Annotated in this window: 70 protein-coding genes and 1 pseudogene (1 of these 71 running past the window's edge); 29 read left to right on the top strand and 42 right to left on the bottom strand. The window is 54.7% G+C overall.

What is annotated here, in order from left to right; all coding sequences use genetic code 11:
* From L0664_RS14965 to L0664_RS14950, 4 genes are all read right to left on the bottom strand, one after another.
* Window positions 1-21,570 carry the 5' portion of a tandem-95 repeat protein gene (locus tag L0664_RS14965; protein WP_235226703.1) on the bottom strand. Its footprint begins 4,140 nt before the window's first position, so the window shows 21,570 of its 25,710 coding nt (coding positions 1-21,570); its start codon is at window positions 21,568-21,570; the stop codon falls past the left edge of the window.
* 29 nt (window positions 21,571-21,599) lie between these two features.
* Window positions 21,600-22,241, bottom strand: a complete 642-nt coding sequence (locus tag L0664_RS14960; protein ID WP_235226702.1) for a hypothetical protein — start codon at window positions 22,239-22,241, stop codon at window positions 21,600-21,602.
* Window positions 22,241-22,828, bottom strand: coding sequence for a toxin-activating lysine-acyltransferase (locus L0664_RS14955; RefSeq protein ID WP_235226701.1), 588 nt, complete (start codon window positions 22,826-22,828; stop codon window positions 22,241-22,243). The genes L0664_RS14960 and L0664_RS14955 overlap by 1 nt, the downstream gene beginning before the upstream one ends.
* A 380-nt stretch (window positions 22,829-23,208) precedes the next feature.
* Entirely contained in the window at window positions 23,209-24,348 is a 1,140-nt protein-coding gene (locus L0664_RS14950) for a nucleotidyltransferase domain-containing protein (protein WP_235226700.1), read from the bottom strand.
* 233 nt (window positions 24,349-24,581) lie between these two features.
* Between L0664_RS14950 and L0664_RS14945 the strand changes: the two genes are divergently transcribed.
* Window positions 24,582-25,118, top strand: a complete 537-nt coding sequence (locus L0664_RS14945) for a phage tail protein (RefSeq protein WP_235226699.1) — start codon at window positions 24,582-24,584, stop codon at window positions 25,116-25,118.
* Between the two features lie 73 nt (window positions 25,119-25,191).
* Here L0664_RS14945 and L0664_RS14940 read toward each other — a convergent pair whose 3' ends face one another.
* The 3 genes from L0664_RS14940 to L0664_RS14930 form a co-directional block, all read right to left on the bottom strand.
* The gene (locus L0664_RS14940; protein WP_235226698.1) at window positions 25,192-25,677 is read right to left on the bottom strand and encodes a lasso peptide biosynthesis B2 protein; all 486 of its coding nucleotides are present in this window, start codon (window positions 25,675-25,677) and stop codon (window positions 25,192-25,194) included.
* 162 nt (window positions 25,678-25,839) lie between these two features.
* Window positions 25,840-26,733, bottom strand: a complete 894-nt coding sequence (locus L0664_RS14935) for a sulfotransferase domain-containing protein (RefSeq protein ID WP_235226697.1) — start codon at window positions 26,731-26,733, stop codon at window positions 25,840-25,842.
* The gene (locus L0664_RS14930) at window positions 26,730-27,689 is read right to left on the bottom strand and encodes a hypothetical protein (protein WP_235226696.1); all 960 of its coding nucleotides are present in this window, start codon (window positions 27,687-27,689) and stop codon (window positions 26,730-26,732) included. The genes L0664_RS14935 and L0664_RS14930 overlap by 4 nt, the downstream gene beginning before the upstream one ends.
* Window positions 27,690-27,844: 155 nt before the next feature.
* Here L0664_RS14930 and L0664_RS14925 point away from each other — a divergent pair, with 155 nt between their 5' ends.
* Window positions 27,845-29,683 (top strand): ABC transporter transmembrane domain-containing protein, encoded by a 1,839-nt coding sequence (locus L0664_RS14925; protein WP_418888038.1) that lies wholly within the window; start codon window positions 27,845-27,847, stop codon window positions 29,681-29,683.
* On the opposite strand, the gene L0664_RS14920 is transcribed toward L0664_RS14925, so the two are convergent.
* Complete coding sequence (locus L0664_RS14920) at window positions 29,680-29,997, bottom strand: DUF3467 domain-containing protein (RefSeq protein WP_235226694.1); 318 nt, start codon at window positions 29,995-29,997, stop codon at window positions 29,680-29,682. The two genes, L0664_RS14925 and L0664_RS14920, sit on opposite strands and share 4 nt — an antisense overlap.
* A 304-nt stretch (window positions 29,998-30,301) precedes the next feature.
* Here L0664_RS14920 and L0664_RS14915 point away from each other — a divergent pair, with 304 nt between their 5' ends.
* From L0664_RS14915 to L0664_RS14905, 3 genes are read left to right on the top strand one after another with little or no spacing between them, the layout of a single operon-like run.
* Window positions 30,302-31,789: a TolC family protein gene (locus L0664_RS14915; RefSeq protein WP_235226693.1), complete on the top strand. Its 1,488-nt coding sequence runs from the start codon at window positions 30,302-30,304 to the stop codon at window positions 31,787-31,789.
* A gap of 1 nt (window position 31,790) precedes the next feature.
* Window positions 31,791-32,594 carry an efflux RND transporter periplasmic adaptor subunit gene (locus L0664_RS14910; protein WP_235226692.1) on the top strand — a complete coding sequence of 268 codons (804 nt, stop codon included), beginning with the start codon at window positions 31,791-31,793 and terminating at the stop codon, window positions 32,592-32,594.
* 16 nt (window positions 32,595-32,610) lie between these two features.
* A complete protein-coding gene (locus L0664_RS14905) occupies window positions 32,611-33,717 on the top strand; it encodes a BamA/TamA family outer membrane protein (protein ID WP_235226691.1) in 1,107 nt (368 codons plus the stop codon).
* On the opposite strand, the gene L0664_RS14900 is transcribed toward L0664_RS14905, so the two are convergent.
* The 8 genes from L0664_RS14900 to L0664_RS14865 form a co-directional block, all read right to left on the bottom strand.
* The gene (locus tag L0664_RS14900; RefSeq protein ID WP_235226690.1) at window positions 33,714-35,663 is read right to left on the bottom strand and encodes a site-2 protease family protein; all 1,950 of its coding nucleotides are present in this window, start codon (window positions 35,661-35,663) and stop codon (window positions 33,714-33,716) included. The two genes, L0664_RS14905 and L0664_RS14900, sit on opposite strands and share 4 nt — an antisense overlap.
* Window positions 35,636-37,192, bottom strand: coding sequence for an efflux RND transporter periplasmic adaptor subunit (locus L0664_RS14895; RefSeq protein ID WP_235226689.1), 1,557 nt, complete (start codon window positions 37,190-37,192; stop codon window positions 35,636-35,638). The genes L0664_RS14900 and L0664_RS14895 overlap by 28 nt, the downstream gene beginning before the upstream one ends.
* Before the next feature lie 19 nt (window positions 37,193-37,211).
* Window positions 37,212-50,906: a beta strand repeat-containing protein gene (locus L0664_RS14890; protein WP_235226688.1), complete on the bottom strand. Its 13,695-nt coding sequence runs from the start codon at window positions 50,904-50,906 to the stop codon at window positions 37,212-37,214.
* Window positions 50,907-51,199: 293 nt separating this feature from the next.
* A complete protein-coding gene (locus tag L0664_RS14885) occupies window positions 51,200-51,346 on the bottom strand; it encodes a hypothetical protein (protein ID WP_235226687.1) in 147 nt (48 codons plus the stop codon).
* A gap of 108 nt (window positions 51,347-51,454) precedes the next feature.
* Window positions 51,455-53,326: an asparagine synthase-related protein gene (locus L0664_RS14880; RefSeq protein WP_235226686.1), complete on the bottom strand. Its 1,872-nt coding sequence runs from the start codon at window positions 53,324-53,326 to the stop codon at window positions 51,455-51,457.
* Between the two features lie 30 nt (window positions 53,327-53,356).
* Window positions 53,357-53,587, bottom strand: a complete 231-nt coding sequence (locus L0664_RS14875) for a PqqD family protein (RefSeq protein ID WP_235226685.1) — start codon at window positions 53,585-53,587, stop codon at window positions 53,357-53,359.
* Between the two features lie 231 nt (window positions 53,588-53,818).
* Window positions 53,819-54,715: a hypothetical protein gene (locus tag L0664_RS14870; protein WP_235226684.1), complete on the bottom strand. Its 897-nt coding sequence runs from the start codon at window positions 54,713-54,715 to the stop codon at window positions 53,819-53,821.
* A 14-nt stretch (window positions 54,716-54,729) separates the two neighbouring features.
* On the bottom strand, window positions 54,730-55,833 hold the full coding sequence (locus L0664_RS14865; RefSeq protein ID WP_235226683.1) for a 50S ribosomal protein L11 methyltransferase: 1,104 nt from the start codon (window positions 55,831-55,833) through the stop codon (window positions 54,730-54,732).
* A gap of 466 nt (window positions 55,834-56,299) precedes the next feature.
* On the opposite strand from L0664_RS14865, the gene L0664_RS14860 reads away from it, so the two are divergent.
* Window positions 56,300-57,172 (top strand): hypothetical protein, encoded by an 873-nt coding sequence (locus L0664_RS14860; RefSeq protein WP_235226682.1) that lies wholly within the window; start codon window positions 56,300-56,302, stop codon window positions 57,170-57,172.
* A 153-nt stretch (window positions 57,173-57,325) separates the two neighbouring features.
* On the opposite strand, the gene L0664_RS14855 is transcribed toward L0664_RS14860, so the two are convergent.
* Complete coding sequence (locus tag L0664_RS14855; protein ID WP_235226681.1) at window positions 57,326-58,036, bottom strand: GntR family transcriptional regulator; 711 nt, start codon at window positions 58,034-58,036, stop codon at window positions 57,326-57,328.
* Between the two features lie 235 nt (window positions 58,037-58,271).
* Here L0664_RS14855 and L0664_RS14850 point away from each other — a divergent pair, with 235 nt between their 5' ends.
* The 5 genes from L0664_RS14850 to L0664_RS14830 are packed head-to-tail and all read left to right on the top strand — an operon-like array spanning window position 58,272 to window position 62,983.
* Window positions 58,272-59,252 (top strand): ABC transporter ATP-binding protein, encoded by a 981-nt coding sequence (locus L0664_RS14850; RefSeq protein WP_235226680.1) that lies wholly within the window; start codon window positions 58,272-58,274, stop codon window positions 59,250-59,252.
* Window positions 59,253-59,304: 52 nt separating this feature from the next.
* On the top strand, window positions 59,305-60,591 hold the full coding sequence (locus L0664_RS14845) for an ABC transporter substrate-binding protein (protein ID WP_235226679.1): 1,287 nt from the start codon (window positions 59,305-59,307) through the stop codon (window positions 60,589-60,591).
* Between the two features lie 58 nt (window positions 60,592-60,649).
* Window positions 60,650-61,513, top strand: coding sequence for an ABC transporter permease (locus tag L0664_RS14840; protein WP_235226678.1), 864 nt, complete (start codon window positions 60,650-60,652; stop codon window positions 61,511-61,513).
* Between the two features lies 1 nt (window position 61,514).
* Window positions 61,515-62,354 (top strand): ABC transporter permease, encoded by an 840-nt coding sequence (locus L0664_RS14835; protein WP_235226677.1) that lies wholly within the window; start codon window positions 61,515-61,517, stop codon window positions 62,352-62,354.
* On the top strand, window positions 62,351-62,983 hold the full coding sequence (locus L0664_RS14830) for an aspartate/glutamate racemase family protein (RefSeq protein ID WP_235226676.1): 633 nt from the start codon (window positions 62,351-62,353) through the stop codon (window positions 62,981-62,983). Before L0664_RS14835 ends, L0664_RS14830 begins: the two co-directional genes overlap by 4 nt.
* Before the next feature lie 89 nt (window positions 62,984-63,072).
* On the opposite strand, the gene cynS is transcribed toward L0664_RS14830, so the two are convergent.
* Genes cynS through L0664_RS14805 form a run of 5 tightly spaced genes read right to left on the bottom strand, consistent with a single transcriptional unit; the run spans window position 63,073 to window position 67,172 of the window.
* Complete coding sequence (gene cynS / locus L0664_RS14825; protein ID WP_235226675.1) at window positions 63,073-63,543, bottom strand: cyanase; 471 nt, start codon at window positions 63,541-63,543, stop codon at window positions 63,073-63,075.
* Window position 63,544: 1 nt separating this feature from the next.
* Window positions 63,545-64,024: a nuclear transport factor 2 family protein gene (locus tag L0664_RS14820; protein ID WP_418888035.1), complete on the bottom strand. Its 480-nt coding sequence runs from the start codon at window positions 64,022-64,024 to the stop codon at window positions 63,545-63,547.
* A 5-nt stretch (window positions 64,025-64,029) separates the two neighbouring features.
* Entirely contained in the window at window positions 64,030-64,935 is a 906-nt protein-coding gene (locus L0664_RS14815) for an ABC transporter ATP-binding protein (protein ID WP_235226674.1), read from the bottom strand.
* 9 nt (window positions 64,936-64,944) lie between these two features.
* Window positions 64,945-65,781, bottom strand: coding sequence for a nitrate ABC transporter permease (ntrB, locus tag L0664_RS14810; RefSeq protein ID WP_235226673.1), 837 nt, complete (start codon window positions 65,779-65,781; stop codon window positions 64,945-64,947).
* Window positions 65,781-67,172, bottom strand: a complete 1,392-nt coding sequence (locus L0664_RS14805; protein WP_235226672.1) for a CmpA/NrtA family ABC transporter substrate-binding protein — start codon at window positions 67,170-67,172, stop codon at window positions 65,781-65,783. The genes ntrB and L0664_RS14805 overlap by 1 nt, the downstream gene beginning before the upstream one ends.
* Before the next feature lie 190 nt (window positions 67,173-67,362).
* Here L0664_RS14805 and L0664_RS14800 point away from each other — a divergent pair, with 190 nt between their 5' ends.
* A complete protein-coding gene (locus tag L0664_RS14800) occupies window positions 67,363-69,207 on the top strand; it encodes a sigma-54 interaction domain-containing protein (protein ID WP_235226671.1) in 1,845 nt (614 codons plus the stop codon).
* Between the two features lie 128 nt (window positions 69,208-69,335).
* Here the strand turns inward: L0664_RS14800 and L0664_RS14795 are convergent, their stop codons facing one another.
* From L0664_RS14795 to L0664_RS14770, 6 genes are all read right to left on the bottom strand, one after another.
* On the bottom strand, window positions 69,336-70,232 hold the full coding sequence (locus L0664_RS14795; RefSeq protein WP_235226670.1) for an ABC transporter permease: 897 nt from the start codon (window positions 70,230-70,232) through the stop codon (window positions 69,336-69,338).
* 3 nt (window positions 70,233-70,235) lie between these two features.
* A complete protein-coding gene (locus L0664_RS14790) occupies window positions 70,236-71,741 on the bottom strand; it encodes an ABC transporter permease (RefSeq protein WP_235226952.1) in 1,506 nt (501 codons plus the stop codon).
* Between the two features lie 86 nt (window positions 71,742-71,827).
* The gene (locus tag L0664_RS14785) at window positions 71,828-72,940 is read right to left on the bottom strand and encodes an extracellular solute-binding protein (RefSeq protein WP_235226669.1); all 1,113 of its coding nucleotides are present in this window, start codon (window positions 72,938-72,940) and stop codon (window positions 71,828-71,830) included.
* A gap of 77 nt (window positions 72,941-73,017) precedes the next feature.
* Entirely contained in the window at window positions 73,018-74,112 is a 1,095-nt protein-coding gene (locus L0664_RS14780) for an ABC transporter ATP-binding protein (protein ID WP_235226668.1), read from the bottom strand.
* A 179-nt stretch (window positions 74,113-74,291) separates the two neighbouring features.
* Entirely contained in the window at window positions 74,292-75,494 is a 1,203-nt protein-coding gene (locus L0664_RS14775; RefSeq protein WP_235226667.1) for a M24 family metallopeptidase, read from the bottom strand.
* Window positions 75,495-75,727: 233 nt separating this feature from the next.
* Window positions 75,728-76,885, bottom strand: coding sequence for a M24 family metallopeptidase (locus L0664_RS14770; protein ID WP_235226666.1), 1,158 nt, complete (start codon window positions 76,883-76,885; stop codon window positions 75,728-75,730).
* A 176-nt stretch (window positions 76,886-77,061) separates the two neighbouring features.
* On the opposite strand from L0664_RS14770, the gene L0664_RS14765 reads away from it, so the two are divergent.
* The 3 genes from L0664_RS14765 to L0664_RS14755 are packed head-to-tail and all read left to right on the top strand — an operon-like array spanning window position 77,062 to window position 79,732.
* Window positions 77,062-78,198 carry an amidohydrolase gene (locus L0664_RS14765; protein ID WP_235226665.1) on the top strand — a complete coding sequence of 379 codons (1,137 nt, stop codon included), beginning with the start codon at window positions 77,062-77,064 and terminating at the stop codon, window positions 78,196-78,198.
* Window positions 78,195-79,382 (top strand): diaminopropionate ammonia-lyase, encoded by a 1,188-nt coding sequence (locus L0664_RS14760; RefSeq protein ID WP_235226664.1) that lies wholly within the window; start codon window positions 78,195-78,197, stop codon window positions 79,380-79,382. Before L0664_RS14765 ends, L0664_RS14760 begins: the two co-directional genes overlap by 4 nt.
* Before the next feature lie 5 nt (window positions 79,383-79,387).
* A complete protein-coding gene (locus L0664_RS14755) occupies window positions 79,388-79,732 on the top strand; it encodes a cupin domain-containing protein (RefSeq protein WP_235226663.1) in 345 nt (114 codons plus the stop codon).
* On the opposite strand, the gene L0664_RS14750 is transcribed toward L0664_RS14755, so the two are convergent.
* The 3 genes from L0664_RS14750 to L0664_RS14740 form a co-directional block, all read right to left on the bottom strand.
* Window positions 79,729-80,523, bottom strand: coding sequence for a maleate cis-trans isomerase family protein (locus L0664_RS14750; protein WP_235226662.1), 795 nt, complete (start codon window positions 80,521-80,523; stop codon window positions 79,729-79,731). The two genes, L0664_RS14755 and L0664_RS14750, sit on opposite strands and share 4 nt — an antisense overlap.
* The gene (locus tag L0664_RS14745) at window positions 80,524-81,669 is read right to left on the bottom strand and encodes a M24 family metallopeptidase (protein WP_235226661.1); all 1,146 of its coding nucleotides are present in this window, start codon (window positions 81,667-81,669) and stop codon (window positions 80,524-80,526) included.
* Between the two features lie 158 nt (window positions 81,670-81,827).
* Window positions 81,828-82,862: a LacI family DNA-binding transcriptional regulator gene (locus L0664_RS14740; protein WP_235226660.1), complete on the bottom strand. Its 1,035-nt coding sequence runs from the start codon at window positions 82,860-82,862 to the stop codon at window positions 81,828-81,830.
* An 81-nt stretch (window positions 82,863-82,943) separates the two neighbouring features.
* Between L0664_RS14740 and L0664_RS14735 the strand changes: the two genes are divergently transcribed.
* The 8 genes from L0664_RS14735 (at window position 82,944) to L0664_RS14700 (ending at window position 93,855) form a co-directional block, all read left to right on the top strand.
* The gene (locus tag L0664_RS14735) at window positions 82,944-84,125 is read left to right on the top strand and encodes a phytanoyl-CoA dioxygenase family protein (RefSeq protein ID WP_235226659.1); all 1,182 of its coding nucleotides are present in this window, start codon (window positions 82,944-82,946) and stop codon (window positions 84,123-84,125) included.
* Window positions 84,126-84,405: 280 nt separating this feature from the next.
* Window positions 84,406-87,465: an FG-GAP-like repeat-containing protein gene (locus tag L0664_RS14730; protein WP_235226658.1), complete on the top strand. Its 3,060-nt coding sequence runs from the start codon at window positions 84,406-84,408 to the stop codon at window positions 87,463-87,465.
* Between the two features lie 323 nt (window positions 87,466-87,788).
* Window positions 87,789-88,688 (top strand): hypothetical protein, encoded by a 900-nt coding sequence (locus L0664_RS14725; protein ID WP_235226657.1) that lies wholly within the window; start codon window positions 87,789-87,791, stop codon window positions 88,686-88,688.
* Window positions 88,689-88,744: 56 nt separating this feature from the next.
* Window positions 88,745-89,017: a PqqD family protein gene (locus L0664_RS14720; RefSeq protein WP_235226656.1), complete on the top strand. Its 273-nt coding sequence runs from the start codon at window positions 88,745-88,747 to the stop codon at window positions 89,015-89,017.
* A complete protein-coding gene (locus tag L0664_RS14715; protein WP_235226655.1) occupies window positions 89,004-89,501 on the top strand; it encodes a lasso peptide biosynthesis B2 protein in 498 nt (165 codons plus the stop codon). Before L0664_RS14720 ends, L0664_RS14715 begins: the two co-directional genes overlap by 14 nt.
* Window positions 89,498-91,450: an asparagine synthase-related protein gene (locus tag L0664_RS14710; protein ID WP_235226654.1), complete on the top strand. Its 1,953-nt coding sequence runs from the start codon at window positions 89,498-89,500 to the stop codon at window positions 91,448-91,450. The genes L0664_RS14715 and L0664_RS14710 overlap by 4 nt, the downstream gene beginning before the upstream one ends.
* Window positions 91,451-91,953: 503 nt before the next feature.
* Window positions 91,954-92,637: a hypothetical protein gene (locus tag L0664_RS14705; RefSeq protein ID WP_235226653.1), complete on the top strand. Its 684-nt coding sequence runs from the start codon at window positions 91,954-91,956 to the stop codon at window positions 92,635-92,637.
* A gap of 282 nt (window positions 92,638-92,919) precedes the next feature.
* Complete coding sequence (locus tag L0664_RS14700; protein ID WP_235226652.1) at window positions 92,920-93,855, top strand: hypothetical protein; 936 nt, start codon at window positions 92,920-92,922, stop codon at window positions 93,853-93,855.
* Between the two features lie 114 nt (window positions 93,856-93,969).
* Here the strand turns inward: L0664_RS14700 and L0664_RS14695 are convergent, their stop codons facing one another.
* Entirely contained in the window at window positions 93,970-94,620 is a 651-nt protein-coding gene (locus tag L0664_RS14695) for a type 2 periplasmic-binding domain-containing protein (protein WP_235226651.1), read from the bottom strand.
* Window positions 94,621-94,647: 27 nt separating this feature from the next.
* Window positions 94,648-94,824, bottom strand: a pseudogene (locus L0664_RS18680) (helix-turn-helix domain-containing protein); the annotation flags it as partial.
* A gap of 436 nt (window positions 94,825-95,260) precedes the next feature.
* On the opposite strand from L0664_RS18680, the gene L0664_RS14690 reads away from it, so the two are divergent.
* Together L0664_RS14690 and L0664_RS14685 are read left to right on the top strand one after the other, a co-directional pair.
* Window positions 95,261-95,434 carry a hypothetical protein gene (locus L0664_RS14690; RefSeq protein ID WP_235226650.1) on the top strand — a complete coding sequence of 58 codons (174 nt, stop codon included), beginning with the start codon at window positions 95,261-95,263 and terminating at the stop codon, window positions 95,432-95,434.
* 17 nt (window positions 95,435-95,451) lie between these two features.
* Entirely contained in the window at window positions 95,452-96,228 is a 777-nt protein-coding gene (locus tag L0664_RS14685; RefSeq protein ID WP_235226649.1) for a LytTR family DNA-binding domain-containing protein, read from the top strand.
* Between the two features lie 167 nt (window positions 96,229-96,395).
* On the opposite strand, the gene L0664_RS14680 is transcribed toward L0664_RS14685, so the two are convergent.
* Window positions 96,396-97,325 (bottom strand): LysR family transcriptional regulator, encoded by a 930-nt coding sequence (locus L0664_RS14680; RefSeq protein WP_268821722.1) that lies wholly within the window; start codon window positions 97,323-97,325, stop codon window positions 96,396-96,398.
* 124 nt (window positions 97,326-97,449) lie between these two features.
* Here L0664_RS14680 and L0664_RS14670 point away from each other — a divergent pair, with 124 nt between their 5' ends.
* Both L0664_RS14670 and L0664_RS14665 read left to right on the top strand, forming a co-directional pair.
* Window positions 97,450-98,805, top strand: coding sequence for an ABC transporter substrate-binding protein (locus tag L0664_RS14670; RefSeq protein WP_235226648.1), 1,356 nt, complete (start codon window positions 97,450-97,452; stop codon window positions 98,803-98,805).
* A 103-nt stretch (window positions 98,806-98,908) separates the two neighbouring features.
* A complete protein-coding gene (locus L0664_RS14665; protein ID WP_235226647.1) occupies window positions 98,909-100,573 on the top strand; it encodes a glycoside hydrolase family 13 protein in 1,665 nt (554 codons plus the stop codon).
* 161 nt (window positions 100,574-100,734) lie between these two features.
* On the opposite strand, the gene L0664_RS14660 is transcribed toward L0664_RS14665, so the two are convergent.
* Entirely contained in the window at window positions 100,735-101,757 is a 1,023-nt protein-coding gene (locus L0664_RS14660; protein WP_235226646.1) for a permease, read from the bottom strand.
* An 85-nt stretch (window positions 101,758-101,842) separates the two neighbouring features.
* Between L0664_RS14660 and L0664_RS14655 the strand changes: the two genes are divergently transcribed.
* Together L0664_RS14655 and L0664_RS14650 are read left to right on the top strand one after the other, a co-directional pair.
* Entirely contained in the window at window positions 101,843-102,700 is an 858-nt protein-coding gene (locus tag L0664_RS14655) for a LysR substrate-binding domain-containing protein (protein ID WP_235226645.1), read from the top strand.
* 484 nt (window positions 102,701-103,184) lie between these two features.
* The gene (locus tag L0664_RS14650; RefSeq protein WP_235226644.1) at window positions 103,185-103,784 is read left to right on the top strand and encodes a LysE family translocator; all 600 of its coding nucleotides are present in this window, start codon (window positions 103,185-103,187) and stop codon (window positions 103,782-103,784) included.
* Between the two features lie 278 nt (window positions 103,785-104,062).
* Here the strand turns inward: L0664_RS14650 and L0664_RS14645 are convergent, their stop codons facing one another.
* From L0664_RS14645 to L0664_RS14615, 7 genes are all read right to left on the bottom strand, one after another.
* Window positions 104,063-105,487 (bottom strand): VCBS domain-containing protein, encoded by a 1,425-nt coding sequence (locus tag L0664_RS14645; protein ID WP_235226643.1) that lies wholly within the window; start codon window positions 105,485-105,487, stop codon window positions 104,063-104,065.
* A gap of 529 nt (window positions 105,488-106,016) precedes the next feature.
* Window positions 106,017-107,087: a TIGR03032 family protein gene (locus L0664_RS14640; protein WP_235226642.1), complete on the bottom strand. Its 1,071-nt coding sequence runs from the start codon at window positions 107,085-107,087 to the stop codon at window positions 106,017-106,019.
* A gap of 53 nt (window positions 107,088-107,140) precedes the next feature.
* Entirely contained in the window at window positions 107,141-108,445 is a 1,305-nt protein-coding gene (locus tag L0664_RS14635; RefSeq protein WP_235226641.1) for an HlyD family type I secretion periplasmic adaptor subunit, read from the bottom strand.
* A 2-nt stretch (window positions 108,446-108,447) separates the two neighbouring features.
* The gene (locus tag L0664_RS14630) at window positions 108,448-110,622 is read right to left on the bottom strand and encodes a type I secretion system permease/ATPase (protein WP_235226640.1); all 2,175 of its coding nucleotides are present in this window, start codon (window positions 110,620-110,622) and stop codon (window positions 108,448-108,450) included.
* A complete protein-coding gene (locus L0664_RS14625; protein WP_235226639.1) occupies window positions 110,619-111,776 on the bottom strand; it encodes a TolC family protein in 1,158 nt (385 codons plus the stop codon). The genes L0664_RS14630 and L0664_RS14625 overlap by 4 nt, the downstream gene beginning before the upstream one ends.
* Window positions 111,777-111,964: 188 nt before the next feature.
* The gene (locus L0664_RS14620; protein WP_235226638.1) at window positions 111,965-112,771 is read right to left on the bottom strand and encodes a SapC family protein; all 807 of its coding nucleotides are present in this window, start codon (window positions 112,769-112,771) and stop codon (window positions 111,965-111,967) included.
* Window positions 112,768-115,343: VCBS domain-containing protein (locus L0664_RS14615; protein ID WP_235226637.1), on the bottom strand; the 2,576-nt coding region annotated here is incomplete at its 5' end. The genes L0664_RS14615 and L0664_RS14620, both read right to left, overlap by 4 nt.

Raw genomic sequence — 115,343 nt, 5'->3', positions numbered from 1 at the left:
CGCGTTGCTGACCGACAGGATCGTCAAGGCATCGCCGTCGGGATCAACGTCATTTGCCAGCAGTGTCGCAGGATCAATAACAAGGGTTTCGTCTTCGTTGACGACCAGTTCATCGGTGTAAGCAGTGGGTGGATCATTCACGGCTTCAACCACGATTGTCACTGTGGCACGGTCTGTGCCCTGCGCGTCATCGGTGATGATGTAGTCAAGATCGTAGGTTCCGTTCCAGCCCTCTTTCGGGGTGAAAATCACCTTGGCGCCGTCGTTGCCATCCGCGATCACCGCAATGGTTTCGACGTGGGTTTCAGTGCCGTTCGTGACGGTCACATCCAAAGACAGATCAACGCGCACGTTGAACGGAACTTCACCGGAAATGACGCCGGTATCGCGATCAATGCTGAGCCAGAACGGAATATCCGTGCCATCTGTCATAGAGACCAGATAGATAGCGTCGTCCAATCTGGGCAAATCGCCCGCAACAATTCCGACAGACGCAGGACGGTCTTCGGCGGCTTCCGCCGCCGCAGGTGTCGCCTCCGGGAACAGTTCTGCCAGAATGGCGTTCCAGCTGAGCGTGCGGTCTGTGAAGGATAGAAAGTCGACCGAGCTTTCAACGAAGTCCGATGCCACGCCGATAACCTCAAGCGTGTTTTCAAACAATGCGAACGCATAGTCAGAGAACCCTTGATCAAAGATCACAAGATCAGTGCCCAGACCGCCGATGTAGGTATCGCTGCCGACACTGTCATAGAACGTGTCTTGGCCGCCGTTGCCCGTCAGAACGTTGTCAGCTGCGTTGCCGTAGAACGTCTCATCGCCCGCGCCGCCAATAGCATTTTCAATCACGGTGCCTTCGGCCAATGTGAGGTTGGCAAACTTGCCCCCCACATTCGAGAACGCAGGTACAATTGATGCGCGCTCGGAAGCTTGCAGATTGATCAGCGTGTTGTCGTCATAACCAGATAGATCAAGCGTATCGACACCGCCACCATCTACAATTGCAGAGGCCGTGACGTCGGCCCAATCGGTCCATGTCGCCCAGATGTCGCTGACGTCTGATGTGATATTGGTGTTGAAACCCCAAATTGTATCCTCGGTAAAGGCATTGGAAACACCGTAGCCCTGATCACCGTAAATATCATCAAGCGCCATCCAATCGACGGCCATTGGCGTCTGCAAGAAGGCGAAATCAGCAACCATGTGATAGTTCATGGACTGGCTGAAATAAGACATCATCGTGCTGTGCCAGCTGTCGTTGTCGTACTGCTGGTCTGTGCCGTATTCACCGACCAAATTGTACGCGCCCTGGTGTCCAAGGCCCAGAACGTGACCAATTTCATGGAACAGCGTCTGAAGCGTGTAATCGTTATAGGTCGACGTGCTGCCGGACCATGTGGACGCGACATTGATGCGTGAATAATCGATCACACCGTCGTTGAGCAGATAGGACAACGCATTCGCGCCGCCCGCGTTGTCGCCAAAGAAGATGTCGGTGACGCTGGTGTCGGTTTCTTCGGTTTCCTGGAACTCAATCCCGAGGGAGGCTTCGAACACCTTGAAGACTTCGCGCACGAGTTCAGCACGCTCGGTCGAAATACCGTCAGCGTCCTGTTCCCAACCGCTGACATTATACAGGATGACGCCATCGTTGGCGTCTTGGCCACTGTCGGACACATTGTGATAACGCGCATTACCGTTCCAGAAATCATCAGACAGATAGTCTGCCATTTCGCCCAGCGTTCCAAACGCAGTGCTGCTACCCGCAATGCCGCCTGTTTCCGGGTCTTGATGCGTCTCATGGTCGTGGTCGTGATCGTGATCCTCGTCATGGTCGTGGTCGTGGTCATGGTCGGCATCATGGTCATGGCTGTGATCATGATCGTGGTCATCGTCCGTAACGGTGTTGTTGCCGTAGTCCTGCAACGCCGTAAAGCCGAAGCCTTCGGGCATAAAGCCAGTCAGGGACATCAATGCGAGATTGGCCAAACCACCGTCCGCAGCCATTCCGGTGCCGCCATCAGAGGACGATGATCCCATTGCTTCGCCGTCTTCGGCCAAACGCAAACGGCCTCGTGTGATTTCAATCACGTCGTTGACTTGCAGCGCGATCACGCGAATGGCGTCACCTTCTTCATCCGTGTCGTTCAACAACAGATCGCTGAGATCAAACTCCAAACGCCCATCTTCGAGCATCGTGTAAAAGTCATCTTCGGCTTCTGGTGCTTCTGGTGTGTTCAGAACATTGACGACGATCTCGGCAGGCACGTCAGACACGCCACCTTTTTCGTCGTTGCCAACGTATTGAACCACAACCTGACCGTAGAAGTCTTCTGGCGTGAACAACTGGAATCGATCATCAAACAGCGTGTAAGAGAAATCTTCGCCGTCGATGATGTCGTAAGTGCGATCAACCGGAAGTTCGGTCAGCAACGCATACTCCAGTGCGCCGCCCGTGCTGTCCACACGGACAGGTGGCGTGCCCACAAAGACGTTTGGCGGCGTGCCCGCAAACGTAAAGGTTTCCGCATCAAAGCTAAGCCAATCCGCCAGAGGCGCACCATTTTCATTTTCGGCTGTCAGCGTTTCATCGGCTGTGATCGGCAAGGCATAGAGCCCTTGACCCACGAAGAAATCATCGTTGCCAAACAGCGCGTTCACATCTGCCGGAATGTCTGTTTGCGGATCAATCAGAACCTCAATCGCAAAGCCGCGGCGGCCAAATTCAAGCGTACCGTCTGGCAGAACTTCGGCCTCGGGTTCAAACCGCAATTGCAGGCGCAACATATCCGTTTCGTCCACAGGCGCCTCAGCGACCTTGGTGACAGTCAGGGTTTCCGCATCGAACTCGAGCCAGTTTGGAAGCGGCTGGTTGCCCGCAGGGCGCAGGCTCCAATCGCCTTCGCTGATGTCGAACAAAGCAACGTCAGGTGCGCCATCAACCCCAGTAACCAGATCAGCATCCGGTGCGATTGAAATCGTCTGAACGAACGTGCTGCCGTCCGCGCTGTTGGTCAATGTGACGTCAACCAGCACTGCTTCAGTCTGACCTTCGGGCAATGCGCCTGTAAAGGTCAGCGTGCCCGCATCAAACAGCAATTCGTCCGGCAATTCCGTACCATCAGCCAATAGGGCCGTCGCTGTTACAGTCGCGTCAAGGCTGTCGACGTTGAAGTCATACGAAATTTCAACTTCGGAGCGTTCACTGTAGTCGGCATCAATAACACCAAGGATTTCAATGCTTTCGTAGAAGACAACATCGCCTTCTGGATCAAGGTCATTGCCGAATACTTCACCCGGAATAATCATGATCGGCTCGTCTTCGTAGCCAAGCGCGATGTCATCCCGCAGCACCGGACCATCATTGGTCGGCAAGATCGTGATGTTCACATAACCGATGTCAAAACCGCCGTTGCCGTCTGCAACAGTGTACTGGAACCCGGCTTGACCGTTGAAATCAGCGCGCGGCGTAAAGGCAATGCGCCCGTCTTCTGTCCACACGACGCGACCGTTTTCAGCAAAGCGGTCCAGTTCGGTGATGAACAGGATTTCATCCAGCGGATCGGTGTTGTCCAGATCGTTCGCCAGCAGATCAGCCGGATCGAGGTAAAGAACCGTATCTTCATCGGTGAGGAACGGGCCATCGTCGCGCGCAACAGGCGGATCGTTCAGCGGAATAACCGTCAACTGAACATCAATCGTTGCACGTGCACCGCGTTCGTCTTCGATATCATAAGAGAACCCAGCAGCGCCCAGCGCGTCCGGCGTGAACGAAATCGTGCCGCTGTCGGCGTCAAACACCATCGTGCCGCCAAATTCGGAGTGTACGCCTTCGAAATCAAACAGATCGTCTTCGATGTCGAAGTCATTTTCGAGCAGGCGATCAACGGTGATCTCTGCCGTACGCTCAAGCCGGATATCAAACCGGTCACGGCCACTGCGCGGTGCGTCATTGACCGGCAGCAGATACAATTCGACCTCTGCCGTGCCTTCGGCACCATCAAGATCGGCCACGGTATAGGTGAAACCAGCATAGCCAAAGTGATCACCACGCGGGCTAAAGTTCACATGCGTGCCATCAAGCCAGACAATACCGTGGGTCGCGGATTCCGTGTACGGGAAGTTGTTGGGCCGCGGATCCATCGGATAAAGCTCAATACCGTTATCATCCAGAACAGGCGACACGGCCACGATTGTCAGCACTTCTTCGGCGTCGACGTCGGTGTCATTGGCCAGAAGCTCTGCGTAGGAAATACGCAAAATCGTGTCTTCGGTGCCCGCAAAGATGCCATCGTCATTGCCGACAGGTGCATCGTTCACGTTGGCAATATTGACCTCAACACGCGCTGTGCTTTCACGGCCAAACTGGTCGCGCAGAACGTAATCAAAGAACGCATCACCGTTGTAATCCTGATCACCCGTGAACGAAATCATGCCATCTTCGTTGATGAACACAGTGCCATTTTCCGGATTTTCAACTGCGACCAGTTCAATTCCGGTCACATCGTCTGCGTCGTTCTGGATCAAGAACGCTGGACTGATAAGCGCTTCTTCATCCTCAATCGCGAGGCGGTAGATATCATTTTCAGCATTGAAACGGCCAAGGCGTTGCAAGGCTTCGATCTGGTCACGGTCCCAAACGGTTCCGTCCGCAAACACGACTTCTTCGATGCCGGTTTCTTCGCCGATAAAGTGATCGGTGACGCGAAGTGTATCAATCAAGAACCCGTCGTCGCGTTCCAGTTCAAGCAACAGATCGTCACCATCGCGGATCACAGACAGATCCTTTGGCGCGATATCGGACATCAGCACCACACGGTCAGTGTCCGTTCCGGCCCCTGCTTCGATCGCGAGGTCCGTGCCGCTGTCATATCCGAAGATATAGCTGTCCGAACCCGCGCCACCGGCAAGGGTGTCATCACCCCAGTTACCGTCAAGCGTCTCGTCGGCGTCGCCACCCGTGATCGTGTCAGACCACACAGAACCACGCACGGCTTCGATGTTGGCGTAAGTGTCGCCCAGCGCTTCGCCGTCCGTGCCCTGACCTGTCGCCAGATCAACGCCCACACCTTCATCCGCAATTGAGAAATCGAGAGTGTCAAAACCGCCACGTCCGTCAATGCTGTCAGCGCCACGGCCACCACGTAGGATGTTGTCCTCATCGTCGCCACGGATCGTGTCGTCGTGGAACGAACCTTGAACGATTTCAATGCTGTCGAAGGTGTCGCCTGTCGCGTCGCCGCCACCTGCACTGCCATCCGCCATGTCGATCGTCACGCCTTCAACGGACAATGTGTAGTCCGCAACATCAACGCCTTGGCCACCGAACAAAGCATCCGCACCGCGACCGCCAGACAAGAAGTCATCGCCGTCACCACCAAACAAGGTGTCATCACCGCGACCACCATCCAGCAGGTTGCTATCCGCATTACCTGTCAATTCATCTGCAAAGTCAGACCCAGCAAGGTTTTCGATGCTATCAAGGGTGTCGCCTGTCGCATCACCACCCGCAGCTGTGCCGTCTTCAAGTGAAACAACAACCGCTTCGTCAGAACCGCGATAATCAGCCGTGTCAGACCCTTCGCCACCCTCAAGGATGTCAGCGCCAACGCCGCCGACAAGGGTGTCGTCGCCATCTTCACCGCGCAGCGTATCGTCTCCTTCTTTACCTTCGATAAAGTCGCGGCCAGCGCGACCCTCAATCAGGTTGTCAGCCAAGCCACCGCCAAGATCATCGTTCCAATCAGATCCGATCAGACCTTCGACATTGGTGACGATGTCACCTTGGGCAAAACCGCCCTGCCCCAGTCTTGTCGCCAGATCCATCCGGATCGCAACGTTCGATCCTTCATAAGACACAGTATCAAAGCCGTCACCGCCTTCGATGCTGTCGGCGTCATCACCACCATCGATGAAGTCATCGCCATCGCCGCCAAGGATCGTGTCCTCGCCTGCGCCGCCAAATACGGTGTCGTCGCCCATGTTGGCTTCGATGATGTCATCGCCTGCAAGGCCTTCGATGGTCTCGCCCAGTTCGGCACCGATCAACAGATCGTTTTGCGGGGTGCCTGTCAGCAGTCGTGCGTAGCTGCCTTCAACAATCGCAACGATGGTTGTCGTGTCTTCAACGCCTTCGGTATCGGTGATGCGGTATGTCAATTCAACCGGGCCGCTAAAGCCGGGTGCGACGCGCAAAACGATAAACCCGTCGCGCACTTCGGCTGTGCCCTCAGACGTGGAATCGACACCCACAAAGGAGATGGATTTCGGACCATCAGGATCATCGTCGACGTCAAAGTCGTTGTCGAGGATTTCACTGATACGGATGACAAGCGGCACATCCAGCGGGGTGCTGGAAACGGAATCCGGCACAGCACTTGGCTGGTCGTTGACAGGAATAATGTTGATATCAACAAATCCCTGCGTCGTGCCGTCCGCATTGTCGGTCACGTAATAGAAGAAACCCAGCTCATCCGTTTCGTTCAGGCCTGGCGTATACAGGAAATCGCCATCTTCGTTGATTTCCAGCGCACCCGTAAACGGTTGGAGCAACTGTTCAATCGCGTTGGGCAGACGCCAGCCAACGATTTCGAGAACTTCGAGGTCGATGTCGTAGTCGTTTTCAAGCAGGAACGCCGCCGGAATGACAAACGGCACGTCCTCATAGACGTTCACTTCGTCCGTCACCGCGATGGGCGGGCCATCACCAACGTTTTCGAAGAACAGCGTGACTGTTGCGTCATCAACAAGCCCTTGCGGGTCAGCAACGAGGTAGTTGAAATTCGTCTCGCCCCAGAAATCCTGATCCGGTGTAAAGACGACATTGTCGCCCACAATTTCAATCGTTCCGTCAGCCGGGTTCGATACGTTTTCAAAGGACAGAATCTGGCCTTCGATGTCGCTGTCGTTCTTGAGCAACTCAGCAATAGGGATGATCAGCTGGACGTCTTCTGTACCACGCAAAATCGTCTCAAAGGCGTTGTTATCATAGCTGTCATCGCGTGCAATTGGGCGATCGTTAACCGCAACAACATCGACGTTGACCAGACCGATGGCCGCGCCACCTTGCCCGTCATCCACAATGTAGCTGAACCGCCCCGTACCATTGAAATTCGCCCACGGTTCAAACAAAATCGTCCCGTTATCCAGAAGCGTTGCAGACCCGCCATAATCAAACCCTGTCAGGCCGGTGACAGTCAGAACGTCGGTATTGTCGCGATCAATATCATTGGCCAACAGATCAACAGTGTTGATAATAAACGGCACATCTTCGTCCGTAGTGACCGTGTCCATCACAGGTTCTGGCGCGTTGTTCACCGGAGCCACGTAGACTTCGACGCGGGCGGTGTCTGTCAGACCATCCGGATCAGTCACGGTGTAGTCAAACCATGCATCGCCGTAGAAATAGGGGCGCGGCGTCGCGATGATTATGCCGTCATCGGTCAGTGTGACGTCCATATTTTCGCTGCTGGTCACGCCTGTCACGGTCAACGTATCGCCGTCGATGTCCCGATCATTGGCAAGCAGCACACCGGCATCGATTTGAATGGCAACATCCTCGTCCGTGTCAAAGAACGTGTCTGTGCGCGCTTCGGGCGCGTCGTTCACCGGTGTCACATCGATAGTAACGCGCGCTTCTGCGCGGCCACCTTCGGGCGTGTTGGCGACATATGTAAACGCAGCCGTTCCGCTGAAGTTCGGCGTCGGTGTGAAGGTCACTTGGCCATTGCTGGCAAGACTGACGGTGCCATTTTCAGGCCCAAAGACCTGGCTGACGATCATTCGATCACCGTCCAGATCATTAGACAGTAGGCGAACCGCATCAATCGTCAGGAAGCCGTCTTCTTCGACAGTAAATCCGTCATCATCACGTGCTTCGGCAACAGGCCGCACCCGCAGATCGACCGATCCGGTTGAAATACCGTTGCGACCATCGCTGATCGTGTAGGTGAACTGCGTCGGGCCGAAGTATTCCGGCTGCGAAGTGTAAACGATATCGCCGTTGGCATTGATTTCGGCAAAGCCGTGTTCACCGCCGGACACAGAAATGATCGTCAGGTCTTCGCCGTCCGCATCAAAGTCATTGCGCAACAACGTGTCTTTGCTGATCACGATTGCTTCGTTGGTCGTCGCTGTGAAATAGCCATCGTCAATTGCTACCGGCGCGTTGTTATCCAACAGCGTTTCAACGATTGCAGGTGTCCAGATAACACCATCCGAGAAGATGTATTGTTCAATACCCGCGCGGTCACCCGCAAGGGCGTCCACGATTGTCAGCGTGTCGTTAGGTGCGCTGGCGAACCGGAATACGATCGTGTCGCTGCCCTTGAACAAGCGCGAAACAGATACCTCGGAAGACACGAAATCAGGCATATCGACCTGATCGATGTCCAAATCGGTTGTTTGGCCTTCGATGATGATGTCTTCGCCGAAACCACGACGGAAGACGTAAAGATCGCTGCCCTCACTACCGCTAAGGCTGTCGTCGCCCGCAGAACCCGAGAAACTGTCATCCGTGTCAAAGCCGATAACAGGTTCGGAGTAATCTTGTTGTGCATATTCAATCGCTTGTGCGCGCATGTCCGCACGGTCCCAAACGGTGCCATCCGCGAACACGACGCTATCAATTCCGACGCGATCATCAATCGCCAGCGCATTTTCAAGGATGATCCGGTCACGCGTGCCAGCAAACAGCATCACGACATCAAAGCTATCAGCACCAGCGCGCAGCACATATTCCAGATCGGCTGGATTGTAGTCGATCAGTGTCAGGACATCATCGTCGTCCGAATTCCCGGAATCGCTGAACCGGTCATCCCCGTCACCTGCGGCGTAAGTGTAGGAATCGTCGCCATCACGGCCGTCCACCAGATCGGTGCCCGCACCTGTGGACAGCACATCGTCTTCGTCAGACCCAACAATCACATCGTCAAAATCAGTGGCCTGTGCAGACACAATTTGCGCCTGAATTTCGGCCATGGTCACAACTGTGCCGCTGTCCATGAACGTGATCTGCGCCAACGGAAGACCGTAAAAACGATTGTCCATCCCGTTCAGGACCGTGATCTGGTCACCGCCGTCCGCGAACCGGATAATCAGATCAGCCCCGTCAATACCACGGCGTTCGAACGTCACTTCGTTGACAGCGTAACCACCAATTTCGAGAGTGTTTGGCGTGCTGCGGATGTCTTCGATCACATCTGTTCCGTCACCACGATTGAACACATAAACGTCGGACCCGACGCCGCCTTCGATCAGATCATCGCCCTTAAGTCCGGCAATCGTGTCATCATCGGATGTGCCAACAATACGGTCATCGCCGTCTGTCGGGCCTTCCACAGGAACCATGCCTGCAAAAATGCTGCGTGGCCATTCCGTGCCATCGTCAAAGACGATCCGTTCGATACCTTCGCCGACATCATCATCGTAGGACTGACGCGCGACAAGACGGCCACCGTCACCTGCGCCCGGCGTGGTTTCAGCAATCTCGATAATCAGATCACCGTAGAACCCTTTGCGCAGGGAAATGTCGTCGGGATCGATATTGCGCAATTCCAACGTGTCGGTCGCGCCGCCATAGTTGAAATCAATGTCCGTGATCCAGTCGTTGCCGTCGCCACGCGAATAGATGAACGTATCAGCACCACCCGCGCCGTATAGAACATCATCGCCGCCCTTACCTTCCAAGGTGTCGTCACCGGACGCACCAACAAGATAGTCATCAAACGGAGTCGTCTTGTCGGCAAGCAATTTGGTGACAATCTGACCAAGGTTCATCTGGGTGCCGTCACCGAATGTGATCAGCTCAAGCCCCTGATTATCATCGCCATTTGTCTCATACAGCTCATAGGTGCTGTTGATCATGCCGTGGATCAGAACGGACCCGTCGTCGCCCGCACCCGGGCTGCTTTCGGCAATCACGACTTTCAGGCCCAAAGGCGTGACGTCGAACGTCACTTCATCCGCGTTGATATCAACAAATTGCAGTTGGTCGCCAACAATATAGGACGAATATTCAATATCATCGAAAATCTCGTCATGGCCATCGCCGCGTGCGTAAACGTAGGTGTCTTCGCCGTCATTGCCGATCAGTTTGTCATCGCCCAGACCACCCGTCAGGGTGAAGCCACGTCCAGCAGCATCGATGGTGTCATCGCCATCCGTCGCCGCAGCGTCCAGCATCGACTGGAGCAAATCGGTCGTGACAAGTTCGCTGTCATCGCCAAATACAATCCGGTCAATCAGGCGGTCTTCGCGGCGGTCCGTGTCAAAGGCGAGCTTCATCGTGACACGACCCGCTTCGATACCGCGATCAACGTCAGCAATGATGTCAAAGATCAGGTCTTGCCCGTCGCGCGAAATGTCGATGTCGGACGCGATAAGGTCCGGGAAGCGCAATACGTCTTCGCCCGGCCCGTCTGGCGTGTCGGGGTTCTCGCCGCGTTCGGAATAGATATCGATCCCGTCGCCGTTGCGATAAATATAGGTGTCGTTCGTGTCGTTCGTGATGACGACATCATCGCCACCTTTCAGCTCGTAGGTTGTACCCTCAACGCGGTCTTCATAGAAATCATTGCCAGCGGTGCCCAACTCTGGCGCTGCAATTGCTTCGATCTCTGCGGCCGTGATGGCTGTGCCATCATCAAACGTGATCAAGCCAAGGCGCGATCCGTAGTTCGGACCATCATAGCTGATCAATTCGTTGCCGTTGATAAAGCGGATAACACCACCGTCACCAGCATCCGGCGCGGACTCTGCGATGCGGATCAACAGATCAGATCCGCGCTGGGTAACGGTTACATCGTCGCGCTCGATCTCGTGCAGTTGAAGAACATTGTCTTGCGTGGCGCTGAAACCAGCACGCGCTGTGATCAGATCATTCCCATCACCACGTGTGTAAATGAACGTCGTTTCAGAGGACGTCGAGACAAGGAAATCATCCCCCTCCAGACCTTCCATAACCACGGGGCCGTTGGTGTCTTCTTCTAGGCTATCATCGCCAGCTGTCGCACCTGGAATATCGACCAGAGCCAAGATGTCTTCTTCGTAAAACTCGGTTCCGTCGTCCAGCTTGACCAAACTGCTGGTCAGCGCGCCCCGCGCGCCCAAATTGATAAACATCGCATCGCTGCCATCCGGCAGACGTGGCGCGACGATCAAGACATATTCCTCGGCGCGCACCTCTACTGAAATCTCGCCAGCGGTTACGTCTGACAGCAATAGATTAAGCGGCTCGACGGGGCCTTCACCAGGTGGGAAATCACCGTCGTCACCGGGTGGGAAATCACCATCATCGCCGGGCGGGAAATCACCATCGTCACCGGATGGGAAATCATCGTTCCCAACTGGGAACAGATCTTCATTATCAACACGGATTGGGCCATCTGGTCCGCCAAAACCGCCCTCATCTTCAGGCTCAACGAAATAGGCGCCACTTTCAGTGCCGCGTGTCAGCGTGGTCGTGCCGGACAGAGTACGTGGATCCGTTAGCTCAGTTGCATTGGCCATATCGACCAACTGTGACAGCGTCAGAATTTGCCCGTCCGAGAATTCAACCTCACGAATGCCGATGTCTTCGAAAATCTGAACCGCGCCAACAAGACGAATGCTGTCTGTGTCCGATCCGAAGGTCAGCAACAGATCTTGGCCAAACCCGAAGGTCATAGGCGACACAAACGGCAACAAACGTGCTGTTACTTCTGTCGATGCAATGTCGCTAAGCAGGATGCGGTTTTGGTGACCAAATCCAAAATCAGGCGAAATAAACAGATCATGCCCACCATCACGCAGGTACGTGAATTCGATATTCTGGGACCCGTCAGAATCCCCCGGCACAATGTGCACTTCGTCCGCTGATGTTGACGCATGGCTGCTGGTGTAGGGTGAAACATCAATGATGTTGGCCGTTCCCGACGGCGCAGGAATGTTCTCAATCGCGGCGGTCACCTGAGAGCTATTCCATTCGGTTCCGTCCGCAAACAGGATGCTGCGCACACCTTCGACACCGTCATAGACGTAAATGCGGTCATCACTGTCGATGACCCGCAATTCCAGGCTGTTGCTGTAAGTGTAAATGCTGTCGGGGTCGATCGGCACATTCACAAGACGGATTTCGTCTGGGTTCAGGTCACGCAATTCAATGCGGATACCGGGGTAGTCGTCGCCGTAGACAGTATCAACGCCGTCACCACGGCTGAACACGATGACATCTTCGCCGTTGTCGGCTTCGATGTAGTCATCGCCTTGCAGGCCTTCGAATGTCTCGTCGCTGCTGCTGCCTTCCAGAATGTCGTTGTCCGGTGTCGCACCAAGCACGGACGGATCGGGCGCAAGCGCGTTGAGGTTAGAACTGCGCCAAATGGTGCCGTCCTGGAATTCAATTCTATCAACGCCGCCCAAAGTAGAACGGCCTGATCCAACCAAGGTAATGCTGTCGTCCGTGCCTTCAAACGTGAGGGTATATCCCGCCTCGGAATACAAATCGCGCGTTACCGATACTTCGCCCGGAACGTAACCTTCGATTTCTAGTGTCGCGCGGTAGCGGTCCGTGGACGGAAGGATCACATCATTGCCGTCACCACGCGCGAAGATCATTGTGATATCGGTCAGCGGCCCGCCGATCACGTCATCGCCCAAGCCCGCTTCGATTGTGTCTGTCCACGGAAGCGCTGTGATCACGTCGTCACCATCGCTGATTTGCGCAGACATGATGGTGTCGCCAAGTTCGGACAACGTCACGATCGTGTCGTCAAATTCGAACCGTTCGATCCGGCGCCAGTAGGTTGTGAAAGACTGCCCACCGGTGAATGTCGTCGACCTACTGCCGTCATACCATGCATCGTTGATGACGATGCGGTCATCCGTGCCACCAAATCGGATCACAAGATCGGTTTCGTCCGTCAAAGACCGCTCAAACACTGCTTCGCTCAGGTCGTACCCCTCAAGGCGCAGCGTGTTCACTGTGTTCGTCGCTGTCACACTGATGACGGCATCCGTACCGCCACCGCGCTGGAATACGTACGTGTCGCTGCCTTGCAAACCGATCATGGTTTCGGACAACGGCGTGCTTGTCAGTGTTTCGCCAGCACTTGTGCCTGTGATGGTGCGCGGAATATCCGGCACGAGACCATTGGCAAGCGCAGATGTGATTTCAGCCGTGCCCCAAACGATGCCATTTCCAAATTCAACGCGGGTGATGTGCCCAGAATAGGAAGAGAATTGTCCAGAAACATGGATTTCTTCGTCGTTGGGCAGGCGGATGACCATATCGCTTGCTTCCGATGTCTGGAACAAGCGCAAATCTGTCGGCACGTGGTCAGGAAGGATCAGCGTGTTGTTGTCAAAACGGCTGCCGCCTTCGTCGATGATGTCGTGCCCATCGCCCGCGCGGAAGATGTATGTGTCGTCACCGCCAGCACCGGCCAGCGTGTCGTCACCGCCACCGCCTTCAAGCGTGTCATCACCGCTGGTTCCGTCAATTTGTTCAGCAAAATCAGTGCCGCGGCCGATGACGCTGGCGATCAATTCATCGCGGGTCAGTTCGGTCCCATCATCAAAACGGATCAGATCCACACCGTTTTGATCATCATCATAGCGCAGCGTGATTTCGTCTGTTGTGCCAGGAAAGCTCAGCACCAGTTCAAGGCGGTCACCAATTCCGAACGCGCTTGAACCGTTTACAGGCAGGCTGGCCCGCATCTCAGACGGGGCATACCCGCGGATTTCAAGGATATCAAAACCGGAATCGTCGGCGATGACATCACGTCCGTCGCCAAGCGTGAACAGGAACAAATCGTCGGCCGCTTCGCCGCGAATGTCATCGTTGCCAAGCCCGCCTTCGATCACGTCCGCTTGGGACGTGCCAAAGATCACATCATCGCCAGCGCTTTGCTGGCTGTCGATCAAGGCCTCAAAGACCGCACTGCGATCCCATTCGGTGCCATTTGCAAATTCAATAATCGGCAAGAAAGACGCAACGCGCGCACCAACCAGCAAAATCTGATCACCCGTGTTGGGGAAGGACAGCATCAAATCGTTGCCATCGATCTTTGTGACCCGCACTTCGATATCGGCGGGGGACAGATCGTCGAGAACAATACGCGCTTCGCCCTGCGTTTGGGGCAGCGTAATGCGGTCAATACCGTCACCCGCACTAAAGTTGATGACCGTATCAGACGCCATGATGACGCCGTCAAAACCAGCGCCCGGCGTGATGGCAAAGTCGCTTGACAGAATTGTCGCGTCCAACAAATCCATGCCGACGTTCTGCTGCGCCGCAAGTGCGATCACGCGTGCATCGGCAAACGACAGCTCAGACCCGTCTGCGAAGACAAATGTCTCTATCCAATTGGAATCGTTGGCCGAAGCACCCTGCAAGATCACCAAAGTTTCGTCAGTCTGCGTCAACGTAACGAGGAAATCTTCGCCGATCTGTGCGAATGAAACGTCGCTTTGCGCGATGCCCACGCCAAATTCAATCCGGTCCAAACCGCCAGTGTCGCGCGCGCTGTCAGCACCGTCGCCGTAGCCAAAGCGGTAGGTGTCATCACCGCCGCCGCCTTCCATGGCATCAGACCCACCCGCACCGATCAGCACATCATCGCGCGTGTCAAAACCGATCAACTGGTTGTCCGTATCGTCGCCCGTCAGCAGACGGTCACGAAAGTTATCTGTGGTCAGCGTTGTACCATCTGCAAACAGGAATTCTTCGATGCTGCGCGTGCCCAGACCGCCGACAATCGTCACAACATCTTCGCCGTTGCCCAGATCAATCAACAGATCTTCGCCACTGCGGCGGATGATCAGCGTCTCGGCCAAAACCGTTTCGCCAAAGACCACGCGGTCGATGCTTCCGGCGCTGTCTTCACGTTCTTCGATCTGGTCAAGGTCGTAACCTGCCCCGAACGCATAATCGTCCGACAGATCGCCACCGCGCAGAATGTCGTCACCCTGTCGCCCGTCCAGTACGTTTTCTTGGTCCAGCAGCCCTTCGATGACGTTGTCACCGGTGTTACCGCCCTCAATGGCCAGTTCTTCTGCCACGTCTTCGATGGTCATGGTGGTGCCATCAAAGAATTTGAAGATTTCCACGCCAACGGTCAGCGATGCGAACTGATCGCGCACGCGCAAGGTGTCAGGCCGGTCTTCGATCCCGATCACCAGATCATCGCCATCTTTTGTCCAAATGACGTTTTCGCGGGTTACATCACCGCCAAATTCAACAGTGTCCTTGGTGATATTCGGAACAAACCGGCGGTCTTCCCACGCTGCACGTTCCTGACGATCAACAATCACGTCGTTGCCGTAACCAGCGTCAAAGATATAGGTATCACCGCCATCGCGGCCAACAAGCGTATCATCACCTGCTTTGCCATCGATTTTCTCGGACAGGTTAGAGCCCGTGATGGTTTCAGACGCGCTCGTTCCGATCAGATCGATGTCTTCAGCGTTCAGATCAGTGAACACAATCACCCGATCAGAAAACACAAGTTCTTCAACAGCGTTGATCTGTTTTCCGGAACGAACATATTGATTTTGCAGGATAACCGTATCGCCGGTATCATTAACCGTGACAATCAAATCAAGGTCGGTACGTGAGAACGTGACCTCATCAGACGCAATGTTGCGCAACTCGACACGGTCCACCGTGCGGTCGTTACCGATACTCAGAACCGTGTCGGTGCCATAGCCGCGTTCAAACACAAATGTGTCGCCGCCGCCCTGACCAACAAGGTAGTCATCGCCTGCGCCACCATCGATCAGATCGCTGACCTGAAAGCCATAGATCGTGTCGTCGCCGCTGGTCTTGGCGATGTTGACATAGTGCTGCAACAGCTTGGTCCATGACCAAACCGTACCGTCACCAAATGTCAGTTCCTCAATCAGGTTGATAAAGCCGATGAACGGGAATGAATCGAGGTAATCTGTCAGGATAACCGCATCGTCTGTCCCGGAAATCCGCAGGGTCAGCGTGTCGCCCGCACCGTCGCGCTCAAAGTCGAAATCGGTCCAACGCAGATCATCAACGAACTCAAGGAAGTCGGGCGGCGCGCCAAACAGCTTCATGCTGTAATCGCCATCCAATACGACGTCTTCGCCATATTCACGTCCGAACACATAGGTATCGGACCCTTCCTGACCCGTCAGGAAATCGTCGCCCCCTTTGCCGTCCAGCGTGTTGTCATTAAGCATCCCGTAGATCGCATCATCGCCATCTGTGCCGGCTTCGCGCAGAACACGTTGGGAAATCTGTTCGAAATTCAGGGCCTCACCACCGTCGAACACGAAGCGTTCGATCAGGTATGGGGCGGAGTAATCAATCTCGAGCTGTGGATCGATATCCCCCAGAATACCAAGGTTCAGACGGATTCCAGCGAACTGGTTTTCGACCAAAAGAGTGTCGCCGGTTTCAACGCCGTCATCGTCCAAAACGGTGATCTGCAAATGGTCGGACTGCCCGTCGCGTTGCAAACGGATGTTCTGCGATGTGATGCCTTCGCCAAAGAAGATAAAGTCGAGGCCACCCGCAAGCGGGCCAAATCCGGCCTGTGCAACCGTCGCGCCAAAATCGAGCGCCTCGCCAAAGACGTCCTGCCCATCACCGATGTTGTAGAAATAGTAATCGCCGCCCGCGCCGCCGCGGACAACGTCATTGCCTTTACCGCCGCGCAGAACGTCAGCAGAGCCGGAACCGATGACAATGTCGTTCGTATCAAATTCGGTCGACACCTCGATCGCCATCTGGAACCGGTTCCACAAAACACCGTCCGCAAAGACAATGCTATCGACGCCGGACTCAAGGCTTTTGCCATTCACCAATCGCGCGTTCAATTCACCGAGGAACTGGTCCTTCAGGCGGATCACATTGTCCGTCCCATCAATCGTCAGGATCATGTCCTGACCATCGCGAATGGCCGTCACTTGGTCTGACAGAACGCCCGCGAAACGCAGGCTATCCTTCTGCCCACGATCAAGTTCTTCAATAATATCAACGCCATTACCAAGACTGCTGACAAAGAACAGGTCTTCGCCATTACCGCCTTTGTAGGTCTGATCGCCGGCCGTCATGTAGATGTAATCAACGCCACCCGTACCCAAAACTTCGGTCGCGGTTTCGTCGTGTTGGCGCAGGCGGGTTTCATCAATGGACAGCGCGTACAGAACGCTTTGCAGATCAAGCTCGGTTGGTGTGGTTTCAAACGCTGGCAGCAGCATCTGCATCAGGAATGCCTGATCCACCGTGACAGTGGCCCCGCCAAGGTTCGCGGCTGACGGCAGGTAATCTGGCCAGATCTGCAACAGAATTTCGTTCCAGTCAGTCAGGTAATCCCGGGCAGCATCATAGCCAACGGGCATCGCCTCAAAGATCGCCTCGAACATCGGGGAAAGTTCGCGATCAGACGTGCCGCGATACTTGTCGATTTCTGGCAGGTATTCCAAATCGCGCGCAAAATCAGAGAGTCCGCCCTGCAACGCAAGTTTCGCCGCAATCGCACGGGAGCTGTCGATGTACTGGCGCACAACTTCGTCCAGCATAAAGATCATTGCCGTGACGCTGCTTTCGTACCCACCCGGAAGTTCGACAGTGGTGTCGAATGTCGGGCTGATCGTGTAGCTGATCACACCGTTTTCGTCCAAGGTTCCAGCCAGCATTTCAGGCTGGAACGCAACGCCTATAAGGGATGTCGCAAAGTGCAGCTGCCCCGGCGTCAGAACTTCGACGCGGAACGTGCTGTCGTCGGTCGACCCGACTTCGTCCAGCGTATCAAGGTCGATTTCATAGTTGCGCAGGTTGAAGTTCCGCGCATCGCCATACTTTTCCTGAAGCTCAAGCGCGCGGTCCAGATTGCGGGCCCAGACAAGGAACGTGCCATCTGTGTCCGTCATTTCAACGGTGTAATCGACAACCACACCATCGATCATGTTCATACCGATACGCTCAACAGGGATGCCTGCGTATTCGTTGTATGAAATTTCCTCAACGCGCCATTCCTGGCCCAGCAGTTTAGGGCTTGTCATAACGTCGTTCAGCGTTGGTGCTGCAATCACCACACCGTCTGCGTCCGTCACATCGTTGCCACTGGCCAAACGCCAGCTGCCGTCTTCATTTTCGACGCCCCAATCGTAAACGACCATGCGCCCATCAATACGTTCAGATAGATACGGACGTTCGGTGCGGAATTGCAGTTCTTCATCCCGCGAGGACGGGGAGAACACCTGCTCAAGCTGCCAAGCGCCCGTTGCCGGAACCTGCGCCATGACATCTTCTAGGGTGGCTTCGGCGATCTCGATGCCATCGCCATCCAAAATTGCCGTGCCACTTTCCAGCGTCCAGAAACCCGACGTGCCGTTTTCGACATAAATTGCGCGATCCACCAACGTGACGGTCCCGTCAGGCTGCGTTTCGAGCAAAACAGGGGCCAATTCGCGCGATGTTGGCTGTGTGTAGGCCCAATCGTTGATGATCGCGCCGGTCTGTTCGACCAGCGTTTTCAACTTTGGCGTTGTCAGCGTCGGCGCGATGGCCGTGGCTGTGCGTCCAAATTCAATATCATTTGCAATCGCAACTTCAAGATCAACGACAGCACCAAAGCCGCGCACGCTGAGCACATCTTCACCCAGCCACGCGGGGCGACCCGCCTCACCTGCGAAGATGGTATTGACTTCATCGGTCTCAAAAATCGCGTCATAGGCGCGGTGCATGTCACCGTTCGCCATCATCACGGCGCCGGACGCATCAAGGAACGTGCCAGAGCTGTCGCGCACATCGAGTTCGTCGCGTTCAACCGAGATGGACAGGATGCCAAGTTCGTCGAGGGTGAAAAGTTCACCCTCATTGGTTTCACGGTCCTGGTTCAGGTCGCGCCAAACAACCAACTGGTCCCAAATGGCATCCGCAGCATCGATTAATTTATCATTGTTGAGGTCATGTTGCGCCAATTCGGCAAAACCGGACCGGCCCGGACCACCGAACATTTCATTGACGTCATCAATGCGGTTATTGCCGTTTTCATCAATCGCCAAGAACCCGTCATCAGGGCGCACCCAACCGGATTGTTCGGCAAATCGGTCGCCATCGAAATCGTAAAAGCCCTTGGACGAATTCATCGAAATGAATTCAAGCCCATCACCGTCAAGGTCGATCACCAGTGGGTCGTTATCTTCGCGCCACGTCAATGACTTAACCCAAAGATCGGTCGCGAATTTCAGTGTCAAAAGACGATCAATCAGCGGCAATTGGCGCAAAATGCCGCCAATCGCAGGGGCCGGAATCAGTGCAAGAATATCAAGGAACGGGTTGGCGTTCTTGAACAACATGCCAAGGTCACCGGCCTTGTCGGGATCAACGCTCACGCCGTTGTTGAACACGATATCAAAGACGCTGTTTGCGCCCTCAACTTGATTGCCTTTCAAGAAACCAGCGGACCAGTATGTCGCGGCACCCTCAAAGTTCAAAAAGCGCATTGCGCCTTCGATATTTGGCGCAACTTCGCCTGTCGAAAGGCGCTCTGCCTCGTCTGGGATGTCATCGGCACCAAAGAGGCTATCAAAGACGTTCATCACGTACATCGTGCCGTCTTTGAATTGCATGTAGGCGATGAACGGCATCCAGTAGTCGAAATACAGTGGGCTCGCGAACAGGGCCAAACCCGTCACAGGAACGACTGCGTTCAACATCGTCACAGGTGCGTAGCTGAGCGGTAAATCGTTCGTACCGCCAATCAGCGGCACACCGAAGAACCGCAAACGGTCGGCTTCTGATGGGTCGTGCATCGTCGTGCCGGGCCACCACCAAATCAGGTCGGCGTGATCAAGCGATGTGTCATCCAGCGGAGTTTCGTAGGCAACCTCGCCCTCGACGACCAAGGTCGTGCCGTTGCGGGTATCGCCCCAAATCTGGGCACCACGGCTGGCGACAAAAATGTTGTCTTTGCCTTCGCCACCGAAAAATTCGCCACCCTCACCGGAGCGTACGATAATGAAATCGTTGCCTTTATTGCCTTCGACATGCAGGCCCTGATTGACCTGCGACATGATCAAGTCGCCGTTGTCGCCCCCTTTCACAACACCGTAGCCATTGTGATAAAGTTCGTCGCCGCCGCCGCCGCCTTCGATTGTCGCGCCGTTGCGACCATAGATAATTTCAGCCGCGAAATCCTGACCTACAAAGCGGTCTGCGTATTGATCGTCCTCGTCATCGGCGATGACTTCGATCGCCCAAGGCTCATTTGACCGTGGCTCGCCCGTCTCTGCCAGCAGATCGATAAAGGACCAGATATATTTGTTGTCGGAGTTGCCAGAAACAGCGTCACCCAGATCAACACCACCTGTGAACCACGACGACAGATCGGTTGTGATTTTGGTGAACAATTCGGTCGCGCTCTTGAAGGCACCTGCCAAGCCCAAAATTGCCCAGCCAGCACCAACCGCAGCACCCGCCAACGGGCCGCCAAATGTAGTCGCCAGTGCAACCGATCCACCGACCAGAACCGCACTTTTGATCGCCGACCAGCCGAACGAAGCTGTGGCATTGATCAGCGGCCATGGGTCGCCTGAGACCAAGAGTTGTTTGATGCCATCATAAGCAACGTTCAAAAAGTCGATGAAATCGAGCGCCGGATTACCGCCCGCTTTATTAAGCGCGTCGAAAGACCGCGACAAAGCACCGTTAGAGTCCGTTTCAATCTTCTGAAGGCCGTCGCTCACTGAGCTTCGGATTTTGTCCATCGCGCCAAGCAGCTTGTCCCAAATTGCGTAGGCTGTTTCGAATGTAAATTCGTTCGGAAACAACATCTTCGTTTGTGCGGCCAGCCATTCGACCGAATACAGGATGCCCGAATTGGCCTTTTGTGTCGCAACACCAAGGACGTTTTGCAATGCATCGGCAGCTGCGGCGGTCACCTCTGCGGCGCCACTTGCAATGGCCGTTCGCATTACCCCGGCTTGCAGCGCGGTTATATGCCCATCGGCGAGCAACCCATCTACAAGGTTTGTCGCAGTCTCTTTGCGCATCAATGTGTTGCTGGCGGTGCTGTCATCAAACGAACCGTTCAGGATATCAGCAGCGCGGCGTTCTGCGTCGTTCTGTGGGTTGTCGACGTCCAGCGTGGTGACATCGACCACACGCAACTGAAACGCATCCGCAAGGGCCGTTTCTGTAGTGTTCATGACGGCCAGTCCGTCCACCTTGCCGTTCACGACATCTGTCGCAAATCCGTGCAGCAGACGCACTTCTTTGGCTTTGTCGGCGTCCGACAGGTTAGACATCGAAATCATGCTAAGTTCTGCGCGCAAGAATGCGATATAGCCCGGGTGGTTACCGCCCGACGCATTGGAGTCGTGGCGCACCGCCCCGAACCCTGCATCGGTCATCAATTTGGCTGCGTCACTGTCTGGATCAGCAAAAATTGAATCGATGGTTTCCTGACTTCTCAGCAAAGGCGCGAGGTTGTCGCGGCTTTGCTTGAAAATGCCAGCTGCATTCAAAAGAGACTTAATTGCCGGATCGTCAAACAGCGTTTCCGAGAAAATGTGGTGGATCTGAAAACCGAGAAGTTTTGGATCAATCGTCATACTAGTATCCTCGTAACGCGCTTAGAAATCTAAATATTTGTCAGGTAAAAATCTTTGCTATGCCCAGCAGCATGCAAATCGTTCACCAGTGCACCGCTTAAAAACAGGGCATTTGGAATGTTCGGGTCCATCCAACACGCTGGTGTGTTTTTTGGCATTTGAATTGTGCGAAGTTGTGACAGGTCCGCCTCGACACCACCCAAAAAGAAGCGCGGTGGATCGGTGTGTCTGATTTTGCGCAGTCCGCTAACGGCTTCGGTCGTATCAATTGTTTTCTGGCCGCCACGCGGCACCAAAAGAAAGGCCTGGTCGTCAAATTTGCTTTCGTTGTCACGATCATAAAGATCAACAGGCACAAGCTGGGTTTCACCCAGATCATGACGTGCAAAAATCTTGGCTACGTCAGCACGCAGAAGCAAAAAGCCATGCAGTGACACAGGCGGCAGCCCATCAAACTTTTTCTTGGTCCGGGAATGCCAAACAAGGCGCTTAGGATAGTCATTGTCGCTAAACGGTTTGTTCGCGAACACATCCAACAAGGTCTTGGACAGCGCTTCGGCCTTCGCCGACAGTGCCGCGTCCTCTTGCTGTTCCTCATAGCGATAAAACACGAAGCCGCTTTGCGCGGCTTCCGCATTCATCACAGTGCTGACCCAGACTTCGTTCACCATTATTGAACTGTCTCGGTGGATGGGCCAGATGCAGCCGCGGCGGCAACCTGTGCGCCGGTCTGTGCGCCCATCTTCTTGAGCGTTTCGGGATCAACAAGGCGGCCAATCAGGGGGTGAAGGCGCAAATCGCCGTCTTTCACGACCTGTTTGAAATTCGCCAGCACCCGCGCTGTTGTCATCTGGTCCGGCGAAATAACATCGAACAGCCAGTTGATGTCACCGCTGTTCCATTCATCCGCCTTCAAACGGATCGGGAACGCACCTGCGCGAATTTGTTCTTTGATCTTTTTGTCGACGTCTTCAGACACGCTGGCCCAGAACGCCATCCCCGCGATGTCAGTCGCATCATCGCCCGGCGCATACGCAAGCGCGACACGTTCAAGCAGAAGGGGTTCCAGCACCAAATGCTGAAGGTCCGAAATACTATTATGGCGGTAGCGCGACAGTGCCATCATCGCCATTGCAATGGTACCAAAGTTCTCACGAACCTTTGTGCGGACCTGTGCAATTTGCGCGAGTGTTTCAGGGTTAGCGGCGTCCGCAGTTTTCTCGGACGCATCAACGCGCCCCGTTTTCTTTTTTGTCACGGTCAATCTTCCCAGGCAGAAACTACAATTTGCCTAAATTTATTAACCTGTTCGGATAAACTCACAAGTTTTTTATCCAACGCGATCTTGACGTTATCGGCACCCTAACCAAGGGCCTGATCCGCCATACCTAGGAATATAAGGGGAATATGGCGGCTTTCCGCTTACCCTGCGTGATAACACCGATCGATTTTTTTTCGCCAAATGGTTGTGGACAACTTCTCAACGCTGGGTTGTCGACGCGATGGGGGCACATAAGGTCAAAAACACGTTTCTCAGGAATCACGGCCAATCGACCACGGACGACGTAGCTGCACAGGAAAAAGAGTAACGATCTTAGCCAAATCTTCCGTGCGTTGTATCAGGTGTAAAATATAACGTCAGCGCATCAGTCGGCGCACCAAAAGCGACGGCAACCTCATGATCAGATATAGCGCGTTTAGGGCACGCGGCAGTGGCACCGAAAGTACGTCTTGCATGCCGATTAAGTGAACTCTTGAAGCCCTGAGGGCCGCCCACGCCGACGGATAAAGATGCCGTTTCGCCAGGATGTCCCCGATCAAATCGATATCTCCCCAAAACCGTCTCGGAGGAATGAAAGGTTGGTCAATACGCCCAAGCGCATAGTCATACAAAGACCGTGCGCGCGCAGACATCTGCATTTGATAATTTGTGCCAAAAAACGTGTCACAAAGTCCAAGGGACTGCGCAAGGATATCGCGCGCCGGTCCCGCTCTCACCGTTTCGATCACGCGATCCCGTTCACCTTTTGGCAAGTGTTCAAGAAAGGCCGCAAGGTCAGCAAGCCACTTTAGGCGCCGCCAATGATGCGCTGCGCCGTGAATACAAAGATAGGTCACCATTTGAACTGCACCAAAAGTGTCGAGCCCGGCCATACCCGCAACTTGCACATTCTGCCGCTCTAAATCGCGTTCCAGCCCTGCCAAAAGGCTATGAGAATGCCCGAACTTCCAGTGAAGCTCTACGAATGTGCCGTTTGGCCCAACCAACCCGATATCTTTGAAATTGCAGATTAAAGCACGTATCTGGCGCGCGGACATTGTTGCCGTCTGACCCGCGGCGCGATATCCGTCAGCCTCAAGAATTGCGACCGCCGCAATGACATCGTCTTCCGGCACAAATATATCCAGATCACAGCTGAATTTCAATGCAATGCTGCCAAATGCAATCTGCGCAAGAACAGGTCCTTTGAAATGCAAAGGCTGCAAATCTGCCTTCCTAAACGCGGCATCAATCCTCAGACATTCCTGCGTCATCTGCATGGCGTGCCGTGCAGTGGATTGCGCACCTTGTTTCGCCCAATCGCGAAATTCGATCGGGACAATATCCAGATTTTTAACAGCCAAATAGACAAGTGGTACAACGCGATGACGCATCACAACGTCGCGGGTTTCATCCCAATCATCAATCGCCCTCGCAGCGCGTAAAACACTTTCTTTTGCGGCGTCATCTTGTGGCCAACGACAACATGCTGCCACGAATTTTGTTGTCTGCTGCAATGGGTCGTCCCTTGGGCTGATCCGCACTTGTGGTTGTGCCGTTATTTCAAGCCACACGCAAAAAGTTTGCGACCTGCGCCAAAAAAGGCGTGATTTAATTCCAGACTGTGCCAGTGTGAAATCACCGAAGTCACCGAGTGACAAATAAAAACGTCAACTCGGTTTCATTTTTGAGCGGTGCCTTGCACTGACTTCGGTTTTTGAAACTAAGACAGGAAGATATTATTATGCCTATGGATCCGTTTATTGGTGAAGTTACGATGTTTGCTGGAAATTTTGCGCCGCGTGGTTGGGCGTTTTGTGATGGGCAGCTTTTGGCTGTTGCGTCGAATTCGGCGTTGTTTTCAATTCTTGGCACCATTTACGGTGGCGACGGACGTACGACTTTTGCTCTGCCGGATTTGCGCGGACGCTTTCCCATCGGACCGGGCAATGGACCTGGCCTGTCTTCGTACCGCGAAGGCCAACGTGGTGGCACAGAGACGCATACTTTGTCCGTAGCTGAAATGCCGACCCACGGGCACTCTCCGAGTTTGCACGCAGAGCAAGCTGTGGGTGACAACAACGTCCCCGCCGACCGCATGCTTGGTGTTGCTGCGGCCGGAAACAACATCTACGCAACGTTCAACGCGGCCGATGATATCGCGATGTCGCCACACAGCATCACGGAAACACCCGCTGGCGGAAATCAGGCGTTCAATCACATGAACCCGTTCCTGTCGCTGCACTTTATCATCGCGCTTCAGGGTGTCTACCCGTCGCGCAGCTAAGACACAGGCCGTTTGCAGATGTCTGCAAACGGCCAACCCAGCGCGGCTTAGATCACCCAACCAAAGGCGGGCCTTATGCGGCGCCTTCGGCAAAGTGCTCAAACACCATCACAACAGTGTAGATTTCGACATCCTGGCCGCCGGTCAGGTTTGTGTCCCCAACCCTCAACCAAGCGTGCGCATTAAGGGGATCAGGCGCGTTATCAGTTGCCGCCGCCGCCAGCCCAAAGAAGACACGATAGGGAATTTTCGCACGCCGTAACAAGAACGAAGCAACCATAACCTGCGCTAAACATAAAGATTTCCAAGGGGTTATCTTCGCTGTTCGTCGCACCATTCGCCCTATGCGTTTAGCGCGTGTCGGACGCGGCCCTGCCAAATTGGGCAATACAGAATGATTGTTTACCTGATCACCCAAAAAGCGCGCGTAGACGCGAAATGGCAGACACAAAATGGCCAGACGGGCAAATCCCAAAAGAACAAAAACAGGTAGGATCAGCGAGTATTCAAACGCCGAGAACGTAGCCGCGGACCGCATTTTTCGGGCTGCAACGGCCAAAATCCCCATTCTACCAAACACACTTCTGATTTAATCGATGTGGCGCTTGATCAGGTAAAACAATCAGGCTTTCCGTTTGTGTCAGCTGTGTCGTGATTTCCAAACACCCGTTTGACCCTGAATCGCACAAACCGGTAAAACACTCAAATTGGACGCTCAGGTTCACTGCCCATTCTCCAGATTGGCCTTCGCGACAACAGGAACGCCGCTTTCATCTACATATCCAAATTTTTGCATAACTGGCAGATGATCTTTTATCACTCTATCGATTTGGGCGGCCGACAACACGGTTTTCCAATCGCCAACCCGACCACGTCTGAAAAACCGAGTGGCATTTTGGGGGCGCTCACGAAACCCGGACTCCCTCTCTTGCGTTTGCAAAACGTCAAACGACGCGTGTTTTATCGCGTCAGAAAGCTGAGTGGAGTCGTGTGGCACGTCGAGGAACGTGGTAATACGGCCAAAAAAGCCTTGTGGGTCAGCGCGTAAGTCTTCGTAACGGACGACACATGTGTCAAACAGTTCGTTCTGCGTCCAGCTTTGGACATGATCGGACCATGTGCCCAATATCTGTTCCAGTTGGGGCGCCTGCCCTGACGCCTTTTGCCGTGCGGCCCTCGTGCCAGGATCACCAAGGTTGTCGATCACGTTATCCAGTGGCTTTTGGTTGTGGTGCGCCAACGACACGACAACATCCAAAGGGTTGCGTAAAATGTAGATGACTTTGCGCGTCACATCAGGCGCCATGATCCAGTCGCCATTGTCAGCCGCGACGCAGGCATCATGGGCCTTACAATACAGCGGTTCCGTCAATTGCGCGTTCATCCAGCGATACGCGACAGGGCGCAATCGGGCGCATTCCGCCGTACTTAAATCGCCAGTATCAAAGCCCAGCGCTTGGTCAAACATGTGGCGATCACTGCTGATTGCGCTGTGGGCCAGCTTATTGAGGTCAGCGGGTACGGCAGTTCCCTGCGTCAGATTTGACAAAAAGACACGCAACCACGTGTTGCCAGATTTGGGATATGACGCCAGCCAAACGATGCGCGGGGTCATGATCGCGCGCTTTGCTGGTTAAGGTCTTTAATCAACGTGTCGATCAGATGGTCGAGGTCAAACCCGTCCATGGGGCGTTTTATGTGTTTCACCACAATGCCCTGAGACAACGCCGTGACGTGTTTAAAATGCAATGCCCCAAGGTCCATGCCAGCCATAAACGGCAATTGATACGTGTTGTCACGCAGTGCGACGAATTTGTCATGCCCTGTCAGAACGTCGCACGAAATGGTGCCAGATTGATGTTCCGATAACAGATAGATTGTGCGGACCGACACGGTTTCGTCGCAAAATGAACCACCCAACGGGACGTCGAATTTTTCCATGTGCGGACGCAGGCGGGTCAAACTGTCTGTGGCAATGCCCAATACGTCTGCCGCGTCTTGCCAAATCTTGACACTTGGGCCCCCAGGAATGATCTGACCTCGGTCATTGATCCCGCAGATATCATCGCTAATGACCCGAAAGCCACGTTGCATCAGCCCCGCAGCGACAGTGGATTTTCCGACGCCAGATTGGCCAATGCACATCACGCACGACCCATCCCTTTCAACCGCCGTACCGCGCATCACAAGCAGTCCGCGCTGCATCAAAACAGCGCCCAGCCCAGACGTCATCAAAAACAACTGCACTGATTGGTCGTCAATTCCGTCATATGGTTGATACAGCAACGTCTTTGCATCTTGCGCAACCAGACGAACAATTCGGTCTACGTCTAGCGACAGGTAGTCAGCGCCTGCCCATGCCAAAGGTCCGATTTGTCGGGCGCGTTCAGGGCGGGGCGGCAATTCATTACAACGACGAATTGTAATCGTATCAAGATTTACATCCGACCCTTTGTTCAACATCAACAAAGGCACATCGCTGACAAAATTACACCCGTATGCGCGGTACTTATATGGGATTGCCGGGCTCGGCTGCATTTCAATCCAATCTCGCAATGGTGCGATCACCATGGTTGCAAATAAACGAAAGTAAACCCCGCCCCGGTTTGCACGCCGCAAGAAAGCCCCATGAAAACGAGGTTGGGTCATTCCAATTTCCAAGATTGGTCTATTTAATTCCAGAGTCAAAACGTAAGGTCGATCAAGCGATACCACGGGTTGCGGGGATGCGCCTGTTCCAGCCTTATCAAGAAGGACACGTTTTGCCTGCTGCGCCGACACAATACGCCAACCCCAAAGCACCACGCGCCAAATCGCGCCGCCTTGGAATTCTGCGCGCACTGTCACCGTTTTTGTGGCCTTACCACGCGTTCATCGCACTCGCGGTTGTGGTTTTGTTGATAACCTCGGCCCTATCGCTGGCGTTGCCTTTGGCGGCACGCAGGGTGATCGACAGTTTTGGCACTGACATCACAGCAGTTCCAAATCACTATTTCATAGGCGCTTTGGTTGCCGCCGCAGCGCTGGCCGCGGGGAGCGCGCTTCGCTTTTTGATAATCGCGCAACTTGGCGAACGGGTTGTCGTGGACATTCGCAAAGCCGTGTTCAATCGCGTCATCGGCATGAGCCCGGCATTTTACGAAAAGATCATGACAGGCGAAGTCCTAAGCCGGATCACAACAGACACAACACTGGTCCAATCCATCATCGGATCGTCTCTTTTGATGGCATTACGTAATACCTTGATGCTGTCGGGTGGCCTAATCTTGTTGTTTTTAACTTCGGCCAAACTGGCATCTGTCTTACTGCTGCTCGGCCCGTTTCTTATCCTGCCGGTTTTGCTGATCGGGTTGAAAATTCGGGTCATCAGCCGCGAAGCACAGGCCTGGGTGTCGGCATCATCCGGCAAAGCGTCCGAAAACCTTTCAGCGGTGCAAACGGTCCAGTCCTTCACCCATGAACACGCAAGCAGGGCAGAATTCGCAGGGTTTGCTGAATCCTCGTACAAAGCAGCACAGCGCCGCGTGCGGTTCGCGGCACTTCTCACGCTGACGACAATGTTTCTGATTTTCGCCAGCGTGGTGGTCGTTCTTTGGATCGGGGTGGCCGATGTCATGGCAGGTACCATGACATTTGGCGAACTGGCGCAATTCATGATTTATGCCGTCATGGTGGCAAGTGCGGCCGCTGGTTTGTCTCAAATTTGGGGGCAGTTACAACGCGCAGCCGGGGCGACCGAACGGCTGGTTGAACTTTTGCACATGCAAGACACTGTAAATGACCCCACCCAAAGCACCCCTTTGGATGGCCCGATCAAAGGCCAAATCGTTTTTGACGCTGTCCAGTTCACCTATCCGACACGGCCCAATTCTGCGGCGCTGGACGGGGTAAGCATCAACATCGCACCCGGTGAGACGGTCGCCCTCGTTGGTCCATCGGGCGCGGGCAAAAGCACGATTATCCAACTCGTTCAGCGATTTTATGACCCGACGGGCGGACAGATCACGCTTGATGGCCATGATCTGCGTCATCTCGAAAGGTCGACGTTTCGCCGTGCCATTGCGCTCGTGCCCCAAGACCCGGTCATCTTTGCGGCCACCGCGATGGAAAACATACGCTTTGGCCGCCCCGATGCGTCGGACGAAGATGTAAAGACAGCCGCCAAAGCAGCGGCCGCACATGATTTCATTGATGCCATGCCCGACCAGTACCACACTTTTCTTGGCGAACGGGGCGTGATGCTATCGGGTGGGCAAAAACAACGCGTTGCCATTGCCCGCGCAATTCTAAGGGATGCGCCGATATTATTACTGGACGAAGCGACAAGCGCGCTGGATGCACAAAACGAACATGAGGTGCAGCAAGCCATTGAGAAACTAAGCCAGGATCGAACTACTTTGATCGTGGCGCACCGTTTGGCCACGGTGAAAAAGGCGGATCGCATTATCGTGCTGAACGAAGGTCAGGTTGTCGCCACCGGCACGCACGATGAACTGGTCGTGTCAGATGGGCTTTACGCCCACCTTGCACGCCTTCAGTTCACCGATGGTGCGGCTAAAAGCTAAAGTTTGACTTCGCCAAATTGGTCTTCGTAGGCCTTGATGGAATGTTGCAGGATGATCGCAAGGCGTTTGGCGGCAAAGGGGCTCATGACAATGCGCTTAGACAATTCAACATCGACGGCCTTGCGTTCTGCTTCGGTGCCACGCCAGTTCTGGTGCGTGCCAAACAACAAAAAGAACTCTTCTCTGTTGGCCGTCGCTGTGCCGATATTGGCGTAAACGCTTTCCATTTTTGCGTCGTCCCAATTGATCGACATGCCATTGATGGTGGCACCTTCCGCGGCTTTTGCCACGATATTGTCTTTGTCATCAGCCATTTATGCGTTCCTTAATTAATGTGCGCGGCCCAATTTTCACTGTTTTGCTGCCCGCCCTCTGGGGTTACCGAATGCACACTGTTACCGCTGCACCCCCCATGCGCAAGGCACCAGAAACACCAATTTGGCCCCAAATGGCACCAAAAGTGCGGCTTGGAGAACACGCATTAGCACCAACACACCGGCCAATGTCACTTTTCTTGCCTCAATCAAATTGGTGTGGCTACAACGTCAGATCTCATATCCGGCGGTTTTTTGCCGGAATGGGCTTGAATGAAACTAAGGTCTTTTTGGGGAAAATAGTTTGAAGAATTTCAAAGTTGAGGCGTCACTCGCCTGTGTGGCAGCATTGCTGCTGGGGTGCTCTGAAGCACAAACAAACAAAGCAACGGCCGAACGGCTGGCAGCGCTTTTGTCCCAAGGCCCTGATTCAGAGGCTTTGGCACAAGCAGACGAACGTCTTGAAGTCGCATTGGGACGCGAAAATGCGACCGGGGCTTTGGCCGCTGAATTTGCGTCTGACCCAGACGCAAACGGGGCGACGCAATCTCTCAACGCTTTGTTTTCCCTCGCACTTGAGCGCAACACCGACATTGCACGCGCCACACAAGCGTTAAATCGCGCCGATGTGGTCCGCATGAACGCGATTTACGGTTATCTTCCCCAGATTTCCGCAAGCGCGACCTACACCCAAGTCGACCAAGAAGTGGTCCAGTCCGATAACGCCGTGTTTAACGAAGGCACGGCAAGCTATCCGGTGACCAGCCTGCGGGTGGAACTGACCCAGCCGATTTTCAACCTCAGCCGGATTTTCAACATCCAGCTGCAAACGACAGCCAGAACAGTGGCCGAAGTCGAATACATTGCTGCCGTGCAGCAGGTGACGTTTGACACGTTCACGGCCTACGTCGAAGCCGCCCAAAGTCGCGCAAAGATCAACAGCTTGCGGGCGCGTTCAGGGTTGCTTGGCCGCCAGATCGCAAGTGAAAGCACCTTGGTTGACCTTGGGCTTGGAACGGCAGCGCTGCGCAACAGCTATGCGGCAGAGCGCGCGTCCCTCGCATCCGAAGAAGCAGTCGAACAGACCCGCTATAGCGATGCTTTGGCAGATCTTGCCTATTTGACAGGATCATCCGTAACAAACATCGCGAACTTCACCGTGCCTTCCAGCATCTTGCGCAGTGAACGCACCACCAGTGCGGCCGCAGGCATCGCCGCCGCCGAGGAAAACAATCCGGCATTGTTGGCGACTGCGATCTCCGTGGTCGAAGCAGAGCTGACACGCAAAGAAGCCCTCGCCTCGGATTTCGCGCCAGTTTTGGATGCTTTCGCAAGCTTTGAGGATGAAACCCGCGAAGGATCGCGGTTTGGTGGCGGGTCACAAACTGTGGACACTACCGTCGGTGTGCGCCTGACCATTCCGATCTTCAATGCCGATGGGCAAGGCTACCAAGCCGCGCTTGAGGCTGTGGATTTGCGCAGTTCCGCGCTTGAATACTTTGCGATCCGACGCCAGTTGGGATCACAGATTTCTTCGACCTATGATCGCATGAGCGACCTGTCGAGCGCGATCGCGCAGTCCAATTCCGCCCTGTCATTGTCAGGGCGCAACGTCACACTGGAACGCAATCGCGTCGCCAGCGGCGAAAGCGCCGAAATCGCCGTGCTGAACCGTCTTCTCACGCAGAACTCTGCGCGCGAAACGCTAGAATTCCAACAGTTTGAATACCTCAAGGCTTGGGGCCGCTACCAGTTTTTGACTGGATCGTCGCTCAGCCCGTCGGGGCTTTAGGATGACTACCCGCTTCGGTGCGTCCGTCCTTCTTACCGCTGTCGGTTTGGCGTCTTCCGTTAGCGCCCAGTCCAGCGGCTTTGGTATCAATTGCGCAATTCGTCCTTTGCAGGTTGTCGAAATTGCGGCACCAACCTCTGGTATCGTAAGCGAAGTGTTTGTGCGCCCCGGTTCAACCGTTGCAAAGGGCGATCTGATTGCGACGTTTGATGCGGATTTGATCAACGCCCAGCTTGCCGCCGCAGAAGTCCGCGCGACACTGACAGCAGGCCGCGACGCCGCACAAGCCCAGCGCGATGCACTCGCCGTGCGAGTCAACCGGTTGCGTCAAGGTGTGGCGCGCCGCGCGGTCAGCCAATCCGACCTCGAAGCAGCACGGCTGGAACTGGCAACCGCCCAAGGCGCGCTTAGCCGCGAAACCGATCTTTTGGTTCTCGCTGAACTCGAGGCAGAGGAAGCGCGCATTGCGTTGACCAAAACCGAAGTCCGCAGCCCGGTCGCGGGCGCAATCGGCGAAGACCTGATTGATGTTGGTGAAAGCCCGCAAGGCCGCCACGTGGCAATCGTTTACGTCAACGATCCACTGCGCGTCGAGGCCTACGTGCCGACGCCCCTACTCGCTGATTTTCTGGGCCGTGATGCGTTCGAAATCGTCGTGAACCAACAAACGACCGTTCCTGTGACGTTGGATTACGTGGCGCAGGTTGCCGATTTGTCGTCCAACACACAAAGCGTCTATTTCACGTTGGATGCGGATAATATTTTACCAGGCTACCAGTGCCTCTTCCCGTCGGATGGAAACTAGGATGATAGGGTCGCACATGGCATTTCTAAGAACAACCTGTCTGGTTTGCGGGCTGGCATCAGCGGGCAGCACCGTGATGGCGCAAGACGGCGGATCGGCCGCCCTTCAAACCGGCGCAAGCTATTCTTCTTTGCGGGGGGGATTGGCCTTTGTTGGCTTGGACGCGGAAAATGTGTTGGGCAGTGGCGTTGATCTGTCGCTTGGCTATCAGGCAGGTGATGACGGGGATGCGATCACCGGACTGATCAGCAAGACGTTTTCCCTGGGCGACACGGCCATAGGATCGCGCACATTTGTGCGCACCACTCTCGAGGCCCGCACGTCTGATTGGGAATCGCAGACATATTCGATGGAACATTATGCCGCCGACGTGACCATCGGCGCGCAGACCATTGGTGGATTGCGTTATGATGCGCGGCTGTTCTGGCAATCAGATTCATTGGGCGATCTTGGCCCGAATGTGTCCCCGCTTGTGCCTGCTGATCTGGATGGATCGACGGCTGTCGGCGTCGGGATCGGCTTTGACTATTCCACATTCACGGCCACTGGCCCGATGGCCACAGGTTTTGACGTACACGGATCGCTAACGGTGGCAACACCGGCTGGGGATCGTGAATGGATCGCGGCTGAATTGGGTGCGCAGTACAACACCCAACTCCCCTACGGCCTTGTGCTTGCGGTAAACGGCGACGTGGGCCGCATTGAAGGTCGCGGTGGTGATGACGTCAGCATCGTAGATCGTGCCTTTGTCGGCAGCGACGCCCCGCGCGGGTTCACCTACTCCGGTATCGGCCCACGGGACCGCGTCGCTGGTGGCGTGAACACCGCACTTGGCGGTAATTCGTACATGACAACATCCGTCGAACTGCGCACGGAAACACCGAACCCGTCGGTCACGCTGGGTGCTTTTGTCGATGCAGGTGCGCTGTGGGATCTGGACGTCACTGCGGGCGGTGCGTCCGGCATCATTGATGATGAATTCTACCTTCGCAGCTCCGCCGGTGTCGCCGTTTATTGGGACACGGCCATAGGCATCATGCAACTGAACGTCGCCAAACCGATTGAGCAGCAAGAATTCGACGAAGAAGAAATCATCAGCCTGAACCTCAACTTTCAGTTCTAGTTGGCGCCTTGGCCAATCCGTGCGTTCAAATAGCTGCGACGCAGGTTCAAGAAAACCTCGTATAGATGCGTGTACACTGGTGCGGTCTCAAGGGTCAGTTTCAGGTATTGCTGACGCCCGTGCAGCGCATTCGGCGGCAGGTTGAGATGCGCAATCAACTGATACGTCCGCTGGCCCGTTTCAGCAGCAAGCTGGTTGATCTGCACCAGACGGGTTTCAATCACCGTGTCGTTAGCAAACACATCACCGGCATTCCAAAGCGAATATTCAGGGTCGCCATCACGAAGCCGCGCAATCTGGTCTTCCGGAAACTGGCCAATCACAACGCTTTGGGCAACATCAGGTAACAAATACCCCAACCGCGATCCTTCGGCGAAAAACGCACCCGTGCGGGCATCCGTACTGGGTCGAAAAATGCCACTTTGTGGCGCGCTCAACGTCATGGCCTCAAGCCCGACCAGCAACACCTCCAGCTCCTTTTGGGGTGCTTCCAATTGTGCGGTGGCAATTCGGGTTTGGGTGGCATCGCGTTGAAGCACATTATCGCGCTGCGCATTCGCCAGAACAAGGATTTCACGGGCCAGTGCAATGTCTTGGTCAAGTACGGGATTATCCATAGCGAACAAGACCGTGCCCGCATCAACCTGACCGCTATCGCTGATCTGGCGCAAAACACCCGCCGCTTGCGTCTGCACGGCGTAAGTCCCGTTTGTATCAAGAGAAACCGGAACGGTGACCTTGAACGGCAACGGAATAAACAGGCATGCGCCCGTCACGGCCAAAACTCCACCCCAAAATACCGCCCGCCGTCCCATATACGATTGCTTTCCCTCTACCGGTTCTGCCTGCAATTTATTGAGCAGCGGCGAAAAGAACATCGCATAGCCCCCCCAGATCGCCAACAGCAATCCCAACCCGAAAAAGCGCGGCAGCGTCAGCCACAGGATCGTCAAAAGGATATTGATTTTATAAAGCCCCGACGCCACCCCGTAGAACAGATACATCCGTTCTTTGCGCCCCTGAACCGAGGCGCCTGCCCCACCAAAGGTCGCGCAATAGGTGCGTGCGTTCTTGAAAATTTGTGCCGCTGCACTGGACAGATTACGATGGCCGATCCAGTCGGAAAACGCAAAATATCCGTCAAGACGCATCAATGGATTGCCATTGAACAGCAATGAATTAAGGCTGCTAAAAATAAAGATGTTGGCCGTGATCGTCTTAAGGAAGGTTCCATCGACCAAATACCACGCCACAAAGGCCGTCATCGCGATCAGCAAATCAACGAAAATACCCGCAAGGCTGATGCGGATACGCTGGTTTTTGTTGGCGCAAATATCCGCCGCAGACGTATCCACGAATGGCAGTGGAAACAGCCCCACGAATATGATGCCTGCATTGCGCAACGGCACATCAAAACGCCGCGCCGCCAACGCATGGCCAAGCTCATGCGGGAGCTTAAGGAAGGGCGACATCAGCGCGAATGTCGCAAGCCCCTCAATCGAAATCATCTGCGTAGCAGCGCCAAGGATGGCCCATTCGCTGATCACCCCGAGCCCGAGGCAACACAGAAATAGGCCGATGAAAACAGGCCAAACAAATGGCCCCAAACACGCCGCCCACCGTGCCAATGGGCGGTCATATTTTCCAAGGTCCAACCCTTTCCAACGCACGAATAGCGGGTTGAACGGAGGCTTTGCCGTCAGCTCTGCGGTCGATGCATTTCGCACCGTTTCGATAAATCCGTAAACCTTGGCCATTTCATTCTGATCTGCCACCGCAAGATCGGTTTGCCCGTTTTGCAACGCATTCAAATGCTGTGCGATGGTGCGATTGGTCAGAAAAATCTTGCCGCTTCTTGGTTCATGGACAGCATAGCGCATCCCGTCCCCGCTGGAAAAACAGCTGACCTCAAGGTCTTTTAAAAAGTGAAGCCAAGTGTTTTCCAAAGGGTAAGCCTTATGTAATCCACAAGTGGCCGTGTCAGTCCGACAATGCGCGGGGCAGTGCGCGTTTCAATTTTGGCAAATCCGGAAAGGCCGACCAACAAATCAGATTGATCCGCCCCAAGGATGCGCGCGCGCACCACACTGCGGGTTTCCCCTGTTTCCGGCACGGTCGTCAGCGTTGCCGTCGATAGCGTTTCGAAAGGGTACGTTTCATCGCTAAGACCACGAAAAAACACATGGCCGGATTGGCCTGCCTGTACCAATGCGCTGTCGCGGTCCGAAACATCAATCAACAAATCAAACATCGCCTTTGGCTGCAAAACCACGACAGGCGTTCCGGTGCTTAAGAAATTCCCGCGGTCCCCGTCAGGCAGCGCCGTCACGACGCGACTGGCGACAGGGGCCGTCACCGTCAACTGCGCCTGTCGGCTTTCAAGCTGTTGTTGCAGCAGTAACGCAATCTCTGCACGCTTTTCCGCCAACTGGAATTCGCCGTAATCCCCGGCATTCAACGCATCCTGCGCATTGATCTGTTCAAGCGCATAGCTGACTTTTTGTTCGGCGATCCCGTTTTCAATCTCGGGCGATCGCAGCACCGCCGCCACCTCCCCTGCGTCAAGAACCTGACCGGGGCGCACCATAGATTTTTCAAGAAACGCGCCGAACGGCAGGGCAACCGTGACTGATTGGCTGGCGCGGGCTTCTGCGAAATTTGAAACATAAACCGGCGCTGGCATAGCCAAATAAACGCCGACAGCGGCCAAAACGGCCAGAACCCCCGCCCCCCACAACACGCGCGCGCCACGTCCTGTATTGGGGTTAAGCTCTGTCAGCATCGCGAAGAATTCGCCGTTTCTTTCCAGCGCGTCTTTGGCTTGCGCCGTAAGATCCACCCCAAAGAACGCCAGCCCGTTGTCTGGATCACTTGGCAGATACAACGTGCCCGATGCCCCACCCAGACTGCGCGCAATCAAATCAAGTTCGATTGCGTCGCTGTCCGGTTTCGGGTTGAGGATGACAGAGCGAAGTTCATCACGGACATTAACGCCGCTTTTCGCCGCAAAATGGATCTTCTTGACGCGGCCGTTCTTGATCACCGCTAGGGCGGCAACGCCGGACAGCCCCGCATCACGGATTGCATAAAGAACCTGCCCGATCCGTTTCTTACGTGGCATTTTCGACACCGCTACCGCCGCGTCGCGCAATCGATCAACTGCGTCTGGCTGGGCAGTTCTAGGGCGCGTTACTTGCGCGCGCGCCGCTGATTCAACATGGCGGATAAGGTCTGAAAGCGCGACACCTTTGGGCAGCGCGCGATACCCATGGACCAGCGCGACACCGGCAGCCAGTGGTGCGGCACACAGTATCCAACCATCGACCTTATGGGCGGTGGGCCGTGCACCGCGCAATTTATCCAACTGCGCGTTTTCAATTGTGGGCAGGGGCCGACCGCCTTCTTGCCCACTACCGCTAAGACCGTCCACATCTAGAACCGCCTCAAAGTCAGGATTGGGAAGAGCAACGTCCACCGATTAGCGCTCCACGATCTCAGGCAGGTATCTGTTGGATGACAACGCCATCCCCAGCCGGAACGACAGCATCCGCATCAGGTGCCGGATTATCGCTTGCGTCATCCAGAACCCGGCGCAGCATTGCATCAAACAGCACCATATCAACATGAAGTTCCATAATGCCCTGATCCAGCAGATAGGCACGGAACGCGAGGGTCAGATCCTCGAGCGCGAGGTCAAGATCAACCCCAAAGTAGACCGTTTCGGAAATGCGGCGAATGATGTCTTCGTTTTCAAAGAACCCTTCGATCACGCGCAAGAACAGCACCGGATCACTGCCGAACCGATCGCTCGCGTCAATTGGCTGGGCCGGTGGCGTGATCAGATCGAGGGTTGAAGAAAGGTGGTCTTCGTCAAAAACGTCACGTCCGAATGTCGACAGGAACCCTGTCCCTAGCACACCCAGGGACGTTCCGACCTGTGCATCGGTCAACACATCAACCGCCGAAAAGCCTGCAAAGTTCACTTCATCAACTTCGCGCAAAGGCGTGGTGCCTGTCAGGCCCGTCGGGAAGAAGGTGATGTATTTTCCGGTAAAGGCGTCACCTGCCAAAAGGTCAGTCCGGGTGTTGCCAAAGAACAAATCAGCCCCAAGGCCACCCACCAGAATGTCAGCGCCATCTTCGCCGTCCATGATATCGTAACCACCTGATTCAAAGGCGAAATTTGTATCCAAGTCAAGCGTTTCGATCTGGGTTACAGGATCATAGTCACGGCGCACATCGACGGTATCACCGAACAGGAAATCTTGCCCGTCGCCGCCCAAAAGACTGTCTGCGCCAAAGCCACCGATCAACAGATCATTGCCATCTGCACCAATCAGGCTGTCGTCAAACCCGAGGTCGGGGCGGATCGATACAACGGCCTCAATGCGTTCTACCTGCGACTGGCCGGGCAGGACATTTTCGAAACTGCTTAACTGCAACTCGCTCAGATCGCCGATCAGCACATCATCATCGTCAGCACCCGTAATAATGTCATCACCAAACTGTCCGATCAGGATGTTAGATCCTGTTCCGGTCGCGGTGATCACATCGTTACCGCCCACATCAACGGTCGTGTAAGTTAGCGTTTCGACATCTGTGGCATTTCGGAAAGTAATATCGCCAAGGTCGCCCAAGGCAAAATCTTCGCCGATCCCTGTTTCAATCGTGTCCGCACCAAACGAGCCGATAATCAGGTCATTTCCGTCGCCCGCCAAAATCCGGTCATCACCGCCAAAGGCTTGTGTGTCAGCCTCAAGAAGATGGACACCAGTGACGTCGTTCTTGGTCAGCGTCGCGTTGTCGCCCGCAATCAGGTCTTCGCCGCCGAATGTTTCAGCGTAGTCATCCCCTTGGCTCAGCAAGATTGAATCGTCACCTGCACCACCAAATACGGTGTCATCACCGCCAAGTTCAGGCGACAGGAACGTCAACAATTCCGTACCCGCAGCGGTATCAAGGGCCATACGGCCCTGATCGCCAACCACGCGGTTTTCGCCATCACCAGTTTCGACATAGTCATCACCAAGTCCGAGAATGATAAAATCATCACCACTACCGGCGGTGATCGTTTCGTCGCCATCCAGATCAGACAGCACGGCCAATTGGCTGACCATATCCAGAACGCGGTCCCCGCCTGCTGTTCGTTCAAAATCAATCGTGCCTTCACCGCCGATAATATGCACCGTGCCATCCCCAAGGTTGGCCGTATCCGCACCAAGACCAAGCACGACAAAATCATCGCCCAAACCTGCGGTGATCACATCATCACCATCCACAGCATCCGGAACAACGTCAGCCGAAGCGATCTTGACGGTCAATCGCCCGTCCGTCGCAGACGTCGTGTTCAACGCGCCCGAAGACGCGAGAACATAGGTGATGCCATCACCAAGGTCTGCGATGTCAGCACCGCCGCCCAGCACGATGAAATCATCGCTGCTGCCGGCTGTGATCTGGTCAATACCGTCGTTGTTTCCAACCACGACCGGATCAGACACCAGCGACACAGCCTGCGATCCATCCACACCCAGCGTAATGCTGATCTGGCCTGAATCGCCCATGGCGTAATTGTCGCCCTCACCCAGAACCGCACTGTCCGTGACGGTTGTTCCGGCGCTGTTACCGCCGCCCAGAACGACCAGATCGTCATCTGCACCACCAAAGTAGGTGTCATTGCCATCGCCCGCGCCTGCATCACTTGTCAGGGTCGTGGGGGAGGCCGTCAGCACATCCGCAGTTTCCAGCGTACCGTTGTCGGTCATCACAATGTTCAGCCCGTCGCCCGCCGTTACCGTATCCGCCAGATCGCCTGTCAGGATAATGTCGCGGCCGTTCGCTGTGGTGACCGTGTCATTGCCCGCAAATTCAGTGCTAAAGGATTCACCCTTAACCTGTCCGAACGTGCTGCCCGCGCCATCATCAATCTGATCAATGGTCAATCGGCCATCATCGGTGATGATATAGCTTAGGCCGTCGGCAAGATTGACGGTATCACCGCCCATATTTCCTGCGCCATCATCCGTGTTGCCACCCATGATAGCAAAAACATTGCCGCCTTCGGTCGTGGTCAGACTGTCGTCGCCATAACGTGGGTTAGCACCCAGATCACCATACACGGCGCCTGTGTCATCCACGGTTTCCATGCTTTGCACGATGCGTTCGATCAGCGCGACCTGTTCATTGTAGGCAGCGATTTCATCGGCATCTGCCGTTGACGACAGGGGCAACAAACCAAGCAAGGCGCGCACGCCCTGCGCGCTCAGTTGAATTTGGCCGTAATCGCCGAGGGCCGCCAGACCACCATTCACAGATGTGATCGTATCACTGCCGCCGCCGCCAAGTGCCACGTCAAACAGATCATCCGCACCCGCCACCCCGAACGAGATTTGATCATCTCCTTCAAGCAAACTGGTGTTCGCAACCACGACACCGTTTTGCACATAGGTGTTGTTCACAATCCCGTCGCCCGGAACGAACGAACCCAGATCACCGATAACAAAATCACCGCCCAGACCAGCGTTGATGATGTCACCGCGTTCACCACCAATGATCACGTCATTTCCAGCGCCCGTCGTGATATTGTCGATGGTACCCGTATCAGACGCAATCGCACGGAAGGCGTTGACCAGTTCCAGAATACGGCTTCCTTCAGCGACGCCAAAGTCACCAAAGACTGTGTTATTACCTACCAGATCGGTGATGGTTTCCGTCGCAGTCACGTCCTGTGCGCCACCGGCCACCAGAATGTCACCACCCGAACCACCGTTCAGAATGTCAGTGCCAGCGGTTGTTGATGTCATACCGGTCGATACAAAAGTTTCAGCCGTGCGGTTGGCCGACACATTGATCTGGCCATAATCGCCAACAACAAGGTCAGACCCGTCGCCGCCCGAAAGGGTATCGTTACCGCCGCCGCCAAGCAAAATATCACTGCCCGCGCCGCCATCCAGTGAGTCCTGCCCATCCGCAGCATCCGCCGTTTGAACCTGCAAACGTGTCTGAAGGTTCTTCACCGCAGACGGATCAGTCAGCGTGATCGTTGTGGCGCCAACATTGCCGTCTTTGTCCAATGACCGGACTTCAAGAACACCGCCGGACATCAGATCGTCGTCATAGCCGCCAAACAAGGCGTCATTACCAAAACCGCCGCCCAGAATGTCACTGCCGTATTGGCCATAGAATGTGTCAGCACCGCCCTCACCGATGATAATATCGTCGCCATCATCGCGCATAAGGTGGTCAAACGTACCGCTGTCCTCATCCGCTTGTGAAATCGCGCCCCATCCGTAGGCAGTATTTGAACCACCTGTGAATGTCACAAGGTCAGCCCCTGCACCGGCTTGCGTATGCGTCGTGCCAGTTCCGGTGAAATTGATCTGGTCGTTGCCCGCACCTGTATAGATGTCAGCGTCGCCCGTTCCCGTAACCGAAATCAGATCATCGCCCTTGCCCGTGAACACGTTGGCATTGCCAGAACCAGCAATCCTGACGATTTCATCATCGCCCTGCCCCGTCAGTTGGGTTGCGCGGGTGAACTGGTTTTCAAAAACGTTGGCGGGCCCAAGATCAACTGCACCGCCGGTGAATTGTTTTGCAATCTCGGCTTCGGTCACTGACGTTTTGATCGTCTTGCCGCTGACGCTGAAGGTATCGAGGAATTGTTCACGCATCCCGAAATCTTCACCCGCGAAGACATAAACCGTGCCGCCTGCTGCGGTGGACAGATTCAATGTGTCGGCGCCGTCTTCGGCAAAGATGTAATAGGTGCCTTTGCCGTTGGTCAGGTTGATCGTGTCACGCCCGCCACCTGCAAACACGACATGGGTACCATCAAGTGCCAGATTGATCGTGTCGTTCCCGTCGCCTGTGTAAGTAATCGTAGCGCTCGTTGCGCGGTCCATCGCAGACAGATCAACGGTGTTGGTGCCTTCACCCGCTGCAATCACAATTCCAGCATTCGCATTGACCGTTTGCAATGCTGTCTTGGTGCTAAAGACCTGCCCGCTGGCGGTATAGCTCACAAACCCATTGTTATTGATCGTGATAACATCATTGGCGTCTTGCGAAATCGACGACAGATTGCCCCCAGCCCGCGCGCCTACATTCAGCACAGACGTAACATTAGCCCCTGACACAATGACATCTGCGATGGCAACATCCGGCAACGTCGGTTCAAGCGAGATGTTAAACAGTTCGGTCTGGAACACAGTCGTCGAAAAGCTGAGGTCGGGCAGCGGTGAAGGGAAGTTGATACCGCCCCAAATGCTAAGACCCGCGCTAAAGCTGACCGACCCATTGAAGAACGAGCCCAGCAGCCCCTTCAGCGTTGTCTGAGTGGATGCAAGATCAATCTGCGCCAAAAGTTCAGGCAAACGCAATTTGCCGTCGTTGTTTGGATCCGTAAACGTCAGGGTTACATCGCCGCCGATATTGCCGGATGCCCCCGCAATACCTGCATTCAACCCGAACGTACCGCGCACACTGCCATCCACCAACGCACCCGGCGCAGCATCAAGGAAAATGCCATCAAGAAGGCGTTCAGGATCATAGGAATTGGCAAAGTTAACGACGCCAGCCAGATCATACCCAACAGTAAATCCTGCATCAAAATCGATATCGATGTTGGCGGTAAATCCACCTGTGATCGCGCTTCCGATCCAGCTCGGCAAGTTCAGGGTATTCACAATTGCAGCAGAGATATTGGCGTTGATATCCGCCTGAAGCAGATTGAAATCGGCCTCAACCAGGCTCACCCGATCAAAATTACCCAACAGTAAGTTCAACGCATGGGATGGATCTGTCAGCAGCGGTAGCTTGATGTCCAGACCGGGGCCGGACACGCTCGCCGAGAACCCAAGATCAAGCACAAAGTCGAAACACGGCGTAAAGATCGCATCACTGGCGCGGAAATTAGACAACAAGACTTCGTTCTTGAAGCCGAGGAAATTATAGGTGCCGATGCAAATACCGCCAGGATTGCTGGTTGGCAGATCAGCCAAAGTACCCAGCGTCTCGGTGATCTGCGTGCCGACATTCAGGATCGGGAAAATCGCGGCCGCGGCGCTGAATGCGTAGGACACGGGCACCGTTTCGGACAGTGGTTTAAAGACGTCCGTAATCGGTTCCAGCAAGGTTGTAATCGGGTTCAGGACTTGGCCAACGATCTGGCCCAGATTGCCCGTGTGCAGGCGAATATCGTCGAATTTGAGGTCGGTGATCAGAATGTCCGTGGAAATAGGCTCCCCAAGGACCAACTGCGGAATTTCAGCCGTAAAGATAAATTTCGTTGTGATTTCAGGCACAAAGCTGCCCGATCCGAAGCCGATTGTCAGATCAAGGTTCAGATCAACCGTCACGTCCAACGTAAAGGTCGCGAAATCACCGAAATCGATTTGCGACAGATAAACCGTATTGTCGAACCGGTTGGCATCAAGGGGCACGGCCCCGCCGCCCATTGCTGCGAATTCAGGTTCACTGAAGGCATAGGCGCGATCAATCTCAAGGCCCGTGCCCGTCGCAATGCCCGACGCACCAAACAGATCAAGACCAATGGTCGCGCGCACAAGGTTATCAGTTCCAGCCGTTGGCGTTGCCGATACCTCAAGAACACCACCGATACTCATACCCGCTTCAAACGTGTCAGCGGTTGTTGGGTCAAAGTCGATCAAGGACGCTTCGAAGGTCAGTGCAATTTCAGGGCTGTCCACATCGTTCAGAACAAAGAAGCCTTCGCAATCCAGACCAAAGCCCAGATCAATATCCAAGACCGTGCGCAGATGGATGCCATCCCCCGCATCCACATCCAAATTCAGGCCCGGAATTTCCAGTGCAAGATCGACGTTCAAGTCAGCATTGAACACTTCAAAATCAAACGACAACGCGCCGTAGATCGCAGGTTCCCCGTTATCGATCACAGCCGCCGCAATATATTGCTGATCCGCGCTTGTGTCGTTTGGATCAAACATCAGGTTCAACGCGCGGTTCAGCAACACGTTGATCAGATCAAGCGATGTCGGCAGCGCATCGGACACCGCCGGATCAATGGGCCGTTCCAGATCGGCGCGCACTTCGTCCAACGCATCATAGATGAAATCGTCAAAGAACCCGGCCCCAAGCGCAAGGTTGTCACCAATGACCGGCAGATCAAGATCGCCCATAAAGTCGTCGATGAACCCTTGGATCGTTCCGGCCATCATATCCAGACCATTGATGATCGCTTGCGGGTTGTTCAACAGATCAAGGATGCCCGCACAATCAAACAGCCCCACACCGGGCAAGTTCAATTCAATAAAGTGCGGGCCATATTCTGCATCACCCGTCGGGGTGTAGTAATCCGCAGGCAAAAGATTGGTCGTCGCATCACGTTCACCCGCGCGGGTGTCACCAAATTTGGCAAGATCTGCGATCGGATCAATCAAACCGTCAAGCTCGTCCTGCGTCAGTGCAAGCCCGATCAGCGCAAGCGCCTGCGCGTCCCCAACAAAATGAGTATCGAGCAAAGCAATCGCTGCGGCGCGCGCGGCCTCGGCGTCGGTTGCGTTGATGTCAGCTGTATAAAGCTCGACCAGCGCGGCCTCCGCGGTGTCAAATAGTGCGCGCGCAGACACGGAATTGTCGTTCGGATCCGCCGGATTACCCGTCGTGCGCAACAAAGTAGATTCATAGACAAAGCCGTGGTCGTCAGGATTCAGCAGGCCAAAACCACCGCTGAACGGCAAATCAATCCGCGTTTCAAAATCAACGTCGAGGCCGAACAGTGGCAGGAAATCAGGGTCATCTGATTGGAAAATTCCGTACAAATGCGCCAGATCATAACGCCCGTCATCCTTGCCATCGATATCTTCGACAACGCCGGCAACATAGCCGCGCCCTTCACCACCACTGGCGCCGATAAACGCACTGCCACCCTCGATACCGACCTCAAGCGGACCAAGCGCAAGGACCATATTCAAGCCTTCGGGCGTGCCAAGGCTCAGGTTGGCGGAAATGCGGGTAGCATTGTCGCCTTCAGTATCAATGAAAATGATCGGCGCATCATGGGTGATGTCTTTGGCTTTCAAGACGCTGGACGACACATCGCCTTCAACCACATCAAGCGATGGGTCGTTCAAGATATCCGATAGTTCAATCAATGACTTAAAGCCCAGCGCGCGGGCGATGTTGGATTTCTCCAGCTCCAGCACTTCGAACGTCACGTCGTGGCTGATATCGTTGCCTACAACGGCGAAGGTGAATTCATTATACCCGTTCACCTGCGCAAAATTCGTGCTTTGTAATGTCAGGTCGGTGCCATCGGCAACGAAGCGTAAAATCTGGCTAAGTGTTGTCGTGGTGCCAATCACGGCAGTATCGGAAATCAGCGACCGATCAACACCAGCGTTGACCAAAGCCGCATTCAGACCGTCAACAAAGTCAGCGCGCGTCACGCGGCTAAAGTCTTCTTCGACAATCACGTCAATCGGATCGCCGTCCGCAATCTGGATGGCAAAGCTGTAACCCTTGGACGCATCAGTTGCCTCCCAGTCGCTACCAGTGCCGTGAATGTTGCCAAACGCCGCACCGCCCGTCTGAAGCCCGGCCTTCACAGCAGTATATTCAAGAGAGAACCCAAACTCGGGCAAACCAACAATTTTCAAAGCAGATGTGGTCGTGATCGACACGAGGCCCAAATCATTGAGCTCAAACGCAAACACGTTCCCCGCGAGGATATCGGTGACTTCAGCAGCGCCAGTTTCCGTCGATGTCGTCAGTGTCCCGAGATTAAGCGTGCGCATCGTATCTGGCGCGCTGAACCGCAGCGCGTCGTTCAAGGCATCCACCAATTCTTGCGGTGTTCGGGGTGTTAGGGGTGTCAGGTCTTCGGCGATCACAAGGTCGATTGTGTCCGTCGCCGTAGAACCCGGAACCGTGATATTCACGCTAAGGGTGAAACCATCGCTTGGCAGTGGCAGCACGGCCGCGACAGGCAAAGGCGGCGCAACGACAAGCACCCGAGGTTCGAATTCGTCGGGAACAATCGTGTCCAGACCCATCATCGTAATGGCGCGTGGGACGTAAGGATCGGCCTCTGCCAGTGCCTCAAAAGCCCCGCCAGCATCCTCCGCAGGGCCACCAAACAACGCACCTGCGGTATCGGTGATGGCAATCGAAAATTCGTCCCAACCCTGACTGTTCGCGAATGCCGTCGTTTCCAGCGTAATCGCGCCGGTGTCATCATCCAGACGTGCCAATAAAAGGCGCAACAGTGGTGTGCTGTCGCCAGACATATCGCCAGCATCCAGACCAGAATTCGCAATCAGGATCGTGTTGTTCGTGGCGGCAGGAATCGCAGGGTTGGCAGTGTTCAGCGCTGTGTTCAGCGCGGCAACAAACCCTTCGTCGTCGCGCGCACCGTCGGCAGGAACATCAATGCTGATCGGTGCGGTTCCGGCTATCACGATGTCGAACGTATAGCCCAAGGTCGGATCAACAGGATCAGCCAGCGCGATGCTGCGAACCGGATATTCCCCGGCCTCCGCCAGAACAGGCTGCACGCCGCCCTCTGCCGTCAGTGCAGCCGTATCAATCGGATCGGCAAACAGCGCCAATACACCTGCGGGATCGCGCGCTGTCGAATTGGGGTCTTTGATTTCAATTGTCAGATCACCGGCGTTGTCCGCCAATTCAACGACCAAGCCATTTGCATCCGCGTCAAATGCGGCCTGCAAGGCGGTGACGACATCTTGGATCGTTGCATCAGGCTCACCTTCCGCCTGCGGCAAAAGCGCATCGATATCAATCGCATAGCTCGCCTGTTTGCCATCTGTCGCATCCACCCAATTGACGCGAAGATCGTCAAAACCCGCACCATTGGTGATCACCGAAGTCACGTTCGCGATTTCTTCGAGCGTTGTGGTGGCAGTCGCATTCGCCAATGTCAGGCCACCTAGCGCGGCGATATCAATCCCAAAGCTAAGGTTCAGGCCAAGTTCGGGATCCAGAACCAACGCCGCATCTGCGCGCGCGTCCACCAGATTTGTCAACAAATCCCCAAGAACATCGGCGGATTCATCCCCCTGCTCATCGGAGTCCAGATTGTCATCCGCACCATCGATCAGCGCACTCAGCCCAGCCGTGCCAAGCAAATCAACGAGGTTAAAGTTGAACGGAATTTCCTGCGTAAAGTCATCAAGGAAACTGATATCGAGATCAAAGATCAGCTCACATGCGCCGCCCGCAGTGACGAGATTGATCGTAACAACATCCGCGCCGAATACGGACGCAAACACACTGTTGATGTTCTCAAAGCTAAACCCGCCCTCATCGCGAAGGTCCTGCAAGGCATCGTTGAAACCAGACGTGAAATCAAAGGTCGCCATCAAGCTGTCGTTCAACAGCGGGACGTCTTCGAACAGGAACGGGAAGAAGGATTCAAGGTTGTCTTCGTAAATTTCGATGACGTCGCCAAGGCCGATCAGCGCATCCAAAATCAGATTAGGATCAACCAGCGTCAGACAAGCAAGTTCAGCGATATCAAAGACAACGCTGGTCGTGTTGATCGGGTCAAAAATGTCACCGATAGACGCAAAGATTGGTTCATCAATCGACGGGGTCAGCCCGCCAAAGCCAAGATCGATCCCCTCAAGATTCATCGCAACCATGACGTAATCTTGCCCGTCAACGCGATCATCGCCGTTCTGGATCGTGATCAGATCAAGAACATTCTGGCGGTCTTCGGCAGCGGCATCATCTGGATCAGCCAACGTGCTTGCGGGCAGGTCGAAATCCACACGTTCGCCCGCCACGGCGCCTTCGATCACCACATCATCGTCACCGCTTGCGGGGTATGGAATGACGGCAATGCCGCCCTCCAGATCAACGCGGCCCAGCAAATCCGTCAAACGGCTGCCCGGCCCGGTATCCGTTCCCAACGTGATCAGTTGCGCGCCCGTCAAACGGTTGCTGAACGCACCATCAGATTGGCCGACGATTGTAATATCAAGCTCAGTATTGATCGCGATGAAGTTTGCAGGGTCAGGCCCACCCGCGCCCGTGCCCACACCGATTTCAACCATCCCCAGATCAAGACCGGCGACGATGTTGGTCGCCTGCGCATCCAGAACGGCATTCATCGACAATTGGTCAAAGAACACGTTGTCGAGGATCGCGCTACCGATCTCACCATTGGCCGTGAAATCGGCCTGGATGTCGAAAATGTTAAAGCCCGCAGCGACGTTCAGTTCCGCACTCAGCGTTCCATCAAGCTGGGCTTGAAGATCAACATTCGAAAATTCGCCAAGGCTGGTGTTGTCAATCGACAGGCCTGCGCTGACACTTGGAATTCCCGTAACGATGTTTCCGTCACTATCAATCGAACAGGCAACGAAGGGTTCAAAATCGAAGATCACTTCGCCTGTTTCGATATCTACGTTGACCTCAAAATCAGGAATGCACGGGATGTTGCCCACCGTATCTGCCATCCAACCCAGCATACCCTGAAGGCTGTTGGCACGTTTCAATGATTCCAGATCAAGGCCGATTTTGTAGCGCCCGTCCGCATCCCCGCCCAAGCTGAATTCAAGTGCCGGATCAGCCCCCACAAAAGCCTTCGCAACCGAGATGTCGATCCCTTTCAGGACCAATGCAGCGTTGATTTCATTAACAAAACCCTGCGCCAGATCGCCAGCCGTATTCGCGCCCCAACCGCCTGTCGGCTGCACGACATTCACAAGCTGCACTTCGTCGTCCACGACGATTTCAAACCGCACGCTGGACATGCCTTTCAGCACATCAAGATCAAGCGCCTCCAGCCCGACCGTTCCGATTTCGCGATGCACATCAAGGGATGCAATTTCGGTGCCGTTTTGCGTGCCTGTGTTCAATTGCGACAGTTTAAACCCAAGATCGCGTAGGTTCGTGGTGCCCGCGATGGATTCCATGCTGACGTTCTGGATCGCCCCAGGTCCTGTCACCGCAAAGTTGAACGCACGGCTGGCGATGGAAACAGCCCATCCAAAACTTGCCAATTGCCCTTCAATCAGACCCGCCAGAACAACCAAGGATTCGTCTGTGATATTGCCGTAAACATCGCGTTCCGCCCAACCGGTAATGTCGACGGGAACATCGGTGCGGGTTTCAACGTCGTTTGTATCAAAGCCCACGATGACGAAATTCAAACTCGTTTCCAGCGCCAGCGCATCTAGCTGCGCATCTGTCAAAACGCTGCCTGTCTGGCTTGTTTGATCCGTCGCAAGATCAACGAAAATACCGGTCTCATCGATATTCAGAAGCCCGACCGACCCGACAGTTTCAGGGAAACCAAAATCCTCTGGACTGGCGGCAAACAGATCAGGAATGGACTGGAAGACATCTGCAATCTGCCCAAAGGATTCTGTCATATCAAAATCGGTCAGCGGAATGCCCAGCGTAAAGCCCGCATTGCCAAGAACAGACGCAACCCCGTCGCCCAAAGCATCAAAGAACGTTTCAACCACATCCGTGCCCGTGTCATAGAACGTGTTGGCGATACGGTTCAGCGGTTCAATCAGTTCTGCATCGACGCCGGCAAAGCTCGTAATTGCGAAATCAACATCAACAGCATCATCAAAGGCGGCAACAGTTGTATCGGCGGCAATCTGGCCGATTGTGACAGCTTGGGTCAGGCTCGCGCCGAACCCGATCCCCGTCGCTGCGTCCAGCGACAAAGGCAAGTTCATATCAAAGTTATAGCGCACCAGTTCGAGTTCTGCCGCCTGATCCAATTCAACCAACTGGCTGGCTGCATTGGCTGGATCGGCATCCAATTCCGTCGCGCGCAGCGCAAAATCAACGGCACCGCGTCCGCCAAGAACGCTGGACTGGGTCAATCCAATCGTAGGATCGACTGTCGCAATAACAGTGCCGTCAAACGCCAGACCAGTCCACGTATTGCCCGCATCGAACAGGCCAAAGCGCCCGGTTTCGATTGACGTCAAAGTGCCGGTTAGGAACCCGACATCCGTTTCAGGTGCGCCACCTATCTCAAAAAGATTGTTGATGTCACCAGCAACAGCATCGGGAACACCAAATTCGAACAGCGCCTCGATCCCCGTCGGATCAAGGGGGTCACCCGCCAACCCAAAGTTCGCCATGTTCAAATTTGCCGTGACAGTATCGTCTTCGACATCCGCGATCGCGGCCGTCGTGGTGCCCTGATCATCAACAACCGTTGCAGCCGTGATGGAATATTCAAACACCCCACTTTGCGCCAAAAAGGAAAAATCATTCGGCATGATCGTGCGCAGATTTCCCGCAAGATCGAGCTTATCCAGAAATGTCTGGATGATCGGCAAATCCACCGACACAGCGATTTCATCAACGCTGGTTTGGCTATACCGGATGATCTCTCCGCCGCCCGTCTTATCAACATCCGCCAGCGAAATCTGTTCAAGCGCGGTGGTATCGGCCGCCGCAATGACATTGTCGTAGGCTTCGGTGAAGGCCGCCTTGAACTCAACAATCGTTGTCAGAATTCCCGCAGCGTCTTCGACAAACGTATACTCTCTGAATGGCTCATAATTGGGGGCCAACGGATCACTGCCCGCAGTTACAGGGGCGTACTCAACAGCAAACGTATCAAAATAGGCATCGATCCGGTCAGACAGATTCCCGTCAGACCAGATAAGATCACTACCAAAAACCTGTTCGGTCACATCCGCGCTGCGCAAATAATCTGACAGCGTCGTGCCTTCGGCCAATTCAACACCGTTGATGCGCAAAAGCCCAACGTTGTCTAGAAATCCAACCTCAGTCATGCCGTCCCGCACCCCATAAGTGCGGGTGGTATCCCTCAAATCAAGGATCGTATCGGTGTAAACCGCATCGGTGAAAACGGCATTCAGGTCTGTGCGGTAGTCTTCAACCACTTGCATCCCGGACAGGCGGACACGCTCAAAAATGTCCTCAAGCTCTCCGAAACCGGTGCCGTCCTGCCCCTCAACGATGGAAAACAGGTCGTCGGCGCCGTCCAGCCCGTCGATCAGCTCTGTTCGCAAAAGGTTAAGAAGGCCGTCCTCGCCGGGATCAAATTGATCCTCGAACGTGCGGATCAAGGCTGACATCGCCTCGATTGTGTCAACGTTATCAAGGGTATCAGAAACGGAGAAGTCCAGCGAGGCATCCAGAAGAATGCGCGGCTCTAACAGTTCAAATAACTTTTCGTTCTTATCCAAGACCAAGCCCCTAGCATATCAGCTGGTTAAATTTTCAACGCACTCACTAAAGGACCAATCACAAACCTAGATCTGTTGGAAAAAGTCAAAAAAGACACCGCACAATCGTCTCCAACCTTCTTAAATCAATTCACATCAAAAGCGACATATATTTTCCTTGGCTAGTGATACGAGCACGCACCATTACCCCCTGAAAACCAAAGGCCGCAATTCTTGCGAAATGCGACCAAAGTTAGATTTTATCAAATGTAATTTTGATTTCCACGCGCGCCATCAGCGGCGCAGAACGACCCTCAAGACGTCCGGCTATACGGGCCTTCCGTGGGGCTTGTAAAACTACCACCTGCGGTCTCGGATGCATCCAGAACCTTAAGCTCTGGCGCGACATAGGTTGGCAGCTTTTGATCCGCTTCGGTCTGCGCTTTGTTCTCTTCAGACATGATAAATCTCCTAAAACTAATTCCTGCGGAGAGAATAAGTTTCAAATTCGCAGAAAGCAAATGTTTGTTAATCTTTATGAAGAGTCTTGCGCCCCCTCCGATGCCACGTCAGGCCAGCCAGCGGACCAATGCGTTTGCCCGCCAGAAACTATTGTATTGCGCGACAGCAATCTCATCGACTGTATCGCCCGATTTTGCCTGTTCATATTCGGCCCGCTTGGCACCCATTTTCGCAGGATCAAGAACCGTCGACAACACAGGATGCGCGCCATTCTGAAAACCGTCCTTGGGCAATTCCCGCCCGACCAGACCAACGGTTACACCCCCAAGGTCCTTGCTTTGCTTCCATGTGACCTTGTCCGGTATCGTCCCCGTGGCCGCGCGCCGATGGAGGTAGCGCCCCATCTTTTTGCGACGTTTCTCAATCGCTGGTGTCTTAAGAAATTGGAGCATCAATTGGCGATCATACAAAGGCCAACGATATTCAACGCCGTAACTCTGAGCGAGAAGTGCACAGGCTTCAAGCCGCGCCACGCGCCGTGGCGAAAGATCGGGGCCGCGTAGTATATGTTCGTTTAATGTCAGCGCTTTAGCTTGATGCGCATACCATGATGCGAACCGCTGCGTGACTTGAAACTCCTCAATCGCGTCTTGGCGCAGCAATGCATTGTCCACATATGCGCGCACAAATTTCGGGATGGGCTGGACCGCACCGTTGCCTTTGGTTTTCGCCGATAGCCGTCGAAGATTCAGCGCAAACCGCGCCCAGCGCGTCACCGCATTGCCGTGCATCTCACGCGCAAGAACTCCAAAGTTGCGCTTATGAAAAAGCTCGGTGTGAAGGGCCGCGGCTTGATGCGTGACCATTTCATCACCGCCATACCCGGACAATAAAGTACGAATACCCAACTGCTGGCACTGGCGCAGAATATCGATGTGCCAATGGGCTTGATCGTGTTCGGCGGGATACCCCATCACCTTCAATGTGCGTTCCAACACACTGGGATCATCGTGCAAACGGGCGTGCGTGGTAATATGGTTGTGCCGCACACCGCAATGCATTGCTGTTTCCAGCAGATATTCGGGTTCTTGTTCAAAGTGACTCATACCGAAGCAATGAAAATCATCGATGTCGTGGGGCAGATGTTTAACGGCATGGCCAATGATCGACGACGAATCCAGCCCACCCGAGCTTTCGGACCCGACCCGAAAATCGCTGCGCAATCTGGCCTCTGTCGCGGTGTGAAACGCGGCACGGTAGTCCTCCAGATACTGGGGATCACGGTGCGTTGCGGCCGGCGCGGTGTCTTTGAATTCAAAATAAGGCTGCGGTTCCACGGGGCCTTCGCGCGTCACGCGCATGCTGTGGGCGGGGGCAAGCCGCGCAACGCCTTCAAATGCACTGTGCGTCATGTCATGGGGCGCATCCGCCATATGACGCGCCATCCACGCCCGGCTTGGCGTGATCTTTAGCGCCTTCATACCGGTAAAAACGACGGGCGTGCTGGCGCAGACAAACACATCCGCATCCACATAGTAAAAGAACGGCCGCGCCCCGATACTGTCCCGGGCACAGAACGTTCGCGATGTTTGCGGGTCGTAAATGACGAAACTGAAATCACCCTCAAACCGATCCGCGCAGGCGTCATCCCACATGTCGAACCCAGCAAGAATGATCTGCGGGTCTGTCAACGTATCGCTGTCGGTCAGGCCAAGCGCGGAACATAGCTGCGCGCGATTGTCCAATCGAGACCACGACACAATCACACGTCCCGTTTTCGGGCAGGTTTGCGGCGCGGTTTCATGGCGCGACTGCGGCGTGTTCCACGTCACGGTCTGGACCATCAACATCTGATCATTCGACCACGCGCCCTGAACATCGGCCTGATCATAAGGCGTCAGCGCATCCAACAAATCCTGCTCTGTCGCGTATGTTTGGGGGGCTTGGCGGGTGCCGCGGGCCATGATGCACGCAAACATCAGCGTAACACCCCAAACAAAACGTCCATTTTATCCACTCACTTCGTGGACCAATTTTTTGTCCGCCATATCGCGCAAAAACTGGCTGATCTCGGGTTCCAATTGGGCAGCTTTGTCGGAACTAAACGACGTGCGCACGCTTTCAATCAGGGCGCCAACGGTTTGCTGTGTTTCCAATTGCGCCCAGATGTGCGCCCCAACCTCATTGATCGCGAAATACGATCCTTGGTTGACGTCCATCATCACCGCTTCACCATCCATGTCAGCAACGATCAGATTAGGGTTTCGCTGTAAAAGAGTCTCGGGTTTCAAATTTATGTCCTCCGGTAAAAGGTTGGGGTCGGAAATGTGCGGGCGGTCGCTGCTATGAAATCATCCCATTGCAGCGTGGTAATCCGCGAGTCTCGAAATGCTGCCCAATTTGTCGCCCAGATCACGCGGATTGCCAATCGCCAATATGGTCAGCGGAAAAACCGCGCGGTTAGACCCGGCTCAATCGCCAGTTGCGTCTGCAATCAAAACATCCAGCAACTCGTCCAGCTTAAAACCAGCCATGGGGCGACGAACTGTTTTCACAACAACACGTTGAGACAAAGCAGCTATTTTCTGAAAATGGTCCACTGAAAGGCCAAGCCCGTCAATAAATGGCAATCGGTATGTGTTTGTCTGCAACGCTGTGAAGATGTCCAAGCCGGTCAATGCTTCGCACGTCACTGTGTCTGTTTCATGGGGGGCCAGCACATAAATCCGTTTGACCGGCGTATTATCTGCGCAAAACGCATCCTCCATGGGGACCCTGAATTTCTCCATCTCGGGGCGCACACGGGACAGACCGACGGTGTCAACGCTCAAACCGTTCGCGGCCTCTTGCCAAAGCTTGATATGCGGGACACCGGGCACAAGACGTCCATGATCGTCGATGGCACAAACATCATCGCTCATCACGCGGTAACCACGGCGCATCAATCCGGCCGCCGTCGTGGATTTGCCCACACCGGACGGACCCACACAGATGATGCAATTGCCGTCCACCTCAACGCCGTTTCCATGCAGCACCAAAAAATTCCGCTGCATCAAAAGCGACCCGAGCCCCGACCCCATCAAGAACACCTGCAACGACAACGGATCAAGATTTTCGTAAGGACGATATCGCAGCGTCGTCCCGTTTTCCGCCACAAAACGCAAAACACCATCGATATCCAAGGAAATGTAATTGGGCGCGGCGATAACGGATGGCCCAATGCGGCGCGCACCCTTCGGTGGGTCAGCAAAGCTGTCGCATTGCTCTATTGTGATTGTTTCAAACGCGGCGTCCGTGCCTGTCAAAAGCTGTTCGAACGCAATGTCGCTGACAAGGTTACAGCCATAGGCGCGATAGCAATACTGCATGCTTTGGCCCTGGCTCACTCGGCGTCCATTGGTACGGCACGAAATCTGTCACACCGACGGCGCAGCTTGAAAACATCCCCGACGATCACAGACCGGTCTGCAATTGGCCAAACCCGCAATGCCCAAGACGAATAGACATCCGGCGGGTTCGTAAATTCCGTCCCATCAGGAAACGAAAACCCAATCCATTGAACAATCGCATTCGCTGATCCCGTATCGGTCACGGGAACATCAAAAGTATCGTCCTCCTTAGGATTGGCGTTCGCCCCTGTCATATCAAACCTGAGCACTTCAACCCCCTCCGTGCGCGGTTGAAAATGGGCAAGCGGCCCATGCTTAAGCACATCCGGGGTGTGCAATAGATCCATCGCTGAAAGGTCAAATTCGGATTGCGCCCCTATCGGTTCAGTGCGCGCGGGCTGATCCACCTGCGCCAACTGGCACGTCATCCAGATCGCGTCCGGCATATGCAATGCGTCATCTGTCAACAAAGCATCGCGGGCATATTCCGTGATTGGCAAAACGTGTTCGCCCAGCAGATCGTTGGAAATTATCTCGTGAAGAAAGACGTTGCACCGTTCCGGCAGCTGCGCGCCAACGCTGACTGTGGTCGCATCCGCGCAGATAACAGTCACCCGGTCCGCAAACCCGTTCCGGCGGATATTTTCACGCGCAGCCTGTGCGATAAGCGGAACAATTTCGATTGTATAGACATGCCGTGCGCCAGCGCGGGCCGCCATCATCGCAAGAATGCCGGACCCCGTACCAACCTCAAGAACGATGCTCTCGGGTGTGATACAAGCACGCAGCGCTTTGTCGTAAGCTGCATTGCGCCTCTCGTCGCGTGCAATCGCCCAATGCCATCTGGGAACTGTGGCCATAATCGCCGGCGATGTAACGGCCGTGATCCAAGGATCATGCGGCGTAAGGGAACGGGCCAACGCCGCCACCGAAGCCGCGTCTTGTGGGCCCAGCTTATCGCCCAATTTCGCGACCAGATCAGCAATCAATTCGGGCGCTTTTTCACGATCAATTAGTGCATCAATAAAAGGATCAGCCGGGGTTTTGATTTGATCCCGTTCATACCAACTTTTCAGCCCGATTTTATTGGTTACCATACATTTTCCACTGCTAAAGCACGGCCTTCGGGCATGCTGCGCGGATACTAGGATGCTTTCATTTAAGAAGCCAACACGTCTTTTCATTTTACAAATTTAGCACTGATCGACCCAAATCAAACGCCGGTGCCATAAAATGCCCACTGAAATTCTTGGCCTAATTCTTGTGTGCAGATAGGCGCGGCAGCAATGATCATGAAGAGGCAAGCACGGCGCTATGATCGAGGCTCGCCTAGCGGGGCACGCTACCAGTTCAGGCAAATGCGCAAATGATCGTTATTGAGGGTTTCAGACACCACCCCCAAATAAATTCCTAAATCAGTCTTTGCATGCAACCATTGTGTGAGCGCCCTGCCAGGTTTGGCGAAAAGCAAAATTTAGCATAATAGTTGGACGCATAAGGGGAGTAATCTTGATAAAGAGCACGACGCGTGTCGTTTTTGAAATTCTCGCAAGGGCCTGTGTTTTGCTCGCCTTTTCGGAATTTTTCTTTTTCAACGAAGGGTCAGTCCGACACTTTCTTGAGGCACCCGGCGCGATTGGCAAGGCGCTGCACATTTCTGAACTGATTTTGTTCTACTGCTTGCCAGGATCGCTTTTGTTGGCCCTCGAACCCATGATGACGACTTGGCCGCGTACAATTCTTGCCGGAGCATTTGTAGGATGGTCCATCGAAGCGGCGATGGTTCCGGTTGCTTACGAGAACGTACCCTTCAGTTTCTTTTGGACGTCAGTGTCTTGGCATGCGTTGATTGACGTGTGTCTAGGCTGGGTCGTTCTGCGAAGAATTTTCGGCACTGGTAAAACGCTTACCAAGGTCTTTGGTGCAGTAACATTAGGGTGCCTAACGGCTTTGTGGTCGACTTGGGCATGGGCCGATTTAGCACTTGAAGCAGGGCAGTTCGCGGAAATAATTGCTGTCGGCCTCGCGCTGCAAGCTGCCGGATATCTTTTGTCGGGCAGATCGGCGAAACAACCGGTTTTGGGACGGACCGGCTTTTGGTTCGCAATTGGGATAAATCTGGCGTGTTGGGCCCTTTGGGCAGCGATATTCCTACCCGTTTCGATAGGCTTGCTTGTCTTGGCAACACTTAACGGTCTGTTGTTGATGGGCGCATCTGCTGGCGAAAGCATACAAACATCAAACAAACTGGGCCTACATGGGCTTTTGCCCCTCCTGTTGGCTCTCCCCGGCGGGGTCCTTGGATATTGGATGATTAAGATAACCGGTTACAGCAATGAGATCGGAGAGCTTGCGGTCCTTCTCGTCGCCTTTGGGGGCATATTGATCTACGCAATTGCAGCAATCAGCGCACTTCGGGATCGGGTCCGTAAATAAACCGGCTTATTCGCTGCGGTTGCGCGAATGGCGGCCTAAAATTTCCGATCATTGCTGCCATTGGTCAAACTTGATTCGAGACTGAGCCACACAGACGCAGGCGTCACTTCAGCTTGTTTTAGAGCTGAGTGGGACGGAAATCCCGCCCCGGCTTCAGCGCTTTTTCTCTCCCATGAGCATGGATCTCAAATCCTGCTCAACGACAGGCAATTCGTTGAGATTGAGCGCGGAATGGAGGTCGACAAGGTGGCTTTGCATCAATTCTTCCGCGCGCACGCCATCGTTGTCGCCGATCGCCTTAATCAGGGCATGGTGCGCCTGGCTTTCACATAAGGCATTTTCGCGTCGCCAATACAGCGCGATGATCAGGGAAGACCGCGCAATCAAGACATTTATGATATCCGCAATGGTCTGTTGTTGCGCAATCCGGGCGATTTCAATGTGAAATTGGCCCGACAGCGACAAGGCACGTCCACGATCTCCGGCATCCATTGCGGCATGTTCTTGGGTGACGTGGTCGTTCAGCAACGCAATATCGTCCGGTGTGGCATGCCGCGCGGCACTTCTGGCCGTACGCGGTTCTAACAATTCGCGGGCCTCAAAGACCTCGTGGGCCTCGGTCAGGCTTGGCTGAGCCACATAGGCCCCGCGGTTGCGTTTGATTTCGATGATCTGCTGATGCGCAAGAGACTGGAGCGCAGTGCGCACGATGGTGCGTGACACCCCATAAATGTCCGACAGTTCGTCTTCGCCCAACTTGGTGCCAGGGGCCAAACGGTGTTCGTGAATGGCTTGCGACAAAGCGCCAGAAATTGTGTTGGCGCTCGCAGTGGCCGAGACAGATTTAGGTTTGGTCAGCGTCATTGCGGTCTCCTGTAGGTTGAGATGCCAGAGCGATATTCGATACACAAGCCAATTTAGATTCCCGACGAACGACAACCAGGATTGTATACAATATTGTGCGCAATTATTGAGCGACCTGCGATCTGTGCGCACAAAATGTATGCTGAAGCGTCTAAAGGCGAACCGGCGATCCTGAAATCCATTGTCTCATATCAGCCTGAACGCGCTGCTGTTCTTAACCTGACATGGGACCAGTATGAGCAACCAAGATCTAGAATTGGTATCAGTAACCAAGCGCTACGGCGCTACAGTTGCCGTGGACGCCATTAACTATCGTTTCAAATCTGACAGCTACACCTGCCTGCTCGGCCCGTCCGGCTGTGGAAAATCTTCGACCCTACGCATGATTGCGGGCCACGAAAGTATCAGCGACGGTTCGATCGTGCTGGACGGTCGCGATATATCGCACCTGCCCCCTGCGCAGCGCGGGACGGCAATGATGTTCCAGAACTACGCCCTTTTCCCGCATCTAAGCGTCCTCGACAACGTCGCGTTCAGCCTCAAGATGAAGGGAACGGATACGGCCAAACGTCACGCCGAAGCGCGTGAAATGCTGGCACTGGTTGACCTAACGGACCTTGCGGACCGTTTGCCGGATCAACTCTCGGGTGGGCAACAGCAACGTGTCGCCCTTGCGCGCGCCTTGATCACCCGCCCGCAGGTTTTGCTGCTGGACGAACCGCTCTCGGCCCTCGATCCGTTCTTGCGCATCCGCATGCGATGTGAGTTGCGCAAGCTGCAAAAAGAGCTGGGGATCAGCTTTATCCACGTGACCCATGGGCAGGACGAAGCGCTGGCTTTGGCAGACGAAATTATCGTCATGAACAATGCAGTGATCGAACAGTCAGGGCCTGCCCGCGACGTTTTCAATGCGCCGCAAACCAAATTCGTCGCGCAGTTTATGGGTGGTCATAACGTCGTTGCGTTACCCGATGGCCATTTCGCAATTCGCGCAGATGCCGTGTCTGTCACCGCCCCAACCCAAGGCGCTGTCGAAGGCAGTGTGACAGCTGTCGAATACCAGGGCACCCATGTGTCTGTGTCCGCAAGGATCACCGGCGATCAAGAGGTGCTGGCCCTCATCCCCGACACAACCTTCTTTGCCAACCCGTACAACCCCGGCGACCGGATCGGGCTGCACTGGGACGCCTCCAATCAACACAAACTGATCGCATGAACTGCGGCGCATTCATTTCCAACAACGACTCGTCTGACAAGGAGACTGAAAAATGACTAAATTCACACAACGAAATGGCCTCAGCCGCCGTACTATGCTGAAAGGCGCTGCCTCGACTGCAATTGCGGCGGGGGCCACGACGCTTGGCGCCCCCATGGTGTGGGCGCAAAACATCAAAGACGTCACGTTGCGCCAGTTCGGCACAGGGGTGTCCAACCTCAATGACGTGGCCAACAAGGTTCAAGAAGACCTCGGCTTTACCTTGGAAATGACCGCGCTTGATACAGATAGCGTAACCCAACGTGCGGCCACCCAGCCCAACAGCTTTGACATTGCCGACATCGAATACTTCATCTGCAAAAAGGTCTGGGCAGCTGGCAACCTACAAGCGATGGACACCACGAAAATCGATAACTACGACAAGATCGCAGGCACCTTCCGCAGCGGTCTGCTGACACCTGAAAGCACCATTGCACAGGGTACGGCACCACACACTGTTGGTTTTACATCCGGTCCAAACGGCACGGATTTCGTAGGCGAGGAATCCGGTTGGATGACCCTGATCCCAACCATCTACAACGCTGACACTTTGGGTATTCGTCCCGACCTGATCGGGCGTCCGATCACCAATTGGTCCGAACTGTTGAACCCGGAATTCAAGGGCAAGGCTTCCATCCTCGATATTTCTTCCATCGGGATCATGGATATGGCGATGGTTGTGGAATCGATGGGTGAATACACCTACCCCGACAAAGGCAACATGACCAAAGAAGAGATCGATCTGACGATTGGTATCTTCACAGAAGCAAAGAAGAACGGTCAGTTCCGCGCGTTCTGGAAGTCGTTTGATGAAAGCGTCAACCTGATGGCGTCGGGCGAAGTTGTGATCCAGTCGATGTGGTCGCCTGCCATCACGGCCGTCAAATCCCAAGGCATTCCATGCGTCTACCAGCCGCTCGAAGAAGGGTATCGTTCATGGGGCGGTGGCCTTGGTATTTCGGCTGCGCTGTCGGGTATCGAGCTGGATGCTGCCTACGAATACATCAACTGGTATCTGTCCGGTTGGGTCGGTGGCTATCTGATGCGTCAGGGCTATTACTCTGCCGTTCCAGAAACATCCAAAGCGTTCATGTCCGCGGACGAATGGGGCTTCTGGTACGAAGGCAAAGCCGCCGAGGGCGATATCCTGTCCCCTACTGGTGACACGCTGGCCGGTGCTGGTGAGGTCCGCGATGGTGGGTCGTTCCTTGATCGGATGGGATCAGTTGTATGCTGGAACTCTGTCATGGACGAGAACCAATACATGGTCCGCAAGTGGAACGAATTTATCGCCGCTTAAATCAAGACCGGGTGCGCCGCAACATGGCGCACCCAACCCAAAATTATAAGAAATCCCAATGAAAAAGCTTCGTGCCAATCCAGCACTATCCAGCCTGCTTATGGTATCGCCATTGGCGGCCGTTTTACTTATTTTCCTGGTGCTTCCGATCGTTCTGATCGTCACCGTGAGCTTCTGGCGGGCAACTGAATTTTCGATCATTCCCGCGTTTGAGTTGGACAACTACGCCTTCTTGTTCGGCTCTCCCGTGACCTACACGGTCTTTTTCAATACCTTCAAATACGCGCTGATCACGTGGGCCTGCACGCTGTTGATCGGGTTCACTGTCGCTTATTATCTGGCGTTTCATATCCGCACCCTGACATGGCAGATCGCACTATTCCTGCTCTGCACGATCCCGTTTTGGACCAGCAACATCATCCGTATGATTTCGTGGATCCCGTTTTTGGGGCGCAACGGGATCGCCAATTCAACCCTGATGTCTTGGGGCGTGATTGACGAACCGATTGAATGGCTGCTGTTTTCAGATTTCGCAGTCATCCTTGCCTTCGTGCACCTTTACACGCTGTTCATGGTCGTTCCGATTTTCAACACGATGATGCGAATCGACAAATCCCTCATCGAAGCCGCACGCGACGCGGGTGCCAATGGGGCGCAAATCCTGTGGAATGTGATCATCCCGCTGACCAAGCCGGGGATCATGATCGGGACCATCTTTGTGGTCACGCTTGTCATGGGGGATTTCATAACGGTGCGGTTCATGTCCGGATCGCAATCGGCCAATGTCGGGCGCCTGATCTCGAACGACATCGCCTTGCTACAATATCCCAGCGCCTCGGCCACCGCGATCATTTTGCTGCTGACAGTGCTGATGACTATCGCCATTCTCTTGCGCTTCGTCGACATCAGAAAGGAGCTTTAGGATGGAATCCCGCCCGCGGTCTTTCTACATCCTCAGCGCCTTCTTCGCGCTGTTCATCCTGTTCCTTTACGGGCCGACCATCACCATCGGCATCCTGTCCTTCCAAGGCGAGGGCGGCGGGCTGACCTTCCCCATGCGTGGTGTGTCACTGTATTGGTTCTACGATCTGTTCGAACAACAGGCGGTGGGCGACATTTGGGGCAGCTTCCGGCGCAGCTTTGTGCTTGGGCTGATGGTCATGATTGTCACGGTTGTTGTGTCGGTCATGGGCGGCCTCGCGTTTCGTCGCAAATTTCTCGGATCAAATATCCTGTTCTATCTGATCATCACGTCATTGGTGATCCCGTCGATCCTCATTTCGCTTGGCGTCGGGTTGCTGTTCTCCCAGTCAGGTCTAAACGTTCATTGGTCAACATCCGGCTTCGGCTCACAACTGACATGGACGCTGCCCTTCGGCCTTTTGATCATGTTCGCCGTCTTCAACCGGTTTGACAAAAGCTACGAAGAAGCCGCCCGCGATCTTGGTGCGACCCCTTGGCAAACCCTGCGCCACGTGGTGCTGCCGATCATCGCGCCGTCGCTCATTGGCGTGGCATTGTTCGGCTTCACACTCAGCTATGATGAATTTGCGCGGACCCTTTTAACGTCGGGCAGCTACAACACGCTTCCTCTCGAAATTTACGGCATGACAACCAATGTAACCTCCCCCGTTCTGTATGCATTGGGGACGCTGACAACCGTCTTTTCCCTCATCATCATCGGCGCGTTTCTGTGCATCGCGTTGATCGCCAACCGCCGCCGCGCCCGGCAAGCATCCGATGCCGGAAAGGGTGAGATATGATCGTCATAATCAACCCCAACTCAACTGTATCGATGACGGACGCGATGGTTCAAACAGCCCGAAAAGCGGTGCCCGGCCTAAACGTTGTCGGATGGACATCTACTATGGGTCCGCCTGCTATTCAGGGTGCGCAGGACGGGGATGCGGCAATCCCGCCCCTTTTGGAACTGGTGAAAATGGCAGATGACGAGGGTGCTACGGCGGTCATCATCGGCTGTTTTGATGACACTGGACTTTACGCAGCACGTGAACTCGCATCCTGTCCCGTCATCGGCATCGGGCAAGCCGCCTACCACGTGGCATCGCTCTTTGGGCACCGTTTTTCTGTTGTCACAACATTGGACGTTTCAGTTCCGGTTCTTGCTGCAAATATCAGCAGCTACGGCCTGAACAAGAACCTTGGGTGCATCCGGGCAAGCGGCGTACCGGTCCTTGCCCTCGAAGACGATCGCGAAAATGCGACCCGCCAGGTCAAGGCAGAAATCCGAACGGCATTGCGCGAAGATGACATCGACAGCATTGTTCTGGGGTGCGCCGGTATGGTGCACATCGTCGACGACAGTGATGATGTACCCATAAAACTGATCGACGGGGTTCATGCTGCGGTGCATTTGGCATCTATGTTTTGATGCGTATTTGCCCAATTCAACTAGCGATCTCAGATGTAATTGAAACCGAGGTCATGAGGGCCGCTGGCAAAGGCGGCCCCACTGAAATCTTACCAGCTGTTGTAGCCCAAGAACTTGCCTGACATCTCAACCTTCACGCGGTCTCCTTTTGGGTTTTCGACCCGCGTGACCGACATGTCGAAATCAATCGCAGACATGATCCCATCTCCGAATTTCTCCTGGATGATCGCCTTAAGCGTTGGGCCGTAGACACCCACGATTTCATAAAAACGATAGATGCAGGGGTCTGTGGGCACCGCCTGTTCCCAGATCTTTGTCGGGCTTTCCGCCAGCACGCTTTCTGCCTCTTGTGGTAGGCCCATCGCCGTCACCATCAACGCGGCTTTGTCGGCCGGAAAAGCGTTCATGCCCATGGCGGCGGAATGGGTCCAGATCGGGGACATATCGATTTTCTCGGCAATCTCTTCCCATGTCATCCCGGCCTGTTTCTTGGCCGATAGGATCATGGCGGTGACATCTTCCTTTGTCATCATCTCAGTCATTGTAATTGTGTCCTTCATTTCACAGTCCTAATTCAGTTAATCCCGGGTGATCATCGGGCCGGGGCGTGCCTTGGGGCCACTGGAACAGACGTTCGGCGGCGGTGATCGACACATCGTTGATCGAGGCGTGACGCACGGCCATGTAGCCAAACGCATCGAATTCCCAGTTTTCATTGCCATGCGCGCGGAACCATTCGCCCGCCACGTCGTGCCATTCGTAACAAAAACGCACGGCAATTCGGTTTTCACTATGCGCCCAGATTTCTTTAATCAGGCGATAGCCTGTCTCAGCAGCCCATTTGCGGGTCAGGAAATCCTCCACCTCGGCCCGCCCGTTCAAAAATTCCGACCGGTTGCGCCAGCGGGTGTCAGGCGTATAGGCCAGCGCCACTTTGGCCGGATCGCGGCTGTTCCATGCATCCTCGGCCATGCGGACTTTCTTGACGGCCTGCGCGTAGGTGAACGGCGGCAAAGGGGCGTGCGGGGTTGGTTCGATCACGGTCCTTATCCTTCCACAGCGCGCAGCACGGACGCAGGCTCGGGGTCGTCGCCCTCGGCCATATCAGTAAGATCAATCCGCACATCCACGGGGCGATTGTTGGCACCCGACGTCTGGTCTGACAGATCAGCCGATCGCTGACCAAGAAACTGCACCAAATGATTGCGGATCGCGTAGTAGTTCGGGTGTTCGACAATTTGAGTGCGGTTGCGCGGGCGCGGGATTGTGATCTCCACGCTTTCGGCCACCTGCGCCATCGGTCCGTTGGTCATCAACAAGATGCGGTCCGCCAACAAGATCGCCTCGTCGATATCATGGGTGATCATAAATACGGTCTGGTCGGTGTCGCTCCAGACCTTGATCAGCTCATCCTGAATGGTGCCGCGGGTCAGCGCATCCAGCGCGCCAAAAGGTTCATCCAGCAACAGCAGCTTTGGTTCATTGGCAAAGGCACGCGCGATGGATACGCGCTGGCGCATGCCCCCCGACAACTGGCTGGGTTTGCGGTGGATCGCATCGCCCGTCAGACCAACCTTGGCCAGAAAAGCTGTTGAATGCTCGATCACCTTAACCTTAGTCCACTGCGGAAACCGCGCCGCGACCCCGAACGTCACGTTCTTCAACGCCGTCAGCCATGGCAACAGCGAATAGTTTTGAAACACCACGCCGCGATCAAGACTGGGGCCGGACACCTCAAAACCATCCATTTTCACTACCCCGCTTGTGGGATCGGACAGGCCCGCAAGGATATTCATGATCGTCGACTTGCCACAGCCCGAATGGCCAAGGATGCAAACAAATTCGCCCTTTTCGACGCCAAAGCTGGCGTTTTCGAACACGGTGAATTCTCCGCCTTTTCCGTCCGGGTAGCGTTGTGTCAGTTGTTCGATGCTCAAAAAAGACTTGGCCACGCGGCGCTCCTATTCGGTGTAGGCGACGGCGCGTTGCAGCAGGCCGAACATAGAGTCCAGCAGCATGCCAACAACGCCGATCATGAGGATTGAAAAGATCACCGAGGTGAGGTCGAGGTTGTTCCACTCGTTCCAAACATAATAGCCAATGCCGGTCCCCCCCACGAGCATCTCTGCGGCGACAATAACCAGCCAGGCGATCCCGATTGAGATGCGCATCCCCGTCACAATCGTGGGGGCAGCTGCGGGCAGAATAACCGTAAAGGCGGTCTTGAAGGCACCCAGTTCATGAGTACGCGCGACATTGACCCAGTCTTCGCGAACCCCGGCCACGCCAAAGGCGGTGTTGATCAGCATCGGCCAGATCGAGCAGATAAAGATCACGAAAATCGCGCTCGCCTCGCTGTCTTGGATAATAAACAGCGCCAATGGCATCCACGCGAGTGGCGAAATAGGGCGCAGCACCTGAATGAAGGGATTAAGCGCCTTATAGGCCACCGAGGACATGCCGATCAGAAACCCAAGTGGGATGGCGATCAGGGCCGCCAGAAAATATCCCGTCAGGACACGGTAGATCGAATAGCCGATCTGGATGCCGATGCCTTTGTCGTTAGGTCCTGCATCATAAAACGGGTTCGACAATTCCTGCCATGCCTTCACGGCGACTTCGCTAGGGGGGGGCACGCCTGCCTTTGCCGTGCCCGCACCCGTCAGCAGCTCGTATTCGGTCAGCTCACCTGTGTTGATCGCCTGTGCGGAAATCGACATTTCCCACACAAGCAAGCCAACAATCAGCAAAGCAATCGACCAAATTGCGGCCCGTTTGTTTTCTGACAAAAGGTCCATCAGTCGCCTGCTTTAATCGCAAAGCTGTCAACATAAGCCTCAGGCTGATCCGGGTCGAAGGTTTTGCCCATGATCGTGTGCGAGCGGTAGTTTTCCGTCGGCGCCTCATAGCCCAGATCGGTCATGACCTTGCGCGCATCGGTGGCCAGATAGACCTGCTCTGCGATGCCTTTGTAGTCCACCTCGCCTTCGATATAGCCCCAGCGCTTCATCTGCGTCAGGATCCAGACCCCCATGGATTGCCACGGGAACGGATCAAAATCGATCCGGTCGGGCACGCGCTGCACCTCGCCCAATCCATCCGCGTAGGTGCCGGTCAGCACTTGTTCAATGACTGTGACCGGTTGGTTCAAGTAGTTCGTCGGTGCGATGGCCTCAGAGATTTCCTTACGGTTCTCAGGGTTCGACGCGTACTGCGTCGCATCAATGATCGACTTGAGCAACGCGCCGTAGGTGTTTGGCAATTCGGTCGCAAAAGACAACGGCGCAGCAAAAGCACAGCATGGATGACCTTCCCAGATTTCTTTTGTCAGGATGTGAATGAAGCCGATGCCCTCATAGACCGCCCGTTGGTTGAACGGATCAGGTGACAGGTAGCCATCAAGGTTACCGGCCCGCAGGTTGGCGACCATCTCTGGCGGGGGAACCACACGGATTTGGATATCCACGTCAGGGTCCAGCCCGAATTCAGCCACGTAATAGCGCAGCAAAAAGTTGTGCATGGAATATTCAAACGGCACACCAAAGGTGAAACCTTTCCATTGGCTTGGGTCACGCTTGTCGAGGTGTTCATTGGACAGAACAATCGCCTGCCCGTTGATGTTTTCAACCGCAGGCATGATGTAGGGTTCAGCAACTGACCCTGCCCCCATGGTCATCGCCAAAGGCATCGGCGTCAGCATGTGGCTGGCGTCATATTCGCCTGACAGCGACTTATCACGGGCCACGGCCCAGCCTGCTGTCTTAATGACCTGCGCATTCAAACCGTAGCGATCGTAAAAGCCCAAAGGCTGCGCCATAATGATCGGCGTGGCACAGGTGATCGGCACAAAGCCAATGTTCAAATCGGTTTTCTCGGGCGGGCCAAGATCATCCAGAATGTTGGCCACTGCCTGTTTCACCGGAAAGACCGACGCCAGTGCGGCCGCAAACGACGTACCGCCAAGCATGCCCATAAAGGACCGCCGCGCGATGTCGTTCTGGCCAAACATCGAACGGACAACTGCGCTTTCGACCGCCCGTTCCATCATCTGTTCAGACGACATGGCCGCCGGTTCGGTGTGGTCATGGTCGTGCCCATGTCCAGTCAGACAGCTGTCACACCCGCAATCTGCACCGTGTCTAAGATCGGTCTTATCGGAATATGGATTTCCGAGGCTCTTAATTGTCATGTCCGTCTCCTGTCATTGGTTAAGAATATGCTTCCACGCGATGCCGCGGTGCAGAAGACCTTCTGCCGAATGCCTTCAAAGCGGGACGGAGTTGAATTTATTGATTAATTTCTGGGCGATGGTTACGAAATTTCGTAAGTTACGGGATTTCGTAATTTGTTAAGCCCTTTCGGTACTCCATCCTGTGCCCATGCTTGATGAAACCGAATCCGCACATCTGATTGCCCATCACCCGATGCCAACCATCATGGTCGACACCCGTACCGACAGCGTCGTCGCGGCCAATGACACGGCGCGTGCCCTGCTGGGGGACTCTATGCTGTCTGCGCCCCTGTCCAGCCAGATGGAAAATGGCTTTGCAGCCGCTGCCGTGTTTTTCGATGCGGTTGCACATTTCGGAACCTACGTGGACCGCTGCCTGTCGTTTACCAACGCAAACGGCCTTAATTTGCGCCTTCAGACCTATGGTGCGCAACTCAAGCCAGGCTTGGTGCTGCTCAGCTTCCTCGACCTCGATGAGCATGACCGCCGCAACCAGCAAGCGGAACGCGAGGCGCACCAAAACGCAGGGCTTTCCCAGTGGCAAAACATCTATGGCTTCTTTCGTGAAGTCGAAGCCCAGAACCACCTGATCCTCGAGGCCGCAGGCGAAGGCATCTACGGCATCAACGCCCAAGGGCAGGCCACGTTTGTGAATCGCGCGGCGCAGGAAATGTTGGGCTGGTCATCGGACGACCTGATCGGGCGCGAGTTACATTCAATCATCCACCACAAACATCTGAACGGGGACCAGTTCCCAGCCCATGAATGCCCCATCTACAAATCCTTTCGGCGCGACCAGACCATGCGCGTGGAAGATGATGTGTTCTGGCGCAAGGACGGCAAACCGATCCTCGTGGAATATGTCTCAACCCCGATTTACGACCACGATGTACTGGCTGGGGCTGTGGTGATTTTTCGCGACGTGACAGAACGCAAGGAAAACGAACGCAAGCTGCGCGATGCCTTGGCGCAGGTCGAAGACCTGAAGGTGAAGCTGCAACAAGAAAACGAATACCTGCTTACCGAAATCCGCTCGGCGCGGTCGCACACCGGCGTGGTCGGTGTTTCACCCGCAATAAAATCGCTGAACGCCCAAATCGATTTGGCGGCGCGTAGTGGTGCCCATGTGCTGGTCTCTGGTCCGTCGGGGTCGGGTAAAAGCATGACGGCCTCAGCGATCCACGAAGCAAGCGACCGTCACCATCGCCCCCTTGTGCGCATCAATTGCGATCAAACGAAATCCGCAGAACTAGAGGCTGAACTTTTCGGCTATCGCCGTGGCGCCTTTGCGGGGGCGACACGGGATGTGACCGGAAAATTGCTGATGGCCCATCATGGCACCCTGCATCTGGACGAGGTCGCGGCCCTACCGGCCAAGGTACAAGCCAGCCTGCATGACGTCCTGCAAACCGGCCACTTCCGGCGCTTGGGTGACAGCAGCGATATCCCTGTGGCCGCCAAGGTCATCGCAACCACCAACTTTGACCTGCTGGCAGAGGTGCGGGCCGGACGGTTCCGGCAGGACCTTTATTTTGCCCTGAACGTTTTGCCGATCATGAATGAACCCCTCAGGAACCGGCTCGAAGATATCCCCTATCTTGCGCGGCACTTTCTCAACCGTACGATGCGGCGTCTACGCCTAGCAAAGATGACCCTGACCAAAGCCAATATCGAAACGCTGCAATCCTACGACTGGCCCGGAAATGTGCGGGAATTGGAAAACGTCATTGAACGCACAGCAATTCTCGCACGAGGGGGCAGGCTGCGGTTCGACATCGAAAGCGGTCAGGCCGATACGACAGCTGAACCAAACCGCGTCATGACCCAAAAAGAATTGCGCCAGCTGGAAATCAAGAACTTCGAAAACGCCCTGCGCCGCACAAAGGGTAAGATTTCCGGCAAATCCGGCACCGCAGCAATCTTGGGCATTGCGCCCACAACCGCCTATTCAAAAGCCAAATCGCTTGGCATCCAAACGGACCAATTCTCCTAGGCTGGAATTAAGGGTTCCAATTCAGTTGTACCCCTCAACGTGAACGGCCGGGATTACAGGACGTTCTAAGGACGTGCTTGATGCGTAAAAATGCATCCCACGAGGGTGCGGCGTAGGTTCTGACCAGGTCAGGACGGGGACATGCCGCGCAGGCGTTCGGATCGGCGGCGCAGAATTTCCAACGTAAACAGCAGCAGAATCGAAATGCCGATCAGGATCGTGGCGACCGCGAGGATCGTCGGGCTGATCTGTTCGCGCAATCCCGTGAACATTTGCCATGGCAGGGTCTTTTGGCCCGCCGATCCGACAAATAACACCACCACGACCTCGTCAAACGAGGTGATAAAGGCGAACAACCCACCCGATACAACACCCGGCAAGATCAGCGGCATTTGTACTCGAAAGAACGTGGTCACGGGGCCGGCCCCCATATTCGCCGCCGCGCGTGTCAGGGAGTTATCAAACCCGACAAGCGTTGCAGTCACCGTGATGATGACAAACGGGATACCCAGCGCCGCATGCGCAAGAACGACGCCCAGATAGGTGCCCGTCAGCGTAAAGGGCAATTCGATTTTTCCATAAAACGGGATCGGAATGTAGGGGTTGGAATAGAAGAAATACATCCCGGTGGCAGAGATGATGAGGGGCACAATCATCGGCGAAATCAGAATCGCCATGATGGCACGGCGAAACGGGACGTGGCTTTGTGATAGGCCGATCGCAGCCAAAGTGCCAAGACTGACAGAAATCAGGGTCGCCACAGGCGCGATCTTTAGCGAATTGCGCACAGCCAGCTGCCAGTCCGAATTGCTGAAGAAATCTTCGTAGTGTTTCGTCGAAAACCCGTCCGGGTTCAGAGAAAGCATTTCAGGCGTGAACGTAAAGAAGTCCTGGGCGTTAAACGACAACGGGATGATCACGATGATCGGAGCGATCAGAAAGAAAAAGATCAAACCGCATAGGGTACGCAACCCATAATATCGCAGTGTTTGTGCCTTGGTGGCATAAGGTGGCAATCCGGACATGTCTTAGCCCCCCAGCTTAACGTTATCGATGCCGACGATTTTGTCATACATCCAATACAGAACCATAACGACCGTCAGCAGGATCGTCCCCAATGCAGCCGCCAGCCCCCAGTTCAATGAGCTTGAAATGTGAAAAGCGATCCGGTTGGAAATGAACACGCCCTTGGTGCCGCCCACCAGTTCCGGCGTGATGTAATACCCGATCGACAAAATGAAGACGAGGATACAGCCCGCGCCAATGCCGGGCACCGATTGTGGGAAATACACGCGCCAGAATGCAGTCCAGTCCGTGGCCCCCAGTGATTTGGCGGCCCGTAGATAGCTTGGCGGTATTGTTTTCATCACGGAATACAGCGGCAAGATCATAAATGGCAGCAGGATGTGTGTCATCGCGATGATCGTGCCGGTCTGGTTGTTGATCATCGTCAGGCGACCATCGTCGGCGATGATGCGCATCCAAACCAACAAATCGTTGATGACCCCTTGCTGCTGCAACAATACTTTCCATGCGGAGGTGCGCACCAGAAGCGATGTCCAGAACGGCAACAACACGAGGATCATCAAAAGGTTCGCAGATCGTGCGGGCAGGTTCGCCAGAAGCCACGCAATGGGATACCCCAACAGCACACACATCCCCATAATCGACAGGGACATCACGAAGGTATTGATAAACTGGCCAATATAAAGACGTTCATTTTCCGGGCGTTGCTCCACTCCGTCCGCGCCGCGCAACAAATCCACCGCATTGAGGAAATACCCATCCGTATAGCTGGGTGAAAATGCCTTGATCGTCTGCCAGACATCTGGATCGATCCAGTCTTCATCAATCTCCGCGAATGACGCCTGCAAAGACACAGGCTCAATCGCGCTCAAATCAACCGAGATCGGCAGCGCCGCCCCACCTGCGGCATCGGCATAAAGCGCTGTATAAACAAAATCCCAAGGCTCTTCTTCGGCCGGGATGTCGTTTTCTTCCTCAACGATCATCTGCGCCCATGCGTCATAGGTGTTTGTGGTTTGTGGAAGGGCCGCGCGGATATTATCATCCTGCATCCAGCCCGCCCATTGCGCCGGATCGGCGTACGCGGGATCGGCGGCCTGGAACGCTTCGGTGTAAACATCCGTTTCGAAGCGACCGACAGCGCGGCCGGTTTTGCGAAACAGTGATGAAATGCCCGTCATTTCATAGTTCAGGCGGCTGCCCAGCCGGGTATGGGTCTTATATTCCGCGGCCAGAGCGATATCAGTGTAAAGGGCGGCAAAAACGACCTCATCAGGTGCCGTGTCTGCGTTTTCGTCCCAATCCTGCAACGCGACAACAGTGCGCGGCAGCGTGTTTCCAACGATCTGGTTTTCGACCGAACGCAACAACATATCGAAAATCGGCATCACGAATGACACCAGAATGAAAATGAGGAGCGGGGCAATCAGAAAAAGTGCGCGGATTTTCTGACGGCGCAATGCACGATTGAGGGACGCCTTTAGTGGCCTGCCATCTGCTGCCAACATCTTTGTCACAATACGCGCCCCTGAAATCTATTCGTTATTCCAATAAGACTGGGGCGCAGCCAGATGACCGCGCCCCAGAAAATTTCTTATTGAGCCAGCCACGCCTGGAATTTTGCATCCAGATCGTCGCGGTAATCCGCCCACCACAGGTAGTTGTTGTAGAAGGTGTTTTCGGCGTTGGACGGCTCAGTTGGCATGTGTGGTGCCATATCGATGCCCAATGTCGCGTGCTTACCGACCAGCGGAGCAGACGACTGACGTGTCGGGCCATAGCTGATGTAGGCAGCCTGATCCGCAAGACGCTGTGTGTCTGTCGCAAAGTAGACGTAATCCAGCGTCCGCGCGAGGCGGTCTTCGGACAGACCTGTTGGGATCACCCAACCGTCAAGGTCAAACATCTGCCAGTCCCAAGCCATGCCCACAGGCTGGCCTTGCTCTGCAATCAAGCTGAACAAACGACCATTGTACGTAGAGCCCATGAAGATTTCGCCATCAGCCAAAAGCTGCGGTGTTTCCGCACCAGCTGTCCACCAGATTGTCTGGTCTTTGATGGTGTCGAGCTTAGCAAACGCCTGCGCCTGACCTTCATCTGTTTCGAGCATGTCGTAAACATCCTCGTAAGCTACGCCGTCACACAGCAAAGCCCATTCCATGTTCGCAATCGGGTTGCGGTTCAATGCGCGTTTGCCGGGATAGGTTTCCAGATCGAACACGTCACATGCGCCCGACGGAGGCTCAACGCCTTCAGGCACCATGTCTGTGCGATAACCGAATGTTGTCGAGAAAACGATCTGCGGGATGAAGCAATCAGAGACGAGAGCACCGCCGAAATCGTCCGTTGCAGATGTCCCGTCAGGCGCTGCTGCAAGAACTTCGTCAACGTCGACTTCCATTGCCAGACCTTCGTCACACAAACGGATCGCGTCGGCTGCTTCGACGTCAACCAGATCCCAAGTGATATTGCCCGCTTCGTTCATCGCGCGCAATTTTGCCACGGCTTCAGACGCACTTTCGTCGTTGATAATGCTGATGCCGCTCTGTGCGATGTAGGGCTGGTGGTATGCGTTGTCCTGGGACGCGGAATAGGCGCCGCCCCAGCTTACGATTGTCATCTCATTGGCCATGTGACCGTCAGCTACGGCCATCGTGGCGGTCAGCGTCAGGCAGGTCGTTGCCATCAATTTCAAAGTAGTCTTCATTTTTAGTCTCCCTTGGTTTCGCCCGATTTGGTCCTTTGAGAGCCACGTTTCGAGCAACCGCGACCCCTTTTCTTATGTTAAGCGTCCAGTGCCCGGCAATCTTGCGGCAGCCAGCCGATCTCGATCATTTCGCCAGGTTTCAAGCGTGCCTGATCCGGTGCATTGCGGGTCTTGATTACGAATTCATCCGTGCCCGCAACACGAAGGCGGGTGCGGAAAATGTCACCCATGTAAATGAACTCAAGCACTTCGGCCTTAAGCGTGTGCGCATCGGCGTGCAGTCGGTCCCGTTTGAATTCCACCCGTTCCGGGCGGATCGAAACCTTCGTGCGATCCCCCACTGCGGATACGTTTACGGGGACGGCATCAATGATGTCACCGCTGTCCAATTTAACGATGCATGTCTCGCCTTGGATTTCCTGAACGACGCCCTCAAGCGTGTTATTTTCGCCAATGAATTGGGCGACAAAGCTGTTCTGCGGTTTTTCATACAGCTCATCAGGTGGCGCAAGCTGCTGAATGCGGCCATCGTCAAAGACGGCCACGCGGTCTGACATGGTTAGGGCTTCTGTCTGATCATGGGTCACGTAAACGGTCGTGATTCCAAGATCATGGGCCAGATTCGTGATCTCGAATTGCAACGTTTCGCGCAACTGCTTGTCCAGCGCGCCAAGTGGTTCGTCCATCAACACCAGTTCAGGTTCAAACACCAACGCGCGCGCAAGGGCGATACGCTGTTGTTGACCACCCGACAATTGCGCAGGCCGCCGCCCCGCAAAACTGCCCATCTGGACCATATCAAGCGCACGCTTGACCTTTTCTTCACGTTCCGACTTGCCCATTTTTCGCACTTCGAGAGGGAAAGACAGGTTTTCGGCCACAGTCATATGAGGAAACAGGGCGTAGTTCTGGAACACCATGCCAATGCCGCGTTTATGGGGCGGGATGTTGTTGATCGATATACCGTCCAATGTGATATCGCCGTGGGTTGCCGTCTCAAAGCCAGCCAACATCATCAGACAAGTCGTTTTGCCCGACCCCGAAGGCCCAAGCATGGTCAGGAACTCACCCTTTGGCATGGCCAGGTTAAGGTCTTTGACCACCAGCGTTTCCCCGTCATAGCTTTTTTGTACACGGTCGAAAGCCACAAAGGCGTTTTCGTTATCTAACATTGGCGAGGCAGCCTTTTCACAATTTTTGCTCGACGCGCCGTGCGAGGTCGTGGCGCGTCATGGGAAGGGTGCAAAATGCCGAAGCAGAACGCAACACAAGTGTTGAAACCGACGGCCTCGAGGTCATCGCGCGGCTTTCGCTGCTGCAAATTTCAAAGGTGTTGCCCTGTAAGTGTGCGCTAGCCGACAACATTGAACTCCGGTCCATAGGGATAGCCAGTGATATTGTCGTTCCCGTCTTCGGTGATGACCAGAATATCATGTTCACGATAGCCACCTGCGCCGGGCTGTCCGTCCGGAATGGTCAACATCGGTTCCATGGAAATAACCATGCCCGGCTCAAGCACCGTGTCGATGTCTTCACGCAATTCAAGCCCGGCTTCGCGCCCGTAGTAGTGGGACAAGACGCCGAACGAATGGCCGTAGCCAAAGGTGCGATACTGCAAAAGATCGTGTTCTTCAAAGAACGCATTGATCTTGTGCGTGACCTCCGCACAGCTCGTGCCGGGTTGCAGAAGGCTCATCCCATATTCATGTGCCGCGACATTTGCTTCCCAGATTTTCAGGCTGGCGGGGTCGACATCCTGAACAAACAAGGTGCGTTCAAGCGCTGTGTAATACCCTGAAATCATCGGGAATGTGTTGAGGCTCAGGATATCGCCGCGCTCAAGCATGCGCGACGTCACGGGGTTATGGGCGCCGTCTGTGTTGATGCCGGATTGGAACCAAACCCAGGTGTCACGGTATTCAGCGTTCGGAAAACGCTTGGCAATTTCAAGTTCCATCGCGTCGCGACCGGCCATGGCTACGTCAATCTCGCGGGTGCCCGCCTTGATCGCGTCCTTGATGGCGTAGCCACCGACGTCGGCAACAGCGGCACCCGCGCGAATCAACACGATCTCGGCGGCAGATTTATGCATACGCTGAACCATGGTCACAGGCGCGATGTCTTTGCTACCGCTTGGCTTGAGGAACGCATCAAACAGGGCTTTCTGGGTTAGGCTGATGTGGTCTCCCTCATAGCCGATGACCTTGCCGGTTCCCGTGACCGATGCAATCACGCGCCAGTAATTGTTCCGCTCCCAATCCGTATAGGTGATGTTGTCGGCGTGGCTACGCCGCCAAGGCTGTGCTGCATCAATGCCCGCACTAACGGTCACGCTTTCGGTGGCGGTCACAACCAGGCCATAGGGCCGCCCGAAGGCGCAATACAAGAACCCGGAATAATAGGCGATGTTGTGCATAGACGTGAAAACACACGCGTCCACACCCGCCTCGGTCATGGTAGCGCGCAGCGTCGCAAGCCGCCCTTCGTACTCGGCATCTGAAAAGGGCAAGGCTTTGTCGCCCTGATGAAAACGGTAGTGCTGCGGTCGATCCATTTTGTGTCCTGTCAACGCTTGGGGCCGGGCGCTGCAGGAAGGTCAAACCCTCCAATACCGCACGTCGGCAAAGTAAGATCCCGGCGTTCAGGACGAATATAGGGCACTGGCATTTTCATACCTTTGGCGACGCCATCGCCATTTCACCCAAACAGATCGTGCGCAATTAAAGTGAGTCGGGCAAGTGCCAATCCAAAAATGGCCACGAGGTTTCGCATCGTGTGCCGCGGCGCCTAAATTACCGGCAACTCGACTGCCGCGCGGGTGCTGAGCAGCCGCCCGCCCTGCTGGGTCACTACGATGTTTTCTTCATGCACCATCATCAGCCCATCGCCATAGGACAAAGACGGTTCCAGTGTCAGGACCATATTTTCCGTCAACTGAGTGGTATCAAATGCCGCGTGAGACGGCTGTTCGGTCAGCTGCAATCCAAGCCCATGACCCAACCGACCGATGTCGCCACCGCTATCATCGAGCGTTGCGATGATACGCGACATCACATCAAATAGATCGCGGCACGTATTGCCGGGTCGCGCGGCTTCTATCCCTGCCTGTGTTGCACGCCACAACACGTCATAGGCCTGTTTTGCGGCGTCATGTGCTTTGCCAATCGCCCAATTGCGATCAAAGTCACAATGATAGCCGTCCCACACCAACCCGGTATCCAGCATCAAGACATCACCATGGGTCAACGGTGTGGTATCAGGAGGGGATATGACATCAGCATATCCGCCTTGTGACGACGCACCGACCAGATAAGGCGCTCCGTCCGCGCCCTGCGCCAATGCCTCTCGGCGGAATTCGCGAAACACGTCATCAAGCGGAACACCGGCACGCGCGAACTGCGGAACCTGCGCAAACGTCTCCGAACCAATCGCGCAAATATGTTCAATTTTTTCAATTTCAGCCTCGGATTTCACCATGCGCAACCCTTGCACCAACCCGGTTGCGTCCTTGAATTCCAGCGCTGGCAGGGCTGCCATAAGACGTTCCCAGTCGCCAAGCGGCATCCGCAGCTGCGTCTCGTGGCCCTTCATCACGCCGACCACAGATTGGGACAACAGAAGATCTGTCAGCAAGCTGATCCCGTCATCATCCGGTGCGGGGGCCGCCCATGTGCGAATGTCATCCAGCCAGCTGCGCTGCATCAGGCTTGCTCCGATTTCGGGAATGATCGCAATGGGTTTGCCGGACGCAGGGATATATACAAACCAAGGGCGTGTGGGGCTCTGCCAGAATAGCGTTTGAAAACCTGTGAAGTACTGAACCTCTGCCTCGGTCATCAACAAAATGCCATCCAAACCGACGTGCGCCATACTGGTCTGTGCGCGGGCGGTCCGGGCCACGAACTCGGCCTCGGGAAAGCCACGAGAGATGGATGTCAGTGTCATGAGAACCTCTTTCCTGCAAAGCAACTTGCTAACGATACGCCCTGCGCTGTGCTTGGCCATTCTGAAAACGTCATTTTCAGTCCGATATCTCCGCGACAAGCGGATTGAAGATTGACAAGTCGCTTCGGTCCTTCGTTCACTGCCGCCTAGTTTCGATATTTGCCGGATGTGTCATCATGGATCTGACTGCCCTACGTCACGACCTACACCGCCACCCCGAACTGGGGTTCGAAGAGACGTGGACGAAGGCCAAAGTCGCCCAGACTTTGCGCGACCTTGGGCTTGAGGTGTACGAAGGTGTGGGCATCGTTGGCGTGTTGCGGTCTGGTTCTGGGAACCGCGCGATTGGGCTACGTGCGGACATGGATGCCTTACCAATTCAAGAAATCAGCACGCATAGTTATGCATCTGAAAACGAAGGAAAAATGCACGCCTGCGGGCATGACGGCCACATGGCAATGCTGCTGGGGGCCGCCGCGGATCTGGCGGCCAATCCCGCCTTTGACGGCACGATTGTGTTTATATTTCAGCCAAACGAAGAACACGGCCACGGCGCGCGCGCGATGATCGATGAAGGCCTACTAGAAGCGCATCCTGTCGATGAGATCTACGCCATCCATAATCTACCTGGCGCAGCTGTTGGCCAAGTGAGCACCCGCGTCGGACAAATCTGTGCATCCGAAAGCCTTTTTGAGATAACCATCAACGGTCAGGGCGGGCATGCGTCAATGCCCCATGTGGGGGTCGACGCGATCACGGTCGGGGCTGAAATGGTGCTCGCGTTACAAACGATCATCGCGCGAAAGATGGCGCCCGGTGCGGGTGCAGTGGTCTCGGTGACAGAATTTATCACGGACGGGCAACGCAATGTCCTGCCGGGCACTGCGGTCCTCAAAGGGGATGTGCGCGCACGCGTGCCCGAAGATCGAAAAGCAATTGCAGCGTTCATGGGGCAAATCGTCGACGGTATCGCTGCTGCCCACAATGTCACCGCATCGTTTGATTTTGACACGGTGTTCATTGAGGCGATAAACGCGCCCGAGCCTGTTCAGGCCGTCGTTCGAGCCGCTCAGGCGGCGGGCCTCGAGGTTGATGGCGACCGCCCCCCGATGAGTTTTTCCGAAGATTTCGCGCATTTCACCAATGCTATCCCCGGATGTTTTCTGCTGCTTGGTAATGGGACGAGCGGGGCCTATGGGCAGCCGCTTCACTCCAACAATTACGACTTCAATGATGCACTTCTGCCAATTGGCGCCAACTTTTGGGCAACCCTTGCCAAAGACCGCCTTCCAATACGACAGGACACCCAATGACCAATCTTCTGCCCCCAGCAACGCTTGAGCACATCAATGTTGTGCCACCTCACGGGGATGCCCTGCACAGCATATTGAGCAAAGAGGGGTTCGATGTTGCCGAGGCGGAGATCACGTCTTGGGATGGGTATGAAGAAACACCCCTCCATAGCCTTAAGACGCTCGCAGAAACGATAGGCGTGGCTGAGGTTTTGTACAAAGACGAAGGGCCGCGCTTTGGGCTTGCCAGCTTTAAGGCGCTGGGCGGGGCCTATGCCGCGTTGCGCGTGTTACAACGCCAGATTGCGCTGCAAACCGGCCAAACCGTAAACCTTGAAGACATCCGGACCGGAAAGCACAAAGATTCCTGCGCAGGCATTACGTTGGTGTCGGCGACAGATGGCAATCACGGACGATCACTTGCGTGGGGGTGCCAGAAATTCGGTGCGCCCTGCCGTATTTATATCCACGCCGAAGTGAGCGAAGGCCGCGCCCAGATCATGCGCGATTTCGGCGCCGATGTGATCCGTATTGAGGGCGATTACGATGAATCTGTTGCCCTGGCCAAGACCGAGGCAGATGCGAACGGATGGTTCGTGGTCTCCGACACGTCATGGGAGGGCTACACAGAACCGCCCCGCGATGTCATGGCGGGCTATGGTGTGTTGACCCGCGAAGTGTACCGTGCCTTGGACCGCGCCCCGACGCATGTGTTCTTGCAGGGCGGTGTTGGTGGCATGGCCGCAGGCATTACCGCAGCTTTGGTGCAGCATTGGGGTGACAAAGCCCCAAGGGTCGTGATCGTCGAACCTGACCTTGCGGCGTGTCTTTTCGAAAGCGCACGAACTGGAACGGCGACAACGGTGCACATCGCCGAAGAAACCATCATGGCCGGATTGTCCTGCGGCGAACCATCCCCCTTGGCTTGGGCGATCCTTGAACAAGAGGCGAGCGATTTTGTAACCATCCCAGACACATTGATCCCGCCAACGGTCCGCCTTTTGGCGCGCCCGCTGGAGGGTGATCCAACGATCGAAGCCGGCGAAAGCGCGGTTGCAGGATTATCTGCATTGATCGCGGCGATGGATGATCCGGCCCTCGCATCTGCATTGGGTCTTGATGCAACCGCCCGTGTGTTGCTGATCGGATCTGAAGGGATAACCGACCCTGAAATCTACGCAAAAATTATGGCAGAAGAGGTATAGGGAAAATGTGTGACGCGGCCGGAAACGCGACCCCCACTGTTCTCATTGATAATGACCGTGTGCGTGTCACGCGGTGGCATTTCAAAGGCCGCGGCGACAATACGGGCTGGCATCGCCACGAATATGATTACGTGGTTGTTCCACTTTTTGACGGTGTTCTGGATATCAAACTCGCCGGCGGTGAAACCGTTGACGCACAGATGCTGAACGGCGTGCCCTATTACCGCGAGTTGGGCGTTGAACACGACGTGCGCAATGGCAATGATTTTGAATGTGCCTTTGTGGAAATTGAATTGCTTGAACCACGCGGCGAAAGTGGCGCTGGAATTGCGGACCTACTCAAGGCTTAACGGGTCGGCCTTAACTGCGTTCCCGCATGTCTAAACAATTGGCCGAAACCCTCAATCGCGTCCCCAACACCTGCACGGCGCAGACAAGACCAGAACTGTGCCTGGTTGGACGTAATAACGGGCTTTCCGACCGCTTGCTCAATCTCGTCCACGACTTCTAGCGCACGAATGCCGCTGCAAGAAAGAAAGATTGCGTCAGCGTCGGGGTGGTCAATCTCGCGTGCAAATTGCAGCCAATAGGCGGGCGTCACTTGCCCAAATTCGATGCCCGTTGACAGTTGCAGCCCCTGGATGTCGAGCACGTCAAACCCACCTTGCATCAGGTATTCGGCCTCAGCTGTGTTGATCTCGTCTAGATAGGGTGTGCCGATCACGATCTTTTTGGCCCCGATTTCACGCAAGGCGTCCATCACACCAGTGACAATACACATCGGTTCCGCCCACGGCGCGCCCTTTCGGATTTGCTCGAATACGTTTTCTTCGCCGCATACAATTGACCCAGACGTACAACTATAGCTGATCACATCAGGCCGCACGTCAGGTTGCAAACGCGCCGCCGCGTCTGCCATGTGGTCAATGTGGCGGGCAAGTGTTTCGTTGGTGGTGTAATCATCCGTCTTCAACCGCGTGATATGAACACCCACCCCCGCTGGCGCCATATCGTTGTAATCGGCCTCTGCAGCAAGGTCGGTCGACATCAGAACAAACCCGAGCTTTGCACGGTGATGGCGCCCCCCATCCATCTCGGGCGTGCGCGGCGTTGACCTGATCGTTTGACCTGATTTGAACATCTACAAAATCACCTCTGCCACTGATTTGGGGTGCTGGGTCAAAGGTTCCCAACCATCATCCGTGATGATGAAGCTGTCCCCGACCTGCGCACGATACGTATCAACACTGACTGACCCATCCACCGCCAAAACCATCCCCGGCTGTATAATTGTTGTGTCTCCGGTCACCAGTTGCGGGGCTTCTAGGAAACTGAATCCTGTCGCACGACCACAGCGGAACGGGTATTCGTACCCTGCCCCTTGGATGACATCGGCGTAGGCGGCATGCACACTTTGCGCCGTCACACCGGGCCGCAGCGCATCTAACGCGGCCTGCTGGCTGGCCAACGCGACTTCATATACTGCCTTTTGGGACTTATCCGCGATCTCACCGACCCAGAAAGACCGATCAAACCCGAGCTTGAAGCGGTGGAAATTGGTCATCCCGCAGAAACATAAGAACACGGGTTCGCCGCGGCGGATAATGCGGGTTGATGCACGGTGGTGGGTTTTAATCACCTCATCCCCTGATGCCATGATCTGCAAAAAATGTGTCATCGGCGACATGTCCGTGTCGGTGTAATGCGCGCTGAGCAACTCAGCAGCTTTGCGCGTCCCGGCCTGTGATGTGGCGATAGCCACCTCGAATTCAGCGACACCATCACCGATTGCGGCGCGCCCAGCGTCCATCATCGCATTGGCGACCTGCCCGGCATGACGCGCCAGTTGAAGTTCGTGCGCGGACTTGATCATCCGCATGTCATTGAGCAGCGGGGTCACCGACGCGATCCGATCAGCCCCGACAAGATCATCCACGTAGGCCCGCACCACAGGCGGCATGCTGTCAGGCTCAATCGCGACTTTGCCCGCTGCTAGAACAGCGGCAGGAAGCTCGGCGCGCCATTCGTCACCCATGCCGTCATTCCACGCGGCAATCCTGTCGACGCGGGCCGCGTGTTGTGCCGAATTAAGATCAATAGAGGGTGTGATCAACAATGCCTCACCGTCCTTGGGGACGACAAGAATGGTCGGGCGACCAAACTCCATGTGCAAATAATCGTAATAGCCCGTCAGATAATAGACGTTGTCGTCATCCGTTATCAGCGCCACATCAAGGCCAGCTTGCGCCAGTTTCGCGCGCAAACGGTCTAGTCTTTCTTCAAACATCGAATTTCCAAAGCTATGGTTGGGACTACATCGACAAACTCTAGGCCTGCTTTTCAGAAATTACCACGTGGGCGAAAGCGGACGTGAACTGCGCGTAGCATCAAGGTTTTGGGTGACGACAATGCCGCCGCTTTCTGCCGTTTTGCACCTACCCGCGTCTAGAGGCATCTGTTCTGGGGCGGAATATTTTCGGGGGTAACAACCTGAATGGGCGACATCGTGGTGAAAACCGGATCGGGCGTAAGCCTGTGATGATGCAAAAACGCTTGGAACACGTTTTGCAAATCCACGCGAAGATCATGGTGCAACACGAAACTGAGCCGGCCATCTTCGATTAACTGTCTGTTTTCATTATCCAGATCGTGGGCCACGTAAACATCCGGCAGTGACCCGTTATGTTCAAGGGCATTCAAAATCGCCATGTTACCGCCGCCCATCGAATAGACGGCGCGTATTTGGTCCAGCCCTGCCAAAACACTTTGCATGATGCGCGACGTTTCAAAATGCACGCCGCTGCCCCCACTTGCATCTATAACACGCAGGTTAGGGCACTGTCGGGTCAGGGTCGCCTTGAACGCCCCTTCTCGCTCTTCCTCCCCCAAAAACTGATCCTGACTTCTTGAGGTAAGGACTGTTCCCGCGCTGTCGCCGACGGTTTTCGCAATCAAATAGGCCGCAGTACGACCTGCGCTTTGATTATCAAGGCCGACATAGGCAATGCGCTTTGTTGTGGTCAGGTCAGTGACCAACGTGACCACAGGAATGCCTGCGGCGATCAAATGATCAACGGCAGCCCTGATTGTTGGCAGATCACGCGCCTTGATGCACACGCCATGGCTGCCCCGTTTGGCGATGCGCGACAAAGCCGCGGTGACATCGTCTTCGGTCATGATCTCTTGTGCTTGAAATCTTGGACGGCACACGGCGCTCCCGATGCGGGGCAAAACCTGTTCAGCGGCTTTTTGTATTTCACGACTAAAGCGCGTCGGTGCTTCGATTACAAAATCGAAGAACAATCGTCGCCCACGGGCGGTCAATTGCGCCTCTTGCCCTTCGAGCTCGGCAATAGCGGCGGCAACACGCGCCTTGGTTTGCGGACTGACGTTCGCGCGATTGTTTATGACGCGGTCCACAGTCGCGGTGCTAAGGCCCGACTGTCTGGCAACTTCTTTGATTGGAAACCGATGCGTCATTTGATGTGTTTCTGATGTCTTTTGGAAAACCAATCAAGGATTCATTGCGGCACATTGAAGAAGAACACAGGGAGACATTCAATGAACCACCATATCGAAACAGACGTAGGATACTTTGACAGCGCAGCATGTGATCTGGACGCGTTCACAGCGATCATTGATCAAACTGCAACCCCATCAACCGTTCCGAACGCAGACGACATCCAAAAGAATGTTCCCATTTACGACATGTCCAAATTGCGCCCATTGCTTGAGGAAAAAGAGCAGCGCCGAACAATCATGGCAGAATGGGCGCGTGTCCTTCAGGCGGGCGCGGGTGTTCTGGTTCTGCGCGGGGCTTACGCTGACACGACTGCAATCGACGACGCCACTGCGATCTTTGAGCAGATCATTGCAACTGAAAAGCTGGCAAGCGGCGGCGGCGGTGACCATTTCGCGGCATCAGGGTCCAATGACAGGATATGGAACTCCTTGCAGAAACTGTGCGAAGAAGCCCCCGATGTATTCTTGCGTTATTTCGCCAATACATCCATCGCAGCGGCCTGCGAAGCATGGCTTGGTCCGAATTATCAGATGACTGCGCAGATCAATCTGGTCCATCCCGGCGGTGCGGCACAGCAAGCCCACAGAGACTATCACCTCGGCTTTCAAACGGCAGACATCAGCGCGCAATACCCTGCGCATGTTCATGACCTTTCGCCTGCCCTGACGCTGCAAGGTGCCGTTGCACATTGCGACATGCCCATCGAAAGTGGCCCGACAAAGCTCTTGCCGTTCTCGCAACTTTATCGCGCAGGGTATGCCGCATGGCGACGCGATGATTTTCGGGCGTTGTTTGAAGAACGCTGTATTCAATTGCCGTTGGCGAAAGGGGATGCCCTATTCTTCAACCCCGCGCTCTTTCATGCGGCTGGCGCAAATAGCAGCAGTGACATTCACCGCATGGCCAATTTGTTGCAGGTGTCGTCTGCGTTCGGACGCGCCATGGAAACCGTCGACCGCGAGAAGATGTGCAAATTGCTATATCCCCATGCGCTCGCCGCACATCAGAACAGCACGTTGGGCGCGTCAGACCTAAAGGCTGCAATTGCCGCGTCTGCAGAGGGCTATTCATTCCCGACCAATTTGGACCGCGATCCCCCCAAAGGCGGGCTTGCACCTGAAACCCAGCAAGCGCTGTTTGCGCGTGCCCTTGCTGAGGGTCTCGACCTTCAGGAATTTGGGGCGATCCTGAATGAAATGCGCGTCAAACAATTAGCGTAGCGTCAAGCTATCTAAGTAAAAATATCTGACTACTTCGCGTTGGGTTTTCCAATCGTTCCCACGGGTTCAAGACGGGGGGGGTGAAACAGCTTCACCTCCATGAATTAGGGCGAACGGGCCTTAACAAGAAGGCCGGCATATTGCGCGCGTTTCAGATCCGTCAAACGCAGCATAAGCTGGCCATTAAGTTTCTTCGTATTGACTAAATGGGCTGGCTCATTGACATCTTCTAGTGAAGCAGTGCCCCCTTAGACAACGCGACCAAGGTTCAACAAATACCATGAGACTTTTTCTCTCAGACAAGAGGTTGATCCTGCTGGGTCTATTGCTGTTGGCGATTGCGGCTGGGTTTTGGCTGTCCTCGCGCTATCCGTCGCTGAACACCAAGGCGATGATGGGCGGGCAGATATCGCTGGAAGACGGGCTGAGCTATGACGCCTTGTTTTCGAATTCTGCGCAGGCTGGCACCATGCACGCGATCTGGCTGACGTTCATCAATTGGGTCAACACGAACATCAAGGGCATGACCTTTGGGTTGGCTTTTGCGATCGTTGTCCTCGCCGGATTTCCTGTGCTGAAGTCGTTTTTGCGCGGCTCTCCGTCCAGTTTTCGGGCCAGCATCGTTGGGACGTTCATGGGCGCGCCTCTTGGTGTGTGTGTGAACTGCGCTGCGCCAATTGCATTTGGTCTTTACCGCGGCGGAGCACGGGCCGAGACCGTTCTGGCAACGATGATCAGCTCTCCGACGCTGAACGTCGTTGTCTTGTCGATGACGCTCGCTCTCTTTCCATTGCATGTTGCCGTTATCAAGATTGCGCTCGTGTTTTTTGTGTTGCTGGTCTTGATCCCTGTTCTGGTCCGGATGTTTCCAAACGAATTGCATGCGCCAGAACCTGCCGGCGAAACAGTCATGCCCGACATCGATTCACCTGCGCCGTCAACGTGGATAGCAGCAATTGTGTGGCTGTCTGGCGCCATGTGGCGCAGCGCGATCTATGTGCTGATCCGAATGGTTCCACTGATGCTGCTTGCGGGGTTGCTCGGGGCAATCGCAATCAATCTGTTGCCATGGGAACAGTTGAACGACCTGCTGCCGACCCATCGAAAACCGATGATATTGGCGGCAATGTTCTGCATCGCTCTCTTTGGTTTGTTTTTGCCGGTGCCAATCGCGTTTGACGTGATTATCGTTGCCATTCTGATCGCCGCAGGATTGCCGATGAAATATGCGGCCACGCTGTTGTTTGTGCTTGGCGCATTTAGCGTCTTTTCATTTCTGGTTTTGTGGGGCGCCGGGGCGAAGAAGCTCTCTGTTGCGCTTGCCCTGTCGATTGCTGGGCTCGGCGTCGTGGCAGGCGGAGCGACACATTATGCCGATCAATGGTACAACCGATACATCGAAGATACGTACTACAGCGCCATTCAAGACCGGGACGTTGTTCCACAGATCATTGCAGCGCTGCCGCCAGCGCAATCGGATGTCGATGGGGCCGCGCCACTTAATTGGTCTGCCCATCCCACCCACGCCGCTATCGCGGTCGCGGACCTCGGGTCCGTCTCAGCACCCGCTGGATTAGACTGGCGCATGACCCCAAAAGATGTCGGCTTTGAAGCGCACTCAATCCCGATGCGTCATGCCGTTGCATTGGCCGAAGTCTATCCAGCCAGCCTCGCTGCGGCGGATTTCAATGATGATGATGCGTTAGATGTCCTTGTTGGAAACGCAACGGGACTGCATCTTTATCAAAATACTGGCACCGGTTTTGCGCGCGTTGACGTCCACAGCAGCGCAATTTCCACGGGCACGCCAGTTTCAGCAGCAGCGTTTGCCGATATCAACAATGATGGTGCACCTGATCTGATGTACGCAGTACCAGACGATGGGGTCTATCTGGCCTATAACACTGGCGGCAGGTTCTCTGCTGCGCAAAGGCTGGTTGAACTGGACGCGCGCTTTGCGCTCGCGCTCGCCTTTGGTGATGTCGACGCAAACGGAGAACTCGATATTCTCATCGGACGGCATGATTTGCGGTTTGTCGGTCGTCTGAGCGAGGCCAACTCTCGTGACCTGCTTGTCCTTCAAAATAAAGGAACTTTCTTGGTTCAGCCGCTGGCTGATGTGCCTGCAGAAACGCTTTCGATCTTGGTTTCAGATTTAAATGCTGATGGCTGGCCCGATCGGCTTCATGCCAGCGAATTTGAAGTGCCGGACAATCACTATTGGGGCAATCCTGACCTAGACTGGCGCGAGATGGGACGCGACGCATTCAGCATTGGCACCGCAAACACGATGAGCATCGACAGCGCGGACATAAACAACGACCTTCTGCTTGATGTCTATTTGGGGCAAATCACGATGAACCCGTCATCTCCCCCTGTGGCGATTGCGCAGATGACATTGCCAGAGCGGCGCCGCATCGCCTGTGTTCCGGGATCTGAAGCCCAATGCAATGAACTTCTTTTTCGCAACGCGCGCCAGGCCAACGCGTTGGGTTTGTGTAACGCTGTGCCAACGGAACTGAACGCAGATTGCATCGCAAATGTGATTTACCGGAATGTCGCATTTGCGTCGAACCGCCGACCGGAGGACGATTTTTTGTCGCCAAACTATCCGGTTTTGGCTGGGCTGCGGGACAGGCATCTAGCGACAGCAGAGAACACGGATCTTGATCTATCGAATGTCCATGTCGATGGCGTTGTTCCTGTGGACGACCATGCGAACAGGCTACACGTCCAACAAGCCGACGGCAGCTTTGTCGAACAAGGGGCCGAAATGGGCGTGGACATCGCTGGCTGGACCTGGAACGCGCGGTTCGCTGATCTGGATGGCGACGGGTTTCAAGACCTTTTCGTGGTCAATGGCTGGGCGCAGGAACCATTCGACACTGAAAATGTCTGGTTCAGGAATTTGGGCGGTAACGGGTTCGAAAACGCCAGCCGCGCCGCAGGGCTGGACGATATGCGCGTGACCATGTCTGCCTTGCAATTTGATGCCGACAACGACGGTGATCTTGACGTGCTGACCTTTGCACCCACGACGGGCGGCACGCTGCAATTCTACGAAAATACAGGCTCTGGAAATCGTCATATTCAGGTCGAACTGACAAGCGCGACCACACCCATAGGCGCAGTCGTCATCATCCGCACGCCAGACGGCGGTGCCCAAATGCGTGAGATTAAGCTAAGCGGGGGCTATCAGTCCCACGACCCGTTTATCGCGCATTTCGGCTTAGGTATGAACACAGCGGTATCGTCTATCGAGGTAAATTGGCCGGACGGAACACACCAGTTTCTGGAGGGTCCGTTTGAGGGGCAGCACCGATATCGGATCAGCCAATAAGAAATCAGCGTAGAATTACCCTTGTGTTTGCACAGATGTCTTGCGCTATGCGCGGACGTCCGACACCGACGTCACCTGCGCGTGAAAAATGACATAGCAACCGGTATCATCCAATACACGTGATCACGCCACCACGTCTTTTCCTTGTCAAACCTCAGTGGATTTGTGATGATCTCACTCGAAAATGATGAAAATATTTTTCAAGATCAATAACTTGCCGCGCATTTCGAATGGCGTGTCGGACCTTACAAAGACAAAATTTATCAGCGATGTGGTCAGCTTGGTGACCGTAGTCACCCGCAGATATCCAAGTGGAGCATCGCATGCCTATTTTTGAAAGCGCAGGCCTGTCAATCGAGAGCGAGATCGACTTGCCCGGCTTACACAAAAAGCCTCTGGGCAAACGCCAAGCCGATTTAGAAATAAAGCTGGGAATAGCGCCCAACGTACCAAAATCTCTCAACTCCACCGGCGCCGGATGGGAATACGATGGTGAGAGTGTCTGGGTGCGGGTGGAAAATGTGGGCGTATTTCACGTACCACAACACGGGCCGATCATCGTTGAGTTGTCGCCCTTAGCGACGCCCGCTGATGCTGCATTGTACTTGGTTGGCACGATCCTCGGAATAGCCCTACATTTGCGCAACAAAATCGTGGTCCACGCGAGCGCAGTTTTGGTTGCAGATCAGGCCGTGTTGTTTTGCGGTGCTTCTGGTGCGGGGAAATCAACAATCGCCAGTGCCTTGGAAGGTCGCGGTTACACAGTTCTCAGTGATGATCTTTGTGCGCTGGACGTTTCAGATTCTGAGGTTTTCACCTATTCAGATGGCCGCTTGCTAAAACTTTGGCAATCCTCGTTAGATGGGCTGAAGATCGACCACCGGAAAGAAAATGCGGTCAGCAACAGATTAGAAAAATTTTATGTGTCACACGACACAAAATGCCCTGATCGCGTGCCGATATCACGGATTTATTTCTTGTATGAGTCCAATAGCCCTGATGCATTTGAGATCGTAAATCTAAGGACAGCCGACGCTGCAGCGCATATATTTGCGAATGCCTACAGACCGGGATTGATTAAACTATTGCGCCAAGAGGCTTTGTATCTGCAAATCTCGGCGAGCCTTTCATCACAATCCGAATTGTATAAGCTTAGCCGCATCAAGGATTTCTCTCAGCTAGCGACCGTGCTTGATAGGCTTGAAGAACACTGGTCAATGTAAACAAATTCTGGCTTGTATCAGGAAACTTCCAAGCCACTTAAAACCCGCGGGGCATCATGAAAAAATTCGTCAGGAGCAAGACTTGGATCAGTGCACCCTCGGGAGAAGAAATCTTGATGATGCACCAAACGGATGGCTCTTTTCAGGGCCTCAATGAATGTGGTGCGTTTATCTGGAACCTGCTTGAGACACCGCAAGACGCCTCAACCCTGACAAAAGCGGTGATCGATGTTTTTGATGTTTCCGCCGAGAGTGCCCAACAAGATGTTGAGACCTATCTTCAAGACCTGTTGAGCAGTGATGCCATTGTCCCGCATGACGCCGTCTAAAAAAAGATCGCCGCGGCATATATGGCTCTTTGTGCGGGCCATCATATTGGCATCCGTTGAATCCGCATTGTTCACCTTGCTGCCATACCGTTTCACCGCACGACGATTAGGGTATTGCGTAGACATCGAAACAGCCAATGCAGCGCTACAGACACAAACGCTAACGGCAAGCCAACTGGAAATGGCCAAGGACATGCGATGGGCCATTAACGCGGCGGCATACTGGGCACCTTTCAATATCTGGTGTGTCCCACGTGCGTTAACGGCACAGACGTTGCTTGGTTCAAAGGTTCCATGGATTGTTTTCATAGGGTTTGAGCCGAACAAGCCCGTCTTTGATACCCCCGCGAAACACGCATGGATGGTGTGCGGATCGATCTGCGTGACCGGGCATCGCGAAGCCGCTACATTTCAACCAATTGCCGGCTACCTAGAAGGACCCACCGCTCAATCCGAAAGCTCTTACAGGCAGCCGTCAGAATGACTGTGATTTTTGGCGGCATATCATTTGGGTCGGCACCTTTTGACAGTCATACGTTACGCCCCATCGAGGAGGTGTTTCGGGCCGCGTCACCTGATGGGCTTTATCGCAAAAACTATGGCGCTGCCGCACTTGGCGTGGGTCTGCGACATACGGTGCCCGAAGACCTGTTTTTGAACGGTCCGGTTTCACACACCGATGGGAGATTCTCACTGGTTGGGGAAGGCCTCATTCATAACCGAATGGAACTGAACCAAATTCTGGGCCTGTCCGATGCTCAGACAGCCACTTGGCCTGATGCCGCCTATATGGTTGCTGCGTTTGGGAAATGGGGCGAAGCCTGCATTGAACATCTTGTCGGAGAGTACTGCTTTGCTGTCTGGGACGCGTCTGAACAGGCACTGACCTTGCTTAGGCATCCAACAGGACATGGGCACACATTGTTCTATTGGATGGACGGCTCAAAACTACTTTTTTCAACCCAATTGAATGCGTTGTTGGCAGCCCCGGACGTGCCGCGCATTCTGAACGAACAAAAGCTCGCGGACTTTTTGTTTCTCAATCACATGGACCAAGCGACAACTCATTTTGAAGGGGTGTTTCGATTACCGCCGGGCAGTGCCTTGCGGGCCACTCCGCGCGGAGTATTGGAAGGGCAGCATCGTAAGATTTGGAACTTTGATACGAAACGACGGCTGACGTTCAAAAAGAACGAAGAGTACGTCGAAGCGTTCAACGAGATCTTCAACCAGGCCGTTGTTGATCAAATGCGCTCGATCAAACCTCTGGGTGCGATGATGAGTGGCGGCATAGACTCGTCTGCCGTTGCCGTACGTGCCGCTGCGCACGTGCCAACGGATTATACGTTGCGGACGTATACAGCGGTGCCCCAACCCGGCTTGGAGATCAAACCGCGTCCCGGTTGGTACGATGATGAAACGCCGCTGATCCAAGAAATCGCAGCGATGCACCCTAATATTGATCCGCAATTCATTTCTTCAATGGGCCTGTCACCCGACGACGGATTGACCCAACACTTTGAGAACCATGCACAACCCTTCCGAAGCGCAAGCAATCGGATCTGGATGGAAGGCATCATTCAACAGGCGCAATCGGATGGTATCGGGGTTCTTTTGACCGGTCAGTTGGGGAACATGACTATTTCTTGGGAAGGGAACCCCGTCATTGCTGAATGGATCGGCCGCGGGAAAATCATCGCGGCATGGCATGGCGCTGGCGCGCTTGGTCGTTACCATAACAGGCCCACCCGCCGTATTTTTGGACGCGCTACGAAAGCCGCATTAAGAACCATGATGCCGCAACAGGTGATTGATATTTTGCGCCCGTCTCGTCCGATCACCGACACAAGTATCATCAACCCTGAATTTGCGCGCAAGCACAACGTTCTGGAACGAGGCGCGCTGATGGGGTTTGATCCCCAGTTTCGCCCACCCGGCGGCGGGCGGGAATTGCGGCAAAAAGAACTTTTGAATGGCAGTGATTTTTCCGGCGATGTTGTTGCCAACTGGCACACGCAATTCGGTGTGGAATTGCGCGACCCGACGGCAGACCTGAGGTTGATTGAATTCTGCCTTGCGATCCCACAAGAGCAGTTTTTCCTGAACGGTGATTTTCGAGCGCTGAGCCAGCGAGCCTTTAACAGGGATTTACCGCCTTCCGTTTTGTCAAATCGACAAAGGGGCACTCAGGACGCCGGTTGGTTCGAACGCATAAAAAATAAGCAGGAGGCGTATCGGGATGAAATCCGCAGAATGCAAAACGCACCCCTTGTTCGCGAAGCGATTAACCTCAAAGAACTTGCAAGAATGATTGAGGACTGGCCGAATCTAGAAGATTCCAATCAACGAAATAACAGTTTTTTCCGTTATCAATTACTGCGCGGCCTGCATGTGGCGCGGTACATCCGTTGGGTCAATAGGGAGAATTGGTAAGGTGCAAAGCTATTGACATCGTGCAAAAAGAGACCATTTTGAAATCTTAATAAAAGGTTAAGTTAATTGAATCATATCAAGTCAGCACCCGCCAAAACCGCAACTGCGCCGCAAAAGCGAACTTATGTCGCTCCCTGCGTCACCAAGCAATCCCAGAGTGATGTGCCTTTGGGGCCGAGCACGGGATTTGAGGATGGGTTCGGCAGTGGCATTGACTCGTAGCAGTGTCTGGCCTGCCCGAAGGCGCAGGTTGCTGCTTGTGATGCAACAGCCCCCTGTCCTTCTGTAAGGTCATTGGGATACCTATGACCGACCCGAAGCGCGCCCCCAAAGGCGCGTTTTTTTTGGTTTCCCGACAACGCTGAATGTGAATGAGTTTGCGAACCGCGACCGCTGCGTTGTGTATGAAGTGTTGAAGCGATTACGTAACTCGGGTACCCTCATTCCGTGCATAAGCCGCAATGAAAATTGCGCACCTACGACTGTACAGTCAGGAGACTACTGTGCGTCATCTTATTTTACTTGCGGCCCTTGCCGCAATTCCGGCTTGTGTCAGCTTTCCCAAAAACGTCGCCATGGGTTCTTCGAACAATGTATTTGGCAAGACGTACGAAGGGCAGCTTATCCGAATACTTCCTATCTTCGTCCAAAACCAGCAAGGCTCTGCCTACCGTGAGACGAGCGGCCAGGCCGCCGGACTCATTGCCGAAGTAATTGGCGCGAATTCCCAGTATGTCTATCAAGCTGTGGCACTTGCCAATGCGGCAGGCTCAGCAGTCAGCGGTGAATACGAACAAAAATACCGGGGGGCGTTCTGTCAGTATTATTTGATGGTGAACGACCCGGATTTAATGACAGCCATCTCCGGCGGTTATGACGAGGACGACTACGCCGAAGAAGAAGATGAGTACCGCGACCGAGAAGATCGATACGAAACAGACTACTTTGAGGAAAACCTAGAGTCGCTGGAAGAGCAAACCGAAGACGCGCGAATTCTGGCCGATATCCAAAGACAGCAGGCCGACATTGACAGTATTCGGGCACGATTAGATCGCCCTGACGCCCCAACCGAACCAGAGATGATCATGATCGTGAACCCCTGCCGCGATTTCAATATCGGGCAGGATCTAATCATCGCATTCGCAGGCTACGAAGCCATTTTAGAACCCAGCTGGAAACCGGATTAAGGGCCCAGCGACTTAGATCTAACTGGCAGCGGCAATGCCATTTCACCTACCTCTGGTTTTCCTAAAGGCCCACTTCTTATCATTTGTCACCAACAAGCGGTCAGAAGACACTCGGGTCATTGAGAAATTAACCAATGAACAGATCGTAGGTGCACACCATTCTCATGATGTCCGACGGACGCTTTCCTGATCGAGAGCGGCAATAGGATTGGGCGTCCCGATATCAATGACGGACATTGCGACGCATCTTTTGCAAGTCCGAAAACCTTGAGGAAGACAAAAATGGCCCAACTCATCGACCTTTCTGGATCACCACTGACGGAAACAAAACCGAGCACGACACCCGCTGCAAGTTCACCACTAAGCCGCCGCAAATTCTTGTCCAATGGCATGGCAGTGGGCGCAGGCGTGGCGTTGGCAACACCTGCGCTGATCATGCCCAACTCAGCGTCGGCTGGCGGTATTCCTTCAGATGCCCACGTCATTGAGCACTCACACAACTCAGGCCTTCACAATGAGGGCCGATCCCGAACACTGGTAAGATACCAGAAGCCTGGTGATAGTCCTTTGCAGGTGCGTGGATCGATGTTCACCGGTCGTTGGAGTGTTCATGATTTGAGGGCGGCTTCGGCGCCGGACCCCGTTCTTACGTCGTACTTCAATCTACAAAATGAATACGGCGGCACAAGCGGCGGCGACGGCAACCGACGCCTACGCATGGATCGAAACCATGCGAACAGGGTGCGTTCCCGTATGAATGATACTCCAAAATTGGTGGCACCAGGCGCCACTTGGTCTGGTTCTCGTTATAAGGCGGCGGACCTTCATGTGAAATCATACAGGATTGGTTCTGATAAGTATTCGACCATGGCCTTTTACGATGGTGCGTCTCGTCGTTGGAAATCCTATACTTTTGACTACAAGGTCGACCGCCAAGGACCAGATGCCGAACAGTTGCTCGCGGCAATTCGTTACCAAAGAACAGCAATTCCTAGAACCTTAGCGACGGTTGGCGGGACGGCCATCACAGGTCTATTCATCGCGGCAACTCTGAAATCAGCTGGGCTGGTGTTAGCTATTAGCGCAGTCGGTGCCGGGATTGTCTTACTCGCGATATGCGCTTTTGGTGCCACGATAGCCGCGATCGGTCTCGCGGAGAACTTAGGCAAGATTGATGAAATCAAAAGCTCCTACGCACCGTTTGCAACAACGATCTAAAAATTTGAAATCTTCGGATAGGGCGGAAATTTGAAACTTCCGCCCTATCCATGGCGTCTTTCAGAAAGTTATAATTCTGAAAAAACAGCCAGGACTTGGAATCCAGTGTTATTCCTATGTGTCATTGTTGATGAGCAACCGAGCAAGCGCCACAATTGGTTCCGTCATCGGCCTTCCTTCCCGAATGGCGATCTGGTGACGTCGACCGGTCGAAACAATACATCTTTCATCCGCCGCCAGACGCCCGGACGCTATCAGCCGCGCATTAAAGTTGAGACACCCCAACATCGCACCCGTTCCCGCAAGCGCGCCGTGCAGCGCGAGATCGTATGAATCGCAGTGAATGACCGGGCGATCAAAGAGGTATTCGTTATCTGAATATTCAATCCAGTCGGCAAAACACAAATTCTTCTCATGGGATGGCCGATACAGCAGCAATGGTGTGTCCATTGGCATAGGCCCGATTTCCATTGGTGCAGACAACAACGCGATTTGCTCGTCGAATAGAACTGTGGAGTTCCAACCCTTCGTTTCGGTTTGGGCGCACGTGTAGATCACATCATGACCATCAAGAAATAACATCTCAGGATCGTCAACCGGCAAGACCGCAAATTGATCGCGCAGCGTCTTGCCTTCAGGACAAATGAGGATCGATTGTAAGGCATATCTTGCGTAAATTGGATGACATGCAATCTGCAATATCGTGTCGAGGTCCTCTAGACTGAGCTGCCAAAGGTCCTCCAACTCGGAGAAGGGTTCTGCCAAACACTCAAAGAGCCGCCGACCTTCTCGGGTGGCAATGACTGAACGGGGATGCCTTTTGAACAGCTGATGTCCAAGAAGATCTTCGAGAAGTTTTATTTGCTTGCTGACCGCGGGCGCAGAAACACACAGTTGATCCGCTGCGCCGCAAATGCTGCCTTCTCGCATGACACATGCGAAATACCATAGGGCCCTAAAAGGTGGCATTGACCCTCCTTGGCAGGATCATTCCACGGTCCACATACCACCTCCCCCAAAACGCGAATGTAAAACCGTATTCCGGAATCCTTTGCATGAGTAGGTCAGTATCCGAAAGAGACGTAACACAGCCAAAAGACGCTCACCGCTGACACAGCAAAAAGAAAACGAAGGTCGGATGGTGACATTCGTCTGCGGTCGTGTGCGATCGGCTGTGTCGCTGTAACGCGCCGCGGGGCAGACAAGGGATTTGTTGCGTTCCCAAGATCCAGAACTCCGCCGGTCGGGTTTCTGCGGCACAGTGTAAATCATGCTAAAGCGGGCAAATGACCTCTTACACCCGTTGATAATCGCCGCGTGCGCGTGGTGCTTAAAGGGCAAAGCCTCTCTCGCCGGTTTGCACGTTTGTTTGCGACCCGGATCAACAGCAATGCAAGTCAAAGCTATGTATGCTATCGCTGCTTGGGATCTAAAAACTGCCATTATTCCACTTACGTTTGTTACGATAAGAAAACGCTGGCAAAACCATTGTGTGGCGGCAATAAAAGGTTCGCATAAACTTCGTGAACACGCCGTAATTATTCGCGAAATCCAACAATCGCGCACTCACGAAGCGTGAAATTGACGAGGCGACGTATGCTCATCCCTCCAGTAATTCGTCAGACCAACCGCCTCGCTGCTCAAAAAATCACAAGCTCGGTTTTTTGGATCATCATCATTACTACGATCTTGCTGTGCTTCCTTGGGGGGCCTTTTGGAACGCTCGAAAATCTTCCAAGCGGTTTTCGATTAATCTACTGGTCATTGAGCGTCACCACGACAGGTGTCTTGGGGCTCTGGGTGCATTCTCTTGTTCGCACACAAGGCTGGGAAGGCTGGTTGAAAATCTCAATAGTCAGCGGTGTATTCGGCCTTTGTGTTGGTGGTGTGATTGTCCTTTTAGGTCTGACAATGCTCGGCCCACTCGAAAATACGCCAGGCGCGATTGAGACCTTCGGATACAGCTTTCCATCAGCAGCGGTTATCTTTTTTGTTTCGATACACGCGCATACGCTCATGAGTGAGACGTCCCTATCGCCAAAAAACAAGGTTCCGGCATTGATGAAGCGGTTGGACACGCACACTGACGCAGTGCAAATTCTCGCTCTTTGCGCTCAAGATCACTACGTGGAAGTCATTACTGAAAAAGGTTCCGAGCTCTGCCTACTGCGTTTGAATGACGCCATCAGTGAAACTGCTCCGCTAATGGGTTTTCAGATTCACCGCTCGCATTGGGTGGCAAAATCAGCAGTTGAGGCCGTCGAAATTAAGGGGTCTGCGCCATACGTAAAACTGGTTAATGGCAAAACCCTCAGCATCAGCCAATCTCGTTTGAAAAAATTTGAACAGTTCCTACAGGGCCACGGTCAATAAGTGCGCATTTGCAAGATGGGCCATGACATCAACCTCTAACTCAGGGACCAAGCCCCGCAGCGTGCAAGACCTCGCAAAGCTAAGACCACAGATACCCAAACACGGTCGGGCGCACCATTATACCAATAGCCGCGCGCCGTTTGCTTAGAAATCCTAAGACAGTTCGACTAAGGCAAATCGTAATAGGCGTGACTACCTATCCGCTCTCTCAAAGAGCTTTTCAAACGCGTGACCCTATCTTCGACGTTTTTTGTCGCCAAACTATAAAGACCAATTGGAACCAAGTTTGGTTCAAGATCGATCACGTCTAGGCGTTCAATCTTCTGGGTCTTGAAGAAACCTTCGGTTGGCAGTGGATAGGTCAGTATCGCGTTCGTTTCCCGCAATAGATCAATCCCGGCAAACATCGAGTTGGTTGAGACAAAATTCGCACCGCTGGATCGAGGGCGCGTAAACGACGGGTCCAGTTCATCGCGATTAACGATGCCGATATGTCGATTGCCAAAGGCAGAGACGCTCAATTTCGGAAAATCTGCCAAGTCAGACAGCCTGCACGGGCGACCGTTAAGGGGATGATGCTGGCCCGCGTAAAAACCATCGCTAACATCAAAAAGGTGTTCAAATTCAAAGCCCGAGTTTTCGGACAGACCTGCGACCTTGGTGCCCAGAAAAAACGCGATGTCACCGATCATCAGGTTTCGAAGCCCATCAAGGCTACTGCACACATCAACATGAACAGATGTCATCGGGTTCTCGCTTAGGAAATCCGCGACGAGGTCTTTTACGAAAAGGTGCCACCATGAAAACCCGGTTCCGATGCGCACGGACTTTTCTTGTGATGCCTTGAGAAGACGGATTTCGGCGTTTGCATGATCACCCACGCGGGCCATGACTTTGGCGTGCTCATACAGGACCTCTCCGAAGTCTGTGAGGGTCATGCCACGCGACGATCGATCAAAAAGCTTAACGCCATGTTCGTCTTCAAGTTTGCCAATGTTCACGGAAATGGTCGGCTGGGTCACGTGCAGTATTTCTGCGGCGGCAGACACATTGCCGGTCTCAGCGACAACCAAGAATTGTTTTAGCCGGCGGTCCATAAGTCATCCATAGATTTTCCTAATATTAGTTAGTCTAAATCGAATTTCCTCAATGGTAAATTGCTCGATAGCGTCCTGCCATGCCCTCGACCGATTAGAAGGGCGCATCATGGGAGGATACAAAATGCATAAAACACTATTGGCCGCGTCCAGCGTCTTGGCCTTGACCGCTACCTCGACGCTCGCAGAGGGCCATCTTCTGTTCACACCGGGTGAAGGGGCGTTCAGCTGGAACAGTCTTGATGAATTCGCGTCAAAACAGGCAGATCTGTCTGGGCAGACTGTCACCATCGCAGGCCCGTGGCTGGGCCCCCAAGCCGAAGCCGCTGAAGCCGTCATGGCGTATTTCGAATTGGCGACAGGCGCAAACGTCGTTGTAAGCGGATCTGACGGCTTTGAGCAGCAGATCGTTATCGACGTCGAGGCCGGATCCCCGCCAAACATCGCCGTGTTCCCACAGCCGGGCCTGATGTGTGATTTGGCGCGCAACGGGCAACTTGCAGACATGGGCGCACAAACGGCGCAATGGATGACCGATAACTACGCCGCCGGGCAATCATGGACAGATTTGGGTGGGTGCGCCGGAACCGACGGGTTCTTTGGGTTTTCCTACAACGTAAACGTCAAATCGCTGGTTTGGTATTCCCCCGAAAATTTCGAAGATGCGGGCTATGACATTCCGTCCAGCATGGAAGAGCTTAAGGCATTAACCCAGCAAATCGTCGATGATGGTGGCACGCCGTGGTGCATTGGGCTGGGGTCGGGCGCTGCAACCGGATGGCCTGCGACTGATTGGGTCGAAGATTTGTTGCTGCGCACCCAGACGCCCGATATCTATGACGGTTGGGTAACCAATGAGATCGCGTTTGATGATCCTCGCATTGTGGCTGCAATCGAAGAATTCGGTTGGTTCGTAGGCAACGATGACTATGTCGTGGGTGGTGCGGGTGCAGTTGGATCAACCGACTTCCGCGACAGTCCAAAGGGCCTGTTTTCATCACCCGCGCAGTGTTTCATGCACCGCCAAGCATCCTTTATTCCGGCGTTTTTTCCTGAGGGCACGATCATCGGAGAGGATACAGATTTCTTCTATTTCCCATCTTATGCGGACAAGGACCTCGGCAATCCAGTTCTGGGCGCTGGTACTTTGATCTCGATCACCAACGACAGTGATGCCACGCGCGCCTTGATCGAATATCTGAAAACACCGCTCGCCCACGAAATCTGGATGGCGAACGAGATCGACGCCTTTCTAACCCCGCATCTGGGTGTGAACATCGATACCTATCACAATGTTGGCCTGCGGGGTCAGGGCGAGATCTTGCAAAACGCAACAACATTCCGCTTTGATGGATCGGACCTGATGCCCGGTGCCATTGGCGCAGGACTGTTTTGGACAGGCATGGTCGATTTCACCAGCGGCACATCAGCACAAGACGTCGCCACAGCCATTCAGAATGGCTGGGTTGCGCTTCAGTGACCTCCCACTCCCCGATGTTTTGCAGGTCGGGGACCAAGAGAACGCGCCTCAGCGAAAGCTGGGGCGCACCTCGTTCAAACCAACAGACCAGATTGAGAACAAGATGACAGACCCCAAAACACCGTGGTGGCAAACCGCAACTGGATACCAGATTTACCCCCGCAGCTTTTGTGACAGCAACGGGGATGGGATCGGGGATATTCGCGGGATCATATCAAAACTTGATCATCTGGCCGACCTTGGTATCGGGTTTATCTGGCTGTCGCCTGTCTATGCGTCGCCCATGCGCGACAACGGCTACGACATTTCAGATTACTTCGATATTGCACCGGAATTTGGGACAATGGCGGATTTTGACGCGATGTTGGCCGAGGCCAAACGCCGCGACATTCGCATCGTTATGGATTTGGTCGTCAATCATTGTTCTTCAGATCACGCGTGGTTTGTGAAGGCTTGTGAAACTACGGATTGCCCGGAACATGAATTCTTCTATTGGCGACAGGCGCGCGCAGATGGCGGCCCGCCAGACGATCAACGTGCATGCTTTGGTGGATCGGCATGGCACTGGGTCGAGGCGGTCGGAAAGTATTGCTATTGCCATTTTGGTCCGCAACAGCCCGATCTGAACTGGCATAACCCCGCATTGCGTCGTGAGATTTACGACATGATGAATTGGTGGTTGGACAAGGGCATTGGCGGTTTTCGCATGGATGTCATTGAACTGCTTGGCAAAGACCTTGAGGGGCGCATTTACTGCGAAGGCCCTGACATGCATCGCTTTGTCCAAGAAATGCACCGCGAATGCTTAGCGGGGCGCGATATCTTGACCGTCGGCGAAACTTGGGCCGCAACGCCTGACACAGCCTTGGACTATTGCGGACAAGACCGCCAGGAATTGGATATGGTGTTCAATTTCAACCATGTGCAGGCCGCCTGGGATCCCGTTCTTGGTCGATTTGGGCCCAACATCTTTGATCTGCCAACCCACAAGATGATCATGAATGACTGGCAACAGGCCTTGGCCGATGATGGTTGGAATTCGCTCTATCTGTCCAATCATGATCTGCCACGGCCCGTGTCGCATTACGCTGATGACAACGAATTTCGGGTACGGTCAGCCAAGATGTTGGCAATGGTTCACTATCTGATGAAAGGGACGCCGTTCATCTATCAAGGTGAAGAAATCGGGATGACAAATGCCAACTTCACGTCCCTTGATCAGTTCCGGGACATCGAAACTTTGGGTCAATTGACGGAACAGTTGGGTCCAGAAGGATCAAACAAGCGCAACGAAAAGTCCGTTGACGAATTTCTTCGAAATGCCAACAAGAATGGCCGCGACAATGCGCGCGCACCCGTTCAATGGAATGCGGATCAGTGGGCCGGCTTTGGGGAATGTGCCCCATGGATCGACATAAACGCCAATTACAAAACCTTGAACGTCGACGCAGACCGCGCCGACTCGGACGGCGTCTTTTCCTTTTACCAGCAGATCATTGAATTGCGCAAAAAGGACCCAATCTTAACGCATGGGACGTTTGACTTGATTGCACCCGATCTCCCATCCATTTTCGCGTATCATCGGCGTTACAAGGCGCGGCAATTGACTGTGGTTGCCAACTTTACATCAGAGACACAAGATTTGGATCTGCCTGACTTAACAAGCATTAAGGTTTCGCCAATCCTATCAACGGCCCGGCACGATTTAACCGCCCCCCCGTCCTTCCTGTTACCGTTCGAAGGGTTTGCTTGGATAGAAGACGTCTGACTTGATGACGAAACTGTATCGAACTCACCAGGGCTTTTGCGTCAAGAATAACGGCCACTGCTGTCTTGCCATTTATGCAGTGTAAGATTCTTGTTTGATACGGGATTTCTACATCAGTTTGGTCGGTGTGTGTTCGTGAAGGGCTACTGATTTGCCTGATGTCACACAGCCCATCCAAATGCATATCCCGCCGCCAACGACCCGAGAACAGCAAGCAAAAGATACAGCAGGAAGGGCTTTAGTTTCAGCACAGGCGCGATGGCCATCGCCCCCCAGATGCTCACCACGCCGCCAGAGATCAGAAATGCCATCGCCGCCCCTTTGGACATACCATTTTCAATCAGACCACGCGTGAGCGGCAGAGCGGCATAACCGTCGATATAGGCCGGAGCGCCGACAAAGACGGCTGCGGGTATGGCCCACCATTGATCCTCACCGAGATACGCGGCGAGTGATCCTGGGGTCAGGGCCGCGTTCAGCGCATACTCGGCCGCAAAGGCCGGGATCAGACACATCAGGATAAGCCGCGCAGTTGCCCAGAACTGGGCGCCGAAAGATCGACGTCGTTGCTCGGTGCGCCAAACCTTAGGTTCAAAAGCTTGGACTTCACCGCATCGGGAGGTGGTCAATTGGCGGGCCAAACCGTTGTCGCGAAGCGCGTTCAATGCCCAAGGCGATTTAGCAAACAAGGCGGTGATTGCGCCACCGAACACGCCCAACCCGAATGCCGCGAGCGTCTTACCGATAGCAAAGCTCAGACCGAGCGTTGCCGCCGTTGTGGCAAGCATTGCAGGATCAGTAATAGGTGATGATAGCCAGAACGCCATGATTGGGGCCAACGGCACACCTGCCGCCAACAACCCCGCCATCAGCGGTAGAACAGTGACACCGCAGACCGGTGTGATGGCCCCGATCAGCGATGCGGCCATCACCGTGCGCAGCGTCCGCCCCTCGAACGCGCGCGCAATATGGGCATCCGCACCACTGGCAATTATCCAAGCTGCAAGAACGATGCCGGGAACAACGATTGGGGCAACAGCAACCAGCCCCCACCCGACAAATATCGCGGTATTTCCCATATGATCGGGCCATACGAAGGCTATTCCTGCAAGCAGGGTGAGGCACAGACCCCATATCGCGCGCTTTTTGCCTTTTTGTGGTTGCACCACTGTTTGATCGACCATGCGATACTCCTTCGGTCTTGTAGAATAGTGGGTGAAAATGCATATGTGAAACGCATAGCTCAAATATCTACCATCGGATTTGTGAATGGATAACCTTGATAGCGACCTGTTGCGCACCTTCCTTGCCGTCGCTCAAGCGGGGAGTGTTACTGACGGCGCTGCGCGCATTCACCGTTCGCAATCCGCCACCAGCATTCAGATCAAACGTCTTGAGGCGATCCTTGGCCGTCCTGTTTTTGAACGTCATGGGCGGGGTGTCGTGCTAAGCGACGCGGGCCGTACCCTGTTACCCGTTGCCCAAGATGTGACAGCGCGTCTTGACGCTGCACTGCGGGACGTTTCACAGCGTGTCGTTTCGGGTAAGTTACGTATCGGTATTCCCGACGACCATGGCCGCACGAAGCTCGCGCAGATCATTGCGGCCTTCACGCGTCATCATCCGAAGGTTGAACTGGACGTCACGTGCGCCTTAAGCAGCGGGTTTCCCGAGGCGCTGGAAAACGGGGCGCTCGATCTCGCTATTTACGAGGTGGAACATCCCAAACAGCACGAAGAGGTTTTATTCGAAGATCCCACCTGCTGGATGGCGTCGGCGCATCGGGAATTCGCAACTGACGACAGCCTGCCAGTTGCCTTGTTCGATCATGCCTGCTGGTGGCGCGATGTGGCGATTTCGTCACTGGAGGCGCGCGGAAGGCCCTACCGCATCGTGTATTCCAGCCAAAGCGTGTCAGGTGTGATCGCGGCGGTCGAAGCCGGGATAGCAGTCGGTTTACTTGGGCGATCATCCCTGCTTTCGGATCTGTCTATTGTGGGTAAGAGATTTGGGTTCGCACCCACCCCTGCATCCAAGCTCGTGATGGCAGCGGGAATTTCCCCTACACGTGGGCCGCTGGATGCGATGAAAACAGCCGTCCGCGCTGCGTTTCTGACCCGAGCCTGAGAATTCGGCTACGCGACCGACTGTAGAAAATTCGGGAATTGCGAAGCTATTGTAAACATCCGGCTCCTAACCATCAGTTCCTGTGTCGCCCGTCGGCGTCACGACAACGGACCCTTATCGTAACTTCTGGATCGCAGATAAATTCACCATTTTCTGCGGCTTCGCAAATCGCAGTTTAGCGTGAAAAACGGCTCGTTTGATCGCTACAAATGAACGACGTTCGTTGTTCGGACAGTCACGTACCGGATATCGCACGCAACGAAATCAGATCAGCTCTGCCACAAAACAAACGCTCTGGCCGCGCACCATCTAAGACTGAATTTGGCCTTAATGATTGGTATCGAGACCCCATTATGAACGGGACAACGTCATCAACGTAAAACCTGCAATGATAGTTTGACCGTCGCAAGGGATCGGTCGTAGCCTAAAGCAGCGGTTGCGAAGGGATACGACCATGACGATCGAAACGTACATGATCTATTTGATGGCCGTTGCCGTGTTTTTCGCGACGCCCCCTGACACGAGCCAACTCCTCATCATATCCAACAGCGTCAGACATGGGCTACGGCGCAGCGCCTATACAATCGCTGGGGATTTGACGGCCAACAGCCTGCAAATGACGGGCGCGGCTTTTGGTCTGGCGGCAATTATCGCAACCTCTGCAACTGCCTTCATCTGGATCAAATGGTTAGGCGTTGCCTATCTGGTTTGGATTGGAATTCAGCTCATTCTTACAAAAGACCAAGCTGATGACATCACCGCCAACACGTCTGACCAATCGTTTAGACTGTTCCGACAAGGCTTTGTGACATCTATGGCGAACCCGTTTGCTGTTGTATTTTTCGGCGCGCTCTTTCCACAGTTCATAGACCCGACGATGCCCGTTCTGCCGCAGCTTTTCATTTTGGGTGTCACATACCTGGTGGTTGATGGCGCGATTTTGGTGCTTTGGGGCTGGTTAGGTGTCCGAGCGGCTACGGCACTAAAACAGTTTTCCTTCGGCTTGGTGAACAAGGTTTGCGGGGCACTGATGATTGCCGCCGCCGCATTGCTGGCAAGCAAGGACTTCCAGCCACAACGATAGTCCGGGGTTCGGATTGCCAGCAATTTTGCAAAGTGCTGTCGTTGATGCCGCAAGGGTTGGCCTTCCAGTCTTATCGACATTGGCAATTGGAATGATGGGAATGAAAGAAGGCCTACGAAACGTGGATCGCCCTGATACTGTTTGCGCCAATCCCAACCTTAACACGTAGTCCGCCTCATTTGAGCACCGCTGGCCTCGACAGCAATCAAATCAACAAAAGGGGACAGGCACGGGCTCTATTTCTGGGCGCCTCGGATTGAGGGGTTGGGTCACCCCGGTCATGCGAGAATTACATGGTCTGCGGTAAGGATATCGGGGCTAATATCATCAAGGAAAACCACGATGCCGGCGCCCAGATCAATCCGCGTGTCGTGGCCGCCGGGCCCATCGGCGCTGATCACCGCTTCGAATGCCGCGAAGTCCTCGAAACCAAAATTGCTCAGATCAAGTTTATCCCCTTCGTTTGTATTGAAATCGGTCACCGTGGTCTCTCCGCCATCATCGCCAAAGATCACGATATCCGCGCCCTGTCCGACCGATAGCCGGTCTGTGCCGCCGCTGCTATAAATGATGTCATCGCCTGCAGTCCCCCTCAAGTCGTCATCATCAATGGTACCTATCTGCGTCGCAACATCCGAGAAGTTACCACCAAAGACAACGAAGCTTGCACCAGCAAGGAATGCATTGGAATCAGAGTCTGGCGCACCAATGATCAGGTCATCGAAACCATCACCATTCACATCTCCCGCGCTGCTCACCGAATAGCCGGACCAGTCTAATATCAACTCGCCGTTGATGATAACCCCCCTGAGATCAGCATTATCCGAGACCGCGCCAAGCTCGATCCCCTTAGTGATCGCCTCAGTGACGCCGTTGATCGTGACGGTGACCGTTTCAAAGGCGGTGCCATCCGCGCTCAGCACAGTGAAGCTGTCGGTCAGCGTCTCGCCAGCACCCAACGTCTGGATCGCCGTTTGACTGTTGTCCGCTGTGTAGGTCCACGCCCCCACTGCATCGATGTCGAAGCTGCCGTAAGTGCCCACCGTTCCGTTTTGGGCATGGAACACCGCCTCGCCTGTGTCGATGTCCGTCACGCTCAGCGCACCGCTTACCGTCAGCACGGTGACCGTGTCTTCCGTCACGGTCTCGGTGGTCGCGCCAGTGATGACCGCCGCTGTGTTCTCTACCGACGTGGTCGCACCGAGCCAGACCGCAAGCCCCAATCCGGCAAGCGACGCGAGACCCACGACCGGCCAGATGTCCGCAACACTTTCAGCACTTGCCGCTTGCGCCACCACTTCAGCGGTCTCAACCGACACGAGCACCGTGCCATCACCCATAAACTCCACTAACTCGGCAGCAATCTGAACCTGTGCGCCATTCTCAAGCGTCACTTGCACTGACCCATCCACCAAAGCGTTGATCGAGCGCACACCGTCCAGATGATTCAGCGACACCGCGCCCGCATCAAACTGCTGGGCTTGCGCGCTCGACCCAAGAACCAAAACCAACCCTGCCAAAGACAGCGGCCCACGACGCGCGACATGGCGCTGCAAAGCCAACAATGTCGAACTGGGCCCGTGCACGACCGGGCAAGCCGGGGTCTCGGATGCAACGGTTACGGCAGACCGTGTCGCAACGCGCGCCACAAACCCATCTTGCAGTCCGTCTTGATTTCTCGCCATCGCATCAATCCAGTTCATTGACAGAAGTTTTCTCGAAATACCTAGGTCCCGTTTAGGAGAGTCTCTATCTCATGTGTTCGGGTGGGAAGACAGTCCGCGAAGACTGGCAAAAATTGACGATACTTTAGCCGAAATCCGATCAAATCAAAAACAAACCATGCGCAACCAATGGCGAAACGAAATCCCTAATCCCGTCATCAATCTGTTCTGTAGACGTGCGAAGGGAACTTGGCCGCAAGGTATTTTGAACCGTCTTATCTGAACTAAATGCGGCTCTCGGAACAAACGTTCTTCGCGCATGTCAGTCGCTTCCTGCAATTGGGGCGGTTCGTAAATATTTTCTGAGCCATAGATGAACAAATCATCCAGCCATGCGTGTGTTCGAAGATCAACCATGCCTCATCATTGCCCGGATATGAGGCCATCCCCGAATAGAAAATCCTTCCAGAGCTGCAATCCAATACCAGAATTCATTTGCATTCCTTAAACCCCAGTTCAGATCCTTGCTTGCCGCCGCTGCCACCGACCAACCACTCATACCGCGTTCCTACTTTCCGAGTATATCTGCGCCCACATCTGGACGGATCGCAAATCTGATCTGTTCGGTCCGAAATCCCAGCGCCATCGGTCTGCGAATACCCGGAAGAACCGCAACATCGTAAAGTTCCTGCACGACACCATCGATATCCAGCCGATGCTCTAGATCGCCGGTTTTCAGATTGACGATGCAGATTGCGCATTTCGCCAACGCGCCCTCACGCTTTAGGCGTTCATTCAACGCGAGCCCTTCAAAAGTATCGCTGCCGCGCGGCCGTGACAAACCGATGACCGCGTAGTCGCCCACGAACGTCAAACCCCGCGCGAAACCTGGCAAAAAGCATACCGGTTCAAATTGACCCGTCGCGATGTCAACACGCCCGAACTCTCCGGTGCCCGTTTGAAGCACCCAAAGCTGACCATCATACACACGCGGCGAATGGGGCATGGATAGCCCCTCCACCACCGTTTCACCGCTTTCGACATCGATCAACAGTCCGCCATTTTGGCGGTGGTCGCGCCAACCCTCAGCCACATTCGAACGCCCGACACAGGTTACGAAACGGGGCACATCGTCCTGCACTGCCATGCCGTTTAGGTGGCAACGGTCCTCGGCGGCGATACGATCAATAAATGGTGGGTTCCAAACCGGGCTAAACGATCCACGATCACTCAATGTGGCAATGCAGTTGAAACGCGTGACCACAAACAATGGAGTCCCATCAGCGCGGATGTGAATATCATGGATGTCCGCGTCGCCGGTTGTGTGGCCCGTCACCGGTACGAACATCGCATCGTGCCCGTCTGCAACGGTTCCGGGATCAAGGAAGTTTTCAAAGCGCCAGAGTTGATAAAGCGAGCTCATCCAAAGCCGCCCGTCACCAGCCGCCAGCCCCATGCAGCGATCAAACGTGCGTTCAAATACCGACAATTCACCACCGGGTTTCATGCCGATCAGGAACAGTTTGCCAGCCTGATATGTTGTAAAGGCTAAGCTGGCCTTCTGGTCCGCCAGCCATGACGTGAAAAGCCTTGATCCGTGAATGGCAAGTTTCGGTGTGTCTGTATCTGTCGCTGTCACGTCGGCATCCTATGTCTACTCATGGTTGGGGAATTGCGTCTTCGTCATCGGCTCTACTCGAGGAACGCCCGATCCTTCACGCGGATTACAGGACGGATAAGGTAGTCCAGCACCGTTTTACGACCCGCAAGGATGTCCACCTCTGCGATCATGCCGGGTATGATCGTCACGTCTGCACCATCCACATCGGTCAAAGTGTCTTCAGTACGAATACTGATGACGAACACCGCCTGTTCGTCACGTTCGGATCGCGTAACAGCATCGGCCCCGATCCTCGTGATAACCCCGTCGAGCGCGCCGTAGCGGCTAAAATCGTATGCTGTCAAATTGATCTTGACCGGTTGATCTGGGCGCAGAAACGCAATGTCGGAGGGGCGCACGTAGGCTTCAATGCTTAAGCCGCCTTCAAGTGGCACGATCTCAATCAATTCTTCGCCACGTTGCACCGCCGCGCCAATAGTGGTGCGGTGAATAAGGTTGACGACGCCGCGGACCGGCGCCCGCATCACCGCGCGCCCGGCTCGTGTTTCAAGTGAGGGCAGCACAGCATTCAGGGCTGCCAGTTCGTTGGTCGCCAGTGCAAGATCAGACATCGCTTCGGCGCGGTAGCGATTACGCTCGGCGGCAATCTGGTCATCGATTTCGGCAAGGGCGGATTGAAATCGTGCGAGAGATGCCCCTGCCCGCGTCACCGTACCGCTGACCTCTGCCTCTGTGCGGCGCAGTGCCAAAATCGATGTTTCAGGTTCAAGGCCACGCTGCACAAGAGGTTCCAGCAGCGCGCGTTCTTCGGTTGCAATACTGGCCATGTCCTGAGCAGTCGCCAAATCGACTTCCGCTTCGGTGTTTTCTTGTATGCGCTGTTCCCGACGGCGTTCGAGAATGTCAATCTGCCCCTGCAATTCAGTTCGTCGGGCGGAATAAAGTGCGGCCTCGGCAGACACGACGTCCGGGGCAAGAGCGGCGAGTTCGGTGCTGAAGGTTAGGTTTGATCCATCGATTTCGGCACGCAATCGCTGAATGCGCGCGCGCAATCCGTGGGCCCGTTGGAGTTCTTGATCAAGCTGACCTGTTAGAAGTTCTCCGTCTAATTCCATCAAGATATCGCCGCTTTCCACAATCTCGCCTTCGCCCACGTACAACGCGCGCAGCACGCCCTGCTCGGTGGCTTGGATCACCTGTAGATCACCAGAAGGAACAACACGCCCTTCCGCGCGGGTCACATCGTCAAGCTCTGCGTTTGCAGCCCACAAAACGGCAAGCACAAAAAAGGAAAAAATCGCCAGCAACAGCAAGGATGCGCGCACCGGCATCCGTCCTCTTAGTTCACGTGTCAGATCGTCCAGTTCACGGCCCATCTTCAGCTACCCCCATCACTACTTCGCAAAATTTGGCCCTTCGGACCGTCGGCCACCACCTGTCCATTTTCGAGAACAATAACGCGGTCCACCAGTGACAGAAGGCTTGTACGATGAGTCACAATCACCATTGTTCGGTCCGCAGCGGCGTCCCGCAATCGGGCAATGACGGCGGCTTCGCTCTGAACATCCATCGCGCTTGTCGGTTCATCGAGCAGCAGCACCGACGGTTGACCCAACAGTGCCCGAGCCAGTGTGATGGCCTGCTTTTGGCCACCCGAAAGCCCGGCACCTCGTTCTTCCAAAATTTGATCAAAGCCCATCGGATGTCGCGCAACAAACTCGTCAACACCAGCGATACGCGCAGCCTCTAGCACGTCTTCATCACGCGGACGTGGGGCGCCCACAGCGATGTTGTCACGAATGGTCCCCGAGAACAGCCAAACATCCTGCAAGACCGCGCCCACATTGCGGCGCAGGTCCCCGGGATCAATCTGACGAATGTCCGTTCCATCGATCATAACGGCCCCTTCGCGCGGCTGATAAAGGCCTAGCAAAAGCCGTGCTATGGTACTTTTTCCCGATCCAATGCGCCCGATGATCGCCACCTTCTCACCGGGTTCGATGCTGAACGAAACTCCGCTGAGCGCGTCAGTTTGGGCGTCGGGATATGTAAAATGCACCTTATCAAAACGGATCGCACCATCGAGCCGGGGCCGACTGAGCCAACTGCGCCCCTGCGGCCGTTCGCTCTCAAACCGCATCAAGGTGTTCAGGCTGCGGTAAGAACTACGGGCCTGATTAAGCCGTGTCAGCGTTTGTGCAAGCTGTGCCAACGGTGCCAATGCGCGACCGGTCAAGATCACCGACGCGATAAGCGCCCCCATGCTGAGTGTTCCTGCAGAGATCAGAAAAACGCCGTAGAACACAATCAGGATTTGCGACGTCTGCTGTATGAAGCCTGTGGCATTGATGACAAACTGCGTCACGCTCCGACTTTTCGTCGTGTAGCTGGATTGTTGGTCCACCGCCTCTTCCCAACGGGTCCGCATCCGGCGTGCGGCGCCAGCGGCCTTGATTGCTTCCAAACCGGACAGCGTTTCAACAAGAACGGACTGCTTTGACTGACCTTGAGTGAAACTACGCTCCGCAAGACGTCCAAGAATTGGCTGAACTACGATCCCGATGACCAAAACCAAGGGGATGGCCACTGCCGGGATCAGTGCGAGTGGTCCGCCGATCAACCAGACAACAAAGACAAAGAGTATGACGAAAGGCAGATCAATCACCGCAACCAGCGTCGCAGAGGTGAAGAAATCGCGTATGCTCTCAAATTCCCGTAACGTCGCTGCGGTCGCACCGGTGGAACCGCGATGTGCACTGATCTGCACATCGAGCAGGTGGTCAAAAATACGCCGCCCCATTGTCATGTCCGCACGCCGCCCGGCACGGTCGATAAAGCCCGCACGCAGAAGCTTGATTACAAAATCAAAGATCAGCGCGATCCCCACGCCAATCGTCAATGCAATCAACGACTCCGTTGCTTCGTTGGGCAAAATGCGGTCGTAGACAACCATCGTGAACAGCGATGTAACCAAACCCAAAACATTGGCTAAGGCCGCCGCAAGAACCACTTGGGCGTATGCCCAGCGATTTGCGGCCAACGCAGACCAGAACCAATGCCCCCGTGCGCCATCACCGGTTGCCATGTCTTCACGAGGAATAGCGCGCAGCAACAAGACATGGCCGGTGTGATGATCTGTCACCGCGTCAAGCGTGATTTGGCCTGTGCCATCCCCTCTTTCGGGATCATAAACAGACAGCATTCCTGATTTCAGTTTTGCCAAAACCACAAGCGCGCCACCCTCGCGCAGGGTCAGAATGGCAGGCAAAGCCATTGCATTCAGGTTTGCGGCTTCACGGCGACCGAAAGCGGCCTGCATGCCGGCGCGTTCAGCCGCAGCAATTGCGGCCCTGACACCTTGCTCTGGGCTGGTGGAATCCTGCTTCGCTACGCCCGAGACATCATCTTGCATCTCTTGGAGAGCAGTCAGTGTCACAGGTCGGTCCAACATCGCGGCAACATACATGACACAAGCCTCGAGCGACGTTGCACCTGTTTCCTTTGGGGGATCGGTGCGGCCTTGATCAAGCTGAATAACTTGCGCTTTGGTCATGGTGTTGGTCTTTCCTGCGACAACGAAATGTCGAACACGGCCAATATGTCGCCAGTCAGCGCGAGTGCCGCCCATCCGGTCAGCGCGCGATCATTTTGTGCCGAAATAAGAACCTGATTTGCCTCGAAGGTGTCGAGTTCCGCATCAAGAAGTTCGAGCAAGCTACGTCGGCCAATTTGGAATTGTTCGCGAGCCGCTTCTAATGTGGCCGCATTTGCATCAAGGGCATTTTGCGCAGCGGCCACACGTGCCGCGCCAGTTTCGCGCTCGGAAATTACATTCGCCAGCGCGCGCGCCAAAGCCCGTTCCAGCGCAGCACGTTCTGCAATTGCGGCGCTTAACTGCGCCTCAGCAGCATCGATAGCGGCGGTTAATCGGCCCTGCGAATAAAGAGGGTAATCAACGCTCAGACCCAGACCAATATCGGAGTCTCCTCCGAAATCAGGTTCGGCGGTCGCCTCTAAAGACACCTGCGGCGAGCGGCCTGCCCTCACCGCATCAAGACCCGCCTCAAACGCTGCAATATTCGCATTCGCAGTCCGCAGTCTCGGGCTGGTGCGGGTCAAATCTTCAAGCATGTCATTGGATAAAAGCGGCGCAGAAACAGGCGCAGGTAGATCTGGCGGCGGATGATGATCGAAAACCTCAGCGTAAGCCGCCTCCGCCTGTTGCAGTTCCGCACGCGCGGCAACTTGACGGGCCGTCGCATCGGCTAACGCACTGCGCGCCGCTAAGATATCGGTTTGAATACCTGCCCCGGCTTCGGCCCGCTCATCGATGCGATCCTGCAAACTTTCGAGTGCAGCAACGGTATCGCTCGCCGCGATGAACAACTTTCGCTGCATCACAACGCTGAGATACGTTTCAACCGCGGTCAGGGTCGTGGCAGATGTGCTCACAATTCGTGTGCCGATACTGCGATCCACACTGGCGCGTGCCTCGACAATACGCGAACGACTGACCCCACCATCATAAACGAGCTGCGTCAATTCCAACACGGGCGACACGTCAACATTGCCAAGCCCAGTGGACGAACTGCTGTCGGCGTCTGCCCCGACTGAAATCACAGGACGAAATGCCCCCTCGGCACCGCGCAGTCCTGCTTGGGTTTCGGCCACAGTCGCTGCCTCTCCCGCTGTCACCGGACTCGACATAACCGCGGTGGCAATAAGACTGCCAAAAGGCGAATCCGCTAAACTGGGAATTCGTGTGACTGCTGTTGTGACAGCGGCCGCTGGAACACGTAATTCTGGTTCAGGAACAGGCGGCTCCAATATTTCAGGCGCAGATACACAGGCTGCAAGAACAGCCGTCGCCATAAACCCTATGCGTGCTCTCAAAATCATCGAGCAGCCTGAAGCGAAGCGCTCGTAAATAGCTCCGCGTCTTGTGCCTGCGCGCGTCCAACTTCTGCAAGGAAACCGGCCACTTTGCTTGTTTTGGACGATGAGGGTTCAGCGCAAGAAATCCGCGCTTCTGCCCGCTGCATCCAGTCCATATGACCCATCGAAAGCGCACAGGCCTGCGCCAACCCCAACGCCCCGTTTCGGTGCAGCGTCAGCATTTCGGTTTCAGTCAGCGCCGCCAAACGCTCCGCATCTACACGACGATAAGCAGCCGGTTCCTCGCCGCCATTTTCACCTTCGGTCAAGGGCGCCAGAAGCCGGCAAGCCTCCATCGCCCCATAACAAGCTGACAGCTTCGTTGCATCCCGATGCCGCCGCGCGAATGCCTCGGCAATGTCTGCCAGGTCTTGCGTAAGCCCTTCAGGCGTAAAAAACGACAGCCCACACTTGTCACGACTGACACAACCACTGGCCTCGTCGACCCACAATGTAACTTCACCCTGCTTGTCAGACTGGACGTCAGCATGAAACGGATAAAGCCGCAGAATTTCAGGCAATACAGCTGCGCGCCAAGCCCCTTTTACCGACACAAAAATCGAACGTGGTGCGGTGACCCGCAAGAGCGCAACAGGTGCTCCGTCTGCGCCAAACACGACTGGAAAAGCGAGCGCACACCGCGCGATCTCGGACGTTGTCAGTACTGCATGGCGCAAACCAGCGGCAAAGGTAAAGTTCGTCACATGGTGCCAAGTTCGCTCACCGTGCCGCTGACGTGTGACCTTTTGCCAATCACGCGCGCTCATGCGAGGATCACGCTGTCAGGTGTCAGGACGTCAGGACTGACGTCATTTAGGAACACCGCAATGTTGTCGTCCAGTTCAATCTGTGTATCCCCCTCACTTTCGCTAACCACCGCTTCGAATGCCGCGAAGTCGTCGAAACCAAAATAAACGAGGTCGAGCTGGTCACCTTCGTCCGGGTTAAAATCGATCAACCAGGTCAGCCCTGCATCATCGCCGAAGAGGTAGGTATCCGCGCCCTGCCCGCCCGACAGCCAATTGAAGCCACCACCGCCATAAATGATGTCATCACCAGCTCCGGCAAAAATCACATCAGTGCCGATTGTGCCGCTCAAATCGTCATCGCCTGCGGTCCCGACCTGCGTCGCAAACCCCGAAAAATTTCCGCCAAACACCACAAGACTCGCGCCCGAATTTTCACCCTCAGGATCGTCAAACCGCGCCCCCAAGATCAGATCGTCGAACCCGTCGCCATTCACATCACCAGCACCGCTGACCGAATAGCCGAAGTTGTCTCCCATCGACGCCCCGTTGATCACAAAACCGCCGATGCCCGCCTCAATGTCCGACAGTTCCACTGCATCGCCATCTGCCTTGCCAAACACCACAAAGCTCGCGCCTGAGCTATTGCCATATGGATCGTCGCCAGGGGCGCCGATGATCAGATCATCGAACCCGTTGCCATCCACATCCCCAGCACTGCTGACTGAAAAGCCAGAGTAGTCTTCCTCCGACACCCCGTTGATCACAAACCCGCCAGTGCCGTTTTCAATGTCCGACAGCTCCACCGCGGTACCATCCGCCTTGCCGAACACCACAAAGCTCGCACCGGAGGCATTATTGCCGTTCGGATCATCAAACAGTGCACCCACGATCAGATCGTCAAACCCGTCGCCGTTCACGTCGCCCGCGTCGCTGACCGAAGCGCCAGAGTTGTCATTCGCTGATACGCCATTGATCACAAAGCCGCCGTCGTTGTCGTCCGCCTCAATTTCTGACAGCGCCACCGCCTCTCCGTCCGCCTTGCCAAACACCACAAAACTCGCGCCTGAGTCACTATTGCCATTCGGATCATCTCTGAATGCCCCGACGATCAGATCATCGAGCCCGTCGCCGTTCACATCGCCCGCACCACTCACCGAAGCGCCAGAGTAGTCACCCTCCGACACACCATTGATCACAAAGCCGCCAAGGCCGTCCTCGATGTCGGACAGCTCCACCGCGGTCCCGTCACTCTTGCCAAAGACCACAAAGCTCGCACCGGAATAGGCGCCGTTGGGATCGTCATGCTGCGCGCCCACGATCAGATCGTCCAAGCCGTCGCCATTCACATCTCCCGCCCCGCTCACCGACCTGCCGGACCAGTCAAACGACGACACACCGTTGATCACAAACCCACCGATGCCTGCTTGGACATCCGACAGCTCCACCGCCTCTCCGTCCGCCTTACCAAACACCACGAAACTCGCGCCGGAATCAGTGCCGTTTGGATCATTGAAAGGCGCCCCGACGATCAGATCGTCCAAGCCGTCGCCATTCACATCCCCTGCCCAGCTGACCGACCGGCCGGACCAGTCATTCGCTGACACACCATTTATCACAAACCCACCGGTGCCTGCTTCGACGTCGGACAGATTCACCGCATCGCCGTCCCCCTTGCCAAACACCACAAAGCTCGCGCCGGAATCAGTGCCGTTTGGATCGTCGCCCCACGCGCCTACGATCAGATCGTCGAACCCGTCGCCATTCACATCCCCTGCCCCGCTGACCGAAAAGCCAGAATAGTCCTCCGTCGACACTCCGTTGATCACAAATCCGCGCAAGTCGAGGTCATCCTCAATGTCACCGAAGTCGAACGGCTCATCGACCCCGGTGATCGTCACTGTCACGGTCTCAGTGGTGCCATCCAGCGTTGTGACCGTGAAGGTATCGGTCAGAGTATTGCCCTGACCGAGGTTCTGGATATCCATCTGCTTGCTGTCCGCCGTGTAGGTCCAGACACCCTGCGTATCGATGTCAAAGCTGCCGTAGCTGCCCACCGTACCACTCTGCGCCACAAAGCTCGCCTCGCCGGTATCGACATCCGTCACGCTGAGTACGCCGGTCGCCGTGAGGGTTGTCGCCTCGTCCTCAGTTACGCCACCCGTCGTCTCGCCCGTGATCACCGCCGCATCATTGACCCCGGTGATCGTCACGGTCACGGTCTCTTCCGTGCCATCCGCCGTTGCGACCGTGAAGGTGTCAGTCAGAGTCTCGCCCTCACCGAGGTTCTGGATATCCATCAGCCTGGTGTCCGCCGTGTAGGTCCAAGCGCCATCCGCATCGATGTCAAAGCTGCCGTAGGTCCCGACCGTGCCATTTTGTATCTCAAAGCTCGCCTCGCCGGAATCGGGATCCGTGACGCTAAGCGCGCCCGTCGCCGTGAGGGTTGTCGCCTCGTCCTCAATCACATCGCCCGTCGTATCGCCCGTGATCACCGCAGGGACATTCTCTGCCTCTGCGCTTTCCGAACCGCCTGAACCACCCACCGCAGCGAGAAGCCCCAATCCTCCGGCCCCCACCGCAAGTTCAACAG

Source organism: Octadecabacter dasysiphoniae (genome assembly GCF_021532615.1).
Taxonomy (GTDB): Bacteria; Pseudomonadota; Alphaproteobacteria; order Rhodobacterales; family Rhodobacteraceae; genus Octadecabacter; species Octadecabacter dasysiphoniae.
The sequence above is the reverse complement of the archived record's forward strand: the minus strand, read 5'-3'. Positions and strand labels throughout refer to the sequence as shown.

Excerpts from the sequence above, each read along its gene's own strand:
- L0664_RS14685 (WP_235226649.1), top strand. The coding sequence starts at position 95,452 with ATGCTCATCCCTCCAGTAATTCGTCAGACCAACCGCCTCGCTGCTCAA.
- L0664_RS14910 (WP_235226692.1), top strand. The coding sequence starts at position 31,791 with ATGACTACCCGCTTCGGTGCGTCCGTCCTTCTTACCGCTGTCGGTTTG.
- L0664_RS14870 (WP_235226684.1), bottom strand. The coding sequence starts at position 54,715 with ATGCAGTATTGCTATCGCGCCTATGGCTGTAACCTTGTCAGCGACATT.
- L0664_RS14925 (WP_418888038.1), top strand. The coding sequence starts at position 27,845 with ATGCGCCTGTTCCAGCCTTATCAAGAAGGACACGTTTTGCCTGCTGCG.
- cynS (WP_235226675.1), bottom strand. The coding sequence starts at position 63,543 with ATGAAGGACACAATTACAATGACTGAGATGATGACAAAGGAAGATGTC.
- L0664_RS14740 (WP_235226660.1), bottom strand. The coding sequence starts at position 82,862 with ATGACGCATCGGTTTCCAATCAAAGAAGTTGCCAGACAGTCGGGCCTT.
- L0664_RS14775 (WP_235226667.1), bottom strand. The coding sequence starts at position 75,494 with ATGGATCGACCGCAGCACTACCGTTTTCATCAGGGCGACAAAGCCTTG.
- L0664_RS14760 (WP_235226664.1), top strand. The coding sequence starts at position 78,195 with ATGACCAATCTTCTGCCCCCAGCAACGCTTGAGCACATCAATGTTGTG.
- L0664_RS14830 (WP_235226676.1), top strand. The coding sequence starts at position 62,351 with ATGATCGTCATAATCAACCCCAACTCAACTGTATCGATGACGGACGCG.
- L0664_RS14730 (WP_235226658.1), top strand. The coding sequence starts at position 84,406 with ATGAGACTTTTTCTCTCAGACAAGAGGTTGATCCTGCTGGGTCTATTG.
- L0664_RS14785 (WP_235226669.1), bottom strand. The coding sequence starts at position 72,940 with ATGAAGACTACTTTGAAATTGATGGCAACGACCTGCCTGACGCTGACC.
- L0664_RS14665 (WP_235226647.1), top strand. The coding sequence starts at position 98,909 with ATGACAGACCCCAAAACACCGTGGTGGCAAACCGCAACTGGATACCAG.
- L0664_RS14670 (WP_235226648.1), top strand. The coding sequence starts at position 97,450 with ATGCATAAAACACTATTGGCCGCGTCCAGCGTCTTGGCCTTGACCGCT.
- L0664_RS14660 (WP_235226646.1), bottom strand. The coding sequence starts at position 101,757 with ATGGTCGATCAAACAGTGGTGCAACCACAAAAAGGCAAAAAGCGCGCG.
- L0664_RS14845 (WP_235226679.1), top strand. The coding sequence starts at position 59,305 with ATGACTAAATTCACACAACGAAATGGCCTCAGCCGCCGTACTATGCTG.
- L0664_RS14635 (WP_235226641.1), bottom strand. The coding sequence starts at position 108,445 with ATGGGCCGTGAACTGGACGATCTGACACGTGAACTAAGAGGACGGATG.
- L0664_RS14935 (WP_235226697.1), bottom strand. The coding sequence starts at position 26,733 with ATGACCCCGCGCATCGTTTGGCTGGCGTCATATCCCAAATCTGGCAAC.
- L0664_RS14790 (WP_235226952.1), bottom strand. The coding sequence starts at position 71,741 with ATGTTGGCAGCAGATGGCAGGCCACTAAAGGCGTCCCTCAATCGTGCA.
- L0664_RS14720 (WP_235226656.1), top strand. The coding sequence starts at position 88,745 with ATGAAAAAATTCGTCAGGAGCAAGACTTGGATCAGTGCACCCTCGGGA.
- L0664_RS14620 (WP_235226638.1), bottom strand. The coding sequence starts at position 112,771 with ATGAGCGCGCGTGATTGGCAAAAGGTCACACGTCAGCGGCACGGTGAG.
- L0664_RS14805 (WP_235226672.1), bottom strand. The coding sequence starts at position 67,172 with ATGACAATTAAGAGCCTCGGAAATCCATATTCCGATAAGACCGATCTT.
- L0664_RS14800 (WP_235226671.1), top strand. The coding sequence starts at position 67,363 with ATGCTTGATGAAACCGAATCCGCACATCTGATTGCCCATCACCCGATG.
- L0664_RS14960 (WP_235226702.1), bottom strand. The coding sequence starts at position 22,241 with ATGGTGAACGAAGTCTGGGTCAGCACTGTGATGAATGCGGAAGCCGCG.
- L0664_RS14690 (WP_235226650.1), top strand. The coding sequence starts at position 95,261 with ATGTATGCTATCGCTGCTTGGGATCTAAAAACTGCCATTATTCCACTT.
- L0664_RS14770 (WP_235226666.1), bottom strand. The coding sequence starts at position 76,885 with ATGACACTGACATCCATCTCTCGTGGCTTTCCCGAGGCCGAGTTCGTG.
- L0664_RS14840 (WP_235226678.1), top strand. The coding sequence starts at position 60,650 with ATGAAAAAGCTTCGTGCCAATCCAGCACTATCCAGCCTGCTTATGGTA.
- L0664_RS14905 (WP_235226691.1), top strand. The coding sequence starts at position 32,611 with ATGGCATTTCTAAGAACAACCTGTCTGGTTTGCGGGCTGGCATCAGCG.
- L0664_RS14875 (WP_235226685.1), bottom strand. The coding sequence starts at position 53,587 with ATGGATGGTGAAGCGGTGATGATGGACGTCAACCAAGGATCGTATTTC.
- L0664_RS14725 (WP_235226657.1), top strand. The coding sequence starts at position 87,789 with ATGCCTATTTTTGAAAGCGCAGGCCTGTCAATCGAGAGCGAGATCGAC.
- L0664_RS14680 (WP_268821722.1), bottom strand. The coding sequence starts at position 97,325 with ATGGACCGCCGGCTAAAACAATTCTTGGTTGTCGCTGAGACCGGCAAT.
- L0664_RS14920 (WP_235226694.1), bottom strand. The coding sequence starts at position 29,997 with ATGGCTGATGACAAAGACAATATCGTGGCAAAAGCCGCGGAAGGTGCC.
- L0664_RS14780 (WP_235226668.1), bottom strand. The coding sequence starts at position 74,112 with ATGTTAGATAACGAAAACGCCTTTGTGGCTTTCGACCGTGTACAAAAA.
- L0664_RS14755 (WP_235226663.1), top strand. The coding sequence starts at position 79,388 with ATGTGTGACGCGGCCGGAAACGCGACCCCCACTGTTCTCATTGATAAT.
- L0664_RS14715 (WP_235226655.1), top strand. The coding sequence starts at position 89,004 with ATGACGCCGTCTAAAAAAAGATCGCCGCGGCATATATGGCTCTTTGTG.
- L0664_RS14880 (WP_235226686.1), bottom strand. The coding sequence starts at position 53,326 with ATGTTTGCGTGCATCATGGCCCGCGGCACCCGCCAAGCCCCCCAAACA.
- L0664_RS14855 (WP_235226681.1), bottom strand. The coding sequence starts at position 58,036 with ATGACGCTGACCAAACCTAAATCTGTCTCGGCCACTGCGAGCGCCAAC.
- L0664_RS14655 (WP_235226645.1), top strand. The coding sequence starts at position 101,843 with ATGGATAACCTTGATAGCGACCTGTTGCGCACCTTCCTTGCCGTCGCT.
- L0664_RS14650 (WP_235226644.1), top strand. The coding sequence starts at position 103,185 with ATGGCCGTTGCCGTGTTTTTCGCGACGCCCCCTGACACGAGCCAACTC.
- L0664_RS14630 (WP_235226640.1), bottom strand. The coding sequence starts at position 110,622 with ATGACCAAAGCGCAAGTTATTCAGCTTGATCAAGGCCGCACCGATCCC.
- L0664_RS14710 (WP_235226654.1), top strand. The coding sequence starts at position 89,498 with ATGACTGTGATTTTTGGCGGCATATCATTTGGGTCGGCACCTTTTGAC.
- L0664_RS14885 (WP_235226687.1), bottom strand. The coding sequence starts at position 51,346 with ATGTCTGAAGAGAACAAAGCGCAGACCGAAGCGGATCAAAAGCTGCCA.
- L0664_RS14735 (WP_235226659.1), top strand. The coding sequence starts at position 82,944 with ATGAACCACCATATCGAAACAGACGTAGGATACTTTGACAGCGCAGCA.
- L0664_RS14930 (WP_235226696.1), bottom strand. The coding sequence starts at position 27,689 with ATGGTGATCGCACCATTGCGAGATTGGATTGAAATGCAGCCGAGCCCG.
- L0664_RS14835 (WP_235226677.1), top strand. The coding sequence starts at position 61,515 with ATGGAATCCCGCCCGCGGTCTTTCTACATCCTCAGCGCCTTCTTCGCG.
- ntrB (WP_235226673.1), bottom strand. The coding sequence starts at position 65,781 with ATGGACCTTTTGTCAGAAAACAAACGGGCCGCAATTTGGTCGATTGCT.
- L0664_RS14700 (WP_235226652.1), top strand. The coding sequence starts at position 92,920 with ATGGCCCAACTCATCGACCTTTCTGGATCACCACTGACGGAAACAAAA.
- L0664_RS14850 (WP_235226680.1), top strand. The coding sequence starts at position 58,272 with ATGAGCAACCAAGATCTAGAATTGGTATCAGTAACCAAGCGCTACGGC.
- L0664_RS14625 (WP_235226639.1), bottom strand. The coding sequence starts at position 111,776 with ATGTCGAGTCCGGTGACAGCGGGAGAGGCAGCGACTGTGGCCGAAACC.
- L0664_RS14750 (WP_235226662.1), bottom strand. The coding sequence starts at position 80,523 with ATGTTCAAATCAGGTCAAACGATCAGGTCAACGCCGCGCACGCCCGAG.
- L0664_RS14945 (WP_235226699.1), top strand. The coding sequence starts at position 24,582 with ATGGATCCGTTTATTGGTGAAGTTACGATGTTTGCTGGAAATTTTGCG.
- L0664_RS14645 (WP_235226643.1), bottom strand. The coding sequence starts at position 105,487 with ATGAACTGGATTGATGCGATGGCGAGAAATCAAGACGGACTGCAAGAT.
- L0664_RS14865 (WP_235226683.1), bottom strand. The coding sequence starts at position 55,833 with ATGGTAACCAATAAAATCGGGCTGAAAAGTTGGTATGAACGGGATCAA.
- L0664_RS14745 (WP_235226661.1), bottom strand. The coding sequence starts at position 81,669 with ATGTTTGAAGAAAGACTAGACCGTTTGCGCGCGAAACTGGCGCAAGCT.
- L0664_RS14795 (WP_235226670.1), bottom strand. The coding sequence starts at position 70,232 with ATGTCCGGATTGCCACCTTATGCCACCAAGGCACAAACACTGCGATAT.
- L0664_RS14765 (WP_235226665.1), top strand. The coding sequence starts at position 77,062 with ATGGATCTGACTGCCCTACGTCACGACCTACACCGCCACCCCGAACTG.